Source organism: Thermosipho atlanticus DSM 15807 (genome assembly GCF_900129985.1).
GTDB lineage: Bacteria > Thermotogota > Thermotogae > Thermotogales > Fervidobacteriaceae > Thermosipho_A > Thermosipho_A atlanticus.
This window is the reverse complement of the sequence record NZ_FQXN01000002.1, coordinates 57672-173014: the sequence shown is the minus strand read 5'-3', so window position 1 is coordinate 173014 and position 115343 is coordinate 57672. Positions and strand designations below refer to the sequence as shown.

The 115343-nt window shown below is 31.1% G+C and carries 106 protein-coding genes, 1 tRNA gene and 1 pseudogene (1 of these 108 only partly in view); 38 read left to right on the top strand and 70 right to left on the bottom strand.

The window, feature by feature from the left end; genetic code table 11:
- The 4 genes from serS to leuS all read right to left on the bottom strand — a co-directional run.
- Window positions 1–590 carry the start of a serine--tRNA ligase gene (gene serS, locus BUB65_RS03120; protein WP_073072107.1) on the bottom strand. The gene continues 685 nt to the left of window position 1, outside the view, so only the first 590 of its 1275 coding nucleotides appear in the window; it begins with the start codon at window positions 588–590; its stop codon lies off the left edge, out of view.
- Window positions 591–594: 4 nt separating this feature from the next.
- Window positions 595–1635, bottom strand: a complete 1041-nt coding sequence (gene mtnA / locus BUB65_RS03115) for an S-methyl-5-thioribose-1-phosphate isomerase (RefSeq protein WP_073072105.1) — start codon at window positions 1633–1635, stop codon at window positions 595–597.
- A gap of 177 nt (window positions 1636–1812) precedes the next feature.
- Window positions 1813–2817 carry a peptidyl-prolyl cis-trans isomerase gene (locus tag BUB65_RS03110; protein ID WP_073072103.1) on the bottom strand — a complete coding sequence of 335 codons (1005 nt, stop codon included), beginning with the start codon at window positions 2815–2817 and terminating at the stop codon, window positions 1813–1815.
- Window positions 2818–2830: 13 nt separating this feature from the next.
- Window positions 2831–5308 (bottom strand): leucine--tRNA ligase, encoded by a 2478-nt coding sequence (leuS, locus tag BUB65_RS03105; protein ID WP_073072101.1) that lies wholly within the window; start codon window positions 5306–5308, stop codon window positions 2831–2833.
- Between the two features lie 95 nt (window positions 5309–5403).
- Here leuS and BUB65_RS03100 point away from each other — a divergent pair, with 95 nt between their 5' ends.
- Together BUB65_RS03100 and BUB65_RS03095 are read left to right on the top strand one after the other, a co-directional pair.
- Window positions 5404–6087, top strand: a complete 684-nt coding sequence (locus BUB65_RS03100; protein ID WP_073072099.1) for a 16S rRNA (uracil(1498)-N(3))-methyltransferase — start codon at window positions 5404–5406, stop codon at window positions 6085–6087.
- Between the two features lie 15 nt (window positions 6088–6102).
- Window positions 6103–6459 (top strand): hypothetical protein, encoded by a 357-nt coding sequence (locus BUB65_RS03095; protein WP_073072097.1) that lies wholly within the window; start codon window positions 6103–6105, stop codon window positions 6457–6459.
- An 11-nt stretch (window positions 6460–6470) separates the two neighbouring features.
- On the opposite strand, the gene BUB65_RS03090 is transcribed toward BUB65_RS03095, so the two are convergent.
- Together BUB65_RS03090 and BUB65_RS03085 are read right to left on the bottom strand one after the other, a co-directional pair.
- Entirely contained in the window at window positions 6471–6908 is a 438-nt protein-coding gene (locus BUB65_RS03090) for a GNAT family N-acetyltransferase (RefSeq protein WP_073072094.1), read from the bottom strand.
- Window positions 6909–6919: 11 nt separating this feature from the next.
- Window positions 6920–8407, bottom strand: coding sequence for a M50 family metallopeptidase (locus BUB65_RS03085; protein ID WP_234946731.1), 1488 nt, complete (start codon window positions 8405–8407; stop codon window positions 6920–6922).
- Window positions 8408–8537: 130 nt separating this feature from the next.
- Here BUB65_RS03085 and ispG point away from each other — a divergent pair, with 130 nt between their 5' ends.
- Entirely contained in the window at window positions 8538–9557 is a 1020-nt protein-coding gene (gene ispG, locus BUB65_RS03080; RefSeq protein ID WP_073072090.1) for a flavodoxin-dependent (E)-4-hydroxy-3-methylbut-2-enyl-diphosphate synthase, read from the top strand.
- On the opposite strand, the gene BUB65_RS03075 is transcribed toward ispG, so the two are convergent.
- From BUB65_RS03075 to BUB65_RS03055, 5 genes are all read right to left on the bottom strand, one after another.
- Window positions 9550–10587, bottom strand: coding sequence for a hypothetical protein (locus tag BUB65_RS03075; RefSeq protein WP_073072087.1), 1038 nt, complete (start codon window positions 10585–10587; stop codon window positions 9550–9552). The genes ispG and BUB65_RS03075 overlap by 8 nt on opposite strands.
- Window positions 10588–10669: 82 nt before the next feature.
- Entirely contained in the window at window positions 10670–11932 is a 1263-nt protein-coding gene (locus BUB65_RS03070; RefSeq protein WP_073072085.1) for an ABC transporter substrate-binding protein, read from the bottom strand.
- 62 nt (window positions 11933–11994) lie between these two features.
- Window positions 11995–13131 (bottom strand): NAD(P)/FAD-dependent oxidoreductase, encoded by a 1137-nt coding sequence (locus BUB65_RS03065; protein ID WP_234946730.1) that lies wholly within the window; start codon window positions 13129–13131, stop codon window positions 11995–11997.
- Window positions 13121–14926, bottom strand: coding sequence for an FAD-dependent oxidoreductase (locus BUB65_RS03060; RefSeq protein ID WP_073072080.1), 1806 nt, complete (start codon window positions 14924–14926; stop codon window positions 13121–13123). Before BUB65_RS03060 ends, BUB65_RS03065 begins: the two co-directional genes overlap by 11 nt.
- Window positions 14920–15234 (bottom strand): (2Fe-2S)-binding protein, encoded by a 315-nt coding sequence (locus tag BUB65_RS03055; RefSeq protein WP_073072078.1) that lies wholly within the window; start codon window positions 15232–15234, stop codon window positions 14920–14922. Before BUB65_RS03055 ends, BUB65_RS03060 begins: the two co-directional genes overlap by 7 nt.
- A gap of 174 nt (window positions 15235–15408) precedes the next feature.
- Between BUB65_RS03055 and BUB65_RS03050 the strand changes: the two genes are divergently transcribed.
- Entirely contained in the window at window positions 15409–17529 is a 2121-nt protein-coding gene (locus tag BUB65_RS03050) for a Tex family protein (RefSeq protein ID WP_073072076.1), read from the top strand.
- Window positions 17530–17542: 13 nt separating this feature from the next.
- Here BUB65_RS03050 and priA read toward each other — a convergent pair whose 3' ends face one another.
- A complete protein-coding gene (gene priA, locus BUB65_RS03045) occupies window positions 17543–19792 on the bottom strand; it encodes a replication restart helicase PriA (protein WP_073072074.1) in 2250 nt (749 codons plus the stop codon).
- A 112-nt stretch (window positions 19793–19904) separates the two neighbouring features.
- On the opposite strand from priA, the gene BUB65_RS03040 reads away from it, so the two are divergent.
- Window positions 19905–20120 carry an FmdB family zinc ribbon protein gene (locus BUB65_RS03040; RefSeq protein ID WP_073072072.1) on the top strand — a complete coding sequence of 72 codons (216 nt, stop codon included), beginning with the start codon at window positions 19905–19907 and terminating at the stop codon, window positions 20118–20120.
- Between the two features lie 44 nt (window positions 20121–20164).
- Here the strand turns inward: BUB65_RS03040 and BUB65_RS03035 are convergent, their stop codons facing one another.
- The 25 genes from BUB65_RS03035 to recJ form a co-directional block, all read right to left on the bottom strand.
- Window positions 20165–20362, bottom strand: coding sequence for a cold shock domain-containing protein (locus BUB65_RS03035; RefSeq protein ID WP_073072070.1), 198 nt, complete (start codon window positions 20360–20362; stop codon window positions 20165–20167).
- Window positions 20363–20451: 89 nt separating this feature from the next.
- Entirely contained in the window at window positions 20452–21135 is a 684-nt protein-coding gene (gene rsmI / locus BUB65_RS03030; protein WP_073072068.1) for a 16S rRNA (cytidine(1402)-2'-O)-methyltransferase, read from the bottom strand.
- Window positions 21114–21839, bottom strand: coding sequence for a lipoate--protein ligase family protein (locus tag BUB65_RS03025; protein WP_073072066.1), 726 nt, complete (start codon window positions 21837–21839; stop codon window positions 21114–21116). Before BUB65_RS03025 ends, rsmI begins: the two co-directional genes overlap by 22 nt.
- Before the next feature lie 20 nt (window positions 21840–21859).
- The gene (locus BUB65_RS03020; RefSeq protein ID WP_073072064.1) at window positions 21860–22462 is read right to left on the bottom strand and encodes a hypothetical protein; all 603 of its coding nucleotides are present in this window, start codon (window positions 22460–22462) and stop codon (window positions 21860–21862) included.
- Window positions 22459–23247, bottom strand: a complete 789-nt coding sequence (locus BUB65_RS03015; protein ID WP_073072062.1) for a DUF4895 domain-containing protein — start codon at window positions 23245–23247, stop codon at window positions 22459–22461. The genes BUB65_RS03020 and BUB65_RS03015 overlap by 4 nt, the downstream gene beginning before the upstream one ends.
- A gap of 1 nt (window position 23248) precedes the next feature.
- Complete coding sequence (locus BUB65_RS03010; RefSeq protein ID WP_073072060.1) at window positions 23249–23440, bottom strand: DUF6485 family protein; 192 nt, start codon at window positions 23438–23440, stop codon at window positions 23249–23251.
- A gap of 3 nt (window positions 23441–23443) precedes the next feature.
- Window positions 23444–23800 carry an aspartate 1-decarboxylase gene (gene panD, locus BUB65_RS03005; RefSeq protein ID WP_073072058.1) on the bottom strand — a complete coding sequence of 119 codons (357 nt, stop codon included), beginning with the start codon at window positions 23798–23800 and terminating at the stop codon, window positions 23444–23446.
- 3 nt (window positions 23801–23803) lie between these two features.
- A complete protein-coding gene (locus BUB65_RS03000) occupies window positions 23804–26485 on the bottom strand; it encodes a GAF domain-containing sensor histidine kinase (RefSeq protein ID WP_073072055.1) in 2682 nt (893 codons plus the stop codon).
- Between the two features lie 73 nt (window positions 26486–26558).
- Window positions 26559–27089, bottom strand: coding sequence for a ribosome hibernation-promoting factor, HPF/YfiA family (gene hpf, locus BUB65_RS02995; protein ID WP_073072053.1), 531 nt, complete (start codon window positions 27087–27089; stop codon window positions 26559–26561).
- Window positions 27090–27106: 17 nt separating this feature from the next.
- A complete protein-coding gene (locus BUB65_RS02990) occupies window positions 27107–27601 on the bottom strand; it encodes a hypothetical protein (RefSeq protein WP_073072051.1) in 495 nt (164 codons plus the stop codon).
- A gap of 36 nt (window positions 27602–27637) precedes the next feature.
- Window positions 27638–28465 carry a DegV family protein gene (locus BUB65_RS02985; protein ID WP_073072049.1) on the bottom strand — a complete coding sequence of 276 codons (828 nt, stop codon included), beginning with the start codon at window positions 28463–28465 and terminating at the stop codon, window positions 27638–27640.
- A 2-nt stretch (window positions 28466–28467) separates the two neighbouring features.
- Entirely contained in the window at window positions 28468–28749 is a 282-nt protein-coding gene (locus tag BUB65_RS02980) for a F0F1 ATP synthase subunit epsilon (protein WP_073072046.1), read from the bottom strand.
- Between the two features lie 45 nt (window positions 28750–28794).
- Window positions 28795–30204: a F0F1 ATP synthase subunit beta gene (gene atpD / locus BUB65_RS02975; RefSeq protein WP_073072044.1), complete on the bottom strand. Its 1410-nt coding sequence runs from the start codon at window positions 30202–30204 to the stop codon at window positions 28795–28797.
- Window positions 30205–30227: 23 nt separating this feature from the next.
- Window positions 30228–31049 (bottom strand): ATP synthase F1 subunit gamma, encoded by an 822-nt coding sequence (gene atpG / locus BUB65_RS02970; protein WP_073072042.1) that lies wholly within the window; start codon window positions 31047–31049, stop codon window positions 30228–30230.
- A 6-nt stretch (window positions 31050–31055) separates the two neighbouring features.
- Window positions 31056–32579 carry a F0F1 ATP synthase subunit alpha gene (atpA, locus tag BUB65_RS02965; RefSeq protein WP_073072039.1) on the bottom strand — a complete coding sequence of 508 codons (1524 nt, stop codon included), beginning with the start codon at window positions 32577–32579 and terminating at the stop codon, window positions 31056–31058.
- A 4-nt stretch (window positions 32580–32583) separates the two neighbouring features.
- Window positions 32584–33147: a F0F1 ATP synthase subunit delta gene (locus BUB65_RS02960; protein ID WP_073072037.1), complete on the bottom strand. Its 564-nt coding sequence runs from the start codon at window positions 33145–33147 to the stop codon at window positions 32584–32586.
- A complete protein-coding gene (gene atpF, locus BUB65_RS02955; protein WP_073072034.1) occupies window positions 33144–33629 on the bottom strand; it encodes a F0F1 ATP synthase subunit B in 486 nt (161 codons plus the stop codon). Before atpF ends, BUB65_RS02960 begins: the two co-directional genes overlap by 4 nt.
- A 15-nt stretch (window positions 33630–33644) precedes the next feature.
- A complete protein-coding gene (locus BUB65_RS02950; protein WP_073072031.1) occupies window positions 33645–33896 on the bottom strand; it encodes a F0F1 ATP synthase subunit C in 252 nt (83 codons plus the stop codon).
- A gap of 22 nt (window positions 33897–33918) precedes the next feature.
- Window positions 33919–34761 carry a F0F1 ATP synthase subunit A gene (gene atpB / locus BUB65_RS02945; RefSeq protein WP_073072029.1) on the bottom strand — a complete coding sequence of 281 codons (843 nt, stop codon included), beginning with the start codon at window positions 34759–34761 and terminating at the stop codon, window positions 33919–33921.
- The gene (locus tag BUB65_RS02940; protein ID WP_073072027.1) at window positions 34745–35128 is read right to left on the bottom strand and encodes an ATPase; all 384 of its coding nucleotides are present in this window, start codon (window positions 35126–35128) and stop codon (window positions 34745–34747) included. The genes atpB and BUB65_RS02940 overlap by 17 nt, the downstream gene beginning before the upstream one ends.
- Window positions 35109–35357: an AtpZ/AtpI family protein gene (locus BUB65_RS02935; RefSeq protein ID WP_073072014.1), complete on the bottom strand. Its 249-nt coding sequence runs from the start codon at window positions 35355–35357 to the stop codon at window positions 35109–35111. The genes BUB65_RS02940 and BUB65_RS02935 overlap by 20 nt, the downstream gene beginning before the upstream one ends.
- Window positions 35354–36424: a M24 family metallopeptidase gene (locus BUB65_RS02930; RefSeq protein WP_073072012.1), complete on the bottom strand. Its 1071-nt coding sequence runs from the start codon at window positions 36422–36424 to the stop codon at window positions 35354–35356. The genes BUB65_RS02935 and BUB65_RS02930 overlap by 4 nt, the downstream gene beginning before the upstream one ends.
- A gap of 22 nt (window positions 36425–36446) precedes the next feature.
- Window positions 36447–36523, bottom strand: a tRNA-Arg gene (locus BUB65_RS02925).
- 10 nt (window positions 36524–36533) lie between these two features.
- Window positions 36534–37148 carry a Holliday junction resolvase RuvX gene (gene ruvX / locus BUB65_RS02920; RefSeq protein ID WP_073072010.1) on the bottom strand — a complete coding sequence of 205 codons (615 nt, stop codon included), beginning with the start codon at window positions 37146–37148 and terminating at the stop codon, window positions 36534–36536.
- An 8-nt stretch (window positions 37149–37156) separates the two neighbouring features.
- Window positions 37157–40087, bottom strand: coding sequence for a single-stranded-DNA-specific exonuclease RecJ (gene recJ / locus BUB65_RS02915; protein WP_073072494.1), 2931 nt, complete (start codon window positions 40085–40087; stop codon window positions 37157–37159).
- Between the two features lie 238 nt (window positions 40088–40325).
- On the opposite strand from recJ, the gene BUB65_RS02910 reads away from it, so the two are divergent.
- The 5 genes from BUB65_RS02910 to BUB65_RS02890 all read left to right on the top strand — a co-directional run bounded on the left by BUB65_RS02910 (window position 40326) and on the right by BUB65_RS02890 (window position 45778).
- The gene (locus BUB65_RS02910; RefSeq protein ID WP_073072008.1) at window positions 40326–40535 is read left to right on the top strand and encodes a hypothetical protein; all 210 of its coding nucleotides are present in this window, start codon (window positions 40326–40328) and stop codon (window positions 40533–40535) included.
- A gap of 11 nt (window positions 40536–40546) precedes the next feature.
- A complete protein-coding gene (gene hslO / locus BUB65_RS02905; protein ID WP_073072006.1) occupies window positions 40547–41410 on the top strand; it encodes an Hsp33 family molecular chaperone HslO in 864 nt (287 codons plus the stop codon).
- A gap of 1 nt (window position 41411) precedes the next feature.
- Window positions 41412–42653 carry a sensor histidine kinase gene (locus tag BUB65_RS02900; protein ID WP_073072004.1) on the top strand — a complete coding sequence of 414 codons (1242 nt, stop codon included), beginning with the start codon at window positions 41412–41414 and terminating at the stop codon, window positions 42651–42653.
- On the top strand, window positions 42643–44298 hold the full coding sequence (locus BUB65_RS02895; protein ID WP_073072002.1) for a formate--tetrahydrofolate ligase: 1656 nt from the start codon (window positions 42643–42645) through the stop codon (window positions 44296–44298). Before BUB65_RS02900 ends, BUB65_RS02895 begins: the two co-directional genes overlap by 11 nt.
- A gap of 196 nt (window positions 44299–44494) precedes the next feature.
- On the top strand, window positions 44495–45778 hold the full coding sequence (locus BUB65_RS02890) for a Glu/Leu/Phe/Val family dehydrogenase (protein WP_073072000.1): 1284 nt from the start codon (window positions 44495–44497) through the stop codon (window positions 45776–45778).
- A 58-nt stretch (window positions 45779–45836) separates the two neighbouring features.
- Here the strand turns inward: BUB65_RS02890 and BUB65_RS02885 are convergent, their stop codons facing one another.
- The gene (locus tag BUB65_RS02885; RefSeq protein ID WP_073071998.1) at window positions 45837–46892 is read right to left on the bottom strand and encodes a mannose-1-phosphate guanylyltransferase; all 1056 of its coding nucleotides are present in this window, start codon (window positions 46890–46892) and stop codon (window positions 45837–45839) included.
- Between the two features lie 12 nt (window positions 46893–46904).
- Window positions 46905–47510, bottom strand: a complete 606-nt coding sequence (locus tag BUB65_RS02880; protein ID WP_073071996.1) for an HAD family hydrolase — start codon at window positions 47508–47510, stop codon at window positions 46905–46907.
- Between the two features lie 153 nt (window positions 47511–47663).
- Here BUB65_RS02880 and BUB65_RS02875 point away from each other — a divergent pair, with 153 nt between their 5' ends.
- The 5 genes from BUB65_RS02875 to BUB65_RS02855 are packed head-to-tail and all read left to right on the top strand — an operon-like array spanning window position 47664 to window position 51758.
- The gene (locus BUB65_RS02875) at window positions 47664–49418 is read left to right on the top strand and encodes an FG-GAP repeat domain-containing protein (protein WP_073071994.1); all 1755 of its coding nucleotides are present in this window, start codon (window positions 47664–47666) and stop codon (window positions 49416–49418) included.
- Window positions 49419–49422: 4 nt separating this feature from the next.
- A complete protein-coding gene (locus BUB65_RS02870; protein ID WP_073071991.1) occupies window positions 49423–49812 on the top strand; it encodes a hypothetical protein in 390 nt (129 codons plus the stop codon).
- On the top strand, window positions 49809–50306 hold the full coding sequence (locus BUB65_RS02865) for a pilus assembly FimT family protein (protein WP_073071989.1): 498 nt from the start codon (window positions 49809–49811) through the stop codon (window positions 50304–50306). Before BUB65_RS02870 ends, BUB65_RS02865 begins: the two co-directional genes overlap by 4 nt.
- A gap of 4 nt (window positions 50307–50310) precedes the next feature.
- Entirely contained in the window at window positions 50311–51309 is a 999-nt protein-coding gene (locus tag BUB65_RS02860; protein ID WP_073071986.1) for a prepilin-type N-terminal cleavage/methylation domain-containing protein, read from the top strand.
- Between the two features lie 11 nt (window positions 51310–51320).
- On the top strand, window positions 51321–51758 hold the full coding sequence (locus BUB65_RS02855; protein ID WP_073071984.1) for a hypothetical protein: 438 nt from the start codon (window positions 51321–51323) through the stop codon (window positions 51756–51758).
- Between the two features lie 2 nt (window positions 51759–51760).
- Here the strand turns inward: BUB65_RS02855 and BUB65_RS02850 are convergent, their stop codons facing one another.
- Window positions 51761–53683, bottom strand: coding sequence for an IGHMBP2 family helicase (locus BUB65_RS02850; RefSeq protein ID WP_073071982.1), 1923 nt, complete (start codon window positions 53681–53683; stop codon window positions 51761–51763).
- Window positions 53684–53784: 101 nt separating this feature from the next.
- Here BUB65_RS02850 and BUB65_RS08520 point away from each other — a divergent pair, with 101 nt between their 5' ends.
- The 4 genes from BUB65_RS08520 (at window position 53785) to BUB65_RS02835 (ending at window position 57511) form a co-directional block, all read left to right on the top strand.
- Window positions 53785–54057, top strand: coding sequence for an SHOCT domain-containing protein (locus BUB65_RS08520; RefSeq protein ID WP_073071980.1), 273 nt, complete (start codon window positions 53785–53787; stop codon window positions 54055–54057).
- Between the two features lie 29 nt (window positions 54058–54086).
- Complete coding sequence (locus tag BUB65_RS02840; protein ID WP_073071978.1) at window positions 54087–54713, top strand: hypothetical protein; 627 nt, start codon at window positions 54087–54089, stop codon at window positions 54711–54713.
- Between the two features lie 363 nt (window positions 54714–55076).
- Window positions 55077–55208: a hypothetical protein gene (locus BUB65_RS08500; RefSeq protein ID WP_268807471.1), complete on the top strand. Its 132-nt coding sequence runs from the start codon at window positions 55077–55079 to the stop codon at window positions 55206–55208.
- 410 nt (window positions 55209–55618) lie between these two features.
- A complete protein-coding gene (locus BUB65_RS02835; protein WP_073071976.1) occupies window positions 55619–57511 on the top strand; it encodes a metallophosphoesterase family protein in 1893 nt (630 codons plus the stop codon).
- A gap of 308 nt (window positions 57512–57819) precedes the next feature.
- On the opposite strand, the gene BUB65_RS08425 is transcribed toward BUB65_RS02835, so the two are convergent.
- Window positions 57820–57864, bottom strand: coding sequence for a hypothetical protein (locus BUB65_RS08425; RefSeq protein WP_073072492.1), 45 nt, complete (start codon window positions 57862–57864; stop codon window positions 57820–57822).
- Window positions 57865–58142: 278 nt separating this feature from the next.
- Complete coding sequence (locus BUB65_RS02825) at window positions 58143–60143, bottom strand: S9 family peptidase (protein ID WP_073071974.1); 2001 nt, start codon at window positions 60141–60143, stop codon at window positions 58143–58145.
- A gap of 259 nt (window positions 60144–60402) precedes the next feature.
- On the opposite strand from BUB65_RS02825, the gene ord reads away from it, so the two are divergent.
- The 5 genes from ord to oraE are packed head-to-tail and all read left to right on the top strand — an operon-like array spanning window position 60403 to window position 65698.
- Window positions 60403–61410, top strand: a complete 1008-nt coding sequence (gene ord / locus BUB65_RS02820) for a 2,4-diaminopentanoate dehydrogenase (RefSeq protein ID WP_073071971.1) — start codon at window positions 60403–60405, stop codon at window positions 61408–61410.
- 9 nt (window positions 61411–61419) lie between these two features.
- Window positions 61420–61728: a 2-amino-4-oxopentanoate thiolase subunit OrtA gene (gene ortA / locus BUB65_RS02815; RefSeq protein ID WP_073071969.1), complete on the top strand. Its 309-nt coding sequence runs from the start codon at window positions 61420–61422 to the stop codon at window positions 61726–61728.
- The gene (gene ortB, locus BUB65_RS02810; protein ID WP_073071966.1) at window positions 61721–63145 is read left to right on the top strand and encodes a 2-amino-4-oxopentanoate thiolase subunit OrtB; all 1425 of its coding nucleotides are present in this window, start codon (window positions 61721–61723) and stop codon (window positions 63143–63145) included. The genes ortA and ortB overlap by 8 nt, the downstream gene beginning before the upstream one ends.
- Window positions 63142–63516 (top strand): ornithine aminomutase subunit alpha, encoded by a 375-nt coding sequence (locus tag BUB65_RS02805; RefSeq protein ID WP_073071964.1) that lies wholly within the window; start codon window positions 63142–63144, stop codon window positions 63514–63516. The genes ortB and BUB65_RS02805 overlap by 4 nt, the downstream gene beginning before the upstream one ends.
- On the top strand, window positions 63509–65698 hold the full coding sequence (oraE, locus tag BUB65_RS02800; RefSeq protein WP_073071962.1) for a D-ornithine 4,5-aminomutase subunit OraE: 2190 nt from the start codon (window positions 63509–63511) through the stop codon (window positions 65696–65698). The genes BUB65_RS02805 and oraE overlap by 8 nt, the downstream gene beginning before the upstream one ends.
- A gap of 35 nt (window positions 65699–65733) precedes the next feature.
- Here oraE and BUB65_RS02795 read toward each other — a convergent pair whose 3' ends face one another.
- The 3 genes from BUB65_RS02795 to BUB65_RS02785 form a co-directional block, all read right to left on the bottom strand.
- Window positions 65734–66738: a LacI family DNA-binding transcriptional regulator gene (locus BUB65_RS02795; protein WP_073071960.1), complete on the bottom strand. Its 1005-nt coding sequence runs from the start codon at window positions 66736–66738 to the stop codon at window positions 65734–65736.
- A 148-nt stretch (window positions 66739–66886) separates the two neighbouring features.
- A complete protein-coding gene (locus BUB65_RS02790; RefSeq protein WP_073071958.1) occupies window positions 66887–67948 on the bottom strand; it encodes an AAA family ATPase in 1062 nt (353 codons plus the stop codon).
- Between the two features lie 121 nt (window positions 67949–68069).
- Entirely contained in the window at window positions 68070–69293 is a 1224-nt protein-coding gene (locus tag BUB65_RS02785) for a M48 family metallopeptidase (RefSeq protein WP_073071956.1), read from the bottom strand.
- A gap of 172 nt (window positions 69294–69465) precedes the next feature.
- On the opposite strand from BUB65_RS02785, the gene BUB65_RS02780 reads away from it, so the two are divergent.
- The 3 genes from BUB65_RS02780 to BUB65_RS02770 are packed head-to-tail and all read left to right on the top strand — an operon-like array spanning window position 69466 to window position 74384.
- Window positions 69466–73380: an MG2 domain-containing protein gene (locus BUB65_RS02780; RefSeq protein ID WP_073071954.1), complete on the top strand. Its 3915-nt coding sequence runs from the start codon at window positions 69466–69468 to the stop codon at window positions 73378–73380.
- Complete coding sequence (locus BUB65_RS02775; RefSeq protein ID WP_234946728.1) at window positions 73286–73801, top strand: hypothetical protein; 516 nt, start codon at window positions 73286–73288, stop codon at window positions 73799–73801. The genes BUB65_RS02780 and BUB65_RS02775 overlap by 95 nt, the downstream gene beginning before the upstream one ends.
- On the top strand, window positions 73719–74384 hold the full coding sequence (locus BUB65_RS02770; RefSeq protein WP_234946726.1) for a DUF1175 domain-containing protein: 666 nt from the start codon (window positions 73719–73721) through the stop codon (window positions 74382–74384). The genes BUB65_RS02775 and BUB65_RS02770 overlap by 83 nt, the downstream gene beginning before the upstream one ends.
- Here BUB65_RS02770 and BUB65_RS02765 read toward each other — a convergent pair whose 3' ends face one another.
- From BUB65_RS02765 to BUB65_RS02755, 3 genes are all read right to left on the bottom strand, one after another.
- A complete protein-coding gene (locus tag BUB65_RS02765) occupies window positions 74385–75554 on the bottom strand; it encodes an MFS transporter (protein ID WP_073071952.1) in 1170 nt (389 codons plus the stop codon).
- 149 nt (window positions 75555–75703) lie between these two features.
- Window positions 75704–76324, bottom strand: a complete 621-nt coding sequence (locus BUB65_RS02760) for a CpsB/CapC family capsule biosynthesis tyrosine phosphatase (RefSeq protein WP_084728013.1) — start codon at window positions 76322–76324, stop codon at window positions 75704–75706.
- 14 nt (window positions 76325–76338) lie between these two features.
- Window positions 76339–78504, bottom strand: coding sequence for a GumC family protein (locus BUB65_RS02755; RefSeq protein ID WP_073071947.1), 2166 nt, complete (start codon window positions 78502–78504; stop codon window positions 76339–76341).
- 123 nt (window positions 78505–78627) lie between these two features.
- Between BUB65_RS02755 and BUB65_RS02750 the strand changes: the two genes are divergently transcribed.
- The gene (locus BUB65_RS02750) at window positions 78628–81402 is read left to right on the top strand and encodes an SLBB domain-containing protein (RefSeq protein ID WP_073071945.1); all 2775 of its coding nucleotides are present in this window, start codon (window positions 78628–78630) and stop codon (window positions 81400–81402) included.
- Between the two features lie 38 nt (window positions 81403–81440).
- Here the strand turns inward: BUB65_RS02750 and BUB65_RS02745 are convergent, their stop codons facing one another.
- Window positions 81441–81941 carry a chromate transporter gene (locus tag BUB65_RS02745; protein WP_073071943.1) on the bottom strand — a complete coding sequence of 167 codons (501 nt, stop codon included), beginning with the start codon at window positions 81939–81941 and terminating at the stop codon, window positions 81441–81443.
- An 82-nt stretch (window positions 81942–82023) separates the two neighbouring features.
- Here BUB65_RS02745 and BUB65_RS02740 point away from each other — a divergent pair, with 82 nt between their 5' ends.
- The gene (locus BUB65_RS02740; protein ID WP_073071941.1) at window positions 82024–82500 is read left to right on the top strand and encodes a ferritin-like domain-containing protein; all 477 of its coding nucleotides are present in this window, start codon (window positions 82024–82026) and stop codon (window positions 82498–82500) included.
- Window positions 82501–82539: 39 nt separating this feature from the next.
- On the opposite strand, the gene topA is transcribed toward BUB65_RS02740, so the two are convergent.
- The 14 genes from topA to BUB65_RS02665 form a co-directional block, all read right to left on the bottom strand.
- Window positions 82540–84648, bottom strand: a complete 2109-nt coding sequence (topA, locus tag BUB65_RS02735; protein WP_073072481.1) for a type I DNA topoisomerase — start codon at window positions 84646–84648, stop codon at window positions 82540–82542.
- Between the two features lie 7 nt (window positions 84649–84655).
- Window positions 84656–85666, bottom strand: a complete 1011-nt coding sequence (locus BUB65_RS02730) for a 3'-5' exoribonuclease YhaM family protein (protein ID WP_073071939.1) — start codon at window positions 85664–85666, stop codon at window positions 84656–84658.
- The gene (alr, locus tag BUB65_RS02725; RefSeq protein ID WP_073071936.1) at window positions 85663–86730 is read right to left on the bottom strand and encodes an alanine racemase; all 1068 of its coding nucleotides are present in this window, start codon (window positions 86728–86730) and stop codon (window positions 85663–85665) included. Before alr ends, BUB65_RS02730 begins: the two co-directional genes overlap by 4 nt.
- 384 nt (window positions 86731–87114) lie before the next feature.
- Entirely contained in the window at window positions 87115–87333 is a 219-nt protein-coding gene (gene rpmB / locus BUB65_RS02715; protein ID WP_073071931.1) for a 50S ribosomal protein L28, read from the bottom strand.
- Between the two features lie 115 nt (window positions 87334–87448).
- Complete coding sequence (locus tag BUB65_RS02710) at window positions 87449–90016, bottom strand: ABC transporter permease (protein WP_234946724.1); 2568 nt, start codon at window positions 90014–90016, stop codon at window positions 87449–87451.
- Window positions 90017–90073: 57 nt separating this feature from the next.
- Entirely contained in the window at window positions 90074–91186 is a 1113-nt protein-coding gene (gene rpoD / locus BUB65_RS02705; RefSeq protein ID WP_073071929.1) for an RNA polymerase sigma factor RpoD, read from the bottom strand.
- Between the two features lie 7 nt (window positions 91187–91193).
- Window positions 91194–92813: a DNA primase gene (dnaG, locus tag BUB65_RS02700; RefSeq protein WP_073071927.1), complete on the bottom strand. Its 1620-nt coding sequence runs from the start codon at window positions 92811–92813 to the stop codon at window positions 91194–91196.
- A gap of 73 nt (window positions 92814–92886) precedes the next feature.
- A complete protein-coding gene (rpsI, locus tag BUB65_RS02695; RefSeq protein ID WP_073071925.1) occupies window positions 92887–93285 on the bottom strand; it encodes a 30S ribosomal protein S9 in 399 nt (132 codons plus the stop codon).
- An 18-nt stretch (window positions 93286–93303) separates the two neighbouring features.
- Window positions 93304–93753, bottom strand: a complete 450-nt coding sequence (rplM, locus tag BUB65_RS02690) for a 50S ribosomal protein L13 (RefSeq protein ID WP_073071923.1) — start codon at window positions 93751–93753, stop codon at window positions 93304–93306.
- Between the two features lie 16 nt (window positions 93754–93769).
- Entirely contained in the window at window positions 93770–94303 is a 534-nt protein-coding gene (locus BUB65_RS02685) for an ECF transporter S component (protein WP_073072476.1), read from the bottom strand.
- Window positions 94304–94314: 11 nt separating this feature from the next.
- A complete protein-coding gene (rpmA, locus tag BUB65_RS02680) occupies window positions 94315–94581 on the bottom strand; it encodes a 50S ribosomal protein L27 (protein WP_073072474.1) in 267 nt (88 codons plus the stop codon).
- Window positions 94571–94882 carry a ribosomal-processing cysteine protease Prp gene (locus BUB65_RS02675; protein WP_073071921.1) on the bottom strand — a complete coding sequence of 104 codons (312 nt, stop codon included), beginning with the start codon at window positions 94880–94882 and terminating at the stop codon, window positions 94571–94573. The genes rpmA and BUB65_RS02675 overlap by 11 nt, the downstream gene beginning before the upstream one ends.
- Window positions 94879–95199: a 50S ribosomal protein L21 gene (gene rplU / locus BUB65_RS02670; protein ID WP_073071919.1), complete on the bottom strand. Its 321-nt coding sequence runs from the start codon at window positions 95197–95199 to the stop codon at window positions 94879–94881. Before rplU ends, BUB65_RS02675 begins: the two co-directional genes overlap by 4 nt.
- A gap of 199 nt (window positions 95200–95398) precedes the next feature.
- Window positions 95399–96694, bottom strand: a complete 1296-nt coding sequence (locus BUB65_RS02665; RefSeq protein ID WP_073071917.1) for an MFS transporter — start codon at window positions 96692–96694, stop codon at window positions 95399–95401.
- 1005 nt (window positions 96695–97699) lie between these two features.
- Here BUB65_RS02665 and wecB point away from each other — a divergent pair.
- The 5 genes from wecB to murJ all read left to right on the top strand — a co-directional run bounded on the left by wecB (window position 97700) and on the right by murJ (window position 103067).
- Window positions 97700–98761 carry a non-hydrolyzing UDP-N-acetylglucosamine 2-epimerase gene (gene wecB / locus BUB65_RS02660; RefSeq protein WP_073071915.1) on the top strand — a complete coding sequence of 354 codons (1062 nt, stop codon included), beginning with the start codon at window positions 97700–97702 and terminating at the stop codon, window positions 98759–98761.
- Between the two features lie 44 nt (window positions 98762–98805).
- Window positions 98806–99894 (top strand): glycosyltransferase, encoded by a 1089-nt coding sequence (locus tag BUB65_RS02655; RefSeq protein ID WP_084728012.1) that lies wholly within the window; start codon window positions 98806–98808, stop codon window positions 99892–99894.
- 221 nt (window positions 99895–100115) lie between these two features.
- Window positions 100116–101006, top strand: coding sequence for a hypothetical protein (locus tag BUB65_RS02650; protein WP_143606652.1), 891 nt, complete (start codon window positions 100116–100118; stop codon window positions 101004–101006).
- Window positions 100993–101571 (top strand): DapH/DapD/GlmU-related protein, encoded by a 579-nt coding sequence (locus tag BUB65_RS02645; RefSeq protein WP_234946722.1) that lies wholly within the window; start codon window positions 100993–100995, stop codon window positions 101569–101571. Before BUB65_RS02650 ends, BUB65_RS02645 begins: the two co-directional genes overlap by 14 nt.
- A gap of 5 nt (window positions 101572–101576) precedes the next feature.
- A complete protein-coding gene (murJ, locus tag BUB65_RS02640) occupies window positions 101577–103067 on the top strand; it encodes a murein biosynthesis integral membrane protein MurJ (protein WP_073071911.1) in 1491 nt (496 codons plus the stop codon).
- Window positions 103068–103074: 7 nt separating this feature from the next.
- Here murJ and BUB65_RS02635 read toward each other — a convergent pair whose 3' ends face one another.
- The 5 genes from BUB65_RS02635 to BUB65_RS02615 form a co-directional block, all read right to left on the bottom strand.
- Window positions 103075–104184, bottom strand: a complete 1110-nt coding sequence (locus BUB65_RS02635; RefSeq protein ID WP_073071909.1) for a glycosyltransferase — start codon at window positions 104182–104184, stop codon at window positions 103075–103077.
- 2 nt (window positions 104185–104186) lie between these two features.
- Window positions 104187–105425, bottom strand: a complete 1239-nt coding sequence (locus BUB65_RS02630) for a glycosyltransferase family 4 protein (protein ID WP_073071907.1) — start codon at window positions 105423–105425, stop codon at window positions 104187–104189.
- Window positions 105422–105709 carry a sulfatase-like hydrolase/transferase gene (locus BUB65_RS02625; RefSeq protein ID WP_073071906.1) on the bottom strand — a complete coding sequence of 96 codons (288 nt, stop codon included), beginning with the start codon at window positions 105707–105709 and terminating at the stop codon, window positions 105422–105424. The genes BUB65_RS02630 and BUB65_RS02625 overlap by 4 nt, the downstream gene beginning before the upstream one ends.
- A gap of 142 nt (window positions 105710–105851) precedes the next feature.
- Entirely contained in the window at window positions 105852–107351 is a 1500-nt protein-coding gene (locus BUB65_RS02620; protein WP_073071905.1) for an oligosaccharide flippase family protein, read from the bottom strand.
- Window positions 107352–108103: 752 nt separating this feature from the next.
- On the bottom strand, window positions 108104–109084 hold the full coding sequence (locus BUB65_RS02615; RefSeq protein WP_073071904.1) for a hypothetical protein: 981 nt from the start codon (window positions 109082–109084) through the stop codon (window positions 108104–108106).
- Window positions 109085–109375: 291 nt separating this feature from the next.
- On the opposite strand from BUB65_RS02615, the gene BUB65_RS02610 reads away from it, so the two are divergent.
- On the top strand, window positions 109376–109747 hold the full coding sequence (locus tag BUB65_RS02610; protein ID WP_234946720.1) for an ATP-binding protein: 372 nt from the start codon (window positions 109376–109378) through the stop codon (window positions 109745–109747).
- 691 nt (window positions 109748–110438) lie between these two features.
- Here the strand turns inward: BUB65_RS02610 and BUB65_RS02600 are convergent.
- Together BUB65_RS02600 and BUB65_RS02595 are read right to left on the bottom strand one after the other, a co-directional pair.
- Window positions 110439–111056 carry a nucleotidyl transferase AbiEii/AbiGii toxin family protein gene (locus BUB65_RS02600; protein WP_073071903.1) on the bottom strand — a complete coding sequence of 206 codons (618 nt, stop codon included), beginning with the start codon at window positions 111054–111056 and terminating at the stop codon, window positions 110439–110441.
- The gene (locus tag BUB65_RS02595; protein WP_073071902.1) at window positions 110989–111249 is read right to left on the bottom strand and encodes a hypothetical protein; all 261 of its coding nucleotides are present in this window, start codon (window positions 111247–111249) and stop codon (window positions 110989–110991) included. The genes BUB65_RS02600 and BUB65_RS02595 overlap by 68 nt, the downstream gene beginning before the upstream one ends.
- Window positions 111250–111371: 122 nt before the next feature.
- Between BUB65_RS02595 and BUB65_RS08305 the strand changes: the two are divergent.
- The 3 genes and pseudogenes from BUB65_RS08305 to BUB65_RS02580 all read left to right on the top strand — a co-directional run.
- A pseudogene (locus tag BUB65_RS08305) lies at window positions 111372–111536 on the top strand (IS21 family transposase); the annotation flags it as partial.
- Window positions 111537–111956: 420 nt separating this feature from the next.
- Window positions 111957–113294 carry an MATE family efflux transporter gene (locus tag BUB65_RS02585; protein ID WP_073071901.1) on the top strand — a complete coding sequence of 446 codons (1338 nt, stop codon included), beginning with the start codon at window positions 111957–111959 and terminating at the stop codon, window positions 113292–113294.
- A gap of 633 nt (window positions 113295–113927) precedes the next feature.
- On the top strand, window positions 113928–115184 hold the full coding sequence (locus tag BUB65_RS02580) for a hypothetical protein (RefSeq protein ID WP_073071900.1): 1257 nt from the start codon (window positions 113928–113930) through the stop codon (window positions 115182–115184).
- Window positions 115185–115343 lie beyond the last annotated feature (159 nt).

The window sequence follows — 115343 nt, the reverse complement described above, 5'->3', positions numbered from 1 at the left end:
CAAACCTCAATGTATCCATGCTCTTTTGTATGGAAATCTAACATAAACTGAATAAGTGCTCTTTCTAGTTTTGCAAGATACCCATACATTATTGTAAATCTAGAACCACTTAATTTTGCTGCCCTTTCAAAATCCATCAATCCTATCTCTGGACCCAAATCCCAATGTGCCTTTGGTTCAAAACCAAACTTTCTCGGTTCACCCCACCTTCTTATCTCAATATTTTCTGTTTCATCTTTACCAATAGGAACACTTTCATGTGGAATGTTTGGAATATTCAAAGCAATATTTTTCATTTTTGTTTCATATTCTTGTTGAACTTTTTCAAGTTCCTTTATTTTTTCACCAATTTTTTTACTTTCTTCAATAATTTCTTTTGCTCTTTCTTCATTTTTTTCTGCCTTTGCTTTTGCTACAAGCTTTGAAAGATTATTTCTTTCAGATTTTAAATTGTTTATCTCGGTAGTTAATTTCCTCCATTCTTGATCAATCTTTATAATTTCATTTATTATGTTTGTGTCTGCATTACGTTTTTTTAATGCTTCAGCAAATATTTCTGGATTTTGCCTTAATAACTTAATATCTATCATACAATCACTCCTCAAAGAGTTTTTTCAGATTTTCTTCATATGGTGGGTAAACTACACCCTTTTCCGTAATTATTGCAGTTATTAATTCTGCATCTGTAACATCGAAGGCTGGATTAAATACTTTTACATTATCAGGGGCTATCTGTGTTCCACCACAATGTGTAACCTCAGTGTGTCTCCTTTCTTCTATTGGTATATCTTTTCCTGTTTTGGTATTTAAATCAATTGTACTAGTTGGAGCAGCAACATAAAAAGGTATTCCATGTCTTTTAGCAAGAACCGCAACCATATACGTACCAATTTTGTTTGCTACATCTCCGTTTGCAGCCACTCTATCTGCACCAACAATAACGGCATTTATTTTACCAAGTTTCATTGCCCAGCCTGACATATTATCACTTATAAGAGTCACATCTATACCATCTTTCATTAATTCCCAAGCTGTAAGTCTCGCACCTTGCAAATATGGCCTTGTTTCATCAGCATACACTTTTATCTTTTTTCCTTCTTCAACGGCCGCTCTTATTACACCTAATGCTGTACCATAATCTACAGTTGCAAGAGCTCCCGCATTACAATGTGTAAGTACAGTATCACCATCTTTTAAAAGTTTTGCACCAAATTTACCCATTCTCCTATTTGCCTCAATGTCTTCATTTGCAATAGCCATTGCTTCCTCTTCGAGTTTTTCGACAATACCATCTAGTTTACCAAAATTAAGTAAAGTTTTTTCCATTCTTTCCAATGCCCAAAAAAGATTTACCGCCGTTGGCCTTGTATTTGCTAAAACCTCTTTTACATGAAACATCTTTTCTTTTAACTCTTCAAAAGTATTTACATTAAACTTTTTTGCACCTAAAACGTACCCAAAAGCTGCCGAAGCTCCTATTGCAGGGGCTCCTCTTACAACCATTTCCTTTATCGCAATAGCAACTTCTTCATATGTTTTACAAGTCATATATTCCTCTTTTAAAGGTATTTTTCTTTGATCAATCAAAATTAACTCATTTCCCGTCCATTCCATTGTCATCGTTTTAAGTTTCATTAACTCTACCTCCTTTGATTTTTAGTCACAAGATATTATATCATATTAAAAAAGAAGGTTCGATTTATAACAAATAATCTTTTATTAGATATAAAAAGCCCCCCTTCTATTCAATCTTAGCAGAGGGGGTATTAGAATACAATTCGCCTTTATGAGCTTGTCTCTATGTAAATAAACTTACTCAGTAGTGTACAAAATTTTTACTTGACTTTCTTTTTTAAATTTAGCAAATTCCTCATCTATAAACTTAGACCAAACTTCAGACTTTTTATTACTCAATAATTCATTTGCAATTTCCTCTTTAACCTGTTCAAATTCTTTCACTTGTGGAGGTATTTTTTCCAAAATTTTTACAATATAAAACGTGCCATCAACATTAATAGGACCTAAAATAGCCCCAACCATAGCATTTTCTATATATTCCCAAAGTTTATCAGGAAATGCCTGACCTTTAGCTATGTTTTCAAACTTAAAATCTCCCAAATTAAATTCGTTAGCAACTGTTTGAAAATCTATACCGGATGCTACCTTATCCTTTGCCATTTTTGCTTGAGTCTCATTTGTAAACGTTAAAACATATAAGTCAAATTGTGTGGGGGTAGAATATTTATCAATATTTTCATTATAATAAGCTTTAATTTCATCATCAGTTACTGTAGCATCTTGTGATGCATAATCAAATAAATTCTTTATAGACATATTCACCAATGTATCAAAAAATAATTTTTCTTTAAATTCCTTCAATGTTCCCATATTTGCATACTGTAAATACATATTAAAGGTATCTTCGTCAATTCCTTGTGAAGATAAATAATCAGAAATTTGTTTATCTACAAATTGCTTTACTTCTTCATCCGTTGGCCTAACCCCATACTTCTCAGCAAATTGCACTATAAGTAATTTATCAACTATTTGATCCAAAACGGCTCTTTTATACCTCATTAAAAGTTTTACACCCTCATCAGTGTTTGTTAATACATTAAAGAAAGTTTGATCCACTTCAGAAATTTTAACAAGTAAACCATTAATATTTGCTTGTGAATTTAAAAGATCAAGTGTAACTTCTTCACCATTCACTATAGCTACAACAGTTGTACCTGGAAGCGTAGTCGATGTTGCTTCCTCACCAAAAACTAACAAAGCAGAAATCAAAACAACCATTAAAACTAATAATTTTTTCATAAACTCTCCTCCTTTATTTTACGACAATATTTAAAAGCTTATTCTTTACATAAATTATCTTCACAATTTCTTTTCCTTCAACATATGAAGCAACTTTCGGCTCTTTTAATGCTAACTTCTTTATATTTTCCTCATCTTCATCAACTGAAACGTTAATTTTCCCTCTTACTTTCCCGTTAACTTGAATTATAATCGTAACTTCATCTTCTTTAAGTGCTTCAGGATCATATGTTGGCCATTGCTCATTTACTATAAGTGTGTCTTTACCTAAATCATACCACATTTCTTCTGCCATGTGTGGTGCGAAAGGTGAAAGAATCAAAACAAGATTTTCAGCAAGTTCTCTTAGCAGTGGAACATTCAATTCATCTTCAATAGTAGTATTTAAATATTCATTTAAGCTATTGTTGAGTTCCATAAGTCCTGCAATAGCTGTATTAAATTTAAATCCTCCTTCAATATCCTCGGTAATTTTCTTAATAGATTGGTGAAGTTTTTTTCTCAATTCTTTTTCCTTTTTATTCTTTAATACAATGTTTTCTTTTGTAGTATCCTTTATAAAAGGTAATATCTTGTAAAAATTATTCCATAATCTCTTTAAAAATCTATTTACTCCTTCTATTCCTGCATCATTCCATTCTGCATCTTTTTCTGGTGGAGCCATAAAAAGAATATATGTTCTTAATGTATCAGCGCCATATTTTTCTATCATATCATCCGGTGAAACTACATTGCCTTTAGATTTACTCATTTTCCATCCATCTTTGTATATCATTCCTTGAGTAAAGAGATTGGTAAATGGTTCATCGAAATTTATATAACCAAGATCATGTAAGACCTTGGTAATAAATCTTGAATAAAGCAAATGTAAAATTGCGTGTTCCACTCCACCTATGTACTGATCAACTGGAAGCCAATAATTAACATCTTTAGAATCAAATGGTTTATCATCCATATCTGGATTTACATACCTTAAATAATACCAAGAACTATCTACAAAAGTGTCCATTGTATCAGCGTCACGTCTTGCGGGCCCACCACACTTTGGACATGTTGTATTCAAAAATTGTTCATTCAACGCTAATGGCGACTGTCCTGTGGGTAAAAATTCTATCTCTTTGGGTAATTTTACTGGTAAATCTTTTTCAGGAACTGGCACTGTCCCACATTTTTCACAATAAATTATTGGGATAGGTGCTCCCCAATATCTTTGCCTAGAAATTAGCCAATCCCTCAATTTGTACTGAACACTCCTTTTCCCAATCCCTTTTTCCTCAAGATATTCAATTACCTTTTCAATTGCTTTTTTACTATTCAAACCATTAAAAGGACCAGAATTGATCATTATTCCTTCTTCTTCATATGCTTCTTCCATCTTATCTGGATCTAAAGGACTTTCAGGGTTGTCAATTACAACCATTATTGGTAAACCATACTTCCTTGCAAAGGCAAAATCCCTTTGATCGTGCGCAGGAACAGCCATTATAGCTCCTGTTCCATACTCATATAAAATGTAATTTGCTACATATATCGGAATTTTTTCGCCAGTTACGGGGTTAATAGCATATCTTCCAAGAAAAATCCCTTCTTTTTCCGCATCAACACTTGTTCTCTTAAATCTATCTTCAAGAGAAACTTTATGTAAAAATTTATATAACTCTTCTTTTTTCTCTTCGGTTACAATTTGTTCGACAAGAGGGGATTCTGGAGAAATAGCCATAAATGTAACTCCCCAAAGAGTATCAGGTCGTGTAGTAAACACTCTTATTTTCATATCTAATCCATCTACTGGAAAATCAACTTCTGCACCTATACTTTTTCCAATCCAATTTCTTTGCATAATTTTTACATTTTCTGGCCAACCTTCTAATTTATCCAAATCATTTAGAAGTTTTTCAGCGTATTCTGTAATCTTAAAATACCATTGTTCTAAGTGCTTAATAGTAACTTCTGTCCCACATCTTTCACACTTTCCATCTACCACTTGTTCGTTTGCCAAAACAGTATTACAGTTTGGACACCAATTAACCGCTCCTTTTTTCTTGTAAGCTAACCCATTTTCGTATAATTTAATAAACAACCATTGTGTCCATTTATAATAGTCCTCTTTACATGTAGCAATTTCTCTCGTCCAATCATAACTAATTCCTATTTTTTTTATTTGATTTTTAATTATATTTATATTTTTGAAAGTCCATTCTTCAGGATGTATCTTATTTTTAATAGCGGCATTTTCAGCTGGTAGCCCGAAAGCATCATAACCAAAAGGATGAAGAACATTATAACCCTTCATTCTTTTATACCTTGCAACAATATCACCAATAACATAATTTTTTACATGGCCTACATGTAACGTTCCAGAAGGATAAGGAAACATCACAAGATCATAAAACTTTGGTCTTTCTGAATATTGTTCTGTTTCAAAAACCTTTTCTTTTTCCCAAATTTTTTGCCATTTACTTTCAATTTCTTGAGGTTTATATTCTTTCATACAATCCCTCCTGTAATAATTTCTCTTTAAGAAAATTATACTACAAATGTCTAACTTCAACAAATTATATTGTATAATTAAATTGAGGTGATTTAATGCCAAATATTTTCTTTTGCACTGTTGATAATGAAAATGCTTTTTTTGACAGTCATGAAACCACTCATTTTAAAGTTGTCAGAAAAAAAGCTGGAGATATTGTTATTTGTACGGATGGAAATGGTAATAAATACAAAGTTCAAATAAAACAATTAGGAAAAAAAGAATCTTTTGGTAGTATTTTGGAGTCTAAATATATAGGCGAAGAAAAAAATAATTCAAGATTGATCCTCTTTGCTCCCTCAGGAAAATGGGAAAGGCTCCGTTGGTTAATAGAAAAAGCGGTGGAACTTGGTGTAGATAAAATATATATTACTAAAACCAAATTCTCCAATAGAGATTATTCGCAAAAACAAGATAAAATAAATTTTCTTATCAGGGACAGTTGCAAACAATGCGCTCGATTCCATTTTCCAAAATTCGAAATTATTAACTTCAACGATATAACCGAAGTTGCTCCAGCAAATACGTTTTTTCTGGATTTTAATGGTAAAAAAATTCCAGAAGAAATAGGAAACAACGTTGGACTCATAGTTGGGCCAGAAGGTGGTTTTTCGGAAGAAGAAATTAAAATATTAAAACAAAATTTTGTTGGTATTGTACTAGGAAGGAAAATTTTGCGCTTTGAAACCGCTGCACTTGTTAGTTTAAGTTACTTTTCTTTAAAATTGTCAAAAATCTAAAAAAGGGGTGATCCTATGATTAAAGGTGAAAAAATTTTATCATATGTAAAGTATTATCACGAAATTGAGTCAGAATATCGCGAAAAACTCGCTGAATCAAAAAGAAAATCGGATGTTAGAGAAGTTTTTATAAATATACTTATAAAATTCCTTTCAAATGTCGATTCTTCAATTGACCAATCCTTTGCTGAATATATAGAATTTGATGGAGAATCATTTAGATTCAAAACACCCTTGAAAGAAAAAATAGAAAAATTAGCTAAAAATAGTGATCTTTTTCCGATTATTGAAAGAATTTTTGAATCAGCAAAAAATAGATATCTTAGAATAGAAAACGACGAAAATTCTGATTACTTTAATCTAAAAAAATAAGCAGAGCGGGGTTATCCCGCTCTTTCTTCTTTTAACAAACCATAAATCAATATATCGTAATATTTTCCGTCATGATATTTTCCTTTTCTAATCTGCCCTTCTAATTTAAATCCAAATCTTTTTAGCAAGTTTATTGACTTAATATTATACTCATACACTTCAGCTGTAAGTCTTTCAAGATTCAACTCATTAAATGCAAAATTAACTGCTTCCCTTAACATTAATTTACCTTTGCCCTTTCCCCTTTCTTCGGGTATTAAATAATATGTTATATAAGCATTTTTGTTAAAATATCTCATATCAAAATTTACAAAACCAATAACTTCGCCATTTTCAATGAAATTCATCACTATTTTTCTTGGAATGTGAATCATTCTAGTTTCGGAAAAATTTTTTAAATCTTCAAATGAAATTTCCAACATCTCTTTGTCAGTTATTTTGATCTCCACAATATACCCCCTTAGAAAAATTTTGATATATCTGCAAACATGAAATAAAATAGTAATCCCATCAAAATAAAGAAACCGATTGTATGTATTATTGTTTCAATTCTTCTATCAATTTTTCTACGAGCTATTATCTCTATTAATGAAAACACTATTCGACCACCATCAAGGGCAGGAAGAGGTAATAAATTAAAAATTCCCAAATTCAAAGTAAAAAATGCAACAACAGTTAAAATAGTTTCCCAACCTGCTTTTGCAGCTTGACCAACAATTACGGCAATTCCTATTGGTCCTGCAACATTTTTGGCACCCTGACCAGTAAAAAATAATTTTTGAAAAGCTTTCCAAATCATAATTGCAGCTGAATTACATCTTTGTACAGAAAGTGTTATTGTTTCAATAAAATTACTCGGCTTTAAAATATAATTTTCACTTTCAAAAAACTCAGGTTCTGAAATAATCTTTGAAAATTTCTCTTTCGATAAACTTAAATTGATTACCTCATTATCACGTTCTATTTGAATATTTAATTGTTCACTAAGAGGTTCCACATAGCTATTAATCCGTTTCCCCCAAATATCAACATATAGCTGTTTCTCAGAAAGTCCTAGAGCAGTAGCCAGTTTAATAATAGATAAATAATCAGTTATCTCCAAATCATTAACCTTTAATAATTTATCTCCTTTTTTAAACGGAGTTATATCCTTATTTACAAATGGTTTTACCCCAGCGTAATAAAAACCTATTGTATATCTCTCAGGAACATATGAATAACTAACAATTGCTCCTGTTAAAGTATTACCATATTCATCTTCTATAACAACAAAATCACCCGCTTTTAACTTTATATCACTTCCTGGTAGAAATCCGTTTATTCTTTCAACTTTCCCTACTAATTTTCCAGAAACATCGTCTAAAACCAAAATGTATTCTTGTGGTGATAATTGTGGTGTTATAGACAATTTTAATTTTTCACCGTTTCTCAGAATTGTCAAATCAACTTGTTTTCCCTGAGATATAATTTCACTAACCTCTGTCGAATCAAATACTCTTTTTCCATTTACCTCTAAAATTACATCACCGTCTTTTAATCCAAACTCTTGAGCTGGAGTGTTTTCAATAACTTTTCCAACAGTAACTGCCGGAACACCCCAGATAGAAACTATTGGAATAAATAATATATAAGCAGTCAAAATAGAAAAAAGAGGGCCTGCAAAAGCAATCAAAAGCCTTTGCCAGGCTGGTTTAGAATATAATGCATTTTCTCCTTCTTCATCCAATTGTTCTCCTTTTAGCCTCACGTAACCTCCAAGTGGTATTAAATTTATTCTAAGTAATGTTTTGCCAAATTTCTTTTTATAAAGTATTGGGCCAAAACCTATTGCAAACTCAAGCACATCAACACCGAATATCTTAGCAAACAAAAAATGTCCAAATTCATGAACGATAACTACAAACATGAAAACTATAATAAATGCTAAAATGTAAGTTATTTTAATCACCTCCAAGTATTATTTTATCTTACTAAACTTTATTTTATCAAAAATCCAAACTTTTTACAATTGTGAACTTTGACAAAAAAATAATATAGAGGTATATTATTTTTGTAAATATATTTAAGGAGTGAACAATATGACAAAAGTCATTGAAATTGGCAAAGTAAAAATTGGTGGTAATAATCCTGTCGCAATTCAATCAATGACTAATACAAAAACCGAGGATTATACTTCCACCTTAAATCAAATTAATCAACTGTACAAAGCAGGATGTGATCTCGTAAGAGTTTCTGTGCCAAACTTTGAAGCTGTAAAAAGTTTAAAAATAATAACAAAAAAATCACCTATTCCCGTTATAGCTGATATCCACTATGATTACAAATTAGCCATTGAAAGTATTAAAAACGGCGCAAAAAAAGTGCGAATAAATCCGGGAAATATAGGTAATGAACAAAAAGTAAAAGAAGTAATTAAAATTGCAAAAGAATACAACATTCCTATAAGAGTCGGAGCAAATTCTGGTTCTATCCCAAAAGAGTTAGAACATCTTCCAAAGGTTGATGCATTATGTGAAGCAGCCTTAAAAGAAGTTAGAATCCTGGAAAAAAATGGATTTGAAAATATTGTAATTTCCGTAAAAAGTTCAAATGTAAAAGAAACAATACAAGCGTACGAAAAAATTTCTCAGCTTACTAATTATCCATTACACATCGGGGTAACTGAAGCAGGTACTTTTGAATGGTCAATCGTTAAATCATCTATAGCCCTAGGGTTTCTATTATACAGAGGTATAGGAGATACAATAAGAGTATCTATTGCGGGAGATCCCGTTAACGAAGTCAGAATCGCAAAAAAGATCTTAATTTCCCTTGGTTTGAAAAAGGGACTAGAGGTTATTGCTTGTCCGACATGTTCAAGAACGGAGATCGATGTAGAAAAGTGGTCTAACTTAGTCGAAGAAAAATTCTCGAAAATAAACAAAAATGTAAAAATAGCTATACTTGGATGTGTGGTTAACGGTATTGGAGAAGGAAAAGACGCCGATATTGGTATAGCAGGTATTAAAAAAGGATTTATCTTATTTTATAAAGGGAAAATTGTTGGGGAGTATAAAGAAAAGGATATTTTGAGTGAAGTTGAAAAGTACTTTAAATAAGTGGTAATAAAATAAATCTTTTCTTTTGTGATGTTGTTATTATCAAATGAGTTTTACTAAGCATTAACAAAAGATTTTCTCCACCAATTCTATTTAAAGCACTTCTTAAAAAATAAGCGTTTGCAATTGTCGAAAACGAGGATTCAATTCTTCCTTCAAGCATACCTTTATACTCCATTCCACGTGAAAAAGTATAAAAAAATATTCCTCTTTTTGTTCCAGAAAGTTTAACTTGGGAATTTCTGCCAAGCATCATAGAGCGCCTCAAATAATGTTTTAAATGTTTCAAACTAAGTTTTGAAATAAGAGCACTTTCTTTCAGTTCCTTTTCAACCAAAAATAATTTATTGTCTACTATTTCCTCACCACATAAATTATAAAGAAAATCTCCTTTAATCACCATGTGATTTAAACTTTTTCCAATTATTAGATCTTTGGAAGATGTATCTTTTAACGACTTTACTATGTGCCGGGCAGAATAATACGGGATACTCCATGAAATGTTACTATAACTCTCCAGTACATCTCTTGATGTATAACAAATTATATTCTTATACTCTGCAGCTATTTTAATTTTGTCATTAAAAAATATATCTACCATACATCCTTCTTCTATATGTGAAGTTGCAAAATCTAAATCTTTGGTGAAAAATATACTGCTTACTTTTGAAACAACATCAAATCTGTCTTCAAATTTTTCAAAACGAAATTTTCCTACTCTAAGCTTTAAATTTTCTTCTTTCACTTTAAAAGTAACAAAGTTCCCATCGGAATAAATAAAAACATTCCCTTTAAGTTCTGATATAAAATATTTGAGAATATCCAATGAAATTGAAAATTTTAGTGAGGTAGGATTCATTTCCGTTATCTTTGCTTTAACTGTAAAACAGCCATCACTTCCATAAAGGGTTAAATAACCATTATCATATGAAATACCAACCAATCTATTAATTGGTTCCACTGACCCACAAACTTTATCAATATGTGCAATTATTCTTTTTAGTTTTTCAGCATTAATTGTGACTTTCAACATTTCACCTCAAAATATATTATATCAATTATAAAATAAAAGGCCACCCTAAAAATGGGTGGCCCTATATTTTTCGCTTGAATTATTCTCCGTATTCTTCAGCAAGATATTTCTTAATTTGATCATCTGCTGTTTTAATTGCTGTTTCCATATCAACTTTTCCATTTACAAAATCGGAGAACATGTTTCCAACAACTGTTCTTATTTCGTACCAAACACCTATTTGTGGATCAAACACTGCATTGTCGATTTGTGATAATGGAACTTCTGCTAAAGGATCTGTTTTTAAGTATTCTTTCCAAATGTTAGTTTCAAGAGCGCTTTTTCTTACAGGGATATAACCTGTATTTATTGCCCAGAATGCTGTTACTTCAGGTGAAATCAAGTATTTCATGAATTCCCAAGCTGCTTTTTTCTCTTCTTCAGATGCGTTTGCAAACATAATTATATCTGTACCTGCAAATGGAACTTTTCTTGTTTTCCAAACGGGGACAGGAGCCCATGCCCAAGTAAATTTACCAGCTGTACTCTTGTTGACATATGGTTTACTTGCAATTGTCCCAATAAACATTGCAATTTTTTGTTGACCGAAAGGACCATCCATGTATCCGCCTTGATAATATGCTATACCTTCATCAATTAATTTTTTAACAAATGTAAGTACTTCTCTGGTTTCAGGACTATCAATATTTGATACCCATTTTCCATTTTCAAATCTTAATATTGAACCGCCTCTTAATGTTAAGAGTATATTGAAAAAGTCGACAGTTGTTCTGAATCCAAGACCATACTGATCAATTGTTCCATCACCATCGATATCTTCAGTTAATACTTTTGCAGCATAGTAAAGTTCATTAATAGATTTTGGAACATCTAAACCGTATAATGTGAAGAGATCTACGTTATAATAAAGAACATATAAACTCTTATTAAATGGTACAGCATAAACTGTATCTCCCCAGGTGCCATTATCTCTAAGTGGTTTATAGATATCTTCCCATTCTTCTTTCGTAAGTCCAATTTTTGGATCATTTATAAAATCGTTTAATGATTGAACTACACCACTTTGAATAAGCTTTGCAGTCCAGTTAGAATATGCTTGTGAAATAGTTGGAAGTTCTCCAGCTTGAGCACCAGCAAGTAATTTTTGACTGAGTGCCCCATAATTCCCAACATAAATAGCCTCAACTTGAATATCTGGATGTGTTTCATTAAAATTTTGTACTATTTGTTCAAGAGTTTTACCATGCCCTCCACCCATAGCATGCCAAAAAACAATCTTTGTTTGTGAAAAGGCAAAGAATACCAAACTAATCACAAAAAGTAAAACCAACAGTTTCTTCATACCTCTTCCCCTCCTTTTAAGAGATTACAGCTTTAATATTATAACACAAATTGCAACATATTTTACACAACATTTTTTTCTTGAATTATACCTTTTCCAAATCTTTCAGTATTTAAATGCGAAATATCGCTATGCAAAGTTTTGCCATAAACTATTAATTCCGCTATTGCTTCTCCAACAGCTGGAGCAAGCATAAATCCATGACCAGAAAAGCCGACTGCATAATAAAAATTCTTAATATCTTTTGATTCACCAAGAATAGGTTGTGCATCTGGAGACATATTGTACTCTCCTGACCAATGTCTCAAAATCCTCAAGTTTTTAAGGAAAGGAAATAATTTAGTCATTTTTTTAGCCATTTCCTTTTCAAACTTAAATGTTACATTTTCATTTATACCCGGTTTTTCATCCTTATCTCCCTGTCCCATAATAAACTGCCCATGAAGAGTTTGACGCATATAAAAATTACCAGAAAAACTAATGGCCATAAATGGAAAAAAGAAATTCAGTGGCTCTGTTACAAAAATCTGATGCCTATAACTTTCCGTAGGCAGGTCAACACCCACCATTTTTCCAACTTCTTTTGACCATGCCCCGGCCGCATTCACAAGAACTTCACACTCAAAATAACCTTTCGACGTATTTATTCCACACACTTCACCATTTTTAACATCAATACTATTAACTTCAGTATGAGTATAGACATCAATTCCCATCTCACGGGCAGCTTTTGCATATCCAAAAGTTGCCTTATGCGGGTTGGCATGTCCATCGCTTTGACAAAACGTTGCAAGTATTAAATTGTCAATATTAATAAATGGATATTTATTCTTTACCATTTTAGGAGTTAAGATTTCTACATTTAATCCTTGCTCTTTTTGCATTTTTACATTTTTCTCAAATTGCTTTGCTTCTTCCTCACTAAATGATAATAAAAGATAACCTCCTTGTTTGTATTCTATATCCATTCCCACATCATCTTTAAATCGTTCAAAAAATTTAACACTCCTCATCGCAAGTCTAACATTTGCTTCTGTACTCCATTGCTGTCTAATTCCTCCACCACATCTACCTGTAGCACCTGAAGATAAATATCTCTTTTCAAAAACTGCTACTGACGTTTCTCCCAATTTCCCCAAAAAATATGCAATAGCAGTACCAACGATTCCCCCACCAATTATACAGACTTTATACTTCATTTTCTTCATCTCCTCTTAATATTGCTCTAAATGGAAGAGGTATACTGGGAGGTCTGAATCTTCCCAAATCAAATTCAGAAATTTGTTTTCCAGTTTTTAATGCCAAAATTGATAAGACTTGCAATCTACATACTCTTCCTCCACATGGTCCCATACCAATTCTTAAATACCTTCTAAGTTCTTCAAAATCAGTAAATCCTTCCTCAATTGCACTTTCCACCTGGCTTCTCGTTATTTCTTCACACCTACAAACTATTTCTTCCTCTTCTTTTAAAATTCTCGAGAAATGTCTTACCTCCTCAAGACCCTTAGGAACTTTTAAGTAAACTATATGTGTTTTTCCTTTTAAGTTCTTTGTTATTTTCTCCACTTTACCTTCTCCTACTATTTTTCCTTCTTTATCCATTAATAGTACTTTTTCTCCATTTTCAGGAAGTTCAAATTCATAAGGAATACCAATAATTGAGTGATTATCTTTTTCTTGAATCAGAAAAATAGCAAGCCCCGGACATTTCATAACGCAAATTCCACATCCAATACATTTATCATAATCTACATGAGGTATTCCATTTATATTACCTCCAACAGTGATAGCACCAGTTGGGCAGGAAGTTTCACATGGATTACAGGGTATGTTTTGCGGACATTCTATTTTAACCCTCAATTTTCCTTTTGGGCCATTGTCTTTCTGCTGTTCTACTCTGTAACCTCCTTCTGGATAGTCTATTCCAAATTTCTTTAACCCTCTTCTTACTTTTGAAGAAAACGGCCCTCTTCTAAACTCTTCCAATTCACGTTTCATTTTTTCAATCTTTTCAGATAAATCATTGTTCGTAATTTTCCTGGCTATATTGTAACCTGCTATATATCCCTCTATCATTGCAGTTGACGCTTCTTCAATGCTTGCAAGATCACCTGCAATGTACAAAGTATAAATTGTTGTTTTCATATTTTCATCCCGTATTGGAACATATCCACCTAACTCGGGAACAAATTGTATTTCAGCACCTGCCTGAGCAGCAAGTTCAACACTTGGTTGTAACCCCACAGCCAAACAAATTGTATCAACTGCTAACTCTTTTTCAGTACCTTTTATTGGTTTAAAGTTATCATCCACTTCTGCTATTATTGCACCTCTTACTTTTTCTTCCCCTATTGCTTCAACAACTGTATGTTTGAGAAGAATAGGTATTCCCATTCTCTTAACTTTATTTGCATGAACAAGATAGCCACCCACTTTATCAGTTGCCTCTACAATTGCTCTCACATTTGCTCCGGCCTGTAACAACTGATATGCTACTATAAGACCTATGTTACCTGCTCCAACAATTAAAAAATCATTGCCTGGTAAAACCCTATATTGGTTCATAAGTGTTTGAACAGCCCCTGCACCATATACACCTGGCAAGTAATTTTTTTTAAATGATATAAATTTTTCCGAAGCCCCTGTTGCAATTAATATGTAATCTGCATTTATTTCTTCAATTTTTTCATTCTCCCTATCGAACAAAACGATTGAATCTTCATATATACCGCTTACCGTAGTTTTCATTTTAAACCTTACACCTAAATTTAAAGCTTTCTGATATAATTTTTCCCCAATTTCAAAACCCCTTACAGATGCAAAAAAAACTTCATGTCCAAAAAATTTATGAGTTTGTTTTGGAAGTTGCCCACCGGGCCAAAGCCCTTCATCAACAACCAATACTTCTACACCATTTTCTGCAATAGCGATAGAGCCACATAATCCTGCAGGACCCGCTCCTATAACTAACGCTTGTGTTTTTTTCACCATGTAGGGTTCCCCTTCCCTTTTTGCCTTTCAATCTTCATCCCATCCTCAACAAGAGTTATACATGCCCGAACATTCGGAATTCCATTAACAATCACAAGGCAAGAAGAACATTTTCCAATGGCACAAAAAAAACCTTTTGGTTTTCCGCTCTCGGAATATCCAAAAATATCTATCCCATTTGCAATTAAGGCACTTGCTATAGTATCACCATTTATAGCTTTTAGTTTTAATCCTTCAAATTCAAATTCAAGTTCTTTTGTATCTGGTATTTCTTCTAATATAGGATGAGCAACGACCCTTTTCGACAAATATACCCCCCCTTTTTTTACTTTACAAATTATTATACATGTTTAAATATTCAAAAATAAAATGTTATAAAAATATATAAAAGTGAAATTCTCAAAGTTAAACACTTAAAATTCACATTAATTGGCTATATTGAAAACTCTTAAATCTGATATAATTGTTCAGGGAGGTAAAAAATGAGAATTATAGAATTAATATCTAAAGAATTGAACATTGAAACTTGGCAAACGAAAAACACCATAGAGCTTTTACTAAATGACAACACTGTTCCTTTTATTAGTAGATACAGAAAAGAAGCAACTGGAAATCTTAATGAAGAACAAATAAGAAAAATTAAGGAAAAATATGAGTATTACCAAAACTTAGAAAAATATAAAACTACAGTTTTAAAAGCTATTAAAGAACAGGGTAAACTAACAAAAGAATTAGAAGCAGAAATAAAAGCATGCACAAAATTATCCGAATTAGAAAATATATATCTTCCTTTTAAAAGAAGAAAAAAGACAAAAGCTGATATCGCAATAGAAAACGGATTGGAACCACTTGCAAAAATGCTATTCCATAAAAAAATAGATTTTGAAATTGCTGCCAGTAATTTTTTCAATGAAATTTTTAACTCTGTTGAGAAAGTAAAAGAAGGAGTTTCTCATATTATTGGGCAATGGTTTGCCCATGATAAAAGAATAAGAGAAACACTCCAAAATTATCTTTTAAATTATGGAGTTTTGCAATCGTATAAGAAAAAAGAATTTAAAAACATTAAAACAAAATACGAAATTTTTTCTGATTTCTCTCAAAGAATAAAGAATATACCAGATTACAGAATACTTTCAATTAATAGAGGGGAAAAAGAGGGCGTTCTAAAAGTAAATATAAAGATTGATGAAAAATATAAAAACAAACTTTTTAAACTTTACTTAACAAAATGGGAAAAAAATAATCAAATCATACTTAACGGTCTAGAATACGGATGGAAAAATATGCTTTTTCCTTCGATTGTTACTCAAATAAGAAACATTCTAAAAGAAAAAGCTGATAATAGAGCAATTGAAATTTTCGCTAGAAATCTTGAACAACTCTTACTTACTCCTCCAATTAAAAAGAAAAGGATATTAGCAATAGATTCGGGATACAGAACAGGTTGCAAAATTGTCGCCCTTAACGAATACGGAAAATTCCTAGAAAATAACACTATTTACCCTGTACCTCCCTTTAATGATTATAAAAAGTCAGAAAAAATTGTCCTTGAATTAATCAAAAAATACGATTTAAACCTCATAGCTATAGGAAACGGCACTGCTTCGAGGGAAACCCAACAATTTATTGTATGGTTAATTAAAAAGCATAACTTAAAAATGAAATATCTTTTTGTAAATGAAGCAGGGGCATCAGTATACTCTGCTTCAAAACTTGCAAAAGAAGAATTTCCGGAACTTGATGTCACAGTTAGAGGAGCAATTAGTATTGGTAGAAGAGTTTTAGATCCACTCGCTGAATTTGTAAAGATAGAACCTAGATCATTAGGTGTGGGCCAATATCAACATGACGTTGACCAAAAAAAACTAAAAGAAAAACTAGATAGTGTTGTAGAAGATATCGTCAATAAAGTAGGAGTTAACTTAAATACGGCTTCTCCAAAACTGCTAGAATATGTCTCTGGAATCTCACCAAATATTGCTAAAAAAATTGTAATGTATAGAAAAAAACTTGGGAAATTCAACGAAAGACAGGAACTACTCAAAATTAAAGGAATGGGGAAAAAAAGTTTTCAGCAATGTGCAGGCTTTTTACGGATACTAGATGGAAAAAATCCTCTTGAAATGACAGGGATTCATCCCGAAAATTATGAAACTACCGGAAGATTGCTAAATTTGTTTGGTTTTAATGTTGAAGATATAAAAGTTAACAATGAAGTTAAATCAGTTCTCTCACAAATTTTTGATGACGAGAAAAAACTTGAAGACCTATCAAAAAAATTAAATGTTGGAATCTATACTTTAAAAGATTTAATTTCCGAATTGTTGAATCCTGGAAGAGACCCCAGAGAAGAATTACCTCAACCATTATTATTTGACAATATTCTTTCATTTGAAGATTTAAGAATCGGAATGGAATTACAGGGGACAGTTACTAACATTACGGATTTTGGTATATTTGTAGATATTGGTCTAAAAGAAAGTGGGTTTATTCACAAAAAATTTGTAAAAGATACTATTCGTTTGAATCAAATTGTAAACGTAAAAATCACAAGCATTGATAATGAACTAAAACGCATAAGTCTTGAAATAATAGACTAGATAAATATTAAATTTACCTCACATAAGTAAGTAAAGAAGGTGGATTCACCCTAATAATAGCTTTAGTAGGATAGTTTAGCAAAACTTGATTTAAGATTTTATTGACTTTTTTTACATCCTTTGTTTTTATCACAAAATGGTGCAAATAATTATTTCTCATTTTGGGGATCAAATACTCTGTAGGTCCAATTATTTCATCGTCTATCTTTTTTCTAATCTCGTCAACCAACTTTGTTGTAGATGCATAACCCAATTCTTTATCAGATGAAAATGTTATAACCTGAACTATGTCAGAAAATGGTGGATAATTCAGTTTTTTTCTTTTATTTAGCTCAATATCATAAAAAGTGACAACATCTTGTTCAATTGCATATCGTATTACCTCACTTTCAGGATTATACGTTTGAATTAAAGCTTTTCCTTTGGTTCTTCTTCCAGATCTCCCAATTACCTGAACAAGGAGCTGAAAAGCCTTTATTTCAGAATTGTAATCAGGCAATTTGTAAATTGCATCGATGTCAGTTACCACAATTAACGAAATGGTTGGGATATCCAATCCTTTAGTTATCATCTTTGTACCTACAAGTATATCGAGTTCCCCATTTAATAGAGATTTAATTACATCGTTAAATAAATTTGGCCTTTTTATTATCTCTGTATCCGCTCGCGTTATAACTCTTCCTGGAAAAAATTGCATAAGCTCCTTTTCCATTCTCTCAGTTCCCGTCCCTTTTTCAAGAAGCATGACAGAACCACACGAAGGACAGACATTTATGACGTTTTGAGTATGCCCACATATATGACATTTCAACTTGCCTTCATCTTTGTGATATGTAAGAGCTACATCACAATTTGGGCACTTCACAAAGTAACCACAGCGTTGACACATCAAAAGAGAAAAACCTTTTCTTCTTACAAATGTTATGACACTATTTCCCTTTCCAAGCTCAAAATTGATTTCATCTAGCATTTTTTTAGAAATATGTGGAGTTATTTTTTCCTCGGTATTTAAATCAATAATCTCAACTTCTGGTAAAACCGTTCCAAACCTATCGGTTAAATAATGAAAATAAAACTCACCATTTTTAGCGGCATAATAATGTTCTAGTCTTGGAGTTGCACTTCCAAAGATAACGGTTTGCGGATATCTTTCAAGTATACTAATGGCATCGTATATAGGCTCAGAGTCTTGATAATAACTATCGTCATGTTCCTCGTCTACAATAACCAAATTTAAATCTTTCAAAGGAACAAAAATAGCACTTCTTGTTCCCAATAATATATCTACTTCTCCCGTTACACTTTTCAACCAAACATCTGTTTTCTTTGATTTCGTTAAATAACTATGATAAATACCTATGTTGAGCTCAGGAAATCTTGATTTTATTCTAGAAAACGTTTGTTCTATTAACGAAGTTTCAGGTACAAGGTATAAAACTCTACCAAATTTTAAATAATATTCCATAACAGCTAAATAAATTTCTGTCTTTCCACTACCTGTAACTCCCATCAACAAGTGTTTTCCATGTTTTTTTATAATATCATTTACTATTTCTCTTTGACTTTGGGTTAATTCTACTTTTCTTTTATTATTTTCAATAGGATGTTCATACAATTTTATTACTCTTTTTCTTTCAAGCTGCAAGAGAGTATCTTTAGAAATTCCAAAGATATCCCTTAATTCACTGTATGTTGCACTCTCCCTTGAAAGAATATAATTGATAACTTTTTCCTGTTTTTTTGTCAATCTCTTTTCACTAATTTCTTTTAAACTCGAATCTAAATAAACATAAATTTCTCTTTGAGGTCGAGGCTTTCGAACTTTTAAATCTTTTTCTATTTTCACAATTCCATTTCTTACTAATTCATTCAATTTTTTTTCTCCATACTTTTTTACAAAATCTTGTTCACTTAACTCTTCAATTGGATATAAAGGGCTTATAGCCTTCACTTTATTTACAAAATAATCTTCAATATTATTTGGAAAAGATAAATCAAGCAATTTCCCTATTGGTGAACTGTAAATATTGGAAATTTCCTTAATTACTTTTACATACCACTCAGGCAAAAAACTTCTACCATCAATTTTATTTAAAATTTCTTTATAACGTCCCGATGCTTCTTTTTTCTCTACCACATACCCCACATTCTTTTTTCCATTATAAGTTACATAAACTCTTTCACCTATTTCAAGATGTGTGTCATATGAGTATAAAAAAGTTTTATTACTAGAAAAACCGGAAAGTGCTATTTCATATACCATCTTTATCACCTCTAATAAATTTTATCACATCGAAAATATTATAACTTGACTAAATTTTGTCGATATATATAATAATATATAGAATTGTCACTCAAGTAAAGGAGGTGATAAAATGCCTATGTATAGGTACATATGCACTCGTTGTGGAACCGAGAAAGTTGAATTACACGGTATTAATGATAATCCGGAAATAATTTGTGATGTTTGTGGTAATGGAATGGAAAGGGCAATTGGAAGGGTAGGTATTGTATTTAAAGGAAGTGGATTTTACATTACTGATAGCAAAAAATCAACTTCAAAGAAATCCGATAATTCCTCCAATAAATAAATTAAAAGCCCCCCATTTTTGGGGGCTAATTATTGGTTAACGGATTAAAGGGGTTTTACGTTTGCCGCTTGAGGACCCTTTTGGCCTTCTTGAACGTCAAACTCGACTTCTTGACCTTCCTTTAATGTTTTGAAACCATCTGTCTGGATTGCACTCCAGTGGACAAATATGTCTTCTCCGTCTTCCTTAGTAATAAATCCGTAACCTTTCTTTGCATCAAACCATTTAACTGTACCTTTCATAAAAAAAACGCCTCCTCGTAAATCATTTTACATTCCCCACTCGGGGTTATATTAAGTATACACCTTAAAAATTTTTTGTCAATCTTTTTTTAAATTTTCTTCTCAAATTTCATTATTATCGTTAATTCACCTTTCACTCCAGTTTTAAAATGCTCTATTGCTTCACTAACTATACCTTTAAAATATTCCTGAAATTTTTTCGTCATCTCCCGCGCAATGAATATTTCAATATCGCCAATTATTTCTAATATATCTTTTAACGTTTTTAACAATCTTTCGGGATTTTCAAAAAATATAAATATGTTTGTTAATTGCTCATCTTTTATCAGCTTCCTTAAAAGTCTCCTCCTCTTTTTATCTCTGGGCATAAATCCTAAAAAAGTAAATCTATTTCCGTAAAAACCACTAGCTGTCAAAGCGGTTAATACAGCGCTAGGCCCCGGGATCACATCTACTTCTATATTGTTTTCATAACACAGTCTTATCAAATCTGTTCCAGGATCTGCTATTACCGGCATTCCTGCATCACTTATATAAGCTATTTTTTCTCCCTTTTTTAATTTTTCCAGTATTCGTTCTTTCTTTTTTGAAGAACTGTGTTCGTTAAACGAATCTATAGGTTTTGAAATAGAATAATAATTTAAAAGTTTTAGAGTTCTTCGTGTATCTTCAGATAATATTAGATCTACTTCTTTGATTATTCTCAATGCTCTTAATGTAATATCTTCAATATTTCCAATTGGTGTCCCTATCACATATAATTTCCCTTGCAAACAAATCTCTCCTTCTCCTGTTCTGCAAGTTGAATTATTTCATCGAAATTCTCTAACTTTTCAATTTCAAAATACTTACTAAAAGCATCTAATAAGGTATCTTTCAATTTAAATATGTTGATTTTCATATGTAAATCTAAACCATATTGCGCTACCTCTGGTTCAATATTTTTAAAACAATACTTTATTTCATTATTAGTTTCAAGAATTATTGAACCATGCTGAAGAACAAATTCTTTTGTCCTCATTTGAGCACTTCCAACAACTTTATACCCTTTCAATGTAATTTCATACCATGAAGGGGAATCAAAACATGCAGAGGTATTACCTTTAAGATTTCTCTCACTCAATTCTACTGGAAAGCCCAAATTATTTAAACCTTCAACTAAAATCAGGGAAATCTGTTTGTAGAATTCTAGAACAGACAAATTAAAGAACTTATGACCTTTTGGAATTACAACACTATATGTTAGCTCTTTAAAATGGAAAACTGCTCTTCCACCAGTTGGTCTTCTAACACATTCATATCCAATTTCTTTAATAAATTTAAAGTTTATATTCTCAATTTTTTGATTTACACCTAAAGATAAGGTTGGGACTTTCCAGGTGTAAAAACGGAGGAAGGGATATCCAAACCTACCAAGCACATAATCAATTGCCATATTCAAATCGCCAGGAAAATCCCAGGTTTCAAAATATTTCATATGTAATCCTCACTTTTAAATTATATTCTTCTAAATGCATCAAGAACACTCTCTGCTATTGCCTTGAATCTGTCATTCTCTATTTCAGCTGCACCTATGATACTTTCTTCACTTGCATTATACTCTTTTGTAAGATGAGTAATAACAAATTTTTTACCTGCTAAGTATACTTCAATAGTATCATCAATTGAAATTGCATAATCGTGAATATCAGCTAAAGCATTTAAAATAGCATTCCCGATTATAATAGGTACATTCCTTGAAGTTTTTGGACCTGTTGCATCGCCATAAAATTCCTCATTCCCATGCTCAATCACGACGGAAACTTTTATTGTCCTTGAATCTTTCTCTTCTACTTTTAAACTTGATAGCGAATAGGGTAAAATTCTTGCTTTTTGAATATCTCCCTTAATTTGAGCAACACTAACAATTCTTCTATCAATTTTTAATCCAGTACTTGCAAGCAAAACAGTTTCCACATCTCTTACTACTTGTTTTGGACTTTTTTCACTATCGGCAACTATATGTATCTCAACTATCTCATCACCTTCTTGGACTATTTTCGCAGCCTTTACTCCAGGAACTTTTGTAAGCAATGCTTCTACACTTTCGAGATTAATCATACTATCCCCCCTATATCCCTTAAAAAAACCTTAAATTTTGAGAAATCCTCAATAAACATATTTATCTTATCAAAAATTTGAGCGTTATTAATATCTTCAAGTTCTATTTTAAACATCCCTATAACCTTTTCTTTAACTCCAGAAATTGGAAAGAATTTACCTGGTGAAAACTTGTATTTATTTCTCAAAAATGAGAAAAATTCAGCATAAAGATTTCTAAAATCCCCATCATTTAATCCTACAAAATACACTCCGTCGTCTGTAACAAAAGATCTTAAAAAATCGATGTGACCATTAGAGAGTTCTATGATCTTTTCATACATCTTGTTATCAACCTTTTTTGCAAAGTTCAACCAAGGCTTTCCAGTCACTTCTTCATTAAACATTTCCTTTGAAACTAGCGTTTTATCTCCACCTACAGCTAAAAAATGTGTTTGAATTGGAAATCTCAAAATTCCAGCCTGTACTTTTGGAATTTTAGAACTTTCAAAAATTGTATTATAAAAATTTGCAAGTTCTTCATTGTAGTAATCTTTTATTTTATACAAAGATGGTGTTCTTTCAAATGGATTAGAAATAGTTACTCCATAAATAACCTTGTTTTCCGGGTTACTTCCTACAACAAGTGTAAAATTATTCTGCAAATAAATTGAAATAAGAATAAGATGTTTGTGAAAAACATCTAATTTTTCTTTATAATTATACAAAAATTCAATTAGGTATTCTTCATCAGGTAAATCAATTTCACAAATTTTCTTCAATTTTTCTGGTCCATAGTATACCATATTATCTTCTCTTTACAAAATATTCAATACTTCTATTCCAAGTTTTTTCCTCTTCATCAGTAAAGTAACATGCAGGCAACTCCCCGCGTTCTCTGTGGTACGCTAGACATTCACAGCACTTTCCTTTCCTAGGACAACCAGGGTAACTACAATTACAGTTTTGAAGATTTTTTTCATAATTTTCGCAAACCATCTTTCATCCCCCTTTAATTTCTAATATATTGTTACCATCGTCCATTATCAAAACTTTTGAACCTTTATATTCTTTTTCAGAATATATTCCAAATGCCATAATAATAACTTTATCGCCTTTCTCTACCAATCTAGCAGCCGCACCATTTATAACTATTTTTTTACTTCCTCTTTCTTCAGGAATTGTGTACGTAACAAATCTTTGACCGTTATTTACATCCGCCACTAAAACAAGTTCATTAGGCTTTATTCCTGCTTTTTCCATAATCTCTAAATCTATGCCAATACTTCCCATATATTCGACACTTTTGTCAGTAACAGTTGCCATGTGAATTTTCGATTTCAATAAAATTTCTTGCATTTTTTAAGCCTCCCCTTCTTTTTTATATGGTAGCTCAAATATAAATGAATTTCCATCTTCAGTAGGTTCAACCCAAATTTTTCCATTATGCTCCTCTTCTATTATTTTCTTACAAATTGGGAGTCCCAAACCTGTTCCGTGAACTTTAGTTGTAAAAAATGGAGTAAATAATTTTTTCAATATTTCTTTAGGTATAGGTTGGCCTTGATTCCATATAATTACTTTAACAGTATTTAATTCTTTTTTCACTCTAAATTCAATTTTACCACCTTCCGGTGTTTCATCAATTGCGTTTTGTAACAAATTAATTAAAACCTGTTTTATTCTTGATTTATCAGCATAAATTTCAATTCTTTCGCTGTCAGTCTTAAACTCAAACATGATATTTTTTGTTTTTATTTTTTCTTCGTGCAATAAAAATACTTCAGAAATTAATTCATTCAAATTAAATTCTTCAAAATTTAAAACCTTTTTGTCCCTACTAAATTCGAGAATTTCCGATACTATATTTTCTAATCTTAAAATTTCGTCTGAAATTATTTTTAAATACTTTTTTCTTTTATTTTCGTCGTCAGAATATTTTTCTAATCTCTTGATAAAACCTCCCAATACAGATATTGGATTCCTTAATTCATGGACAACTCTCGCCGACATTTCACCTAACACCGCCAACTTTTCTTGCTTTTTCCTTTCTTGTTCGAGAAACACTCTCTCTGTTACATCTTCAAACGTAATTATAGTCCCACGCACCATGATCCTTTCCGCATCCCATAACGGCGAAATAGAAACGTCAAAAAACTTTTCCTGGTCAAGTATTTGAATTTGATAATCGGTTAATTTAATTTCATTCTTTTCGTATAACACTTTGTTACACATTTCTTCAATATCGACAAAATATCTACCTAAGATACTTAGTTTTTTCCCTAACATTTGTTCCTTATTTTTTCTAAAATAGTTTTCCGCTTTCCTATTCCATTCCGTAATCTTACCTTCTCTATCAAGAACCACTACAGCGGCAGATAAATTTTGGAGTACCAATTCAGAAAAATCTTTTAGATATTCAATAACATATTTTTGCTTTTCTAAATTCAAAGTTTTTTCCCTTAACTCGGAATAATTAATAGAATTCTCTATTGCAAGACCTGCACTATCTGAAATAACCCTTAAAATTTCTATATCTGTTGGACTAATAGGTTGTTTGGAATATTTGTTATCAAGTATGACTACACCAATTGTGTCATTCTTTCCAATTAATGGAACGATTACAAACTCATTCGTTTCAAGAATTGGTAATAAAAAATCTGGAGACTGTGTTTCTAAAATTACCTTTTCATTCACATGTACAATTTTCCCTCTCACTACAGCTCTTTCAAGAAATCTATGAGATTTAAATGGAAAAATTTTTCCTTTAATTTTCTTTGTCAGTTCGTTATCCAAAGTTAAACCTATCGATTCTTCTATTAGATATTGCACAACATCTCCATATCTCATTGCCCGCTGATTTGCAACTTTCCATTCTTTTTCAACTTCCTCACCAGTTGCAGGACCAATCCAAGCCTTTCCCACTAAAACTTCTTTTTCACTATCTTTCATTAACAAAAGGGCTCTGTTAAACCCTAATGTTCTTCCAGAAGTCAGTCCAATTAAAAGAATTTTTAAAACGTCTTTAGGATCATAACTACTTCGCATAGCTTGACTTATATAATGAACCATATTCATCTTTCTTAATTGTTCTTTTTGGTTTTCTATAAGTCTTTCATGTTCAATTCTTAATTTCTTGAGTTTTTCAATCTCTTTCTTTAATTTTTCATAAAAGGTAAGTCGAGAAAAAGCAAGCTGAAACCTTTTTGTTGCATCAATGGCAATATCAAGATCAAAACTTTCATAGCTTTTCTCAGGTATATACCCTCTTCCATGTGTTTTGTTTATAAAAACTAACCAATACTTCTCATCATTTTTGTTTAACACAAAAGGTACTGTAATAAGAGATTTTATTTTTACATCTACAACACTATTTTCAAACTTAGGCTTTATAATAATCTGTGGTTCATTAGCAAAAATACTTAACGAAAAGTCTGAAAATCCTGGAATAAATAAATTAGTATAAACCTTTGGTCTAGATTTTACTATTTGAAAATCCTCACCTGTTTTTTTTGCAATAAATATTATTTCACTAGGCAAATGCTCAAACATCGCATTAACAAACTTTTCAAATAAATCCTCTATATTTTCCGTATTCCCGAACACATCTGTAATTTCAAGAAGTTTTTCCATTCGTGTCATCTTCATTCTCGATAAGAACAAATTATATGAATAAAACAGAGCACTAGATAGACTTTCAAAATAAATTTCATATTTTTTTAAACTAATTTCATCACTTAGAAGTAATGCCCCTATAATATTTTTTTCGAATCTTAATTGTACAACAAAATAACTTTCTCCATTTATTTCAACTTTTGGAGATTTCATTAACTCTGCTTTGTTTATCTTTTTTGAAATAAGTTCTTTTTCTCCTGCTACGATTCTTAAAACATCCCTATTTTCTTCATAAATTGCAAGGTTTGCATCTTTTACATTTAAATAACTTCTGACTTCTCCAATTAAAGTTTGCAATTTTTCATTTGGATAACCGTTTTCGAACAATTCAGAGATTCCTTCATATACTATCTTAGAGGGAAATTCCACAAAATACCTCCTTTTAAGTTATCATAAATATTTTACCACATAAAAAATTAAGCCCCATCTGGGGCTTAATCTATTATTCTTCAAACTCATACAAAACTAATTTTCCGTCTCTCCCTTTTATCAACATGTTAATCTCATTGGTATCCATATTTCTAAAAACAAAAAATTCATGTTTCATAATTTCCATCTGAGCTATAGCCTCGTCAATACTTGTAATCATTAAATTCACTCTTTTTACAGCTACTATTTTTTCATTTAACTCTTCTTCAGGCATTTCATCAGCAAAAGTTTCTCCCAATCCTTTAACATTTGCTTTATGACTAGGTCTTACATAATCTTTCTCTCTTTTCAATTTTTTTTCAAATGAATCTGACAATTTATCAATAACAACATAAATATCTGTATCAGATTCTGTCACTATTATATCTTTTCCAAGATAATGGATCATAAATTTTCCAACGAAGTTCACAGCATCTTTTTCAAATTTAATTTCTATATGGGCATTATCTTCCAAAAATCTGTCAATTTTTTCCAACCTCTTCTCAAGATAGTTTTTCATAGCATTTGTAAAATCAAAACCTTTTACCGAAATTCTGTAATCCATAAACTTCACCTCCAATTTTAAACATCATTTTTAAGTCTCATTCTCTCATTCACATCTGGAGCCAACTCCACTAAATAAAACGTAAAAGTTAATATTGTATATATCAACTTCAACCACGTATCAGATAATAATGTTTCCTCCTCGTTAACAACATTTCCAACACGTTTATTTATTGTTAATATTAATGATACCACAAGAATACCAGAAATTAAAAATAACCATGGAACAAAATACGACGCAAAACAGAATAAAACAAAAAGAATTAAGTACAAATAAAACACCGATTTATCTTTTTCCTCGTTTTTTAACAAAAATGCATTCCATTTCCATATTACCAAAGCATATCCTAAAACCCCTATTGTAAATATCGTGTTAGCTACTGTAAGAAAAGAAGAAAAAATACTTGCAAAAACATTGGAAGTAAATCCTATCGAAAAAAAGATAGCCACAAACACAATCAAATCTGTTCCGGGTAAAGACTTAGAAAACAACCTAGTTAAATGTTTGTCCATATTTTCGGAGGTAAACTCCTTCCCCCCTCTTTATTTTTAGTACTTGCTAACAACAAGTCCGAAAAGTTCAGGACCAGTATGCACCCCTACAGCGGCACTTATTTGTGCTACTACATCTTTTATACCAAAATGTTTTTTAATATCATCTACGTACTTTATAAACTTTTTGCTACCATATCCAACCATTAAGTACGGATCCTTTAATCCTCTTTCCTTTATAAACTCTTCAGCCTTTTCAATTATTTTTTCTGACAAAGACGTAAGTTTTCTAGCCATCCCTACAGATTCAACTTCACCCTCTTCATTTACTGTCAAAATAGGTTTTATTCTTAATACTCTTCCAAGTAATGCTTTTGCTTTCCCTATTCTTCCACCTTTTTCTAAAAAGTCCAAAGTCATTACTCCAAAAAAGATCCTGGTATTTTTCTTTATTTCATTTACTAATTCCTGAGTAATTTGTTTGCCTTTTTCCAAAAAATGAACAATTCCCCTATATATTGCATATGATTCAAAGCTAGCTGCTTTTAAATCTAAAACCGTTACTTTATCAGCTAGAGGTTCACAAACAGCTTTAAACATGTTATATGTACCACTGAGTTTGCTTGATATTGATAATACATATATATGATCGTATTCTTTGTACAGTCTATTTATTAAATCTTCAAATTCTTTAGGATTTGGAAGAGAAGTAGAAAAATCTTTTGCGATTTCCAGCATATCATAAAATTGATCTATTGTCATACTCACTTTATCTACATACTCTTTTCCATCTATATATACTCTTAATGGCGCATAATATATTGGGTATTTTAGCTTGACATTAACGGGCATATCAAAAGATGAATCAACCACAAATGCAATCATAATCATCCCCCCATATAAATATGTGGATCCATATCCTTAGGAATTTTAACCCCCTTAGTAACTATTATAACATTTTTACCATCACAATGTACAAAGCCGTCATCTATCATATATTTGTATTCATTATTTTCATCTTTAGCTATAAGTTTATCAACTTTTAATTTTCCGATCATAGGAGCTCTCTTATCCAAAATTCCCATTTCGCCTTCAACAGTTCTAAAAGTTACTATTTTTACTTCTTTTTCAAATATTAGACCATCAGGAGAAAAAATTTTCAAAATCAAATCAACACCTCCCAACAAATGCGTGAGCCAACGGCCCACGCATTTTTATTTCTTCAGTTTGTTAGCCTTTTCAACTGCCTCATCAATAGTTCCGACCATATAAAACGCCATTTCTGGAAGATCATCATATTTTCCTTCAAGTATCTCTTTAAATCCTCTTACTGTTTCACTAATTGGAACGTACTTTCCGGGTATATTACTAAATTTTTCCGCAACATGAACTGGTTGACTTAAGAATCTTTCAATTTTTCGCGCTCTTTGAACTATTATTTTATCTTCCTCTGACAATTCTTCCATACCAAGTATAGCAATTATATCTTGCAAATCTTTATATCTTTGAAGTATTTCTTGCACTCCTCTAGCAACTCTGTAGTGCTCCTCACCAACAATATTTGGATCAAGAATTTTTGATGTTGAATCGAGAGGATCGACTGCTGGATATAGACCAAGAGCTGCTCTCCTTCTGGAAAGAACCACAGTTGCATCAAGATGAGTAAATGTAGTCGCTGGAGCAGGGTCAGTAATGTCATCAGCAGGAACATAAATTGCTTGAACTGAAGTAATAGAACCATTTTTCGTTGATGTAATTCTTTCTTGAAGTTCACCCATATCTGTTGCTAAAGTTGGTTGATAACCAACAGCTGAAGGCATACGACCAAGCAAAGCAGAAACTTCACTACCAGCTTGAACAAATCGGAATATATTATCAATAAATAAAAGCACATCTTTTCCTTCAACATCCCTGAAATATTCAGCAATTGTAAGAGCAGATAAAGCAACTCTAAATCTTGCTCCTGGTGGTTCGTTCATTTGCCCGAAAACAAGGACAGTATTATCTAAAACGTCAGCTTCTTGCATTTCAAGATAAAGTTCATTTCCTTCCCTGGTTCTTTCTCCAACTCCTGCAAACATTGAAAAACCATGGTGTTCAATTGCAATATTTCTAATAAGTTCCATAACTAGAACAGTTTTTCCAACACCTGCTCCCCCAAAAAAGCCTATTTTTCCTCCTTTGGGAAATGGAGCTAGAAGGTCGATGACTTTTATACCTGTTTCAAGAATTTCAACTGAAGTTGATTGTTCAGTAATTGAAGGTGGATTTCTGTGAATTGGCCAAAATTCTACGTCGGTTTTTACTTCGCCTCGGTCATCAATGGGTTCACCTATAACATTAAACATCCTACCTAAAACACCTTTTCCAACTGGTACCTTTATAGGTTCTCCTGTATTTTCTACTTCAAGACCTCTCATTAGACCATCAGTTGTATCAAGAGCAACTGTTCTAACGGCATTATCACCAATAAGCTGCTCGACTTCCAAAACAAGTTCTTTTCCAGTTTGAGGATTTATTACAATCAAAGCATCATATATATCTGGTAATTCTCCTTCTTCGAATTGTACATCAACTACTGGACCTATAACTCTTATTATTTTTCCTTTTGACTTTTTTGACACTTTATACCACGCTCCTTATTTAATTATTCCTCCTGTAACGCTTGAGCACCAGAAACTATTTCAATAAGTTCTTGGGTAATTGATGCTTGTCTTTCTTTATTTAACTCTAAAGTCAAATCCCTTATGACCTCTTCGGCATTTTCTGTTGCATTTCTCATTGCATTTTGTCTTGCATATAATTCACTAACTTTTGTTTCGTAAGCCAATGAATAGATACTAGCTGAAACATAAAATTGTAACAACGATGCCGTGAGTTCTTCTACATTTGGTTCATATTCATATCTTGACTCTTTTAAACTCTTCTTCTCTAAAGGTGTCACCTTTATTACCTCAGGTTTTTGCATTAATCTGTTCTTAAAATGACCGTATACTATATAAACGCTTCCTACATTATCATTCAATAAATCCAACATTACTGTATTAGCAAAATCAAAAGTTGGAACATCATAAACTCTCTCATATATTCTCTTTGTTTTTTCATTTTTTCTAAAGTAAGGTGTTGTTTTTGTCCCAACTGAATAAACATAATCAATGTTTTCTTTTTCGATCACATACAAAGCAAATCTTGCAATTTCAGCAGGAAAAGCTCCACAAAGACCCATATCAGTTGACAAAACTACTAAAGCTTTTTTACCTTGCCCCGTCAAAAAAGGATGATTTCCTTCTAGTTCAACATTCTCAATCAACCTTTTTGTTTCTCTCAAAAATTCTCTAACATTTTGCAGTTTTTTCTCGATCTTTTTTACTCTTGCTGTTGCAACCATTTCCATAGCTTTTGTAATCTTTTTCAAAGATTCCGTAGATTGGACTCTTCTTTTGATCTGTAAAAGTTTTCCTCTGCTCATCGTTTATCACTTCCCAAGAAACTTGAGAAAATCGCTTCTAAATTCTTCAATAGCTTTCCTAAGTTCATTTTCAATTTCCTCAGTTAAAACTTTTTCTTCTTTTATTTTATTTAAAATCTCCTGTTTATTTTCATGTATAAATTGTAAAAATCTTTTCTCAAATGTTTGCACCATTTCCACAGGAATATCATCAAGATATCCATTTATACCGGCAAATAAAACCACAACTTGTTCTTCAACTTCAAGAGGCGAATACTGTTCTTGTTTCATTAATTCCATAAGTCTTTGTCCTCTGATAATTTGAGCTTGCGTAGCAGAATCAAGCTCTGTTGCAAATTGAGCAAATGTTTCAAGTTCTTGATATTGTGCAAGATCAAGTTTCAAGGAACCAGCTACTTGTTTCATAGCTTTAACCTGTGCTGCACCACCAACACGTGAAACTGACAAACCAATATTAACCGCTGGTCTTTGACCAGCATAGAATAGTGATGGTTCAAGGTATATCTGTCCATCTGTAATAGAAATAACATTTGTAGGAATATATGCCGATATATCATTTGCTTGAGTTTCAATAATTGGTAATGCAGTTAAAGAACCACCACCGTATTTTTCATCAAGTCTGGCAGCTCTTTCAAGAAGTCTTGAATGAAGATAAAATACATCACCCGGATAAGCTTCTCTTCCTGGAGGCCTTCTCATAAGAAGTGACAGTTGTCTGTAAGCAACTGCATGCTTTGACAAATCATCGTAGATTACAAGCGCATCTTTTCCATTATACATAAAATATTCTCCCATTGCACAACCTGCATATGGTGCTATGTATTGTAAAGCTGCATTATCAGCAGCACTTGCAACAACAACGGTAGTATATTCCATTGCTCCGTGCTGTTTTAGCTTATCAACTATTCTTGCTACCGCAGATGCTTTTTGTCCAATTGCAACATAGATACAATAAACTCCCTTTCCTTTTTGGTTAATAATCGTATCTATTACAATAGCAGTTTTACCCGTTTGTCTATCTCCAATTATCAATTCTCTTTGACCTCTACCAATGGGAATAAGAGCATCTATCAACTTGATACCAGTCTGTAAAGGAGTATCAACCGGTTTTCTATAAATAACACCAGGTGCTTTTACTTCCACATCTCTATACTCACTTGTTTCAATTGGACCTAAACCATCAACAGGTTCTCCAAGAGGATTAACAACCCTTCCAAGGAGACTTTCACCAACTGGTACTTGCATAATTCTTTTCAGTCTTTTTACAGTATGACCTTCTTTTATATTTCTGTAGTCGCCTAAAATGATGATACCTACATTATCTTCTTCAAGATTGAATGCTATACCTATCGTTCCAGTTTCAACAAATTCTATCATTTCATTAGTCATTACATTATTTAAACCGTACGCTCTTGCAATTCCATCTCCAACTTGAATAACAGTCCCAACGTCTTCCAAATTCATATCCTCTTTAAAATTCTCTATCTTAGTTTCCAGAACTTTTACAAGTTCTCCGGGATTTATTCTCAAAATTTCACCCCTTCCTTAAGGAAAAAACTTCTCTACCAATTTTTTCAAGTCTTCCTTTTATACTTATATCCAATCTTTTTCCAGCAAACTCTAAAATTATTCCAGCAATTAAATCTTCATCAATCTCTTTCTCAAATATCGGTTCTCTTTCCGTATACTTTCTTACAAATTCAATTAAAACTTTTTCTTCTTCCTCACTCAATTTAGTGGCACTTACAACTTTTACTGGTATTTTGTTTTCAACTTCTATAGCAGCATATTTATACATCAAAGCAATTTGTGGAATATATTTTTGTCTTTTATTCTCAAAAACAATTTCCACAAATTTTTTAAAAATATCATCGTATTGTGCTTCTTTGGTTTGACTTAATACTTCTTTATAAATAATTTCTAAAAATTCCATCTTTTTTTCTATTTTCTCAGTTGGATTATTTAAAAAACTAGAAAAATTTGTATATATCATATTTAAGATATTAAGTAACACTTTATAATTTTCTATTTTTTGAAGTTTTTTAGCTACAATTAAAAGTGCCTTTACATACTTCCCAGCTACTATCGAATACCTCATTTTTCAGACCCCTTTAAAACTTTCATTAAATATTCTTTTTTTGCTTTTTCATCAAGGGTCCCTTTCAAAATCTTCATCGCTAATACAATTGCTATCTCTCCAACCTTTTGCTCAACTTCAGAAAGCATTTCCGACCTTTCACGTTCGATTTGTTCTCTTGCAGAAACCAATATTTTACTTGCTTCATCTTCTGCTCGTTTTCTAGCTTCCATGATTATTCTCTCAGCTTCTTCCTTAGCCTTTTTTATTATCTCGTCAGATTTATCCCTTATTTCCTGTAACTCTTTCGCTGATTGCTCTTTTAGCATTTCTGCTTCTTTTCTTAAACTTTCAGCTTTTTTTATTTCTCCTTCAATTTTTTCTTTTCTAGCTTCAGTAACCTCAAAATATTTATCATACAAGAATTTTTTCAACACATACAAAAGCAGTAAAAAACTCATCAGTTGAACAACTGATGTTAAATTAATTTCAAACATTTCCATTTAAATCGCCTCGCATTATAATGAAAGTAAGATTAAGAAAGCAATAAGAAGTGAATATATACCAGTTGATTCTGCAACAGCGTCTGCAATAAGCATACGTGTTGTGATCGTTCCAATTAACTCCGGTTGCCTTGCCATGGCATCCATTGCATGTGCACCAATGTTACCTTCACCTATACCAGGACCGATAGCACCCAATCCCATTGCTAAACCTGCACCAATTGCTTTACCTACAACTATGAGAGCTTCTGATAAACTGTTATCCATGATATCTACCTCCTTGATAAATTTATGATATTTGTATTGATATGTATGCAACTGCTAACATTGAGAACACCAAAGCTTGAATTAAACCAACAAATAACCCAAAAAATCCCCAGAAAACTACTGGCAAGAATAGGTATTTTACCATATATGAAAGAATAAAAGTCAAAATTGCTCCACCACCAATATTTCCAAAAAGCCTCAACGAATGCGAAAGTGGTTTTGCAAGTTCTCCAATAACGTTCATAGGAAACATTATAGGATTCGGTTCAAACCATGACTTTAACCAACCCTTTATTCCTTTAACTTTAATAGCAAAAGCATGACTTATAAAAAACACCATGATAGCATATGTCAAATTGGTATTTAAATCTGCAGTGGGAGCAAAAAATGTATCAGAAAATAAAGTAAATTTCACGCTTCCTGCTGAAAGTGAAACATTTATTCCTGGGACAGCTCCACCTAAAATATTTGAAACAGCAATGTAGATAAACAAAGTGGTTGAAATAATAAAGGTAGGCTTAACAAAGCGTGGATCGTCAATAACACTTTCTACTATTTCATACATAAAATCAAGTATAGATTCTGTAAAAGATTGCTTTCTATCAGGAATTATCTTAAAGTTTTTCCCCACTTTAACAGCAAAGATAATTAAACCTATTATTATTGCCCAGCTCATAATTATTGTCAACGGATTCAATCTAGTGTACCAAGCACTTTTTTCTGAAATTTGCACAATCCATCTACTTGCAATCCCTTGGGTAACCTCTTTCGTATCTTTTGGGACAAAGTAAATTGCATTAACTATTCCTATAGCAAAATAAATAGCTAAAAAAATTATCAAACCTTTTTTAGCTCTTTTTTTCACGTCGGTCACCTCCGAACAGAAAGCCTGCTATATACGCTGCTAGTTTTACATTTATTAACCCCAGAAATACACTAATAACAGCTAAAGTTTTCTTTTCAAAAAGAGAAGCTCCAAGTAAAAAAAGACTTGCCGAGAAAAGATATCTAATATAAAATCCCTTTGTAGTTCTTTTCTTCTTATTATACATATTAATTATGTCACGGTATAATGAATACGTGTACAAAATCGCCCCAAATGTTCCCAAACTGTAACAAATTAAAAACACTTTACTTTTTACTGTAAACAAAGAGATCACAGTTACCAAAACGTACACAGTGATTATAACATATATAATTTTTTTAAAAAAACTACTTTCTGCGTTTTTCAATCCTCTCAACTTCCTTTAAAAGTTGTTTTACTCCATTATATATTCCAGAAATTGCTCCAAAGAATAAAAATATTATTACAAATAACTTTTCTGTTTTAAACAGCCAATCAAATATCCTACCCAAAAAATATCCTACTATTATATTTCCTAGTACAGTCGTTCCAAATACAAGAACAAGATTTAACTTTACAATTTCTTTTCCTATGTTATCTTTATTATTTTTCTTCATATTACAAAAATGTTTCGGGGCAAACTACTTAAAACTTCGCATCCGTTATCTGTTACAAGAATATCATCCTCAATCCTTATTCCAAACTCATTAGGAAGATATATCCCTGGTTCAACCGTTACAACTGAATTCGTAGGAATTACTTTCTTATACGTTGGTCCAAACCTTGGTTCTTCATGGACTTCTAAACCTATTCCATGACCGAGTGAATGGCCAAAATACTCTCCGTATCCTTTTTTCTCAATATACTCTCTTGCCATGTTATCTACTGTTGCACCGGTTAAACCCGATTTCACACCGTTTATTGCTCTCTCTTGAGCTTCAATAACTATTTTGTGAATTTCTTTCACTTTTTCATCTGGTTCACCTATGCAAAACACCCTGGTTAAATCACTTACATACCCTTTGTAAATTGCACCCCAATCAACAACTACAGGTTCTCCTTTCTCAATTTTTTTCTCACTAGCTATACCATGTGGGAGGGCCCCACGCCAACCAGATGCTACAATTGTTTCAAACGCAATCTTATCAGCACCCAAAAGTTTCATTTGGTATTCTAAGTACGCTGCTACTTCCTTCTCAGTTATACCAGGCTTTATTATTTCAAGTGTCATTTTAAAAGCTTCTTCAGCTATATAAATAGCTTTTCTGATTTTTTCAATCTCAATTTCATTTTTGACAGCTCTTAAATTTAACAGTTCATTAGTGACGTCTACATAATTAATATCCAAACTTTCTTTTAAAGATTCAAATAATGCTAAAGAAATTTTACTTTTCTCGATGCCGACACTTTTCACATCTAATTTTCTCAACGTTTCCACAACTAAATTTATTAACTTTTGACTTCCTTGAAATTTTATAAGATCAAATTCCGTTTCAAGTTTTACTTGTTCCCAATATCTTGAATCAGTAATTATAATTCTTCTATCTTTTGTAAATAAAACTACCGAAAAACTCCCGGAAAAACCTGATATAAATCTAGTAGTTGCATTATTCGAATTTTCAATGTTTATAACTAACAACGCGTCAATGTTTTTTTCATTCAACAAATTATTTAACTTTTCCACGGAATTTCCCCCTTTCATTTTTTGGTGTGCCTGGCGGGAATTGAACCCGCAACCTCTGGATCCGGAGTCCAGTGCTCTATCCAATTGAGCTACAGGCACAAACCCAAACCTATATCACTAACAATTGCCCATCGCTTTTTAAATATTTACCTACTTTATCTTTATCCTCTCTTTGAGTAATTATTAAATCATATTTTTCTACAATTGTATCGGGATTCCCAAATACAAAATTGCCTTTTTTCATATGTAAATAAGCTAAAGAATAATTTTTGGTACAAACATCACCTTTCAAATTTTTAATAGGTAAACTTTCGTAGTATAACACTTTTCCAGGAACTTCTATCTTTCTTTCTTCTAATTCCTTTAAAAGCCTAAATTCCTGAGCAACTTTTGGATTAGATATATAATCTAGGAATATTTGTCTTGCACTAAAAGTGTCATCTTCTTTTATACCGAAAGATGCCGCCATCGAAGTTGTTAACCTTTCATCATATAAGAAAACTTTAAAACCTTTTCTTAAAAGCTTTTCGGCATACTTTAATACTTTATAACTTTGAGTGGAATAATTTCCACTCATAGACAAAGGAAAACCTAAAACTACTTCTTTGAAATTTTTTAAAATATTATTTAACTCACTTCTTTTGACAGTACCACTTTTTCTAATAAACTTCTCGCCAAAAGCATAACCACATTTGCTTTCTCCATAATCAATTGCAATTATCAATTTCTCACCTACAATTGTAAAAATACATCGTACATATCCCTTTCCTCTATCATCTTATAAATATCTTTTACAGGTGTATTTAATAGCCTCATTGTATATTTTTCAAAATATGGTATTTCAACTTCTCGTTCTTTAAGTCTTAAAATTGGTCTCTTTTCTTTAAAATCTTTTATTATCGATTTTAAAACTTTCAAAGGTATTTTTCGCTCTTCAGATAATTTCCTAATCGTTTCTTCATCTATTATATTCTTACTTTCAATCACTTGCAAAACTTCTTTCACTGTTTTCTCATCCGGGAATATGTTTCTAAGATGTCTCAATCTTCGTTGTGCATCCTCTTTGTTGTAAAAAAGTTGTAAAATTGAATATGAGTCTCCAGAAACGGCGTCAATTAATTCTTTAATTGTTAAAGGAAAATCATATAATCTTATTTCAACACCGTTTTGGAGCATTGAAGGTAAACCATCAGAATTTGTAGAACATACAATTTTTTTAATCCTTCTTTTTTTTACAAGAGTACTTATTGCACGTTTTTGGAAAGGTTCAAGGATAGGGCTGTAAAAAACCAAATCTTTGTAATAAAATCCATTTTTAATTAGTTTTTCATAAAATTTTGTTACGTACGAGAAATTAGAAAATAAGAATGCTATTGCTTCAGAATCATGTTTGACGGTTTTATCACTTTCTCTTCTATCTTCCAAACCAAAATTTAATTTCTTTTCCTCGATGTATAATGGTAAATTTGTTTCAAATTTATACAAAGAAGTTATAATAACTTCTTTTTTACTTATCTTTGAAATGAGCTTTGAAAATAGATCATAAGAAAGAGAAGAAAGAAATTGAATTTCATTCAAAACAATGAAATCAAAATCATCAATATTGATTTCTCCTTCGATAACCATTATTGCATTTGTAATTACATGACTTGAATATTTTCTACTTAATGAATTGACAAATGAAAGTTCCTGCGGTGAATGCCTAGACAAACTTTCATAGACGTGAAGGGCATCTATATTTGTGGAATTCACTATAAGTGTTCGCCCTTTCCGCATTAAAAGCATTAAAAACGCATTCCTGGTTGAAGGATCAGATTGTAAGACAAAAGGTCTATTAATATTAAGATACTTTTCGATTTTCTCATACCTTTGGGCAAGTTCATCGGAAGTTGAATAATGTTCAAAATCACTTGAATGCTGATTCTTCCAGTTATTTGTAAAAGAATATATAAAATACTTATCTTTATATTCTTCATCTGATGAAGAAGAAACTTTAAAATCAATAACATTCAATATTGGCCCAACACCATTTTGCCTAATATTTGCAGCAACATCTAGAGATGTTAAAAATGTTTGAATTGCTGGGATTTCGTTGTAGCTTTTTCTAAGTCCAAAACCAATTCCCTCAATTATCCGATTTTTACCTCTCAGGCTCATTCTTACATTTGTTCCACTACTTCCAAAAAACCTTATTTTGTCAACTACAGAATTCTTTATCATAAACACCGGTTCCGGGTTTCCATGTCCATATGGTTCGAGAAAACTCAAAGCATTTAATATTTCTTCGTCGATTTCATCTATTCCTAAAATTGCATCTATTTCTATTTTTGTATCCGATTTGAAAAATGTTTCATTAAATCGATTGGAAATTGCATCTATAAAGTCTTCTATCTTGCTTTCAGCTATACTAAAACCAACAGCCATCGGATGTCCACCAAATTCCTCAAAAAACTCCGAAAATTCACTTAATACCTCCAAAATATTAACCCCATCTACACTTCTACCTGAGCCCCTTCCTACTCCATCTTCAATTGTAATAACTAATGAAGGTTTGTTGTATCTTTGAACTAACTTCGTAGCAACAATACCTAAAACTCCCGCATGCCAATTTTTACTATAAACTACTAGAAGTGGAAGGTCTTTCAGATTTGATGTTTCAATCTTTTCAATAGCTTCTTCAAATATTTTATTTTCAATCTCTTGGCGGGTGAAATTATATCCCATCAAAATTTCCGCAAGTTGTTCTGCTGAAGAAATACTTTCCGTCATTATCAATTTGAAAGCATCTTCAGCAGAGTAGAGCCTTCCAGCAGCATTTAATTTCGGCGCAACCCTATATCCAATATCTTGACTAGAAATATTGGTGATATTCAATTTTTTCATCAATTGAACAAGTCCCACTCTTTTTGTATCATTCAACTTTTTTAAACCTTCTTTTACTATATATCTATTCTCATCAACTAGATCTACCATATCAGCTATTGTTCCCAGTGCTACTAAATCTAGTAAAGCATCTGTTTCTTCCCTTGGTATATCTAATTTCTCAGCAATTGCATTGATTAATTTATATGCCACTCCTACGCCAGCAAAATCTTTAAAAGGATATGGATCATCGTGTCTCTTAGGATCAACAACAGCATGTGCATTTGGTATCTTCTCTTTGACGGAGTGATGATCAGTAATAATTACGATCATTCCTAATTCTCTAGCTCTCTCGACTGCTTCAAAACTCGTGATTCCACAGTCAACACTCAATAAAACTTTATAACCTTTCTTTGCATACTCTTCAATCATATTCGGTTGAATTCCATATCCTTCATCTAACCTATTAGGAATGTAATAATCTACATTCCAACCAAATTTTCGTAAAAAGCTAACTAATGTTGCTGCACCAGTTATACCATCTACATCATAATCACCATAAACAAACACGGGATATTTTTTATCCCTAGCCATAAGTAAATAATTTACTGCTTTATCCATATCTTTTAATAAAAATGGCGAGCGAAGGTGGTCACGCTTCGGATAAATAAATCTATTAGCACTATTTAAATCTGTAAAACCTCTATTAATTAATAACTGAGCAGTTAAAAAAGGAACATTGAGTTCCTTTGAAAACTTTTCTACCAACTCCTTATTAATTTGTTTTAGTTCCCATTTCACTATCCTACTCCTTCCTTTTTTATTTTTTTTTATCCCTACTTTTTTCTTTACTATTTTACCACAACTTGAAAAATTTTTAAAGAAAAACCAAAATATTGAACCCAAATAAAAAAATAGTGTATAATATATTTAGCCCGCATTTTCTCCGCTTTTCTTTTTAAGTGTTCCAAAGTTCCACCAGTTCCATTATTCTTTTCTTAGTTTCACAGAATCGCAAAAAATCATAGGAGGTGGAAACATGAGGAACACACCGTTTTATTGGTTAGTTCTTTTAGGGGAAAATGAATACCATATATTACCAATTCTTTTTGTTCCTTCTCAAAAACATGTTGATCAAATTCTAGAAATTATTTATAAAAACAAATTACTTGATTTTGAAGTCAAAAAAGTAATGTTTTCCGACAATTTTGAAGCTGTTAAAGATGTAACCAACAAATATTTAAATTAAAGGGTGAAAAAATGTTAAAACACGGTATAGCTTATAACGCATTAGTTAGATTTTCTGTAATTGATAGTACACAATTAGTTGCTTTTGCACAAAAAAAACATGAATTATCTCCTTTACCAGCAGTTGCATTGGGACGCCTTTTAACTGGAGTTTCATTGATGATTCCATGGTTATCTGAAAAAGAAAGATTAACTTACATTATCGAAGGTCGTGGTGCACTCAAAAGCATTGTTGCTCAAGCTAAACATAATGGAAATATAAGAGGTTATATATCACCAACTATCTTAGATTACCAGTTGAATAAAGAAGGAAAATTTGATTTAAAATCGGCAATTGGAGGAGGAACTTTAAAAGTTGTTAGAGATTTAGGATTAAAACATCCTTACGTCACTCCTATTCCTTTAATTAGCGGAGAAATTGCGGAAGATTTAGCATACTATTTTACTGTTTCTGAACAAATTCCGTCTGCCATTGCACTAGGTGTCTTAATAGACAAAAATGGTATCAAAAAGGCAGGCGGAATTATTATCCAAATTCTCGACAAAAGTCTTGATAAAAAAATCATTGAAAAAATTGAAAAAAAGTTTAAAGAAATTACACCTATAAGTGATTTTCTATCAAATCACAGCCCTCTTGATGTAATAACTTATATTTTCGGAGACGCAATTGAACAAATACTTGAAAAAGAGGTAAAATTTAAATGTGATTGTTCAAAAGAAATAGCATACGAATCACTTAAAGTCTTGACTAAGGAAGATTTAAATTTTCTTTTAAATAAAGAAAAAACGGAAGTCGTCTGTAAATGGTGTAATACAAAATATTATTTCACAAAAAAAGAAATTGAAAAAATTAAACTTGAAAAGCTGGGGGATTAGTATGAGTTTAACTTCAAAAATTACTTATCTTACAACTTTAATAGTTGCTATCGTTTTATCAATTGTATTAATAACTTTCTATTTTTCAATTAGAACTGTTGCAATAAATTCAATAAAAAACGATTTGCGAGAATCTGCCACATTTTTAAACAAGCATGGGTTTGGTACCATGGAAAGAATAATGAGGGGAATGTTCCTGCAAAATTCCAAAAGAGATTTTTATCTCATTTATAACGGAGAAGTACTCTCCGATCCATATAATTTAGGATATTTAGATATAAAAATGAGTGGTTTACAAAAAATAGGTGATAGAACATTTTATTTTTTAAAAATAAATGAAAAAATGATAGTAGCTAAAGATATTACTCCAATAATGAGATTTTTAAATGATATTCGTATGCGATTTTTTCTTATATATATCTTGGCTGTTTCTTTAACAAGCTTTTTAACGTATATTGTTTCAAAAAATTCAATGAAACACCTTAAAAATTTTGTTACTGAACTCGCAAATATTAAAGGAAATGATCTTGGATTCAGATTTATTAAACCAAATACAAACGATGAAATAGATGAATTAGTTGAAAAATTCAATGAATTAATGGATAGAGTAGAAAAAAATTACAAACTCCAAGAAGAGTTCGTTTCAAATGTTTCTCATGAATTAAAAACACCTATAGCAAACCTTATTGGATATTCTGAGATGCTTAGGAGATGGGGTTACAAAGACAAAACCATTCTCGAAGAATCGGTAGAATCAATAAGGGAGACTGCATATAAAATGAAGGAACTAATAGAAAATATGTTGCTTTTATCTAAAAACTATCAACTTACAACAGAAAAAATTGACATGCGACCTTTAACAGAAAAAATAGTAAAACTTAAAGAAAAACAATATAATGTTAAAATATCTCTCAGCGGAAATGGGACAATTATTGCCAATAAAGAAGCTTTAGAAAGAATTATATCAAATCTCCTTGAAAATGCTATTCTTCATGGTAAACCACCATATGAGATAAAATTATCGGAAAATAAAATTGAAATAATTGATCACGGTCCTGGAATTAGTAAAGAAGAACAAGAAAAGATATTTGAAAGATTCTACAAATCGAGAAGCTCCAAAGGTCATGGATTAGGTCTCTTTCTTGTTAAACAACTTTGTAATCAGATGAATCTGAAAATCTCAATTGAAAGTAAGAATGGATATACGAAATTTGAAATAAGGGAGGATAGTCATGAAAAGTGACATTGACATTGCAAGAAAAGCTAATTTAAAAAATATTGAAGAAATAGCAAAACAAATAGGTATTAGTGACGAATTTCTAGAACCATTTGGAAAATACATTGCCAAAGTCGACACAAAAATACTTAAAACACTTGAAAACAAAAAAGATGGAAAATTAATACTTGTTACTGCAATGACTCCTACTCCAGCTGGTGAAGGAAAAACTACAACCAGTATAGGACTTTCGATGGCTCTAAATAAAATTGGAAAAAAATCTATAGTTACTTTAAGAGAACCTTCTTTAGGGCCCGTTTTCGGAATCAAAGGTGGAGCTGCTGGTGGAGGGTATTCGCAAGTTCTTCCAATGGAAAACATAAATCTTCATTTTACAGGTGATATTCATGCTGTTTCTGCTGCACACAATCTTCTGTCTGCCGTAATTGATGCCCATATTAAGTTTGGTAACGAACTTGGAATTGACCCAGCAAAGATATACTGGAAAAGAACTATGGATATGAATGATAGAGCATTAAGGCAGATTGTAGTTGGCCTTGGAGGTTCTGCAAACGGTTATCCTAGGGAAGATGGTTTTATTATAACAGCTGCATCTGAAATAATGGCAATTTTGTGTTTAGCAAAGGATATTACAGATCTAAAAGAAAGAATTTCAAATATCGTTGTTGCACAAAGTTATGATAAAAAACTCATTAAGGTTAAAGATTTAAAAATTCAAGGTGCAATGGCAGCACTGTTAAGAGATGCAATTAAACCCAACCTTGTGCAAACCATAGAAAATACTCCAGCTTTTATACATGGAGGTCCGTTTGCCAATATCGCTCACGGGACAAATAGTATCATCGCAACCAAAATGGCCCTAAAACTTGCAGACTATGTTGTTACAGAAGCTGGTTTTGCAGCCGATCTTGGTGCTGAAAAATTCCTTGATTTTGTTGCACCTACAGCGGGATACGATGTAAATGTTGTAGTTATAGTTGCCACTATTAAAGCATTAAAATATCATGGTGGATTAAAGAAAAATGAACTTGATAAAGAAAATGTTGAAGCAATGATAAAAGGATTAGAAAATTTAAAAACCCATATTGAAAATTTGAAAAAATACAACGTCCCTGTTGTTGTAACCCTTAATGTTTTCAATACCGACACTCAAAAAGAACTGGAAGAATTTTCAAAACATTGCGAAACACCCCATGCATTAGTTTACGCTTTTGAAAAAGGTGGCGAAGGTGCGATTGATCTTGCAAACCTTGTATTAGAAAATATTGTAGAGAATCAATATACACCTTTAATTAAAAATGATATGAGCCTTGAAGAAAAAATTAAGATTCTTGCAAAAGAAATTTACCGTGCTAGAGATGTTATTTACACAGATACTGCAAAGAGCAAACTAAGATTTCTAAAGAAACATGGTTATGACACCTTGCCAGTTATAATTGCAAAAACTCAATCCAGTATCTCAGATGATCCCAAGAAAATAAACGCTCCTAAAGACTACGATTTTACAATTAGAAATTTTGAACTTTCCGCTGGAGCAGGATTTGTTGTAGCTTTAGCAGGTGATATAATGAGAATGCCTGGACTTTCAAAAATTCCAAATGCTGTAAATATTGATATTGATGAAGATGGAAATATTGTTGGGTTATCATAAAACAATGTTAAGCTCCCTTAAGGGAGCTTTTTAATTTATAAAAAAAGCATAATTTAGCATACTAAAGAAATAGAATATATTTTGCCATAATTTGCAATTATGTTAGGATTTTCACAAAATATGAGTATTGAAAAAATCGTATTTCTACGTGATAATAAAGTTGAGTTTCTACAAAAAGTCAGGGAGGTATTTAAAAATGGAGATCAGCAAAATGGGAAATCTTAAAGCTCCTGGTCCACTTTATGAAATGGCTCAGCACCAATTTTTAAAAGCTGCTAAACTCATGGATTTAGATCCAAACATAGGTAACTTTCTACTTTGGCCCCAAAAATCACTTACAGTTCATTTTCCGGTAGTAATGGACGATGGCAGAGTTGAAATTTTTGAAGGATATAGAGTTCAACATAACACTGCAAGAGGACCAGCAAAGGGTGGTATAAGATATCATCCAGAAACAAACTTAGATGAAGTTTCTTCACTCGCATTCTGGATGACATGGAAATGTGCTGTGGTTAATCTTCCATATGGTGGAGGAAAAGGCGGAGTAAGAGTTGATCCATCCAAGTTATCAGAAAAAGAACTAGAAAAACTTAGCAGAAGATTTTTCTCAGAAATTCAAATGATGGTTGGACCAACAAAAGATATTCCCGCTCCAGATGTAAACACCAATGCAAAAATCATGGCATGGTACATGGATACTTTTAGCATGAACGTAGGTCAAACAACATTAGGTGTAGTAACCGGGAAACCTCTTGATCTTGGTGGTTCTGAAGGAAGACCTGAAGCAACAGGACGCGGCGTCGCAATCACTGCTTCAGAAGCTTGTAACGTAAGTGGTATTGATATTTCTAAAGCGACAGTTGCCATTCAAGGTTTTGGTAATGTTGGTTCTTTCTCTGCAAAGATTTTATCCGAAGAATATGGTGCAAAAATTGTTGCAGTAAGTGATGTATCTGGTGGCCTTTATAACCCCGAAGGTTTTGATATAGACGATTTGATCGCCTACAGAGATCAAAACGGTGGAATCATTAAAGGATATCCAAAAGGTACTCCAATCACTAATGAAGAACTCTTGACAATGAATGTAGATATCCTTGTCCCCGCTGCACTTGAAAATGCAATTACTGAAAAAATTGCAAATGACGTCAAAGCAAAGATTATTGTTGAAGGTGCAAATGGCCCTACTACTGAAGAAGCTGAAAAAATTCTCATTGAAAAAGATATACTCGTTGTTCCTGATATACTTGCAAACGCTGGTGGTGTCACAGTATCTTACTTTGAATGGGTCCAAGATTTACAAAGTCACTTCTGGGAAATTGAAGATATTAGAAGAAAGTTAACAAAAATCATGAAAAGATCTTTTGGAGAAGTATTTGCAACAAAACAAAAGTACAATACCGATATGAGAACAGCTGCTTACATAGTTGCAATTGGAAGAGTAGCAGAAGCTGTCAAAAAAAGAGGATATTTCCCAATGTAATAAAGAAGAAATATGGCCCTGTTACAGGGCCATATTTTTTTTTTAATGTTTTCTATTTTCATTCATTATTCAACATTTTCTTCTTTATATCCTTTATTTTTTGTATGCTTTGTTTTTTTGAAACAATAAGATACTCGTCTGTTTCAATAATCACGAGATCTTCCACATCATTTAATATTGTTTTTTTCTTACTTTTTACTATATTTCCTTTTGAATTAAAATAAAATATATGTTCGCCTTTTACATTCCCGCTTTCATCTTTATCACTATGTCTTTCGACAGCTGTCCAACTACCAACATCATCCCACCCAAATTCGGAAGGAATAACATATATATTTTCGGCATGCTCCATAACGCCATAATCTATGGAAATATTATCAACCTTTGGATAAAATTCTCTCAGTTTAAGATTATATTCTTCTTCGGAAAAAGTAAATAAACCATCGAGAATATCAAATGTATGAGGTAGAAACTTTTTAATATTGTTTATAATCGTACTTATTTTCCATACAAAAATCCCAGCGTTCCAAAGATACGTACCTTCCTTTAAATATTTTTCAGCCATATTTTTACTAGGTTTTTCTACAAACTTGTCAACTTTTAAAACTGTTTCATTTAAAACAACATTTTCACTATCAATAAATTTTATATAACCATATCCCGTTTCAGGTCTATCTGGTTTTATACCTAATGTTACAATTGCACTTTTATTATTATTAATAAATTCAAAAGCATTTAAAAGTGCTTTTTTAAAGTTTTGAGTGTCTTGTATAAGATGGTCTGCAGGTAAAACAGCTAAATTTACATCTCCAAATTTTCTTTTTATATAAAATGCTGAAAGTCCAATACAAGGAGCTGTGTTTCTACCTACTGGTTCTATAATAATATTTTCTTCGGAAATATTTGGCAACTGTTCTTTTACAAGCTTTAAATATCTTTCACCTGTAACAACAAAAATATTTTCAAATGGTACGATCCCTTCTAATCTTCCAATAGTTTGTTGAATCATTGTTTTATTTCCAAAAAGATTGATAAATTGTTTTGGTTTCTCATCTGTGGAATATGGCCAAAATCTTTCTCCCTTACCACCTGCCATAATAAGAACACAGTTCATCTAATCCCCCCATTAAAAATTTATATATGCTCTCAATTTTGCCTTCAATAACTCCGGTTTCTCAAGATGTATAGTTTTAAAACCTACCTTCTGTCCAGTTAAAATATTTTCAATTTTATCATCAATATATAAAGAAATTTCCGGATTTATATTGTACTTTTCAATTAGTATTTTATAAATCTTTTCATCTGGTTTTATCTCCCCCACATGGCTTGAAATGATCATTCCATCAAAGTATTTAAAAAAGTCATATTTTTTATATACTTTATCAAACGTCACTTTACTAAAATTTGAAAGGATATATAGCTTAAATCCTTTATGTTTCAAAACAGGAATTAATTTTACATTTTTTTCAATTGGAGTTAGGAGTTCTACAACTTTTTCTTTCATATGTAAAATATATTCCCTATATTCTGGATATTTTATCAACTTTTTTTCCCATAATTCTTCTTCTGTTAACTCTCCTTTATCCATCAAATCCCAATCATCTGTATCAAACACAGCTTTTTTTAAAAAATCAGCTACTTCTGTCTTAAATTTCTCTATCATATAACTATACGGATCCCAATTAATCAATACTCTTCCTAGATCAAAGACTATATTATCAATACGGTGCATAAGGTCCCCTCATAAAAATATCTCCTCTCAAAATTAATAAATTTACTTTGCCATTTTTTATTGTATCATAATAATCAAACATATGCTTTTTATTTTTTTATTTATAATTTTATTATGATATAATATTATTTGGAAAACTTAGGAGGTTTTAATATGTTAAAAAGACTTTTAATAACTTATTTGATTTTATTACAAATTGTTTTGATAGCGGGAACTTTTACAGCAAAATTTCCAATTTTAAACTACAGTCAACAATATCCCGAAAAGGCATGGGGTGCAATTTTTATAAAAAACATCGCTACCAGAGTTATTGAAGGCAAAATAGTTGCTGTAAATGTTTATAAAATAAACGCTATTTACGCTGATTCTGATTCGGGACCTTTCAGTGATGTTTCACAAACCTTTGCTGTTGATTATAACAATGACGGATATGCTGATATCATTTCTTTGACATATCATGGAAAGGTTGTGATCAAAGAAAACAAAAAGTTTGATGATGAAGGAAATCTGATTCTAAAAGATATTAGAAAATATTATCTTCCTGTATATAACGGTGATGGTACAATGATTATAGACGACTTTGACAACGATGGAAGTTTAGATATGTTTTCGTATAATTCATGGTTTTATGCACAATATGTGAATGATGTTCTTTCACCAAAACAAATCTCTTACCATAGAATTAACTATTTTAAAGTTAAAATAGACAACAGAAGTGCAGGAAGCGGATTTGTAACTAATTGGACCGTTTCAGCTATGGCGAGTTTTGATTATAACGGTGATGGATTTAAAGATATCCTGTACGTTGATAGAAAAGGAAGATTTTGGGTTTGGTTAAATGATTACAAAAAGGGAATCAACAGATTTTTTAACGAAAAAAATATAATCTTTCTTTTTGAAGATAGAAGTATTTCCTCAGATGAATGGTATGGCGGTGGAGTACTTGATGTTGGAGATGTAAATAATGATGGAATAATTGATATCGTTGCTGGTCACACCAACAAAAAGAATATAATCATCTACTTTGGAAAAATGGTTAATAACAAACTCACATTTAGCAAAAAAAACAGTCTTAAAATAGTAGAAAATGATGGAAAACTGGGCCCAACAACTTTTGTAGATCCTTCCATTCCAAATTCCAAATCCCCAAAAAGTCTTCCAAGTTTTTCACCAACTATTATAAAAATTAGTGATATTGACAGGGATGGATATAAAGATATATTTGTAGGAACTGACGCCTGGAGACAAAGAAAAAACTTTGGAGGTAGTGTTTATCTTTTCAAAGGGGTTGGAATAACTAATGATAATAAACCGCAATATTTAAGTCTTGAACTTGTTCATGGAAGTTATTCATATGAAAATAACCCACCATATGACTTTGACGCTGGAACTATTGGAGATTTAGACAACGACGGAATCCCAGATTTTGTAGCCGCTGACGGGAATCACTCTGGAAATTTCTATAAGATTTTCCCTAGAACCTCGAAACTTTATGTCACAGAAAGGGGAGTCTTAATTAGCGATTATATTCCAAATGTTGTTGGAATCCTACCAAAAGATTTGCCCCAAAATTTTATTAAAAAAATAACTGTAACTTTAAAATTTGATAAAAGCCTTGGTAACGGATTCTTCGAAGTACGATACATAAAAAGCGGAATTAAAGACCCTCAATTAATCGATGTCGACAGCTATCCTTTGGCTCCTGGATGTTTTCCAAAAATGCCTATTCAGGAAGAATTTACTTCTACTATTGTCTTTAACAAGCCTGTGCCCGATCCTCAAATAATCGTAGTTTTATTTCCTGAAAGTGAAACTTCTGCTCCACATCTGGTAGAACTGGAATATATAGTAGAAACTCAACAATCACAAGTAATTATCAAAAATTTCAACTGGTCAAAAGGAGAATAGAGAAATGAAAAAAGGTTCGTTCATTGTAGAAACACTTGTCGCACTACTTATTATTGCAATGGCTGTTGGTATTGCCATTGTCTCAACAGGAAATTTACTTAAAAAGTCTTTAGAAAATAGACACCTTATTGAACTTTCAAACATCTTATTAAACGAAACTGAAACTCTGACGTTCATGGATGTTTCTTTAATTCCTACTGGAACTTCTAAAATAACATACAATGATAGAGAGTACACCATAGAAATCACAAAAGAAATAGAAAATTTGGAAGATATGATCTATATGGTTTCAAATAATCAAAATATTATATTTTCAGATATTGTCGTTGTTAAAGTCCGCGTTACTGCACCTGATGGAAAATACATTGAAACCAGGGTGGTGCCACAACAATGAATAAACATATAAAAAGTGGTTTTACATTAGTTGAATTACTTATAGTTTTAGTTATAACAGCAATTGCTCTCGGATTTGTATATGGATTATACACAACTGTTTATGTAAAATTATCCAATCAAGCTAGGCTTGATAATACCATTCAAAGGATATACTATTTGTTTGTTTCAACCCGCAGAGAAGCATTTTTAAAAAACCAAATTTTCTGTATAAAATATGCAAACAAAAAGTTTTCGTCTTTCGTAGATAACGACCTAGATGGCGTATCTGATAATGGAAATGAAGTTACAGTTGAAATACCAGATGAAATAACTGTCTACATCAACGGTTCTATAACAAACGATATTAAAATCTATTCTCGTGATGCTTTGTTTTTAAAATTCTTCAATGACTCTTTTTCATCTGAATATAGTAATATGGAAATCAAATTGCAATTAGATCAAGATGAAAAAGTTTTAAAAATAACAAACTCATTACCTGAGATTCTGGAGTGATAATATGAAAAAAGCTTTCACTTTTGTAGAATTACTGGTTACGTTGATTATTACTTCCATTACTTTTTCTATAATTTATTTGATTGTTACCAATACCCTTGATTCATACAAAATCTCAAAAACAAACGTAAGAACGTTATATGCTGAAAGTTCTATCTCACTTTTATTCGATATTCTTGACGATGAAGTAAAATTTGCTGGGAGTGGTTCTGAGCTTTTAAAAAATCTCTATGTCCCCACATATATCCCAAGAAGATCTAACTCTTACGTTCAAAAGGGAAGGTTATTCACCGAAATTGTAGATCACGGTTGGCTTATTAATAGTATCGACTATTACGAAGACAAAAATCAGAAAATATTTTATTTGACATATGTTGTAACATATCCTGTTTTTTTCGTTAGAAATAACGATGGAACATATTCTCCATTATATAACGAAAAAGTTGGTGAAATACAATGGGCAATTATCAAAAACAAATTATCACCTGATACTGAAGGTTATTATACAAGGTACGCTAAATTAAAAGTTACCAAATTATCAGGATCAGGTACCTATCCTGGTGAAGTGAAAATAGATGATAAATTTTCAATAAGAGAAGTAAATTTAGCTAATCCAAATAGAACTGTGGAATTAACTTCAGATGATAAATATATTTATCCAATATATAATAGCACTGATTTATTTGCAAAATCTTTTAGACAAATAAGGGTTATCTACGATAAAACATTGGAAAAAGTTTCAATGATAAGGTATTATCCTATGTTAGACATTACAAATAACACCGTAGAGATCGATTTAATAAACGATGTTAAAGATTTTTCAATTTCTGTTATTTACTTTGACAATGGAATTAAAGAAATGGATATAAATACGGCCAAAAACTCCATAGGCTTTGATACAACTACTGTAATAGGGCTAAAATTTACTATAGTATGGCAACCAAATTGGAAAAAAGAACCTATAATAAAGTCAAGAACAATCAACATAGTTTCTAATATGTAAGGGGGAAAAATATGAAAAGAGGACTCGTAAACATTAGCATGGCATTAATTTTACTACTTTTCTCATCATTTGTGGCCCTCATTATTTCACCATTGATGAAAGAAGCAATTGAAATTGAACAGAGAACTTTTGAAAGTATTGAAAATACGTATTCTAAAATTCTATTTTTATCAACTGCAAATATGTGGAAAAAATTTTTGACCGATAATGCAGCTTTCTGGGACGATATTCAAAGTTCAGACGGTAACGCAACGTATACAGAGCTTAATTTCAACAGCTATTTAAAATACAGATTTTCAACTGAGAAAAATATATCATATCTAGTTACTTCAACAACAACCTCTTATATTTTTGTTAGTAAATATATAAGTACAATTGCTGATATAAAAAGAGATGGTTCAGAACTACCTTATAAAACCACCTTTGAATTTGGGTGGCCCGGTTTGTGATATTATTTAAAGGTAATGTACGTACCTTTAACTTTCACAAATTCAATGAATCTTTTATAAACTGGGTGTTTTTTTAATGTCGAACTGTCTCCAATACAAATTAATTTCCTCTTTACTCTTGTAAGAGAAACATTTAACCTTCTTAAATCTGAAAGAAAACCTATTTCACCTTTTTTATTTGATCTTACGAACGAAATTATTATTATCTCCTTTTCTTTTCCCTGAAAACCATCAACAGTATTTATCTCAACGGCCAACTCCATTGACTTTAATAAATCGACTTGATCATCATATGGAGTTATTACACCAATCCATTCTTTCTTTGCACCTAATTTAATAAAATCTTTCACTACATTTTTTATTATTTTCGCTTCGAGACTGTTAAAATAAGAAGTTGAATCACTTTTTCTACTTTCATACCTATTTTTTTTCTTAAAAGTGTCGATAAATATTAATACGTTATTAGCATCAGTTATTTTATTGTTTCCATAAAACCCAAGATCAGACAAAGTTATATTTCCAACAGCCGAAACTAATTTTCCATCATAAAATTCTTTATTGGGGAATTCCATCAGCTTTTCGTTCATTCTATACTGAATTCTAAGTAATTCGCTTTTAAAAGAATACTTTTTAATTAATTTTTCAAATAAAGTTTCAGAAAGCTCTTTTGCTCTTTCTGAAACCACAGTTGGAGGAAGTTGTTTGTGATCACCAGCCAAAACAAATTTTGTAGACTTTGACAGTGGTATGAGTACACTTGGTATCGTTGCTTGAGTTGCTTCATCAACTACTGCAACATCAAATGTAAAATCATTCAAAATCTCCAAAAATGCAGAAGAATTTGTAGAAAATACTACATTTGAATTTTCTATTATATCCTTTGCAATTCTTTCTTCAATTATCTTTATCCTACTTTTTAATTCGTCAATTTGCCGATTTAATCTTATCCATTTTGCCATATTATCAATTACCCATTTAGGTATTCCCCTTGCGGATTTGCCGTTTTCTGAAAGTTTTAAAATCTGCTCTTCAGAAAGTCCCCTTCTCCATTTAGGTATCGGTTTTTGAAACCTTTCCCTTTGTGCAATCAATTGTTCAAACTTATTTTTTAATTCTTTTATCTTTTCGTACATTTCATGATGTTCTATTTTAAAAGCAAGAGTTGAACTTTGTAATTTTTTTGATACCCTCGACGGATGTCCTATTCTAACATGACTTACCTTTTCATTGAGTCTTTCAACGAGATTATCAACCGCCATATTGCTGTCAGCTGTTACTAAAACCTTTCGACCTTTTTTTACTTCTTGAACTATATATTCAACTAATGTTCTTGTTTTTCCTGTACCAAAGGGACCATGAACAAGAAAAAAAGTCGTACTTGATAAAGATTTTGATACAGCTCTTAGCTGTGATTCATTAAGATCACAGTCAAATAATTCTATTTTTTCAGCTTTATCATCATCTAATTTCTTATTCCCAAGCAAAAATTCCAACACTAGTTTCCCTCGTTCAGAAAGATTTTTTAAATTTTCAATCTGTCTTTTATACGTAACATCACTTACATACAAATCAATTCGAACATTTTTAAAATCTTTTGGTAATAAGTTATCCATAGACACAATTAAATATCTTGCTCCTATTTCTACAACTACTCCTTTTAAATCGCTTTTAATTGGGTCACCTTTACTTATTATTACCTCATCTCCAACACCTATTTCTGTTTCTATCAATCTACTCCTTCCAAATTTTACAAGATACATTCCAAGTTCTTCACCAATGACTTTGGGCCTTAGATTTAAAATTGCCCTCCCCCTTTTCTCTCTTTGCTCACCAGATAAATGTTTTATCTCCCATATCATTTTTTTTATCTCTTCGTCTCTTTCATATTCCACAAGTTGAACTAATTTTTTAATATATCCTTTCAATCTGAATCACCTCACAATTAAATTATAACATTAGAAATTCTAAGGTTTTTTTAAGGTTAAACCTGTATAATCAAGATAGAAAAACTAAAGGAGGTGAAACAATGTACTGGTATCATAGTCCTTTTATGTGGCACGATGGATGGTTCGGATGGTTTGGGTGGTTAATGCCAATCATTGGAATAGTTGTATTCATATTTGTTGCATTTTTAATTTATAAATTACTTAAACATATATTTACAGCAAGTAGTTTTCATAACGACACCTATTCTGAAACAACCAACAAAAGTTTAAAAATACTAAATGAAAGATTTGCCAGAGGTGAAATTAACGAAGAAGAATATAAAAGGTTGAAAAATATTATTCTCAAAGGTTAATTTAACATAACACACAAGGAGGTGAAAGTATGAAAAAGTTATCAGTTTTATTAATTTCAGTTTTGTTTATTGGCGCATTATTTGCTTTTCCTTTTAATACTGAAAAACCACTAAACTATCAAGAGATGGTACAAAAATTAAAAAATTTAGAAATCAGTGATCCTGCAACATACATAGGTACAATTAAAGAAGTATATATAGAACTTGATACCGGTCTTTCCAAATCAAAAATTATTCTTGATACAGAAGAAGGAACAGAGATGGAGATTTACATTGGACCAATGTGGAGATTCATTGAACTAAAACCTGGAATGCAAGTTGAACTTCAAGCAGTAGAAGTTAAATTCAACGACAATATTTCTTTCAACTTGGCATTTGAACTTTCTAGCAATGGTATTACAATTGAAATACCTTACAGAAAGATTATTCGAAACAGACTTGAACTTATGAAAAACCTAGCATATCAAAGAAGATTACACCAAAAGTTAATGTTAAGAGGAATGCCAATGTATGGCCCAATGTATGGCCCTATGTATAGTCCAATGTACGGTCCGATGTATGGCCCCATGCATGGTCCAAAGTTTGAAACACCATATGATAATGAACAAGAAATGCCACAACATCCTCCATATACCCCTCCAATGAGAGGAAAATAAACAAAAATGGCGCTCTTTTTGGAGCGCCATTTTTTCTAGTTATCACATTTTTCACTCTGAAGTTATCTACTCTTTGTTTAGGTTTTCCATCTCTACTTAACTCATAATTTTCTCCTTTAAATATTACAAGCTTTGAATCTATCCCAAAATATTTTAATGAAATAAACATTTGTGTTCCTTCCGCAAGCCAACACCTATAATCCGCCTTTTTCAGTTAATTTTTTTATCTTTCCATTCCATTCTTCTTATTTCTCATTCTTTTTCAAATTTAAATCACCTTAGATGGATTATATCATTTTAAATTTCTTTAAGGTAAAATTTGTATTATTTAAGTTGAAAATTTATTAATGAGAGGTAATTTATATGAGAAAAAGCTTTGTATCATTCTTAACGGTTTTGCTTATAGTCGTGGTATTTGCCTTTCAAAATAAATCTGAAAGTTTCATTCGAAGGTTAAAGAGTACTGGTATGAGAAATCCTAAAACGTATGTTTGAACAATTAAAGAAGCGTATATTGTCTCAGGAATAGTTATTCCAAAAATCAAAATAGTACTTATAAGTAAATTAACAGATATAGAAATTTACATAATCAGAACCTGGGATGAAAGTAAAAATTTAAACGGTGGAAATAAGGTTAAACAATGGTGTGAGTTTTAAATTACCTTTGGACTTACGAGTAATGATGTTACAGTGAAAATCCTTATTAAAAAATGCAAGCTTAAGAGCTCTTTTTTTACAAAAATCGAATGTCTCAAACAATATATCCAAAGACGTATAATTATTATCCGTTCACACCATATTTCCAAAAAACAAAATAAGTGTAGCCCTTTAAAGAACCATATTTTTTATTATTTTTATGATATAATATATTACTAAAAACTCACTAAAAAGGAGGTATTTAGTTAATGCGTTTAAAAATTATTTCTTTTCTTTTAATATTCTCTGTTGTAGTTTTTCCATCGATTATTTTTAAGGGAATGACTCCATTTGTGGAAAACGAAAGCTTTGTTTTATCAAATGAAAATGTGGTTGCTTCTATTGGAAATGACGGTCTTCTTGAGAATTTAGCATTGAAGGATACGATGTTTGATGCAGTATATAATATGTATTTTACACTTGACAAATCTAAAGTTTCTTTTGAAGAAATTAAAGTGTCAGATAATAAAAAAATACTAGCGTATGGAACAAATGGTGTCAAAGATGTGATTGTTGAGTATTCGTTAATAAAAGATGGGCTTCACGTCAGTGTGCTTTCTAAAGAGCCTAAGGAATTAAGAGTGTTTTTTAAAGAAAGTGATCTAGACCCTATCTTCTTGAAAGAGAAAAATTATACTTTTATTCAGTGTAGACATGTTGCATATGGTATATTTTTTCCAAATGCACTATCAATGTATAGAATAGGTGCATTAATGTTTTTGTCAATAAAATCTGTTCCTGTAAATGATTACTCCAAATTTGATTTTGATATTATTCTTGATAAAGATATACATCATTTAAAGGAAAAATTAGGTTTGATAGATTATCAAAATAAATACATAGTATTGGATACACAAAATAAACCTGTAGATAATATAAAAGTAGTAATGTTAAATGGTGATACACCCGTAGATGTATCTACTAGTAAACTTAATGGTGAAATTTATTTTTCGGGTAACGGCGATAATTTTAAATTATTGAATGAAGATCTGAAAATAAGAAATTTTACAAAAGATAGGATATTTCTTGATTCACCCAAAGAAACTAAATTTTTATGGAAACCTTATCTTACTGGACTTTCAACGGATAGTGTATATGTAGTATTTAAAGTTAACAAACCTAGTACAGCTGTATTATTTATCAACGGTAAAATGATAGAGGATAACCTTTATGATACATTTCATATGATTAAGGTTGATAATTTAACACCTGCAACCGTTTATGATGTTGAAGTTGTTGCAGCGCAGCTAAAAGAAAAGATATCTTTTAAGACAGCTGGAGATAAAAAATATAAATTTTTAGTTTATGGAGATACTAGGACAAATACCGATTGGCACAAAATTATTTGTGACGAAATGTCGAAAGAAAAGGCACTTTTTGTTCTTCATACAGGAGACCTTGTAGAGAGTGGCCCTCAACTATTTGAATGGGATTTCTTCTTTAATACCGGACATACCCTTTTCTCAAGAACACCTATTATGCCTGTAATAGGAAATCACGAACACAATGCGGTTTACTATTACCAGGCCTTTATGCCCCCCAGAAAAGGTGGAGGAGATTTCTTAAAACAGTGGTATTCGTTTGATATAGGACCTGTGCATTATATTGTTCTTGATAGTAATGTTCAAGAAAATACAAATTTGGATTTTTATCAAACACAGTGGTTGGAAAATGATTTGAAAAAAACTACTAAACCCTATATAATAGTATTATTTCATCATCCCTTTTTCTCAAATGTAAAGGGGAGAGGTCAAGAATTTCGTGAGAAATGGCATAATCTTTTTGTAAAATATAAGGTTTCTGCGGTTTTTAATGGACATATCCATCATTATGAGAGGTTTTTTAAAGATGGTGTAATGTATGTAACAACGGGTGGTGGCGGTGCACCATTTGGATACGGATTGTATTCCAGTGATGTTTCCTATCTACCATTTTCTAAAGCTAGTGCAGCAGGTTATTTGCATTATATTGTTGGAAATGTAGAAGATGGAAGTATTCATTTTGTTGTAAAAGCAGTTGCCAAAGAAGAAAACAGAAAACTTTCCAAAGTATATAAAATTCTTGATGAATTTGATATTTATGCTAGAAATACAAGAAATTAAATAATTTTCCGAACTGAACTTACCCCCACAAGCGGGACAAATAAAAAAAGAAACTATTAATATTTCAAAAGACATGGCTTCAGAATTCTACCGAAGCCATGTTTTTCAATCTTTTTTGAAATATCTATTCATTGTAAAATCTTATGTATTCTGATATCAACCTCTTGTATTCTTCTTTTGTCTTTTCCACATGTATCTTTACCAATTCTTCTTTAATATGTCTTGAATCACCGTCAAGTACAAATTTCTTTCTTTTTGTTTTAATCTCTGCTATATCACTTACAAATTTTTCTCATGCTCTTTTGCTTCTAAAGTTTCTTTTGTACCCTTGCACAAAGGCTCATTTCTTTCATTAATCTGTAAACTTTTTTGTGGTTTATTGTTTTCTTTTCCTTTCACAATACAATTGTTACGTAACGATACTTGTAAATACATTTGTATTTGAAATATATTCCTTTAATTTTTTCTTCAAATGTTTCCTTTTTTTGATCTATCTCTTTTTTGCTAATGAAAAACACCCCCTTCTCGCTTTTATCTTGCCACTCCGGGGGTGTTTTTTTGTTTCTTTTCTCGGATATAGTGCTTTTCTGGAGCGCCATTTTTTCTAGTTATTACATTCTTCATTCTAAAGTTATCTTAAATATTTATTGAACCAACTTGTAATTTCCTGTAACCTTCTTATTCTATGTTTAGGTTTTCCACCTCTACTTAAGTTATGATTTTCTCCTTTAAATATTACAAGTTTTGAATCTATACCAAAATATTTTAATGAAGTAAACATTTGTATTCCTTCCGCAAGCCAACATCTGTAATCCTCATCAGAATGAATAAACAATGTTGGAGTTTTTACTCTGTCTGCATATTTCATTGGAGAATGCCACCAAAGTTTTTCAAAATCACTCCATGGAGTTGCAGCATGTTGATCCTCAACAAAATAATATCCTATGTCTGTTGTCCCAAATTTCGAAATCCAATTTGCTATACTTCTTTGTGATACCGCCGCTTTAAACTTATCTGTATGGCCTATAATCCAGTTGGTCATAAAGCCACCGTATGAACCACCTGTTACTCCTAAACGGTTTTCATCAACAAACGGATATCTTCTTAACACTTCTTCGACAAATTTCATTAAATCGTCGTAGTCGATTCTTCCATACTTTCCTCTGATATCTGCAAATTTACTCCCTCTTCCATCACTTCCCCTTGGATTTGTAAACATTACAACATAGCCTTCATTTGCCCAAACCTGCATTTCATGAAAAAACACCTCTCCATACACAGTTTTCGGACCACCATGTATATCTAAAATTGCTGGATATTTTTTACTAGCATCAAAATTAATTGGCTTAATTATCCAACCTTCAAGTTCCGTACCATCGCCTGCTAAAAATGTAAATCTTTCTGGCTTTGAAATATGTTTTTTAGTTATTACCCATTCGTTAAACGTAGTAATTTGCTTTTCTTCCTCATTCAAATCCAATTTATACAATTCTTGTAACTTGTAATCTTTTAAACCGATAAAGAAAATTTTCCCTTCCTTTACATCAAATCCATCAATCGAACCACCTTTTTTTGTTAATTTTTCTATCTTTCCATTCTCATCAATTCTATTTAGGTACGAACTGTTCCATTCGGTTGTAATAAAGTATAAGTACTTTCCGTCAACTTTTGCATTTATGCTTGAACCATATCTAACATCTGAACCCACACTATTCCATACACTCAGATCAAAATTAGGTGTTAAAAGTTTAACATCTTTTGTAAGGGGATTTAACATGTAAAACTTTGGATTTTCATTGATACCAAATTTTTTCATATCAGTTCCAGCAAAAATTATGGAATCACCTAAAAAATATGCGTAAATATAATTGAAAGGTTCTTTATGTGTTAATGTTTCAAACCTTTTTCCTTCGAAATAATAAATATTTAAATCAGACCTTATTTCCATTTTATCGCTATATCTATTGGAAATATAAAGAATACTTTTTTTATCTTTTGATATGTCAAAATGACTTACACTGGTTAATTCATCTGTAATAGGTTCAAGCTTATTTTCCTTTTGAAAGTAAATATACAATCTCTCTCTTTTTTTGTTTGTAAAACCAACTCCATTAAACCAAAATGGAATTTCATCTAAAACTTCGTAATCTTTTTCTTCTTTCAGTTTTTTTAATACTTCTTGTTTTTCTTTTTCATCTATTTTAGAAAAATCAGGTATTCTTCTATCGTACATAGCTAACAGTATAAACCTATCATTATCTAATTTTTTTATTCTTCTAACTATATACGGAACTTCAAATGCCTTTGTGGCTTCTCCTCCATTTACTTTTATTTTGTAAAAAGAAGTAAAAATCTCACCATTTTCCTTTCTTTTTTTATCTTTTTCATTTCTTACTCCAGGAAAAAGAAGTGTTTCATTATCAAGCCATATAAAATTACTTTCTTGCCCAAATGATGTAAGTTGGAAATTTTTCCCATCTTTCATGTCGTAAATCCATATGTTTGATATATATTTATTCTCTTCGCTATCCATTTTGTGAACTACATAACCTAAAAATCTACCATCCGGAGAAATAGAAATTCCAGAAAGAAATGTAAATTTTAATAAATCCGATACTAATAACTTTTCCATATTCTCCCCCCTTTAAAACATACTCGTAGATATTATAACTCTTTTGCTACTTAAAAACCAAATGGTTCGTATAACTAACTTACTTTGAAATTACATTTTAAAGCATACTAACGCATACTTTTATAAAAACGTGCATAATGATATTTTTTTCACTTCATTAATTTTACGTAAAATTAATTGAATTTAAACAAGATGGAAAACTTTTAAATTACATGATACCATTAAGTTGGAATGTTATAAAAACAAGGAGGTAAAAGATATGAGAATAGTTAGTTGGGGATTTGGAGCAATGGGAAAAGGAATTGCTAAAAATGTTATTGAAAGTAAAAATTTAGAACTTGTTGGCGTAATAGATTTAAATCAAGAATTTATCGGAAAAGATGTAGGGGAAATTTTACAAATGGAAAAAATTGGAATTGTAGTTTCTGATAACAAAGAAATAATAGAAAAAACAAATCCTGATTTAGTTGTAATTGCTACATCTTCTTTTGTTAAGGATGTTCTACCACAAATTGAATATGCAGTGAAAAACCACTGCAATGTAATAACTATAGCTGAAGAAATGGCATATCCTTTTGATTCACACATCAAAGAATCTATGTATTTAGATAGTCTTGCAAAAAGATACGGTGTCACAATTCTTGGAACAGGTGTAAACCCTGGTTTTGTATTAGACACATTAATTATTGCATTAACTGGCGTGTGCAACAAAGTTAATAAAATTGTTGCAAGGAGAATAAATGATCTTTCACCATTCGGTAAAACCGTTATGGAAACTCAGGGTGTTGGAACAACACCAGAAGAATTTGAAGAAGGGTTAAAAAATGGAAAAATTGTAGGACACATAGGATTTCCACAAAGTATCATGATGATTGCAAAAGCACTTGGATGGAACATTACTAAAATAGAGCAGGAAAGAAAACCAATTATTTCAAAGGTTCACAGGGAAACACCTGTAGTAAAGGTGGAACCTGGAATGGTTGCTGGTTGTAACCATTCTGCAAAAGCATACATAGACGACGAGGTAGTTATAGAAATGCAACATCCTCAACAAATTCACCCACACCTTGAAGGTGTTGAAACTGGAGATTATATTGAAATTTACGGAGATCCTGATATAAAACTTGCAATAAAACCGGAGATTCCAGGTGGAAAAGCAACAATTGCCATTGCAACTAATATGATACCAATTGTTGTAAATGCAGAACCTGGTTTAAAATCAATGGCAGACTTGCCAGTACCAAGGTCGATCCTTTCAATCAAATGAGGTGATAGAATGGAAGCCAAAAAGGGTGATTGGGTACAAATCCAAAAAACGTTACTTAAACCCGAGGAAAGAACTGCTTCGCTACCTAATGATACAAAAAAAGTTCCCCTTGAAATGAGGGTAAAAGGTTTTTTAATAAATGAGACAGCAAAATTAGGTGAAGAAGTTGAAATTGAAACTTTGATAGGGCGTAGGATCAAAGGAAAACTTGTAGCAATTAATCCAAAATATGAACATGACTTTGGTGAACCCGTTCCTGAATTAATAACTATTGGTATTGAACTGAGAAAGATTTTAGAAGGTGATAACAATGCGTGACATATCATACGAGGCTGTCTTAGCAAGAAAAAATGAAATAATGAAAAAAGCCGTTGGAATAGATTATGAAAAATTTATGAGTTCAGAACTTGCATTTGATTATGAACAAATGATGGAAGAAGTGGGATACTCCTTAGATAAAGTAAGAGAAATACAAGCAGAAACAGGAGTTGGAAACACTACACTTGTTGAATTAAAACAAATAAATAGATTGATTAAGAAAATTGCTCAAAAGGGAAAAGGTGCAAGAATTTTTGTTAAAGATGAAGCAACGAACCCGTCTGGCAGCTACAAAGACAGAAGAGCTTCTGTCAGTGTGTATCACGCTCAAAAACATGGATACAAGGGAGTTATCGCAGCAACTAGTGGTAACTATGGTGCTGCCGTTGCTTCTCAAGCAGCAAAAAGAGGGTTAAAATGCATAATTACACAGGAATGCTATGATAGTAGATGGATTGGTCAACCAGAAATACTCGAAAAAGGCAGAGCATGTGAAGCATATGGTGCGGAAGTTGTTCAATTAACCGTTGGACCTGAACTTTTCTATTACACCCTTGTTTTACTTGAAGAAACTGGTTTCTTCAATGCTTCTCTTTATACACCGTATGCAATTGCCGGAGTAGAAACTTTGGGATACGAAATTGCAATTCAAACCAAAGAATTAGTAGGTAAATATCCAGATGCAGTTGTAATTACCCACGCAGGCGGTGGAATTTTAACCGGAACGGCCCGTGGACTGAAAAAAGCTGGGGCAATTGATACAGAAATAATCGCTGCAAGTGTTAACCTGAAAGGTCTCCACATGGCAAGTGACAATGATTTTAATAAAAAATATTTTACAACTGGACATACAGGTTTTGGCATTCCATTTGCAACCTTTCCAGATAGATCGGATGTTCCAAAAAATGCTGCAAGAGCTCTGAGATATATGGATAGATATCTTCTTGTAACTCAAGGAGAAGTATTTTATATAACTGAGATGCTCGCTCAACTTGAGGGTATGCAAAGGGGACCAGCTGGAAATACGTCTCTTGCAGCGGCATTTGCTCTTGCTCTTGAAATGGATGATGATAAAGTAATTGTTGTAAACGAAACCGAATACACGGGCGCAGGAAAACTTCCCTCTGCCCAACTTACATTTGCAAAAAAAATGGGGATGGAAATAAAACGTGGCGATCCAATTAAAGAGGATATTCCAGGTAAAAGAATCGTTATACCAGAACACCCCTCTCAAATTGGATATATTGAACTTAATATGGACGATGTTAGAAGGAGTTACGTAAAAGAAGTTATAAAAAGATACAACAAAAAGAATTTCACAAATGAAGAAATAAAATTCATGGCAGAAGATACAAATACAACTGAAGAAAAAATAAAACAATTTATTAGTGAATTCCTTGGAGGTGAAGAAAATTGAAACCTAGAAAAGATGATTTTCAGGAAAGAAGTAAACATTTACAAAAAATGACTGATGAAGAATTAAACCAATATTTTTGGCATCTCGTTGAAAAAGTTGTTGAACCTCTAATAAAATTAGCTGAGACTCATACATCCCCCTCTGTTGAGAGATCCGTACTCTTAAGAATGGGGTTTAACAGCATTGAGACAAAAAAATTGGTTGATATGATTTTTCAAAGAGATTTACTTTCAAAAGGCGCAGGACACATTGTTTGGAGAATAGCAAAAGAAAAAAATTTGGATATCATTGAAGCTGGGAGACAGCTTATTGAAGGAAAACATTGGGAAGATGTAGATAGGATTTTCAAAGGGGTGAAGAAAGATGCTTGATCCAAAAAAACAAATTGATATAGATGAAATTTTAAAAGACCTTGATAAATATAGGCCCAAAAGAAAGGGATGGACTTGGAGAAAACACCTTCCAGATGGTTCCAAAATAGGAGAATACGAATATTACCAAGTAAGTGAAAATTTGAAAAATTCAATCCCCTTACCAGCTGCCCATTATTTTGGTAATATTGATCCTCAACCAGACGTTATAATAACTTCTGAAATTGCATCTGGACGATTTGAGGATGATATTAGAAGAATGAGAATGGCTGCTTGGCATGGCGCAGATCATATTATGGTTATTAGAACCCTGGGACAATCTCATTACGACAGCCTCATAGAAGGTACACCTGAAGGTGTTGGAGGAATTCCCATTACAAGAAAACAACTTCGTGCAACAAGAAAAGCTCTTGATTTAATTGAAGAAGAAGTTGGAAGGCCAATTAATTTTCATAGTTATGTTTCAGGTGTTGCTGGTCCTGAAATTGCTGTTCTTTTTGCCGAAGAAGGAGTTAATGGCGCACATCAGGACCCCCAATACAATGTGTTGTATAGGGGTATAAATCCGATTCGATCATTCGTAGATGCAGCAGTTGCAAAAAAAATCATGGCCTCTGTAAATATGCTCCAAATTGATGGTGCTCATAACGCAAATGCCTCTGCAAAACTTGCCTGGACTGTAATGCCTGAACTTCTAGTACAACATGGAATAAACTGTATGTATTCACTTAAAGCTGGTATGAGAAAAGAATACATAGCTCTTTCAACTGTTCCTCCCGTTGTTTCTCCAATGCCTGAATTTAGATACAATCTTCCATACGCAGTTGCGTTAAGGGAACTTTTTGATGGCTTTAAATTCAGAGCACAAATGAATACTAGATACATAGAATCAGATCTCTTTGATGCTACAAGAATTCACGTTTTAAATACATTAATATCAAGACTTACATCTGCAGATTTACAATCCACAATCACTCCAGATGAAGGAAGAAACGTACCTTGGCATGTAAATTCAATTAGAGGAGTTGAAACAGCAAAACATACCCTTATAGCATTAGATGGTATGAAAAAGTATGTAAAAATTGATGAAAAAGAAATAAGAACAAAAGTAAGGGAACTAAAAATGCGTGCTATTCTAATGCTTGAAGAAATTTTAGAAATGGGAGGATATTTTGAAGCATTAGAAGCTGGTATGTTTGTAGATAATGGATACTATCCAGAAAGAATAGGTGATGGTATTGCAAGAAAAAAAGATGGTGAAATTGCTGCCAATACTGTCGTTCCAAGAGATAAAGATTACATGGCACCAGTTTGTGAACATTTCGGGTACAATAACCTACCAGAAGGTGTTGAAAAACCATGTGATTTAATAGGAGGTTGTACATTCCACAATCCAGATAAGATTCAATTCATAGATGAATTGGACGAAACTGATAATGTAAAAATCAGACTTGAAAAAATCCGTGATATGAAAAAAAGAAACGTTATAAAACCGGAAGTTGAATGGTTCTCAGATGGATGGATACAATTAGATATGACTTTTGCCCTTCCTGAAGAACTTGCAGAAGCTGCTGCAATTACCATGTGTGAAAAATTGGGACTTGAAGAACCGACAATTATTCACAAAAGCGTATTACATCCAGCTGAAGGAACGTACATTGAAGTAAAGGCAAAAGTTCCATTTGAAATTGAAGTTGATAAACTAGTAATTCCAAAAAAACCAGAAACCCTTCCTGAAGAAGAAATATTTGAATTTGTAAAAAACAACCCAATTCACGTTGTTGCAGGAACAGTGGGAAATGACGAACATTCAGTTGGCTTAAGGGAAATACTTGATATAAAGCACGGCGGAATCGAAAAGTATGGTATTAAATACACGTATCTTGGAACAAGTGTGCCACCTGAAAAGTTAATAGATGCAGCGATAGAAACGGGAGCAAAAGCAATACTTGCTTCTATGATTATCACTCATAACGATGTTCATATACAAAATATGAAAAAATTACATGAACTTGCAGTTGAAAAGGGTATTAGAGATAAAATATTAATTATCGCTGGAGGAACCCAGATTAATAACGATCTTGCCGTTGAAAATGGACTTGATGCAGGATTTGGACGTGGCACTAAAGGAATTCACGTTGCCTCCTTTATCGTTAAAAAATTAAAACAACAAGAAAAATAAACAAAAAAGCTGGCTTTAAGCCAGCTTTTTTCGTTTTATGTTGATTCCCTTTTTATTAATTCAACATCTAGAATTACCCTTTTAGGTTTTTTCCTTCTTTTTGTTAATCTTTGATATAACATTTTAAACGCCTTAAAACCCATTTCATACTTTTTTATTCTAATTGTAGTTAATGAGGGACACACAAAATTAGAAAACGCTATATCATCATATCCTACTACCGCAACTTCTTCTGGAATTTTTATTTTCTCTTCTTTCAAAGCTTTCATAGCTCCTATTGCTATCAAATCGTTATAACAAAATATTCCATCAAATTTAATTCCATTCTTTAATATTTCTTTTGTTACTTTGTAACCACTCTCTATTTGTGGTGATGAAAAGTAAACCATTTTTTCATCAAACTTTATATTATAATCCATCAATGCTTTTTTATAACCTTCTAGTCTCATCTTAGCTGCAGACGTATAAAGAAAATTATCAATCATTACCAAATTTTTCTTACCAGTTTTAATTAAATGTTCCGTAGCTAAAAACGCACCACTTATTTCATCACTATGTATCTCATCAACTACAAAATTACTAATATGTCTTCCTAAAACCACAAAAGGTATATCTTTATCAAGAAGTAATTTAAAATCTTCTTCTCTAGTTTGAACAGGTGCTATTATTAGTCCATCTACTCTCCGTTCCAAAAGAAGTTTTATTGCTTGTTCTTCAGCTTCATATTCTCTCTCAGTATTCATCAAAATTATATGATAGCCATATTTCCTAGCGGCAGTTTCTATACCTTTTAACACCTCTGCAAAAAACATATTTGCACTATCTTCCAAAATTACTCCTATAATATTCGTTGCTTTTTTTCTCATATACAAAGCTGCAAAATCACGAACATATCCGAGTTCCTCAGCAACCTCCAAAATCTTCTTCTTTGTTTTTTCACTTATATCTGGTTTGTCATTCAAAGCCCTTGAAACTGTATTTATAGAAACACCCGCTGCTTTAGCAATATCTCTTATTGTTACATATTTTTTGTTATGCACTAATTCACCTCTTTTCAATCTAAGTTAAAGAAATTCTACTAAATCTACCTATCTATATTTATATTATAGCACTTTCACAGTTATACAACTAAAAAATTCTATTTTCTTACCCATTTACCTCGTGAAATGCGAGCTCGTAATTTTTGAGTTATAAATTTTTTAACCACATTGAAAAAAATGGATCAACCACGTTGTATCTTCTATTGATTTTTTCAACAACGTCTAACTTTTTTAACTTATCAAGCGCAGCTTTTACACTTCCTGCACTTATATCCAAATCATACGGTGAAATTCCGTAGGATATGCTTTTTAAAACCATCTTCTGATTTGAAGTCAACGAATCCCAAAGTGCTTCAAACATTGGTCTTTCAGATAAAAGAACTAAATTTACAGCTTCTTCTAAATTTTCTTCATAACACTTTTCATTATTTGATGATATATTCCATAAAATATGTGAAATATACTGCATGTAATATGGATGACCCATACATATTTCGTATAATCTTTCCACCAGTTTTTTATCTATTTTTATATTTGTTGATTCAAACTTGTGTTTCACAAAACCGACTGCCTCTTCTTTATTTAACGAACCTAAATTGTAAATCTTGGAAAACCTATAAAATGGTTTTTCAAGATTTGAAAATATTTCGTACATTACATGTCTTCTACTTCCAGAAAAAATAAAGGTCGTATTTTCAAACAACTGAGCTTTTTTCCTAAAAAGTGCTAAAAGGTCAATTTCTTTAATATTCGTAATTTCTTGAAATTCATCGAGTGCAACAACAACTTGTCCACCTATCTTCTCAGGTAATGCAATAACCTCCTCGATATTCTTTATACTCGGTGAAACTTTAAAACTGGCGCCAAATGGTCCAAAATTTATTTGTAAATCTTCAAGATTTGGAAAAATCTTTTTCCAAGAAGCTGTAATCTTTTTTACTCCCCCAAGATATTCAAAAAAAGCTCTTACATAAACATCTAAGAAATCTTGAATAGTCGTAATTCCCATTAAATCAATATACACTGTTTTCAAATAATTCAACCTGTCAAATATGTTTAAGATAAGTGAAGTCTTTCCATATCTTCTAGGCGAAATGAGAGTAATGCTTACCCCGCTCTTAATATCAGAGATTATCTCGTTTATTTCATTTTCTCTATCACAAAAATCATGCCCTTTAACAACCACACCAAACTTGAAGGGATTTACCATATAATCACCTCGCAAAAAGAAAGCTCGTTTATTACGAGGTGATTATACCACATATTCCCTTTATTTTAAAATACTGCTAAACTAAGGAATTTTTATACAAGAATAAAAACAAAAATCCCATTCATATTTTTAAATCATACAGCCTTTTTATTCTCTCTTCAGGAGAAGGGTGATTGTAATGCCATATTTTATAAAGTGGAAGGGGATTTATATTGGATAAATTTTCTTTAATTAACCTTTTAAGACTTGAAATCAAATAATCTGTAGTTCCCACTAATTTAGCAGAATAAGCATCTGCTTCATATTCAAACTTTCTTTGAATATAATTAACTATTGGTACTATAAAGGAAATAGCTGAAGAGATAAAAATAAATGCATATATAAATACTGAATAAGGCTTTGATACGTTAAATACATGATAACTTAATATATAGTTATATACAACATTTACTAAATATATCATTAATGTATAGAAAATAGAAACTATTATCAGAAGTTTTGGAATATGTTTTTTCACATTATGTCCCAATTCATGTGCAACAATTGCTAAAATTTCTTCTTGAGAATAATCTAATATTGTATCGTATAACACAAGTTTTTTTGACTTTCCAATACCAGTTAAGTAAGCATTTTGTTTTTTTGTTCGCTTTGATGCATCCATAACGTATATATCTGATACTTTAAATTGTGCAGTTTTTAATAACTTGTTGATCTTCTTCTTTAACTCACCGTCTTCAAGAGGGGTAAATTTGTTAAATATCGGTGCAATAAATATGGGATATATCATAGTAACAAACAGTTGAAAAGCTATAAAAACTAAAGATACCTTCCACCACCAATTAGATTCAACCTTTAATATCCAAATAAGTAATGCTATAAGCGGGGTGAATAACACAATACTTACTACCATATTCTTTATAGTATCTGCTATAAATGTTTTATAAGTCATCGTGTTAAAACCATATTTTTCTTCTACAATAAAGTTTGAATACATCTTTATTGGAAGATTTACAAGAATGTTAATCACCCAATATATTCCAAAAAAGATCAATCCTTGGAGAATTACCGAATTAGAAATTTTTGAAACTAAACTTTCAAAATACGGAAATCCCCAAAAAATAAACACCAAAGTAAGTATTAAATTTAATATTATTGAGGCAACTTTTACACGTGTAGTATCCTTTAAATATTTTTTTGAACGTTCAAAATCTTTTTCAGAAATTTTATCTTTCAAAACTTCTGGAATAGATGTAGAACTTGTCGAATATTTCATATTCCAAATTCCCAAAACTACTTCCCAAATTGCTTCAAAAACAATTACAAATAAAAAAATAATATAAAACATCTTATCACCTCTGTTATTTAATCTATATTTTTCATTATATCATCATTTTAGAAATTTATGCACTTAACAATGTATTAACAATAACTTAAATAACCACATTGAATTCTTAATAAATTTTGATATAATTATTACGTATAAATTAATGCTGTGCCTTCAATTAAGGGGGGATATTATGAAAAAATTGCTTATAATACTACTTATTTTAGCGTCTGCAATTTCTTTTTCAAAAATCTATTTTACGTCACCAGATGTTCTAATCTATCCCAATCGAACAATTTATTTTAGATCTAATGAACAATTCTATGTACAGGTATTCCGTTTTAACATTAATAAAAATGTGTTACAAGGAATACTTTACGGCGATATGGAAATCTCAGATTTTACGCTTAAAAAGCAATCTGATGACGTGTATAAAATAATACTTCCAGATATCCCAGGAGCTTATTATGTGCTTGTAAAAGGAGGAAAAAATGCAGTTAACAATTTATTTTTCCTAACACATTTTGAAGCATTTGTAGCTTCCTCTAAAAAACAATTGTTTTTCTCTGTATATGATTTGAAAAACAAAAGATTTATTAATAAACTATATTATTATGACAAAAATCTCAAAAAAACGTTAACTGGACCTATTTTTAACTTTGATATTGAACGTTACAAAAGCAAGGTATTTTTTATTGATAACAATGTGGTTTTTCTTTCAAAATACGGTGGTTGGTCTAGTTATCCAGAAAAAAAAGCGATTGTTTTTACCGATAAACCTATTTATAAACCTGGAGATATTATTCATTTCAGGGTTAATTTGTTTAAAAGATCAAAAGATAAATACATTCCTTATCCTTCCACTGTAACGATTTCTTTGAAAGATCCTTTTAATAACATCATATATTCTAATACATTTAAAACCGATGAGTATGGTGGTGCTGTTTTTGATTATAAAACGACCTCTGAAATAATAACAGGAAACTATACAGTAATCGTAAAAGAAAATAATGATGTAATTTCATGGTTCTATTTTTTAATTCAAGATTATACAAAACCAACATATACAATTACATTAACTCCCAGTTCAACTCAGATCGTCGCTGGCAATACCCTGCAAGTAAAATTGAAAGCAACGTATTTAAATGGGGATCCCGTTAAAAATGCAGAAGTTCTATTTTACGGTTTTCTCAATACAAATTTAATAAATAAAATGCGAGTTGTAACAGATAATAACGGTGAAGCTGTTTACTATCTCCATCTTGATAAACCAGGAATGTATAAGATTCAAGCTTTGGTAGTTGATGATTCTGGAAAACAATACGACAAGAAAATTTACGTTGAAGCTAAAGCAGATAATGTAAATATTGAAAGTAAAATTGAAAATAACATTTTAAAATTGTATATAACTGATCTTTCGGGAAATCCCTTAAACGGTATAGGTGTTGTCACAATTAATGATGTTGATTCTTACTTTAAAGTGTTAAACGGAAGGGCAGAGATTGAAATACCAAAAAACGTTTGGAAAGTCACTGTAAAGTTTGGCAAAGAAATCAAAAATATATTCACAAGATATTCTAGAGGAGAAAGTGGTATTTTAACCGCAGATAAAATGGAGGTAAAATTAGGAGAAACAGTTAATATAACAGTAGAACCAAAAAATGACGTAGGAATATTAGTTACAGGTGCAGAACAAATAAGGGATTTTATATTAATAACCAAAAAACAAACAGTTACAATTAAAATCCCCAATGACGAAATTGCAAAAAGTTATTTTGTGCAATTTTATGGCCTAAAATCTTACGATTTGCTAAATATTAAGATTAAACATAACAGAGTTAAAAAACTCAATATTGTACTTAATAAAAGCGTTTATAAACCAGGAGAATTTGTCAACGTTGCATTTGAAAAATCAAAATCTTTAAAGATTGTAAGTGTCGTAGATGAAGGATTATATCTCATTTCAAATCCACCATCTGTTTTGGAAAATTTATACCCAGAACATCCTTATCCAGACTTTGATGTATATAAATCGATAAGATATATTTACTTTGGCTCTCTTTCTAAATTTGAAAAAAATATCAAAAGTCATATTTTCGCCTCAACCAAAGAAACAAGTGAAAGAAGAATAAGGGACTATTTCCCAGAAACTGCGTATTGGAACCCAAAATTATATGAAAATGAATTTTCATTTAAAGCACCGGATAGTATTACCAAGTGGAGAGTAACCGCTTATGAAATTTCTAAAGATTATATTGCGGAAGGAAATATCAATTTTGTGGTTACAAAACCTTTTGAAATAAAGATTTTCGTACCAGATTTTCTAACAGTAGGTGATAATGTAAATGGACTTTTGTACATCAAAAATTACACTGGAAACAAAGGAAAAGTAGAAGTTAAACTTTCTGCAGAAAATGTTGAAATGATAAACTTTGAATCAGGTACCTTTTATATAGAAAAAGATTTAAAAATTCCATTTAAAATAAAAGTTTCAAATGAAGGAACAGCTACAATAACTGCTGAGGCTTCAATGCTTAATGAATATGATGGAATAAAAATTTCTATTCCAATTCAACCACAATATTTCGAAAAAAATATAAGTAAAATAATAAAAATCAACGGTGAAAAGATTTTCAACAAAGAAGATGAAATAAGAATAATAAACAATATAAAAGATATTCTCAAACCTTCAATAAAGGCGTTAATCAAATACCCATACGGCTGTGTAGAACAAACAATGAGTTCTTTCTATCCCGCGCTTGTTGCAAAAAAATTCGTTGAATATCCAAACCTCGATGATATTATTCTAAAAGGATTGCAAAGACTTTTAAAATTTCAACATCGTGATGGTGGATGGGGCTGGTGGATGAATGATGAAAGCAGTGTATTCATGACTTCATATGTTTTAGAGGGCTTGTACTACACAAAACTATTAGGTTATTATTTTCCAAACGAGGTTATTGAAAACGCAATTATATATCTTAAAAAACAAAAATTGAATGGATATTCTGCGTTTGTTTTAAATCTATTTGGTGAAAAAGTTGATTTTCAAGGCGAAAATATAATCGACTATGTCTACACCTCTCCAGAAAAAATTAGAGAATACGCTATTGAAGACAATGATAAAGCGTACATTAAAGGTACAGGATTTTATTCTAACGTCCAACTTACAAGTATTGCTATAAGAACTCTTTCAAGAAATAATAAATATCTTGATCTAAGAGATAAAATGATCAATTATTTATTAAGTATGAAAAGAGGCCCGTTCTGGTATTCGACAAAAGATACAGCACTTTCAGTTCTTGCCATAATAGAAAGTCAAGATTTTGAAAAATACAAAAGTAATCTAATCATTGAAGAGAACGAAAAAAATATTATTGTAAAAGGTAATGGTTATGTGGAAGTTAAATCTATTGAGAAAATCCATTCTCAAAATGTTTCTAATGGAATTAAAATACAAAATGAACTTTTCAAAAGATACGAAGTATTATTCGATGATAAATACATAGATGCATTTTTACCATTAGATAGTAAGTACATTCCTGTAAGCATTTCATATACATCAACACCAACATTTTTTTCTCCAATTCCTGATGATATTTCTAAAATAATTCATGGCGGAACACCTGTTTCGTTTAGTAATAATAACCTTGTAATAGAAGGACCATTTAAATTCATTGGAAACGACTATTACTTTGAAGATGGTTTTTATAGTGTACAATTTGCGGCAAATCAGGATTTTGAAATACATAAAGGAGACTTTTTAAAAACTGTAATTAACATTGATGGTAAAGGTGAATATCTTATAGTAGAAGAGTACTTACCCGCTTGTGCTCAAGTTATTAAAAATTACAGTGAAAAAACTCCCGATTATTACGGTAAATTTTCATACCAATGGTATGAAGATTATAACCTTTGGTACTCTTATCAAGATCTTAAAAAAGACAAAATAGCGTTTTTCATTCGTTACCTTAACCCTGGAAAACTCAACTATTATTGGAGGGTAACTTACAATGGAACCTTTGTTAAAAAACCAACCTATATTTTCAACATGTATTATGAAGACACTTTTGCTATTGGCTCTCTTGATACCTTTATTATCAAATAGCAACGTTGTTATACCAATAAATACTGAAAATTTTGAAATTCCATTTTCTGTGTGGGACGAATTGAATGTATTTTTAGAAGAGGCAAGTCTGACTTTACCTCCAACTCCTGTACTTTTGTATGAAGCTAAAAGCCTGTATGAGTTTAATTTACTCACAGGTAAACCGTACAGCATAGGTGGTGTATACAAAGATTTTCTAATTATTCTTCAACCAATAAATATTCTTAAGTCGAAGGGAATATATGAAAAGATACTACTTCACGAACTTCTTCACTGGGTGTTATACAACTTAGATGAAAAATTTCAAGAAGGAGTGATATATTGGTGGTTGGGAGAATATGAAAAACCTGAAGTTGAAGTTTTTCTTGATAATTTTAATGGTAATTTGTCAAACTTTATTATTTCCCACTGGGAAAATTAATAAAGAATATCTAACAGAAATGCTTTTGGATGTACAAGATTCCTTAAATTTCAGGTTATGGTTTGTAGCAATAGCATTAGATAACGTAAATAATGAACATCCAACATTTACCACAAAAGATTGTTCGGGATTCATTTTTTATGCTTTAAAAGAAAGTTTGAAAAAGCATGATGATAATTGGTTTGAAAAAACCAATTATCAAGGTCCAATATTTGATGATGTTAAAAAATACAACTATCCTGATACTCCTCTGGGAATTAACATATTTTTTAATGGAAAATCTTTTGTAAGTTATGTTAATGCATATAATTTACTGCATTTTAATACTAGATTTGTTTCTTTTGATAGACAATATGCAAAACCAGGCGATCTTGTTTTCTATTTTCACCCCGAAGATCCGGAATTTCCATATCATGTGATGATATATACTGGGAACGGATTTGTATATCATACAGGTCCTGATAACGGTGAAATAAGATATGTTACATTTGAAAATATGATGTTAGGCGATATGGCCTGGAGACCCATTAAACTTAACCCAGCTTTTCTTGGATACTTTAGACTTTATTTTCTTTCAAATTAATTAATTTTTTGATTTTTGAAATTTGCGCAGTTGATACAAAAACACCGTACCTACTAGAGTGATAAGTCCAACTGTATAGTATGCAGGAATTGTCCCTTTGTTATCGAGAACCCATCCAACAAAAGGGGCAAGTATTGCAAATGATAAATTTGCAAGTAAACTTGAAAAAGAAATCACAGTAGCTCTGTATTTATCTTCTATTTGATGATTTATATAAAACCTTAAGGTTGAAGGATGAAGACCTCTTACCACTTGCTGAAGTGCAATAATCACAAGCGCAATTTTCGAAAGAAACATAGCTGGTACTATAAAACTAATCACCATCAACAGACATAAAGCAAGAAGTACTTTTCTTGGCCTTACATTCTTGTATCTCTTCACTAGTACTTTTGAACTAAATGCAGCCACTAAATTGAATAAAAAGAATACTATACCATAATAGGCAATATCAAGTTGAATCGCAGAAAAATATGGTTGGTATATCCAGTAACCTACCCTTAGTGCAAAACCCATCAACATCGCATAAAACATTGCCCAAAAAACACGTGGTATCTTAAAAATAAGGCCTGCACTTTTCAAAACATGTGTTACATATTTATGTTCACTTTTTTCTCTTTCAGTTTCAACGAAAAATAAAGCGATAACTGCGGCAATTAAAACATTTAAGAAGCTTATCCAAAATGGTATAACAGCATTTATTTTAAATAGAAACCCACTTGCTATTGATCCAATAGCTTGACCAATAAATACATACGACAAAGCACTTCCTTCTCTTTGCTGATATTCAGAAGTTCTTCCAAGTTTTTTTAAACTTTCATATAATAATGCTGAATCTGCACCACTTCCAAATGTAAAACCTATTCCAAAAATAATTTCAGCAATTGCAAACATGAAGAATGAATTGAAAACGATATAAATCCACATACATATTGCAATAAATAATCCAGACAAGAAAAGGGAAAACTTCCTTGAAAATTTATCAGCAATACTTCCCGTCGGTACTTCAAACAAAAAGACCGCAACTGCAGAAATTGATTGCAATAACATTATTTGGGTATAATCTAGTCCCTTTAAAAGCATGTACGGAACCAGAACTGGCCCAATTATGAGCATATTTATCATAAATCTATACATGGGATAAATCGAAATATTATAATGATAGCTTTGCATATACTCCCCCCTAAAATTAATATTATAAAGATAAACATCTTTTAATATTTAATTTTTGACATTATACTATAATGACAAAGATATGTCAATTGGTTTAAAAAAAATGACCGGTTAAATCCCGGTCATTTTTATCTAAACTCTTTATTCTGTTATGTTAAATTTAAGATTTCCATGCTTTTTTCAAATATGTCTTTGTATTTTTCAAAAAATGAAAAATCTATCTCAGACAAATTGCCATGACAATCAGTTGAAAGAAAATCAATCAATGAATTTTTAAGAAAATAGTTATCACTTTCAATTGCTTCAAAATTCATCTGAAAATAAACATTCATTGTTTTTAATCTATCAATTAATAGTTCATTATCTTTAAGCCATTTATATCTTTCAACGTGGGCTAAAATTATTTCATAACCTTCCAATTGAAATTCAAAAATCTTGTCAAGTAAGTACATGGGATAAACATCTCTAGGAAGTTCTAAAAGCAAAAAATAATCATTAATTGGTATAAATTTTTCAACTTTTTCAGTTAAGTAAATTTCACTTCCAAGAAATGTTTTTACACCTATCTCATCAAACTTTGGCTTTAATCTTTTATACGTATCAGAAATCTTTTCTATACTCGTTTTCACACTATAGTGATTAACATGAGGGGTAAATACTACAATATTTATACCTTTTTTTTTATACTCCTCAAGTACCAAAAATGCTTCTTCTTCAGTTTTTATTCCATCATCTACTGCAGGTAAAATATGTGTATGCATATCTAACATAATTTCACCTACTTTTATTTTTTATGCCTTTTAAACCTTCTCTTCTTTTTTCCTCCTTCTTCATCATAATAATAATAGTAATAATAGTAATAATAATTAGATGACTTTTCATTAATATCATTAATTATTATTCCTAGAAGATTTGCTCCAGATGTTTCAATATTTTCAATTGCAATTCTCAAAGAATGTTTTTGAGTTGTACCAGCTCTTACAACTAATACCATACCATCTGTGTGTTTGGAAACTATCAATGCATCAGCAGCGGCAAGAATTGGTGGAAGATCTATTACTATCCTTTCATATTTTTCCTTTAGTGTATTTATTAACTCCTTAAATTTTTTGGATGTTAAAACAACAGTTGGGTTTGGGGGAAGAGGTCCAACAGGTATGATATCTAAATTCTCCATGTAATTTTGGGTAATCTTTTCAATTGGGACATCTTTTAAGATGTGATTCACAACTCCCATATTAAAACGCTTTAAACCAAGTACTTTTTCAACTCTAGGTTTTCTCATATCAAGATCCAATAAAAGGGTGTTAACACCATTTTGAGCATATGAAATTGCAAGATTAGCTGCAGTTATCGTCTTCCCCTCACCTGGTCCAGAACTACTAATAGCTATTACCTTTGGTTCAGGTGTAACCGAATAATTAATGTTAGTTGATACAAGCTTTAGCGATTCTGCTTGTGGAGATGTTGGACTATTTAAAACTATTAACTCAGGATTTTTTAAATCTTTCTTCAGCTCAAATCTTGGAATTCTACCAAGAATTACTTTCCCTTTTGCAATTCTTTTTAACTCTTCTTCATCCTTTATACTTTTATCTGCATATTCAACGAGAAAAACAAATAATATACCAAGGAATATACCGAGAACACCGCCAATAGCAAGAGTTAATTTCTTGTTTGGTTTAACCGGTTTGTCAGGTACAATTGCTTTGTCTATAATGCTTGCTGTTCCTACTACACCTGCCTCTGCTATTCTTGTTTCTTCAAGTTTTTCAAGTAAAAGTGTATATAAATTCTCTTTTACCTTTATGTCCCTATTAAGCTCTAGTAATTTTTGCTCAAGTAATGGTAACTTTGATAACTTTTCCTGGTAAGTATCTCTTAATTTATTAAGTGATTTAATTATTGAATCATACACTTCCCCTTTGTACTGAGCTTCTATCAATTGTGTATACAATTCTTGATAAGCAGGATTGATTGTTTGAACTTGAGAAGTAACAATCTTTGCAACTTCTTCTTTCAATAACTTTTCTGTCTCGCTAATTTTTTCTTTTATTTCCAAAACCTTTGGATCACTTTCTGAATAAGTTTGTGTTAGACCAGCAAGTTCTATTCTATATTCAACAAGCTTTGATTTTAATTGGCTAACTATTGGATTTGTAGTAATTGTTTCAGAAGAAATTATCTTTTCATCCACCTTTTTCAACATCTCGTTGAGTGCAGCAATGGTTGCTTTGTTTTCTTGAAGTTGAAGCATATACGAATTTACTTGACTATCGTAATTTAGCATAAGTGACAAAAGATTCTTTGCTTCTTCGTCAAGGACAAATACGTTGTTTTCTTCTTTAAATTTTCTCAAATTATCTTCTGCTTTTTTCAACTCTTCCTCAACAATTGGAATCTGTTGTTCTATAAAGTGCCTCTTAACAGTATACTCGTTCTTTGAAAGACTTTTTAATAACTCGTTGTATACTTCTGCAAGCCTATTTGCTATATTACTAGCAAGCATAGGATCATCACTTTGTACAGAAATTTTCACTATTTTTGTATCTTTCACGGGGGAAATTGATATCATATTACTAACAATTCCTATTACATCATTTTTAGTAATTTCTGGATTTTGAGTTTTATTTCTAAAATATGATACTAAATCAAGATCATCAACAACTGTTTCAATATTTCTTCGACTTTTTATAAGTTCAACCTCTGTAGAAATATCAGGCCTTCCAGGCGTAACTTGTGAAGTAAATAAATCGGTAATTGAACCAGCAGACTGCGGTTCAATTTTTAAAGTTGCACTAGCTTCATATATTGGCGTTGCATATATAAGGTACACTACCACAGCAACTACCGTTAAAATTAATGTTGTCATAAAAACCCAAAATCGTTTTTTGAAAATATGGATGATATCTTCAAGTGTAAGTTCGTCTTGGATGATTTCTGGATCCATATAACTCCCCCATTCAAAAAGTTTTTGGCGGAAATCATATATTATTATATCACATTATATCACAACGTTGTGATATAATAAATAACAGATTAAAATTGAAAACCACATATGGGAGGTTATCCGATGAGAAAATTTACAATTATTTTCATGTTGTTCTTTGCCCTTATAATTTTTTCATACACAATAAGAGTTGGAGATACTATTTCAATTGAAGTATTCAACTATCCAAATTTATCCAGAACAGTAAAAGTCGCTCTTGATGGTTCTATTCCCTATCCTTACGCTGGAAATATAAAAGTTCAAGGAAAAACTCCAGATGAAGTTGCAGAAATGTTGAGACCATATATTGAAAAATTTGTTAAACAACCAGTAATTACTGTATACGTTGTTGAATACGCTCCTATGCTTGTTTTCCTCCAAGGTGCTATTAACAAAATTTTTGATATATCTACGTACCCTGACATGACTATTACAAAACTTTTCTCTTTTTTGAGTATTTCAAAAGATTCGGGAGTTGATTTTGAAAATATACAAATAAGAAGGGACAATACAACTATTACGGTAAACCTTCTCCCCTATTTCTACCAAGGAAAATTTGACAACGATATCGTATTAAAAGAAGGAGATATTATTTATTTACCGCCTTTATCCTCTGAAAAAACTATAAAAATACTTGGAGCATATACATTAGAAACCACATATGTGCCAGGATTAACTTTATCAACATTGCTTTTAAAACTTGGCCCCATTGACAAAGAATATGCTGAGATTGAAAATACCAAAATTTATCAAAACGGTGTCGTTAATTCAATAAATCTGGAAGATGTTATTTCAGGTACCAAAGATTACCCTCTTTCACCGGGTATTAGAATTTATATTCCAAAACGAAAGGAAAAATATGCGTATATAATTGGCTTTGTAAAAAATCCTGGGGTAAAAACATTTGGTGTAAATGAAGAACTAACCTTAAATACTCTCATTGCTAAAAGTGGTGGTATTTCAGAAAATGAAAGAAAATTTATAGAAAAAATTATTGTTTCACTGCCAAATGGAAAAGAATTACAATACAGTCCTGAAGTTTTAAATACCAAAGAAAAAATTTATTTACAATCAGGCTCTATTGTAAAAATAGTAAAATACCCTGATTTTTATGTTTATGTGCTTGGAAATTCAAAGATAAAGGGAAAAATTGAATTTACCCCTGATGAGGTTAAAACTTTGAAGGTTCTTCTTGCAAAAATTGGCTTGGACGATGAAGTTGAACACGATGGAAAAGTAGTTATCAACAACGATTTTGTAATAGATATTAAGAGTGTAATTTTCGGAAATGAAGATTATAATCTAAAGTCTGGAGATATTGTTCAAATTGTATACGAACCGTTTGTTGTTAATGTAGTTGGCCCAAACGGTGGAAGTATAAAACTTTCGTATAATGAACCCAAAACTTTGCCTTATTTAATTAAAAGATTAGGAATAAAAGAACCTAAAGAAATTGAAAAAGTTTTAATTGTAAGAAACAAAGCTATAGAGACTTACGATATAAATACACTTATTTATCAAAATCCCGATATCACCCTTGAAAAATTTGACACTATTGTTATAAAAACTGCAGAAACAAATGCTGTGTATTTAACAGGGGATGTCGCAAAATACATCGTATTTGATTATAACGAACCGATTACACTTCAAAGGATCCTTGCTAAAGCTGGATTGAGTGACTATAGACAAATTGAAACAATTTCCGTAAATGGAAAAACATTGAATGTAAAAGAGAATATAATAATAGAAAAAGGTTCTATTTTAAATGTGAAATTAAAAAAGACAATTTATGTAACTGCTATGGGGTATATAAAACAAACTGGTAGAGTTGCATTTGAATATTACGAAACTCCTGATCTTAAAACCTTGTTTGGAAAACTTGGAGGTCTCATAATTGGTCCTGATTTGTATTACTCTTCTGACAAAGTTTATATCTTGAGAAATGGAAAAATAATCAAAGAATTCGATGCTGAAAAAGTTTATCTCGGTGAAGAAAACACCATTCTTCAAGACAATGACTTTGTATTTGTAACTGAAAGACAACCAAATTATGTTTACGTATTTGGCAAAAATATGCCCAATACTATAGTCCAATTTAAAAATAATGAAGCATTTGATTTTAAAACCCTTTTGGCTAAGATTAATGGAATTCCTAAAGGAATCAGCAAAACTGTGACTATCATTGAAGATTCTACAAAAGTTTCATTCACATGGGATGAAACAAAAAATCTACAATTAAAAAATGGAAGTACTATAATTTTTGATTTAGATACTGAAAATTACGTTTATGCAATGGATGCTTTAGGAAAACCAGAAGTAATTTATCTTGACAAAGATAAGGTAACTTTGTATGAAATACTCACAAAGCTTGGAATTGATAAAAATTATAAATACGTAAAGCTTTTAAGAAACTCTGAAGAAAAAATTATAGATATTTCAAAAGTTGAAGATACCCTTGCGTTTAATGTCAAACCTGGTGACATAATAAAAGTTGTAGATACACCACAAAACTTTGCTTATATTCTCGGAGAAGTCAAAAATCCTGGTATAGTACAGCTTCATGAAGGTACAACAGTACTTGAAGCTATTATTTCTGCAGGATTTTTCACTCAAAATGCCGCACCATCTTCTATATTCCTCTACAAGGATGGAATAAATGGAAATGCAATAAAGGTGAATCTCAGTGGAGCTGTAAAAGGAGGAAATATTACGGAAAATCCTATAGTTGAACCTGGTGATATTATATTTGTACCTAACGATCCACTCAGGACTGCTATAGATTGGATTCCAACAATCTCTAGTATGCTAAATCTCGTAAATAATTCTATATTGCTACTAAATAACTTATCAGGGCAATAAATAATATAAATCCACCTCTTCTGAGGTGGATTTTTTTATTATCTATGAAATATTAATCCAAAAACTCCCGCAAGGAAAATTACGTATAATGGATGGATTTTTGTTTTTATAAACAAGAAAAAAGCCACTATCGCGATAATTACTTGATATATATTATCAATCTTAAACACAAGAGATTGAAGAGTTAAAAATATCAAAAACGTAACTCCGTATCTGAGAGACATAATCAACTTTCTGTTTTTTGATATCTTCTCTCTAAAATAAAAGAAAATAGAAGTAAAAACAATTGGAGCTACAAGTATAGAAAAAGAATTTAAAATTGCACCCCAAATACCGTACAATTTTAAACCTATGTATGTAGCTGTATTTAACATTACAGGACCTGGTGTCATTTGTGCAAGGGATATAACTTCTTTAAACTGATCAGGCGTTAGCCACCCTTTTGTAACAACTGTATCGTGTATTATTCCTATTACGGACCAACCGCCTCCAAATGCAAGAAAACCTATTTTTACAAACAAAAAAAACATGTCTAACATTTGACCACCTCAATATGATTATATAACAAAACAAAGCCAAAATCTATTGTGGTATAATAAAAAGATAAGGGGGGTGAACAACATGACCATTAATGAATTAATGGGGATAGCGTTAAAAATCGAAGGCGTTGGTTATTCTTACTATTCTAACCTTTCAAAAAAATCTCCAGAGAAAATTAGAACATTATTTGAAGAACTTGCAAATGAAGAAAGAGAACATTCAAGAATCTTCGAAGAACTTCTGAAACAATACGAAGAAAAATCTATTGGAATGTTGAATGAGGAAGAGGTTGGCTATGCAACAACATATGCCCAGGAGATTATCTTTCCTAAACTAAATGATGAAAACATTCCCTCAAATCTTAAAGAAGCACTTAAAAGAGCAATTGAGGTAGAAAAGGATTCAATAATTTTTTATACAAATATAAAAGCCCTTATACCAAGTCTTGAAGTATTAAATAAAATAATTGAAGAAGAAAGATTGCATCTGAAAAAATTAACTTTAAAACTAAACGATGAAGATGCTTTCGATATGTTTAGTGAAGGAAGTATGATCTAAGGTTAAAAAGCCCCTTGAAGCAAGGGGCTTTTTAAATTCTTATTTATCTTTTGGTTCATTCCATGACATATAATCACAGTCTGGATTTATACAACTCCAATAGCTTTTACCTTTTTTACTTTTTTTCATAACTACGAGCGAACCACATTTCGGACATTTACCGTTAGCTATTTTATAACCAGAAACTGTAAAATCACAAGAATCACATTTAAAATAGTAACCGTACCTTCCTTTTTTTCTTGTTAAATGTCCCCCGCATTTCGGACAAGAATCTTCCGCAATACTGTGTTTCTCATGTTCTTTTAATATTTTTTCAATATAAACCTTATTTTCAATTTGTACAGCATTTATAGTACTATCAATGCTTTTATTTGTTCCACATTTTTCACAATTCAAATATAACCCATACTTTCCAATTTTTAAACTGTAAAAAGTGTCTTTACAGTTTTCACAAGGTAAATCAGTTTTATAATTAATTGAATAAAATTTAGTTTTTGCATCATTTAAATATTTTTCAAATTCTTTATAAAATTCATCAAGCACTTCTTTCCATTTTTTTTCACCAGTTTCAATTTTATCCAACTCTTCTTCCATTAAAGCCGTAAATTTTTTGTCCACAATTTCCGGGAATTTTTTCGTTAAAAAATCTTCAACTACAAAACCAAGAAGTGTTGGAATAAGTTCTCTTTTTTGTTTTACAACATACTTTCTTTGTTGTAATGTTGTAATAATTGTTGCATAGGTACTAGGCCTTCCTATACCTTCTGCTTCAAGTGTTTTGACAAGTGTAGCTTCCGTAAATCTTGCAGGTGGTTTGGTAGTATCTTTTTCAGCTATTACTTTTTCAAGTTCATATTCTTTGTTCTTCTCAAGCTCAATTTGCTTTATTTCTTTTTTTGAAGTAGTAAGTACCTTTTCAAACCCGTCAAAAATTAACTTTGAAATTGTTGTTCTAAATTCGTATTTTCCTTCTTTAAAAATATACGTTCGATCCAGGTACTTTGATTCTTTCATTTGGGAAGCTACAAAGCGTTCCCAAATAAGCTTGTATAACTTGTAATGATCTCTTGACAAAAGGTCTTTAGCTTTTTCTGGAGTAATTTTTACATTAACCGGCCTTATACATTCATGTGCATCTTGCACTTTGGAAGTTTTTTTCTTTCTTGCCTTTCTTTTTACCCCGACGTATTCTTCTCCAAACAATTCCGTTATCAAATCTTGAGCCATTTGTTTTGCCTCATCAGATACTCTTGTAGAGTCTGTTCTCATGTAAGTAATAAAAGCAATATGACCTTCCGGAGTATCAATTCCTTCATACAGAGATTGGGCAATTCTCATAGTTCTTGAAACTGTATATCCAAGTTTATTTGCGGCATCTTGTTGCAGAGTACTTGTAATATATGGTAACGGTGGAGATTTTTTTGTCTCTTTTTCTTTAATATCAACTAATGTTACCTTTTTTATTTTTTCCTTTATATCACTTGCTATTTTTTCACTCACGTTTTCCTGCTTTATTTTCTTTCCCGAAATACTCCAAAGATTTGCCTTTATATCATAGTCTTTAAGCTTTATAGAAACTTTGTAGAACTCTTTGGGGACAAATAGAAAGCGTTCTCTTTCTCTGTCGCAGATAATTTTTAAAGCAGCTGATTGAACTCTTCCAGCACTCATTGCACCTTTGATAATTTTCCATAAAAGGGGGCTTATTTTATATCCAACAATTCTATCCAGTATCCTTCTAGCAAGTTGGGCGTTTACTTTTTTTAGATCTATTTCTCTAGGATTTTGAACAGATTTTCTTATAGTACTTGGAGTAATCTCAGTAAAAACTATCCTATTTTTCCCATTAAGTCCAAGTATTTGAGAAAGATGCCAAGCAATTGCTTCACCTTCTCTATCCATATCTGAAGCTAATAAAACTTCTTTACCATTTATTTCTTTCCTTATTGCCTCAACTACCTTTTCTTTTCCAGGTATTATTTCAAATTCTGGTTCAAAATTCTTTAGATTTACCCCAAATTTTTTTTGGGGTAAATCCCTTATGTGCCCTTTTGAGGATATAACTTTGTAATCCTTCCCAAGAATTTTTTCTATAGTTTTCGCCTTTGCAGGTGATTCTACAATTATTATCTTTTTAGCCACAAACATTCCCCTTTCAATCAAGCTCGTGTTTTAGATAAAATCTTCTTCCAAGATTTGGATCATAATCGCTCCAGTCTTTTTCCGGATTTCCCTCAAGTTCTTTTTCTTTGATTGCAAATATTCTATTTAATTTTGAATCCATATTCTCTATCATATGAAGAACATAAGCTTCAGGTGTTTTAGGCACAACAGGAGAACCCCATTCAAGCTCACCATGATGTGATATTATCATATGAAGTAATTTTGTGGAAATATCTTCCGGTACTTTCATTTTTTTTACCTTTACCTTAACCATTTCATACCCCGACACTATATGTCCAATTAGTTCACCTTGAGTTGTAATTTCTATTCCTTTTGAGGTTACTTTGTAATCATTTATTTTGCCAATATCATGAAGAAGTGCACCGGCTATTAATAAATCTCTATCAAGATTTTTGTACGTTTTACACACACTATCACATAATTGTGCAACAGTACTAGAATGTTCGGCAAGTCCTCCAACATAATTGTGGTGAACCTTAGCACCTGCTGGAACACTTTTAAATTTTTTGAGAAAACTTTCATCCCTTTCAAAGAATTCATTTAATAATCTTTTTAAATGAACATTCTTTATCGAATCGATTAATTTTTTAATCTCATCCATTATTTCGTCTATTGAACGTTTTGCTTCCATAACAAATCTATCTATACTGTATTCTCCCTCTTTTAGCACAATAACAGGTGAATCTTGCAATAGATTGAATTGTAATCTCCCGTCGTATACTACCACCTTTCCACTAGTCCTTATAATATTACCAACATTTACCTTTGAATCATTTGTTTCCGCATTAAACCAATCTATTGCTCGCAAGATTCCAGTTTTATCTTCAAAAGTTAAAAGGAGATATTTCTGACCATTCTTGTTTTCCATTAGTCTTTTGCTTTTAACTTTAACAATTATTTCAAGTTCTGAGTTTATATAATTTCCAAGTTCCGAAATAAAAGGTTCCCTATATTTTTCAATAATTTCTTTTGGTAATTTCAAAGTTCCACCCCTTTATATTTTCTAGGTACCCTATTGGTTATTCTACATGTTACTTCATAATTTATAGTTCCAACCTTTTTTGCTATTTCTTCCGCACTTATATGCTCTTTCCCCTGATATCCTATCAAAACAACCTCATCACCTACTTTAACTTCTTCGTCCACTTTCACAACAAATTGATCCATACAAACTCTTCCCAATATCTTGCAACGCTTACCGTTAATTAACACTTCGCCTATATTTGATAAATGTCTCCAATAACCATCTGCATATCCAACAGGAATTGTTGCTACTCTAATTTTATTATCAGCTACAAAGGTTCTACCGTAACTTACACTTTCACCTTTTTCAATATACTTTACATGGGAAACAACGCTTTTCCAACTAAGTACAGGTTTTAAATTTTCATCCAAAACTTCATCACTTGGCATCAAGCCATAACTTGCAATTCCTATTCTTACATAATTGTGGTACGGGACAATACCTGAAATAGAAGCTCCACTATTACATACATGTTTAATTGGAACATTCAAATTTACAGAAATGAATTTCTCATATTGCTTCTTGGTATATTCAATGTCTTCTTTTTTCAGTGAATCTGCTACTGCAAAATGTGTATACACACCTTCAACTTTAAAACCGTACTTTAAAAGTTCTTCGTAAAATATTTTCGCATCTTCAGGTTTTATTCCTATTCTATTCATCCCAGTATCAATGTTTATATGAACAACAGGTTTTTCTCTTAAATACTTATATTCTTCTAGTTGGTTCCAGGAGAACATCGTAAGAGTTATGTTATTTTTAATAGCTAACGGAACATAATCTTTCTCTACATAATTAAAAACGAGTATTTTTGTCCTTATACGATTTTCCCTCAATTCTAACGCTTCTTCCAAAAATGCAACTGCAAGGTAATCAATTCCCATTTTTTCAGCTGCTTTAGAAAGCATAATTGCACCATGACCGTATGCGTCAGCCTTAACTACGGGCATAACCTTTGCAGGTGCACATTTTTTTTGAAAGTATCTCAAATTCGAAATATAATTTCGAATATTTATTTCCACATACGTTCTTCTACTTTCCGTAAATCTCCCCCCTTAACCGGCGGAAAAACAAAATAACTTTTCTCATGTTTTCGTTTTATTTTACCACTTAAAATACCTATTTTAAAATCTTCTATATCATTATAATTAAAAGTTTTTTCATAAAAAATAGAAAAAATAACTACTTTATCAACAAAAACACACATTTTAAATGTCATAGCTTCCAAAAACAGGCTAAATGATAGTAGAAGTGAAAATAAAAGGAGAGAAAATATATAAATTGATATGGGGAGAGTGAGAAAATGTGAGATTATAAATATAACAAAAGATAAATGCACTATATTCAATATTTTGTACCAAAGAGATACTCTAACCATATATAAAAAAAGCGGGTTACCCCGCTTATTAAGCCTCCACCTCTGTGCTCGATTTACTAACGTATCTCTTGACTTTTCCTGCACTTAGACAATCTGTACAAACCCACATTCTTTTTACTGTTCCGTCATCGAGCAAAACTCTAACTTTTTGAAGATTAGGTCTAAACCATCTGTTTGTCCTTCTGTTAGAATGTGATACATTTTTTCCAGATACGGGTCCTTTACCACAAACTTGACATTTTGCCATTTTGCTCCTCCCCTTTCCTATCTATTTATTAATTCATTATATACTTTAATACAAACTATATTTTACACTTTCATTTTAATTGTGTCAATTTTTTTAATGTAAAAACTCTGTTTCATTAATCAAAAACTCGTATTGCTTCAGCTGGATCAACCTTTTGAGCAAGATTTGCGGGATAGATTGTGAAAATAATAGTTATCAAGTACACTCCTCCTAATATTAGAAATACTTGCCCCCATGGAACAGTTATTGAAAAATCCGGAATTTCATCAACAATGAGTTTTGCAAAATCAAGTGTAATAAATGTCACAGTAGAAATTGCCGTTAAAATTGCTATTGTAACTATCATTATAGATTCAAATAAGAAAGCTTTAAACACTTGCATTTTATTTACTCCAATAGCTTTTAGTGAGCCTATTATTCTTCTTCTAGAATATACATTTTTAATACTGAGTATAGTAAGTCCTGAAAAACCACTGACAAAGCCAAAATAGAAAAGCTGAATAGCTATACTTACAAAATACCTAACACTATTAAATACTTTATCAAGTTCTTCTGTAACATAAAATGGGCCGTCAAATCTTTCATACACAATTTTTTTTGCCCTCTGGGCTGCTTTACTATCTTTTACGACTCCCGCATAACCTTGCAGCGCACCTGGTATTTTTTGGTTATACACAAGTATTCCATCAAAGGGAACTACCATGGATTTTGGATCATAAAGTTCTTTTATAACAAAATTTTCGGATATTTTCTTGCTAATCCCAGGTAATATTCCCTTTATTTGTAGAGTATATGTTGCATCTTTTGTGAATATATCTTTACTCCCTATACCTTCTTTGTTTTCAAGGTATAATGTGTTAATTCCTTCAATTTTCAGAGATTTAACGATATCTTTACCCGCTAAAATAACAACTACATTTCTATCTTTATATTTTGCATCGACAAGTTGTATCTTTACCAAGTTATTAAACAACGACTTGAATTGTTCATCTCTATCGTAGGTACTTCCACCAAAAAATATTTTTAAAGGATTTTCCACTATTAAAAAGTTATATCCTAAAATACCTATATTAGTTTTGTTATCAATATAATTAAAAATACTTGTTGGAAGTATTGCTGTAAGTAATATTACCAAAGTTATAACAGAGTATACAAGAAATACTACAAAATTTCTCCATCTTTGTTTATCAATATACGATAGAGCAAGCACTGTTGAAATATTTCTAAAGTGTTTAAAGTAGTTCTTTACACATGGGAGTATTCCAAATACAATGTATATACTTCCAAGCAAAAATAACCCTGCTCGTGCTAAATAATCCCAGCCGCCACCCGTTCCAATTTGAAAGTAGGTTATTAAAATAACCAGGGCCCCCGAAACAACTTGCAAAAAATCTTTTTTTACAAACAAAGGCACTATTGCTATTAAAGAGACTAATGAATAGTAAGGTTTAACAAAATACAAAAATATTGGGAGGAAGAAAAAAACATAAAGAAATTTTCTCTTTGGAAGTATTTCTTCTCTTGATAAAAGAACAACAGGGGAAATTTTTGAGAAGGAAACACTTCGATAAAGGAGGATAAATATTGGTAAAACAAGTGATATTAATATCCCAAATAAAATAGTTTTAAACGTAATTGTAAAATAAATAGTCTCCGGAAGTGCTGTGTCAGAAGCAAGAAGAGACGGCATTTTGTTTACCAAACTCAATAAATATCTTCCAAAACCTATCCCCGCAGTTGCCCCAATTAGGGAAGAAAATAAAAGATATGTAAATCCTTCTACAAACAAGATTGATGCAATTTTTCTTTGGGAATATCCCAAAGCTCTAAGAGTTCCAAGAACTTTTCTTCTATCTTCAGCTAAAACACCGAAAAAGTTGGAAATAAATAGAAAACTACTCAAAAGTGCAAATCCGCTAAATCCAAGGAAAAGATATCCAATTACTCTGTTAAGAGGAGAATACTTTAAATTGTACTTTGTAGGTGTAACTCGAAGATCTATTTCATCTTCAATTTTTTTAGCAATTAATTCATGTTCACTAATTGGAACATTAAGAGAAGCAAATACAGTATTTGGAAGTTTGTTTGCATACAATCTCAGCTCTCTCAACATATCCATTGGCATAAAGATAGAGCCATTTGTCATCCCTGTTTCTCCGCGGAAGTTAAATTCAAGGGTCCCAATATAATCTACCTTTACTTTTTGCTTTCCATTTACAGTTACTAAATTTATAATATCTCCCCTTTTTATATTCAAGGCATCTGCAAGATCCTTTGAAATAACTACTCCCGAAACTTTTTGACCAGAAAATCTTAAAAGATTGTCGTCATACCCAATTGCAAATATATCAAAGAAGTTACCATTTTTTTCTATTCTTGAGGAAACAAGCGAAACAAAGGTATAATCCTTAACTGTACCTTCTTCTTTTAATTTTTGAAAGTAATCACCCACCTTTTCTACATCAAGTGCCTTAGGAAAGAAAAAAGTATCTTTTTTATCTTTCGCTACAATGTCTACACTTCCAAAATTTCTCAAAATCTTTTGAGCAAACCATGCATCAACAGAATCGTTTAAAGACAAAGCTCCCACAACAAGCATAGTTGCGATCATTGTACCTAATATAACTAGTAAAGACATTTTCCAGTTTAAGAAAAAGTTTCTAAATGCAATTTTAAATATCATATGTATCACCCAATAAATAAAGTTTTATATAAAAACCGCACCCTTAGTGCGGTTTTTTTATTCTTCATCAAGCATTTTAAATAAAACTTTAAGGTACCTACTTCTTGATGGATGTCTCAATTTTCTCAAAGCTTTTACTTCTATCTGTCTAATTCTTTCTCTAGTAACGTTGAAATACTGCCCTACCTCTTCAAGAGTCTTAGCTTTACCATCCGTTAATCCGTATCTCATTTTTAAAACTAATTTTTCTCTATCATTCAACGTTTCTAGCACCTTTTCCACTTCTTCCCTTATAAGCATTCTCATTGCTTCTTTCTTTGGAGATGCTATTGTTTCATCAGGGACAAAGTCTGCAACAGTTGAATCTTCATCTTCGCCCACAGGTGCTTCAAGAGACGTTGTTTCTCTTGCAGCCTGCATTATTTCTTCTACTTTTTCAACCGGTTTATCAAGTGCTTTTGCAAGTTCTTCAATTGGAATTTCTTCCCCATGCTCTTGATAATATTCCCTCATTATTTTTTGCATTTTGTTTATTGTCTCAACCATATGGACTGGTACCCTAATTGTTCGTGCCTGATCAGCTATTGCTCTTGTAATAGCTTGTCTAATCCACCAAGTTGCATAGGTTGAAAATTTGTATCCCTTTCTCCAGTCAAATTTTTCAACTGCCTTTAAAAGACCAACATTTCCTTCTTGAATCAAATCCAGAAACGAAAGACCTTTACCAACATATCTCTTTGCTATACTTACTACGAGTCTAAGGTTTGATTCTACAAGTTTCTGTTTTGCTCTTTCATCACCCATTTGCGCACGTCTTGCAAGTTCTCTTTCCATAGATTGACTTAAAAGTGGGATTTTACCAATATCCCTTAAATACATTTTTATCAAATCTTTTGGAGCCATATTATCGTAAAATTTCGGGGATTCTTCAAGGAAATCTTGGACATTGATATCTGTATCTAATCCCGAAGTATCGGTTATTGTTATTCCATTCTTTTCGAGTTCTTCATATACCCTTTCGAGTAAATTTCCATCAAAATCTTCAACTTTTTCTGGAGGAAACATTTTATCAATATCATCGTAAGTTACAAATCCTTTTTCTTTACCAATTTTAATTAACTCTTTTATTTTCTTGTCGCTTGTGTCTACTGCGGTTCTTCTTTTTGCCATCAGGAGTTCACCTCCCAAGATTTTTAAGTTGCCTTACAATCTCAATTCTGGTTTGAAGTAATACCTTTTTTTCTTCATCAGATGCGTTTTTCAAATAATCATCAATCTCCTTTATTCTTCTTTCTAAACTTCTTTCAAGGAGTTTTCTCTCAATTGTTTCAATATATATTTCATCAATTTCAGTATTCTCTAATTTCTTCAAAACCCTGTTTATATATTCAGACAAATCTTTAGACAATCTTTCAAAGGAGAAGTTCTCATTCTTTACATAAGTGAAAAATTCCCGAGCTTCTCCTTTTAAAAGTTCTAAATCTACTTCAATATTTTCAAATCGTTCAGGGAAATTTAAGTACAAATAAACAAGCATATCTTCCAAAGTTGGTAGTTTTGTTGCCTCTCTAATCTTGTACGAAAGAGATTTGGAAAAATCAAAATCATATCCCAATATTTCTTTAATGGTATTCCTAAAATTTTCTTGTCTCTTAGGTACAAGTTTAAAAACTTCATCCCACTGTTTTAATTCTCCTAAATACATATTTATTGCATTTGAATTTTTCAAATCGTATTTTTTAGACAATGCCTTTGGAACAAATACTTCTGCAGGTATAGCCGATTTTACAACATCAACAAGTTCTGAGCTACCTTTTAATTTCAGAATTTCATCTGGATCTTTTTCACCTTCATACATAACTACCATCACATTAAAATTTTGTGATAGCAAAATTTTTAAACTTAAAAGAGCTGCCTTTATCCCCGCAGAATCAGTATCAAATGAAAGAACCACATTTTGTGTCAACTTCCTTATTTTTCTTGCATGGTATTTTGTAAAAGCAGTGCCAAGTGTCGCTACAGAATTTGTAAGTCCCGCCCTATGAAAAGCTATTGCATCAAAATACCCTTCGCATATAATCGCAAAATCAGCACTCTTTATCTTATCTTTTGCAACATCAAGCAAAAATAAAGTTGAGGATTTTTTAAAAAAATCAGTTTCATATGAATTGATATATTTTGGTTGTCCTTCACCCAATACCCTTCCACCAAACGCAATTACTCGGCCATACTCATCCTTTATTGGAATAATTAATCTACCTGAAAATGGATCTTTGCCATGTAAAAATCCAAGTTTTCTTAAAGAGTTTATATTAAGCTCTCTGGCAATTTTAAAGGGTAAATCAGAATCAATTGGTGAAAAACCAAACTCGTACTTTTCTATCTCACTTTCACTAAATCCTCTATTTTTTAAATACGAAATTGCAACATCAGTTAAGTTTTTTTTATACTCTTCGTTTAAAAGTGTGTAAAATTTTAAATAAAGAGTATGAAAACTCGATGAATCTTCAAGCTCAATCTTTACACCTGCCTCTTTTGCAAGTCTTCTTAATGCTTCTATAAATGAAATTCCTTCGATTTCCTGAAGAAACTTTATTACATCCCCAGACGCTCCACAGCCAAAGCAGTGGTATGTCTTAAAGGATGGATTGACATAGAACGAAGGGGTGGTTTCAGTATGGAAAGGACACAAAGCTCTATAGTTATTTCCAACCTTTTGAAGGCTAACGTACCTTGAAACAACATCAACAATATCAACTTTTGACTTAATTTCCTCAATTACCTTTTTTGAAAGCATTAAGTCACCTCTTTAAAAGGAAGACAAGGTGGCAGCAAACGCTGCCACAAGTGTATGTAAGGATATGACAAAATTAACGTTTGGAGAATTGGGGAGCACGTCTTGCTTTTCTGAGACCGTATTTCTTTCTTTCTACCATTCTTGGGTCCCTTGTAAGAAGGCCTTTTTCTTTCAAAGTAGGTCTTAGTTCGGCGCTGTATTGTAAAAGGGCTCTTGCTATACCAAGTCTGATAGCACCAGCTTGACCAGATTTCCCTCCACCATTTACTCTAATAATCATATCAAATTTACCTTCAAGTCCTGTAACCTTTAATGGTTCCAATGCGTGAAGTGTCCAAACAGAATTTTCAAGGTATCCGTTTAAATCTTCATATTCTTTATCATTAATTACAACTTTTCCATTACCTTCTTTTAAATATACTCTAGCAACAGAAGTCTTTCTTCTTCCTGTTCCCATGTAATATTCTGCCATCTCATCTACCCCTCCTTATTAAAAACTCAATTCTACTGGTTTTTGTGCTTGATGTGGATGTTCTGGACCAGCGTAGATTTTTAATCTTTTAAGTGCCCTTCTTCCAAGAATTGTTTTTGGAAGCATTCTTTTTACTGCAAGTTGAATTAATTTTTCAGGATTTCTCTGTAAAAGTTGTCTTGCAGTAAATTCTTTTATACCACCTGGGTATCCTGTGTGTCTGTAATATTTTTTCTGATCCATTTTTTTACCTGTAAGTTTTATTTTATCAGCATTTACAACCACAACAAAATTTCCACAATCAATGTGTGGTGTCCAATTTGGCTTATTTTTCCCCATTAAAACAAGTGCAATTCTTGTAGCAAGTCTTCCAAGGGTTTGTCCATTTGCATCTACTACATACCAGTCTCTTTGTACTTCTTCTTTCTTTAAAAATGTTGTTTTTTGTATTGGCAAAGTTCTAGCCATTGTTATTCCTCCCTCCTTAAATGCTCTCATTATTCGGTTCTAAAATACCTTTCACGCGCTTGTGAATAATATAGTTTACTACCGAATCTATAGAAAATTTAATTGCATTAAAACCTATTATCCATGGGAGTAACGTAAATACCGTTTCAAGAGGTACTTTCCAGTAAAACGGTACAACAACCATATTTAAAAGTACCATTCCGCCAGTTGCAGAAGCTACTCCAATAATATATCCAAATATTTCCCTTGCCCTTCCTTTTTTTGCATAAATTATAGCTGCTGGAAGAATAAATAATACACCTGCAACAAAATTCATTATAATACCGACAATATCTCCAGATTTAAACAAGTAAAATAATACGTCCTTTATCGCAAGAACCAAAATCCCAGTCGTAGGAGAATATATAAATGCAATTAAAAGTGCCATAATATCACTTGGGTCGTACTTTAAAAAATTCACTGCTGGAAATATTGGAAATTCTATATACATTACTACAAATGCAAGTGCTGAAAATACCCCGATGATTGCAACGCGTTTAGCGTTAGTCATACTACCACCCATTATTCTACTTCGTAAACACTCACGTATTTTCTATTGTTTCTTACTTCAAATTTAACAACCCCATCCTTTAATGCAAATAAGGTAAAGTCTCTACCCATTCCTACATTTTTTCCAGGCCAGTATTTTGTTCCCCTTTGTCTAACAATTATATTTCCTGCAAGAACTTTTTGGCCGTCACTTCTTTTTATTCCAAGAAATTTAGGATTACTATCGCGACCGTTTTTTGCAGTACTACTTTTTGCAAAAAGCTGTATGTCAATTCTCATCATTCTTCACCTCCACTTTTATAAATCTTCCAAATTGTTCTTCTAAGTCTTTTAAAGTCGTTAAAAGCTCTTCAACAAATGTTTGTGAAAATTCATCTTTTGCTATATCCTTTACTTCAAGATAACCTTCTTCTATTTTTAATTGTGCACCTTTTTTTTCAAGAAATCTTGCAGTGTGTTGTGATACTGTACTTACCGCTGCACAGATTATATCTTTTCCCTTTCTAGCGTATAACGAATGTCCTGTTATAATAAACTTTTCAAAAAACCCACTTTCTTTTAAAAAGGTGCATTTAATCATTTTACTTCTATTTTTTCAATTTTTACCGCTGTGTACCATTGTCTGTGACCTTTTATTCTCTTGTAGTTTTTTCTCGGTCTAAATTTCCCAACTAAAATCTTTCTTGCCCTTCCGTGTTCAACAATAGTACCCGTAATCTCTACATTATCTAGATAGGGTTTTCCCACAAGCGTTTTCCCATCATCCGTCTTGACCATTATAACTTTGTCAAATGTAACCGCTTCACCCTCTGCTTTTCCAACTATCTTTTCTGTAAAGAAAACTTTTCCTGGTTCGACACGAAACTGCTTTCCTCCGCTCTCTACAATAGCGTACACAAACTTCACCTCCTCAAGATTTTTGAAATAAACATCCGCTGGAACATGTAGCCTTTTCTGGCGTTTGAGACACGTTCCAGGCGTATGATAACCCATAGTATTTTACCACTTTTAAGAAATTAAAATGAAAAATTTCTGTTAATGTTATTTTGCTAAAGACTTAACAGAAAATTCTATCTAAACTCAACAACCTTTCACACTAAAGCTTTTCATTTACTATTTTCTTTTTCATTTCTTCCATTTTTTCGTCAAGCAATGCTATATCTTTTTCAAAGAACATTGCAAGGATAAATAAGAATATACCACAAATGAACCAAAAAGCACTTGAAATTTTCATTGATATTGCCAAACTTCCAAGAGATGTTGAAATTAATCCACCAAAAAGCTTTCCTATACCTGTTCCTAATGAGTCTGTAAGGTTAAATACGGAAAAAATCCTTCCTCTACTTCGAGGTTCATTTACATTCATAAGCATCATTTTAACACTTGGTCCTGTATACGAATCAAACATTGCAGCAACAAAACCTATAGATGAAACGAGAATAAAAGAACCTCCAATTATATTTTTGGAAAAGACTAAAATTGTCAAAATAGCTCCTAAAATTGTGGTAAAGCCAGCAGCTATAGGAACAAATTTTGGTGATCTGTTATAAATCGCTTGTCCCAACCAACCTCCAACAAGCATTCCTACAATATTTCCAGCTCCAAATATTAGAAAAATTGTGGTAGCCTGTGAAGCAGAAAAACCCATTTCTCTTTTGAAAAATTCAACCATGAAATAGGGAATTGCTCCCCAAGGTATTGTCCCTGCAATACCTTGTAAAAAAAGAAAGAGATTTGTTTTAATTCTAAATAAATTTAAATAATCTGAAAGTTTTATTTCTTTGGGATATTCATATCCCATTTTTACAAGTTCACCAATCCCACTTTCCATTGCACCCCTTTGTGGTTCTTTGAGAATCAAAAATCCTAGAAAGGCTAATAAAATATTAGGTAATGAAACTAAAATAAATGGTATTCTCCAACCATATGTTGCACCAAAAAAACCACCTATAACCATTCCGAAAATACCACCAATAGATATTGAAAGTCCAAGTATAGACGAAACTTTTCCCCTTTCTCCTTTACCAAACATATCGCTTACAAAAGAATAAGCTATCGGAAAAGAAGCACCCACACCTATCCCCGTAAGTGTGCGCCACAAAAATAACTCACCAAAACTTCTTGAAAACGCAGACATAAAGCAAGGAATTTCACCAATAAGGACGGAGTATATAAAGATTTTCTTTCTATTATACTTATCAGCTAAAAAACCCCATACTAGGCTGATAACAGCTCCAAGAATCGTAAAAGTAGAGGCAACTAATCCTATATGAGCATCAGTAATACCAAATTCTTCCTCAATTGCACCAATATTTGGAGCCATAACCATTTGATCAGCATTAAGAAAGATAAGAAGGATGGATAAAAAGACAACCACCCACCATCTCCCCATGAGATTCACCTGCTCATATATCATATAATTTTTCATTCACAGCAATATAACGGAAAAATTATATCATAAACTGCTTTCTAAAATTTAAACCACAGGATATTTGTAGTTTTAGTGAGAAAAAATATTTAAAGAAATATTCAATTGATAAAAAAAACAATCATTTCCACCATATTCACCATGGAATTCCTCAAAGGAATCAGAATTTTTATCATCCCCATTTTAGAGTAATGAAAGAATTATAAATACAATATGGTGGTTTTCTATTGTATTTAAAAATAGAATTCAATTCATTTCTCTCGAAACTTTAAAAATAAATGATCTTTCATTACCCCCTCCCATCAAATTTAACTAAAACATAAATAAAGAATACACTAGATAGTTTGTTTTAAATCATTGTATAACTCACATTTAAACTTATAACGTTTAAAATATCTTCTATCGATCATATCATCATTCTCACAAGAATCATAAATATCCATAAAAAAATACTCTTTTATGAAAGTTATGAAAGACTTTAAAGTTATAAATAGAAAAATTGAAAAAACAAAAAGAAAAACAAAATGGTAAAAAAAAAATGAGAAATACGTAGGTATACCATCTATAGAAAAAATAATCTTGAAGAAAACGCTTACTGATTCCATACTATCGGTAACATACATATATATCTAATTAAATAAAGATGGAAAATTAATAGGTGGGCATGCAACTGCAAACGAACAGTTCCATATAACAACTTACATACCATATAAATAATTTATGAAATTTATTTGTTTTTTCTTCAGGTGTTTAATAGAAGCATAAATTATTGTGTGGAAAATAGTTTTTAGGGGAAAAATAAAAAAATAACTAAACTTATGAATAATTAAATGAATATTAAGAGGTTTAATTTTACTACTAAAAGCATATGATATAATAAATGTAGTGAAAACTAGCTTATTTTGTTTAATTTCTCAAAATATCTTAATATTTTTACAACGTATCATAGAAATTTTATGAGGTGAAAATATGAAAATACTCTCACTAGTAGGGGCAAGACCACAATTTATAAAAGAAGCAGTTTTGCATGAAGAATTTCAAAAAAGAAGTATTAAAGAAATCCTTGTCCATTCGGGGCAACACTATGATTTCAATATGTCTGATGTTTTTTTTAAGGTATTGAATATTCACAAACCTGATTATAATTTAAACGTTGGTTCAGGACCACATGGTAAAATGATCGGAAAGATTATGATTTCTTTTGAAGAAATAGTAGTAAAAGAAATGCCAGATATAATAATTGTATATGGAGATACAAATACTACATTGGCTGGGGCACTTGTTGGCGCAAAATTAAAAATTCCCGTAGCCCATGTAGAGGCTGGTTTAAGGCAAAAACCAAAAGATATGCCTGAGGAAATAAACAGGGTGGTTACTGACCATGTTTCATCCTATTTATTTTGCCCTTCTAAGCTTGCTGTTGAAAATTTAAAAAATGAAGGCGTAAAAAATGGAATTTATTTTACCGGTGATGTAATGTATGATTTGTTTTTAAAAATGGAATCACTGTTTAACTTTGATATAGTTGAAAAATTTGGATTATCAAATAAAGATTATGTCCTTTGTACAATACACAGAGATTTTAATACTGACGATCCTAGAAAGTTGAGTAGTATTCTAACAGAGTTAGAAAAGATTTCCAAAGATATAACTGTAGTGTTTCCAATGCATCCTAGGACAAGAAAAAGAGTTGAAGAATTTAGTTTGGAAAGTAAAATTAAAAGTTTAATGGTAATAGACCCTGTTGACTATCTTTCAATGATGGGGTTAGTAAAAAATAGTAAAGTTGTAATTACAGACAGTGGCGGATTACAAAAAGAAGCTTTTTTTGCTGGAAAACGTGCAATTGTAGTTATGCCCGATACTGCTTGGAGAGAACTAATTGAAATGAAATGGAATATTTTGGAAAACCCTGAAAATATTTCTAAAGCTTTATTAAAAATTTCTGAAATTAAACCAGAAATAGAAAATGTATATGGAAATGGAAAAGCTGGCGAAAATATTGTGGAAATATTATGTAAACAGTATTAATGAAAATAATAATATTCATTGAATCATCAATTTAATGGGAGGAGATGGACATTAAAATTTTAGTAATAGGTTATACGCATAAGTACAATGATAAAAGAGTATTTAGAACGGTCAATGCCTTTAAAAAAATAGGAAAGGTGTATTACCAATATGCTGGTATTGAAAAACATGATGAAAGTAATCTAACAACATTTCCTATGAAAATCCCACCTACAAGTAATAGATTGGGTTTTTATAAAGAAATTTACGGCTTTGATTCTAAAATTTTAAACCTTGTAAAAAACCTTGACTATGACATAGCATATTTTCATTATTTTCCGATTACCATGCCTCTTAAAATATTTAAAGAAGTCAAAAAAAGGAAAAAAACTTTGATATTTGACTTACACGAAATAATACCTGAACAATTTCTTTCAGAAAAATACGAAAAACTTAAAAGAACAATGTGGTGGATATTTAAAAAGCAATTGAAACTTTGTGATGGCATAGTTTCAATCTCAGAAGAAGCATTAAATTTTATGTTAAACAGAACGAAGGTAAAAATTCCAAACATGATTGTAGAAAATTATGCGCTTATTAAAATTCATCCTCTTTCATTGAATGAAAGAAAAAAAGAAATAGTAATTGTTGGAAGTACTGATAGAAACATAGAAACATCAAAGAAATTATACTTTAATTTGAAAAAACTTGGTTTTTTAATTAAAACTATAGGACTTGATGTAGAACTTGCTGATATAAAACTCCCTTTTTTACCCTATGAAAAAATGATGAAAGAAATTTCCAAATCTTTCTTCACTATGATAACTTATCAAAATAGAAAAGATCCAGACTATCCAAACGAGAAATATTCCCTTCCAAACAAATTTTTTGATTCACTTGCGGCAGGTACTCCTGTAATACTTTCTTCACGATTTTTGAGTATGAAAAAAATATTAGAACAGTTAAATGTCGGAGTTGTGTTGGATTTAAGAGATAATATTGAAACTAATATGGATAAAATTTTACACAATATAAACGATTATCCAAATTTGATTGAGTCAATAAAAAGAAATATTGATAAGTTTGTTTGGAATGAGACAAAAGAAAAAGAATTTCTTGATTTTGTGATTTCTCTTAGTCATAGGAGGGATTAAAACTGAGAAAAAATGAAATAATAAATATTTTAGAAAGTTTTGAAAACTGGAGAGAAAGTTATAATGGTAGAGATTATGGTTTAGGTGTTGATGAATATTATTCTGAAGAAAAACTTCATTATCCGGAAGCATATGCCAAACTGGGTAATGGGTATCTGTTTTTATATAAATCATTGCAAGACAGGAAATATTTAGATAAAGCAACAGAATGTGCACAATGGTTGTTAAAAAACTCTTATACGAAAGAATGGAAAAGTTGGGGACTTCCTTTCAAATATAAATGTGTTCCTGCTTTTTCGCCATATCTTCTAACTACTGTATTTGTTGGTGATTTTCTTCTTAATTATTTTCATATAACAAATGATGAAGAAATATTGAAAGTGGTACTTAGTATCGCAGATTATTTATTTGAAAATTATTATGTTGAAGAAGCCAAAAGTTATTTTGTTTATTCTCTGCATAGTTGTTTGTCATATAATATATATAACGCCACATCACTGGCTTTGGGTTTTTTATCGAATTTAAAAGAATATTTATCATTTAGAAATTTGGAAAAACTTGAAAAAGTATATAATACATTGTTATCAAGTCAAATTAAATATAACATATGGGGATACAGCGATGATAATAATTTAATTGATTTACTCCATAGTGTGTATACAATAGAAGGATTGTTGGAATATTCAAAAAACTTAAAAGATGATAATTTAGATGTTATTTATAAAGCTTACAAATTTACAAAAAAATTCTTTATTACAAAAAATGGTTTTTGTATAAGAACTTTACCGAGAATATCAAAGTTAGAATTAAAAGAATTACTGTCTTACATTAAAAGAATTATCAAATATAAAGTGAAATTATTTACTTCAAATGATGAAGCACGTTTGTGGGGTTATGCGGCTGCATTAAGATTAGGTGTAAAAATGGGTAACTTTGATTTAGCTTTTAATATTTTAAATTTTGTAAAGAATAATCTTTTTGTTGACGAAGGGTATTTTAAATATAAAAGTTCAGATTCAAGAATTTTTATAAGACATGAAGCACATATATTTGAAGCTATTTCTTTGTTGTTTTATAGGGCAAAAGGGGGAGAAATGAGTGAAGTTAATTAGGAGGGTTTTGAAAAAATCGTATATACTTTTTTCTAAAACAATTTTATCTTTATTTTTTTCAAAGGAATATCTAAGAGGAAGATGGTTTGATGACCATCTCCAAGGATGGGGTTGGGCTTGGAAAGCTTTGTTATTTCAAAAAATTTTGGGCTTTAACAGAAAAGTACCATGGCCAACAACTCATTTAAGTATAGTAACAGGTCATGAAAACATAAAATTCCATCCAGATGACTTAAATATCTTTCATAGACCTGGATGCTATTTTCAAGGAAGCTATGCTGAAATTTACATTGGAAAAGGAACCACCATAGCTCCTAATGTTGGGATTATAACTGCAAATCACGATCCAAATGATATCACGAAGCATCTTCCCGGCAAACCGATAAAAATTGGCGAAAATTGTTGGATAGGTATGAATGTAGTGATTTTACCAGGCGTAGAACTAGGTCCAAATACAGTAGTTGGAGCAGGAAGTGTTGTAACTAAAAGTTTTCCAGAAGGCTGGTGTATAATTGCCGGAAATCCAGCAAAAGTAATTAGAAAACTGGAAAAGGGTAGTGATTAATTTCTATGTTTAAAAGCGTTGCAGGTGGTGCTTTGATAATAAGTTTTTTTACATTAATCGCAAAATTATTAGGTTTTGCTAGAGAAATCATAATTGCTAATTATTTTGGAACTTCTTGGCGTTATGATGCCGTATTAATTGCCCTAACACCAGCAATAGCAATTACTACAATATTTTCAACAGGTATTTCAAATGCATTTATACCTGTTTATCATAAACTTAAAGCAGAAGGGAATAATAAAAATAAGGTATATGTCCAATCTTTCCTGTTTTTTATTTCGATTATAAACTTATTTTTTGGCTTAACTTTATTATTATTTCCCAAATTTTATATAAAAATTTTTGCTCCAGGATTTTCTGATGAGGTAATTAATTACGCTACTAAATCTCTTATTGTACTTTCAATTTTTCCTTTAATAAGCGGAGCATATAACATCTTACAGACTTTGTTAAGAGCTGAAAGAAAGTTTTTTGAATATTCGTTTTCTCAATTAATTTTTAATATAGTATTTATCCCTTTATTAATCTTATTTGCTCCATTAATTAACGAACAAGCTTATGTTGTTTCCTGGGTTATTGGAAATATCTTTATTCTTCTTATTTCAATCTTTTTTACGAAAGAATATTTGAAAAAATCCCACTTTGATTTTCACATCATTAAAAATACATTCAAATTAGCTATTCCAATAATCTTAGCAACAACCACTAGTGAAATAAATAAAATAATAGATAAAGCATTTGTTTCGTATCTTCCATCAGGAAGAATATCATCTTTACAATATGCAAATACACTACTATCATTTTTGAATATATTTATTGTTGCATTTTTGACTTCCAGTTATACGGAACTTTCAGAATATGTGACTTCCAATAATTTAGAAGCTGCAAAAAATAGGATGAGAAAAACTATAAAAAGTTCGCTTAATATTGCTATCCCTATAGTTGCATGGATAGTTATAATGTCTAACGGTTTTATAAGTTTTGTTTTTCAAAGAGGAAATTTTAATGAAGAATCGGTAAGATTGGTATCAATAGCTTTAATTGGATATTCTGGACTTTTATTAATTCTTCCAATAAATTCTATGATAAGATATTTTTTAATTTCATCTGGTAAAGTTTTTTTAATTACATTCATGTCAATTTTGTCCATATTTACAAATACTCTTTTTGATTGGTTGTTTATTAAACCTTGGGGGCATGGAGGTATAACTCTAAGTACAACATTCGTTGCTTTTATTACTGCTATAATTCAAATACTTTATTTAAAAAGAAAGGGAATCAGTTTTCTTCCCATCAAAAATATTACCTTTAATTTGGTGATTGTTATAGTTTCAGCGTTACTTGTGATTTATTTAAAAACTACTTTGAACCTCAACTTATGGTTCATTCTAGGTAATCTAATTTTTGTAATTATTTTCTTAATTCTTGCAAGAGATGAGATAAAATTTCTCATTAGTAAAATTGGGAAAGAAATTAAGAAGAAAATAAAGAAATAATATACACTTAGCCTTTGATTTTCTCAATTACAGGTTTTATCTTTGTATTCCAGCTTAGTTTTTCTATTGCATATTTTCTCATTTTTTCAACATAATTTTCATTTTTTATGGTTTCATAAAAATTTATAATTTTTTCAATATCTATAGGACTATCATCATTAGGAACTCTCAAAGAATATTTAAAATCCTCAAAATCTTTATCAAAATATCCGTAAATAAAAGGAATACCTTTTGCACAATATTCTCTAAGTTTTAGAGTAAAACCTTTTTCTAAACCTATTCTATGCATTCCTAAACTTCCGATTCCTATATCACAGTTATCTAAAATTTTATCTAACTCATCTCCACTCTTAAATCCATAGAATTTTACATATTTTTCTAAATTTAGTTTTTTTGTTAATACCTTTAAATTCTCTAATTCCGGCCCATTACCAACAATATGAAACACAACTTCTTTTCTTGGATTTTTTTTATAATATTCAGCAACTCCTGTAATTACTCTATCATACCCGTGCCATTTATTTACATATGCAACTCCTATTAGGTCTAAAGTATTGGATTCTTTAGCTTGTTTTGATACTTTTATAGATTCAACATCTATTCCATTTTCTATTTTTATTGTCCTAATGCCAAATATTGTTTCATGTTTTGAATAAGTAACTATATAATCTACATACTTATATAAAAATCTTCTGAAAAACTTATCAACAAATAACCTTATTCCGCTTAGTTCTTTGTCGTATGGAAATGTCGGAAGTTCTAATAATATTTTTAATCCTCTGTTTTTACATACTTTTACAAAGTTGATAAAAAACAGGTCAAAAAGAGGATATCTAATATATACAACTTTAATATCTTGTTTTTCAATGAATTTTATTACGTGCTTGTAATAAAGAAATCTCCTTTCAATAATTTCAAACTTGTTCTTAAAATGAGATTTTTTTAATAACTTTTCTTTGTTATCATAGAATGCATACAAGCCAAAGTTTTTAATAGCTATCTTGTAAGTCTTAACCCCATGATTTTTAAAAGCCTTGATTTGGCCTTCTATTTTTTTATTAGCTCCTGCAAATTCTTTTCTTTCAATATTTGTAAGAGTTAAATACAATAGATTCATTTTTAGGTTCCTCCATTTGAAATATTTTTTAAAAAAATGCTTTCAATATAAGTGTATTTACTTTTTAAATTGTTTTCTAAAAGATAGTTATTAATATACAAACTAAAGGAATTATCTGAAAATTGTTTTATCTTTTCTCTATCCAAATTAATGAAAGTATAAATACTTTCACTAATTGATTCAGGGTTTGCTTCACACAATATAGCATTATAACCATCTATGGCAATTTCACTTACGCTTCCAACATTTGTAGCTATTATTGGCAGAGAAGCAGCACATGCTTCCATTAATACTACCGGTAAACCTTCGCTTCTACTCGGCAATATAAAGCAATCTGCTTTAACGAGCTCTTTTGTTAAATTTTCTCTATCAATCCATCCATTTAAATTTACGTATTGATTTAAATTATATTTTTTAACGTAATTTTGTAAGAATTTAAATTTTTTTCCTTCCCCAAAGATACTAAATTCTACATTGTGGTTAATTTTTTGGGAATTTACTAACAGATTTATTGCTTTTAGCAATAAATCTATTCCTTTAACATGTTTGTACATTGCAACAGTTAAGAATTTGATTTTTTTGTTATTTTCTCTATGTGTATATTTTTCTTTTTCACGAACTTTTAGAAGTTTTTCATAAAAGTTTTTACTTACTCCAAGCCTAAATACTTTTATTTTTTCTTCTGGAATATTATATTTTTTTGATACATATTTTTTGTTTTTGTCACCGACTGTAATGAGCAATTCTGAATTATCTAAAATTTCTTTTAATTTTTCAGGTGGATTTATATATATATCTGATCCGTGACCCTGACATATGTATTTAATGCCTATTAATTTGTTTAGGTAATATGCAATAAGAGAAGATCTAGTAAGCCAATAGCTAAAAATCATATCATCTTTTTTTAATTCTACATTTCTTATTGTACTTAAAGCTAATATATAAGAATAAAGGTTCTTTCCAAACTCAATAATATTTTTACTTTTTATATATCTAAACATTTTAAAATGAATAGACATATTTTTTATCTCCTTTGGAAAAATCAATTCTTTAATTCCATCAGTTATTTTTAGTTTTATTACCCTGTTATTTTCAAATTCTTTATTTCTAAACCTTGAAAAACTTAAAATTTTAATATTTTTATAATTTTTTAAGACGTATTCAAATTCATGGGTGTTAAAAGTCTCTTTTTTCTCAGGGAATGAATTAGTTATGATGTATATGAAATTATTTTTCTTCATTTGTATTCCTCCATTAAAGCATTAAACTGCGTATCTTTTAAATATTCTGCAAAAGCAAGAGGTACATCTTTAACTCCCGGTGTTTTTACTTGATGAGAATATGTAGAAGTCAAAATTCCAGGAAAAGAAAAAGGTGTGCTTGTCCCTGAACTAAATGCATGATTGTAAATTAAACCTTCTTGTGAAATTTGATCTAAGTTAGGTGTAATACTATTAGCATATTTTCTTGCATAACCAGTATAATCGTATCTTAAAGTATCTATTATCAAAAAAAGTATCTTCATGCTTATCTCCCCCAATTCTTTACATAGCAATTAGATTATAACACGTTAACAAAAAACAAAAACCACAGAATATTCTGTGGTTTTTGTATACTCTTCACTAATATATCATTATTTAGAATCTTTACTCCTTTTAGCTTCTTACCTACTTTTTAAAAAACTTTTTCATTACTGTCTTAAGTATTTCTTTGTCTTCAGGATATAAACCAAGTAATGCTAAAATTCCTAACATTAAAACAAAACTTATAGCTAACATAATGAATGTCCCTACTAAATTTGTTATATAGTTCTTCAAAAATATCATAGTTATCGCTGTCCCTATACCAGCAATAACCGGTTTCAAATACTTCCAATTATATGGTATCATTTTTAACAAAATGTATACCTCTACCGATTTAACTATATTTACCGTAGAAATTGCTGCCATTCCCCCTATAGCTGAACCAATTATTCCAAATTTTGGTACAAGCCAGATGTTTAATCCCAAATTTAAACTTGCAATGAAAACTCCGTTTATCATTTCAAAACGTTGATATTTCGTCATGGAAAGCATAAGTCCATTAGATCCAACAGCTGCGTTTACAAATTGCCCAATCGCTAGAAATACTAGTACCCACCTCGCTCCACTAAATTCTTTACCAAAAATCTCGAGAATGTTTTCTGAATATATCAATACCCATATTGTTATTGGAAGGGTAAAGGTTATAATCCACCTTGTTATATCTGAATACAATTTTGAAAGAGTTTCTTTATCCCCTGTATGATATAATTCCGAAATCATAGAAGAAAATATTGAATTAAATGCCATTAAGAAAAAAACGGAAAGTTGTGCAACAGTATCTGAAACTGTGTACAATCCTACACTTTTGGAATCTAAATAGATTCCTAAGATTAATCTATTTACCTGCCCCATAAGAAAATAGGTAAAACTTACGAATAACATGTTAGAAGAGTATTTTAAAAGTTTTTTCCTTTCATAAACAGGTTTTATTTCAGGTTTAAAGATAAAAGGAGCGTATTTTTTTATCTTTATAAACAAAAAAAGTAATATTAATATACTCGAAATTACAGTTGATACTATTACACCTATTAACTTGTAACCTAGTAAATAAAGTGCAATAAAAAGTGTTATCCTTATTATTCTTTCTATAAATTCTTTATATAATATAAAAACAGAGGGCTTTTTAAGCCCTTGAAAAGTCCCTGAAAGAAGATTGAAAAATGAATAAAGCAGTAAAATTATTGAAAACCACGGTAAAATATCTATAAGTCTTTCTTCGTTAAAGATTCGAATGGAAATGAATCTTCTAAAAATTATCAATATAACAGAAAGAATAATAGAGATTATACCCGTAACTTGAAACGCTGAAAAAATTACTCCTTTTGCGTTCCCTATTTCACCCTTCCCCAAATATTCTCCCAAAAACCTTATTTGTCCAGAACTCATCCCAAATACCGCAAATAAAACTCCAACATTTGCAACTGTTAGTCCTAAGGAATACAGCCCATATTTATCCGCCCCTAAAAGTCGTGCAAATAAGGTTTGCATGGCAAAACCTAAAATAAATGCTATTACTCGAATACTAAATACCAATCCTGCTTCTCTTGTCGCTGTCTTTACATATCTATTGTACTTTTCTGTCAATACTTGCACCCCCGTAATTATAGAAAATATTTAAGTGCAAATTTTCTTATTTTATCCAAAGACTACTATTTTTTGAAACACATTGAATAGTTAACTTCATAGTCTCATTCGCATTAAAAATATTTCCTACATTTGCAATTAATTGAAGGAAAATATGGTTTTAATACAATCAAAGATTAACTCTTCTTTTCAGACGGCATAAAAAATATAATACTTAAAATATAATACTTTATGTGAATACTAAAAATACTAATCAAAATTAGTGATAAAAACTATTTTTAACTTCTATTTCACCTCAAGTATTTTTAACCTGGCTATTCCCAATTTTCTTTGCATCTTTATTTAATAAATTCTTACCATTTGAAGATGAAAAATTGAACAAAGTAATAAATCAGTCGCTCAAATGTTTTTTTATAGCTCCTTTAAAACAAGCTAAAAAGAATAAATACTTCTTTAACGGTCGTCGAAAAATCGAGAAAATTAGTGTTTTAGGATACAGTTTTCAAACTATTCTGAAAAAGAAATTTTTGTAATGACCAGACACAAACTAGAACATAATACGAAAAAACATATTCAGGAGCTTCATGCTATTCTATAATCTTTTACACCTTTATGATTTTAGCTTAAAAAGAAGAATAAAAAAGAATTTATCAAACCTAAATCCTCTCTCCATATATAAAGTATTACATTACAACCGTCCTTCACTCCAAGAAAAATCAAAATATTCTTGTTAGTAATTTAAACAAATTATTTTATCTTAAAGTCTCCATAGCCACCTTAAGCATTTTATTATATGTTCTTATCCCAGATTCGTATAATTTGTGATAAAAACTTAAATATTTGTCAGACTCGAAGTTTGAAAGATTATAACTAAGTTGTTTACCTAATATCTTGGTGTTATAAAACTGCGCAAGACATTCGTATGCTTTATACAAACGCTGAAATTTCTGTGCTTTATCATTCATATCAGTATCTGTTTCAAAAAAGATTTCTTCCATGAATTGTTTTATCCCATTGAACATAATGTGAGTTCCGACTTCGTGACTTATAAAATCAATAGTCCACTTTAAGTTGTTACCTGAATAAAAAACATTTCTATCATATCCAAGAGAATTAGCATTAGGACCATTCTTTATTGCAAAGACGAGAATTATTTGATATTCAGGTACTTTAAAATCAATTCCTACTAGTTCCTCCCAGCGTTTTATAAGATTTAATTTTTTAAGTCTTTTGTTTAGTTCTTCTGCAACTTCTATCAGTTTTTCTCTTTCTTTTGGCCATACTTCTGTTTCAAATGTTTGAAAATTTTCTATATAAATCTCTCCAAGTTTTTCAATAAGAGATACTTTATCTTTTATTTTATTAAACCACCCTGAATTAATTTCAGGAGTCCAAAGTGTTCTTTTTTCGATAAAATCACGGTATTTTTTAATAAAAGGTACCTCATCTCTAATCAAAGCATTCAATAGTAAATCAAAATACTCTTTAATTTTCTCTTGAGAATCAAGATTGAGATATGCCGGAAAGAAAATTATAGGATCAACAAGCTCAGAGGCGTGCCCATTCTGAAAACTAAGAAGTGCTTTATGACCAATTAAAAATTCTAAATGTGCACTTTTTAAAGTTTTTGAGTATTTTTCAGTATAATCACTGTAAAAATTTATACCAGATGCCGCAAGAATGTGGAAAATGTAATTCGTCCCCTTATCAAATAAAACAACTATCTGCTTCACAAACTCACTCCTTTTTTACATGTTCTAACAGTTTAATTTTAACATACATGGTAAACCTAAAAATCACTAATATTTATTAATCTATTTAAATAAAAGATATGTTAAGTATCGTTTCATTATGAAACGAATATTAACTAAAATCGTTTTAATATACAACGATTTTTAATGTTGTTCCTATTATTCGTTTTGTATTAAAACCAAAATATGATTTAATAGTTTTAAAGTAAAACGAATGGGGAATATTAATGGACATAATTGAAATAATAGAAAATGAAGGAGGAATATTGGTATATGGGTCCAAGAGGTGTTGGAAAAACAACGTACTTACTAATTAATGCAAAAAATTATAATTTTTTCTATGTCTCAGGTTATGATCCCCTACTTTCTCAAATTTCACTTTACAATCTTGGAGAAAGAATTTTTTTAGAAGGGTTTAGTGAATTAATAATTGATGAAGTACACTTTTTAAACAATTGGAGTACAAAAATAAAATCTTTGTACGATTCTTTCCCGGATAAGAAGATCTGGATAAGTGATAGTAGTAGCATTATTTTAAGAAAAGGAATTGCGGACCTTTCAAGAAGATTTATAAAAGTTAGAATACCTTTATTATCATTCAGAGAGTACATTTACCTTGCAACTGTGACAAAAATACGAGAATGATAATTATACTTTCTTTTTTTGAAAAATTAAATAAGATTCTAAATACATCTTCCCAATTTTACTCCCTAAATTTAGAAAAAACCCAACGTTTTTGGAAAAATTATTTAATTGTTCAGTTTTTGATATTTTCCTGGCAGCATAAAACAAAGTTTTTTTATTCTTCGAAGCTTCTTTTAGCAAAACACTTTTTCAAACATACCTTCTACTATATAATATGAAAACTTCCTTTTTGTGAGAATTAAGTATTTTATTAAGAAGTTCTTTTTCATCGAATCTATTTTACAGATTCTTCTGCACATAAAAAATACAAGGTTCTTCTTTGCAAGATTCTAAAAGTGAATTGCTTTTTCCAACTCGTCTCCGGATGTTTACAACAACAAATTGAAATTTATCGTTCTTGTATAATTCATTTAGGTTTTCCAGTTCTTTTTCCCTACCAAAGAACATATTACCATCCCGTTTATATACTTACAAGTTACTAACTTATAAGTAAGTAACTCGTAAGTTAGTAATATTGTTCCAAAAAATAACATCAAAAATGAAATAAAAAATTAAAGCTCCCACTAAAAAAACAGGAACTTTAAAAATAAGAATATTTACTAAACCTTATTTTCACACTAAACCAAAGGATTTAAAAGTTCATTGGAGAAATATTACCAGAATATACGATAATAATTCATCAGTATTTTAATTAAAATTTATACGTTTTCACATAATTTCTAAAAAAATCTTTTATTATGTTCCAGCTATTTTCAACTTCCTGAAAATCTTTATTCTTTTCAGCATCATCAAAATATGTCAGTGATTTTAAAAAAACAGCTAGATTGTATCCTGAATATTTCTTTTGTATCATTTCAAACAAATCGTTAATGCTCCATTTATGAATCCTTATTAATATCCAGAGATCAAAGAAATCCTTTTTCAAACCTCTTTTACTTATAGCATCCACTTTCATACAAGCTATATCTTCATCGCTTGCTACTGGTACATTTTTTATTCTTTCAATTTCTTTTATAAGCGGATATGGATATTCAAACAAAGAAATTTTTACACCGTTAAGGTCAAAGATTAAGGTTTGAGTATCTCTATACACAATCTCTAAATTTTGGAAGCTTGTAAGCATTTTTTTTTCATATAGTTCAAGCTTGAATTTTTTGTTGGGTAAAAGAAAAAAATCGAAATCCAAGGACAGTCTATGATTATATTTTAAAAGGAGAGATGTTCCTCCAGCAAGATAAAACTCATGGAAAATATCTAATTCCAGTATCTTTTCTAAAACTTCCTTTTGCTTTGAGGTTAATCTGCTCATTAGAAACCTCCAAAATCAGTTGCCAATAGCTTTTATCTCTACCATGAAATCTGTGGAAATTTTCCAGGAAAATTTTCTTTAACTTACTCTTTCCATATTCTTTTAAAAGTTCCTTTATATCTTCAATATTTCCAAATATCATTTTCCTTATTATAGTTTCATTTCCTCTACAGCTATCCCATACAAAATTCATCTCAACCATCTCCTATTGGTATTATATCACAAATCTTATTATTTTTTTTAACCTTACTGATCCCTCACAAGTTTCTTCATGCTTTGCGTTCAGGATGATAAAGAGATAAAAATGTCAATTAAAAGTATCACAAAAGGAAGGGGTTGAGACCAGAGAAAGCTTCTAAAGGACACCCAAGATTTGAAACTTTACCTGGTATTCAAGCTCAAGTAGATTGGAAAGAAAATATGAGATTACATTCCAAGAGTGGTGAAGAATTTGTAGTAAATGTATTTAACTACAAATTAAAGTAGTTCTCCCAATTCTTCTTAGACCATAGATAACAACAAAAATATTATCATCTTTTTTTGATTTAATTTCATTCAAAAAATTTAATTCCTTTCTTCGATTATAAAACTTCATATTACCACCTCGATAATTATATGGCAACCACCATAATGTTATACATAATAATGATTAACAAACATATTAATGTTTGTAAACCTTATAGCACTATGGTGAACTTTTTTCCTTCACACAATTGATATATTCTCTAATGCAATTTAAAATATCTTCAAAGAATAAGTTTGATTTTAGAATTATCAAACTTAAATAATATTCCTCAGGTTCATAAACGAAACTATTAGTTTTTGCCAATTGTCCTCTGGAATTTTTCATGATAAAATTAGTTTCGAATACGAACTGTTTGCGCTTGGAGGCAAAACACAATGGGAGTATATCGAAAAATATTCAAAATAGCATTGCCAATAGCTCTTCAGCAATTTCTTTTTACAAGTGTAAACTTTGTTGATACGGTAATGATAGGTAGATTAGGAGAAATTCCAATAGCTGCTGTAGGGCTTTCAAATCAGTTTTTCTTTTTGTATAATCTCGTATTATTTGGACTTGTATCCGGAGGAGCTATCTTTTTTGCACAATTTTGGGGAAAGAGAGACGAAGATGGCTTGGCACGTTCTTCTGCCCTCACAGTTATCTCAGCTCTTGCCTTTTCGTTTATATTTTTTGTATTAAGTTTTTTTACCCCACAATTTGTAATGAGATTTTATTCTCCAGATCCTGAAGTAATAGCAGTTGGTATTACGTATTTAAAAATAGTTTCCTTTTCTTATCCCATATTTGCAGTAAGCATGGTATTTTCATTAGTTCTTAGAAGCATTGAAAAGGCAATTATTCCAATGTATACAACAATAGTTGAACTAATGTCCAACGTGTTTTTCAACTATGTACTAATATTTGGAAAACTTGGTTTTCCAAAATTAGGAGTCGAAGGAGCCGCTTGGGGAACACTTATTGCAAGAGTTATAGGTCTTACATCTCTTTTAATTATTATTGAGGTAAAAAGATTACCAGGTCGCTTTAATTTATACCACGTACGGCGAATAAACAAACTGTTTGTAAAACGCTATTTTCACTATACACTCCCTACTATTGGAAATGAATTTGCATGGTCTTTTGGAATGACAATGTATTCCGTGGTATATGCACATATGAGCACCCAAGTAATAGCTGCCAGAAACATAATGGGGACAATCGAAGGATTTGCCTATTCATTTACCTTTTCTGTTGCATCTGCTGCATCGGTTATAGTTGGAAACATCCTTGGAGCTTCAGAATATGAAAAAGCCTATGAAGTCTCTAAAAAAATTCTGAAGCTTGCAGAATTAGTAGCTGTAATTTCTGGAATAATTACTATCCTTGTTACTTTCTATGCTGTAAACCTATTTGACGTATCAGATGAGATTAAAAACTTGGTAAGAATTACCATGATTATTTCCATGGGATTCATACCAATAAAAGTTTTTAACGGTGTGAATATAGTAGGTTTTCTAAGAGCAGGAGGAGATACCAGATTTTCATTTGCTATTGAAGCTACAACGCTATGGCTTTTAGGTGTTCCACTTGCGGTTCTTTCAGGCCTTATTCTAAATATGAGTTTCCCGGTGGTATATTTATTTACAATGTCTGATGAAATAACTAAAGCAATAATATTACTTTGGAGATACAAAAGTAAAAAGTGGATTAAAAACGTAGTAGAAGGAATATAGGAAATATGAAAATAATAGGTATGTCATCTTGAGCGTAGTCGAGGGATCTTACTTTTTCTTCCTATCATTCTGAACGAAGTGAAGAATCTTATTCTTTTCTCTCAAAAACAATCCAAGATTCTTCGCGCGTATCACTCGGAATGACAAAAAGGCTACAACCTTTCTAACACTCGCTAATCTTTCTAACCTGTCGAACGCTGTCAAGCCCTGACGAACTTGTCCACGGTGTCGAAAATAACATTGCCATCCCAAAACCCTACCTTTTCCTCATCCGAAAAAAGCAGGCATACAAAGGACATGTCATCCCGTACACTTTTTTCTTTTGTCATTCCGAGCGTAAGCGAAAGATCTTAGATTCTTCGGTGCTTCGCACCTCAGAATGACAGGAAGAGGAATACTATCCTGAGAAGTGTAACGACGGAGGTTCTTAGGTTCTTCACACTTCGTGCCCAGAATGACAAAAGGGATCCAATACTCGCCGATCTTGCCAACTCTTTTTCCCTTATTTTTTGAACATATTCACTAACTATTATCGTCTGGAACGTTCCAATAAATCTAAATATGATTTCTCATGCTTGATATAATTTAGGTATTAAATAATGTTGTGCATTTAAATACAAAGGAGACCATTGGATGAATCTAAACAGTAAAGAAGAAATTATTCAAACCTTAAAAACTATATACAAAAAAATAAATAGCGGGAAGCTTTCAGATTATTGGGATAACTTTAAACCACTTCCCATAGCTTTTTATGACGATTCATATGTATACATCATAGGTTTCGACAATCCTCCTGAAAACTTTATAGAAGAACAAGGAATTTTCATAGGAAAATGGAATGAACGTTTCGTTGGAAATGCTGCTATCAATTACAATGGAAAGTATATGGGAATATGGAATATCTCAACAGTAGATAAGCTCGAAACGTTTCCTTTTTTTTATTCGAAAATAGTGCACGAAATCTTCCATGGTTTTCAATTTCTAAATAAAGATAAAAGATTTGCAAATGAATTTCTTGCCTTTCAATATCCATTCACCTTGGAAAATATTGCCTTGAGAATCTTAGAAAGAAAATACCTTTTAAAAAGTGTGTTTGAAACAAATAAACAATTAAAAACAGAATATGTGAAAAAATTCATATCTTTTAGAGAAAAAAGACGACACTTAATAAATAGCTTCCTGGATTACGAGCTTGGATTAGAAAGTATGGAAGGAACTGCAACGTATGTAGAATATAGAGCGTTATTAGATGAAAGCAAGTTTCCACAGAGCTTCCTAATTTCATTGTTTGGTGAAAATTTAATAAAAATTAGAGATTTAAAAAACTTTAGAGCCAGTTGTTACTCAACAGGAATGTACATATCACTCCTCCTTGACCAAATAACTTCCAATTGGAAAATAAACTATACAACTTCAAAAAAATATCTTTATGACTTTTTCCTTGACATTGTAAAATATCAACCATCTGACTTAAAAGATTTACTTGCAGACGAACAAACTAAAAAATTAGCGCAAATACTAATACAAAAACGTCAAAATGACATAAATAAAGCATTTGAAACGTTTAAAAAAACCAATGGCTACAAAATAGTGTTAGAAGGAGAATTTAATCTATCGGGATTTGATCCTATGAATATTCTCAAAAAAGATAATTTGCTGCTACACAAAACATTCTTGAAAATTAAATTTAAAGAGAAAGAGTTGTTTATAAAAGGTCCCGTTGTATCTGAAATGGATAACAAGTTATGGAAATACAAAAAAATTATTTTCTTTTCAAGTCAAAAACCAAAAATTAGAGAAAAAAATATGATTGAAATTGACGATATAATTAAAATACAAGGCACATTGTATGAAAACAAAGAAGGATTTTTCATAAAAAATAGCGTATAGATAATGGCAAGGTTTTGAGTAACCTACGTAAAAAGAATGTCATCCTGAGCGTAAGCTAAGGATCTTAGATTCTTCAGTGCTTCGCACCCCAGAATGACAGGAAGAGGAATACCATCCTGAGGAGTGTAACGGTGGAGGATCTTAGGTTCCTCACACTTC

Coding starts and splice junctions, on each gene's coding strand:
- mtnA (WP_073072105.1), bottom strand. CDS start 1,635: ATGAAACTTAAAACGATGACAATGGAATGGACGGGAAATGAGTTAATT.
- BUB65_RS03110 (WP_073072103.1), bottom strand. CDS start 2,817: ATGAAAAAATTATTAGTTTTAATGGTTGTTTTGATTTCTGCTTTGTTA.
- leuS (WP_073072101.1), bottom strand. CDS start 5,308: ATGAAAGAATATAAACCTCAAGAAATTGAAAGTAAATGGCAAAAAATT.
- BUB65_RS03100 (WP_073072099.1), top strand. CDS start 5,404: ATGCCAAATATTTTCTTTTGCACTGTTGATAATGAAAATGCTTTTTTT.
- BUB65_RS03095 (WP_073072097.1), top strand. CDS start 6,103: ATGATTAAAGGTGAAAAAATTTTATCATATGTAAAGTATTATCACGAA.
- ispG (WP_073072090.1), top strand. CDS start 8,538: ATGACAAAAGTCATTGAAATTGGCAAAGTAAAAATTGGTGGTAATAAT.
- BUB65_RS03070 (WP_073072085.1), bottom strand. CDS start 11,932: ATGAAGAAACTGTTGGTTTTACTTTTTGTGATTAGTTTGGTATTCTTT.
- BUB65_RS03065 (WP_234946730.1), bottom strand. CDS start 13,131: ATGAAGTATAAAGTCTGTATAATTGGTGGGGGAATCGTTGGTACTGCT.
- BUB65_RS03060 (WP_073072080.1), bottom strand. CDS start 14,926: ATGGTGAAAAAAACACAAGCGTTAGTTATAGGAGCGGGTCCTGCAGGA.
- BUB65_RS03050 (WP_073072076.1), top strand. CDS start 15,409: ATGAGAATTATAGAATTAATATCTAAAGAATTGAACATTGAAACTTGG.
- priA (WP_073072074.1), bottom strand. CDS start 19,792: ATGGTATATGAAATAGCACTTTCCGGTTTTTCTAGTAATAAAACTTTT.
- BUB65_RS03040 (WP_073072072.1), top strand. CDS start 19,905: ATGCCTATGTATAGGTACATATGCACTCGTTGTGGAACCGAGAAAGTT.
- BUB65_RS03035 (WP_073072070.1), bottom strand. CDS start 20,362: ATGAAAGGTACAGTTAAATGGTTTGATGCAAAGAAAGGTTACGGATTT.
- BUB65_RS03025 (WP_073072066.1), bottom strand. CDS start 21,839: ATGAAATATTTTGAAACCTGGGATTTTCCTGGCGATTTGAATATGGCA.
- BUB65_RS03020 (WP_073072064.1), bottom strand. CDS start 22,462: ATGATTAATCTCGAAAGTGTAGAAGCATTGCTTACAAAAGTTCCTGGA.
- BUB65_RS03015 (WP_073072062.1), bottom strand. CDS start 23,247: ATGGTATACTATGGACCAGAAAAATTGAAGAAAATTTGTGAAATTGAT.
- BUB65_RS03010 (WP_073072060.1), bottom strand. CDS start 23,440: ATGGTTTGCGAAAATTATGAAAAAAATCTTCAAAACTGTAATTGTAGT.
- panD (WP_073072058.1), bottom strand. CDS start 23,800: ATGCAAGAAATTTTATTGAAATCGAAAATTCACATGGCAACTGTTACT.
- hpf (WP_073072053.1), bottom strand. CDS start 27,089: ATGGATTACAGAATTTCGGTAAAAGGTTTTGATTTTACAAATGCTATG.
- BUB65_RS02990 (WP_073072051.1), bottom strand. CDS start 27,601: ATGGACAAACATTTAACTAGGTTGTTTTCTAAGTCTTTACCCGGAACA.
- BUB65_RS02985 (WP_073072049.1), bottom strand. CDS start 28,465: ATGATTGCATTTGTGGTTGATTCATCTTTTGATATGCCCGTTAATGTC.
- atpG (WP_073072042.1), bottom strand. CDS start 31,049: ATGAGCAGAGGAAAACTTTTACAGATCAAAAGAAGAGTCCAATCTACG.
- BUB65_RS02960 (WP_073072037.1), bottom strand. CDS start 33,147: ATGAGGTATTCGATAGTAGCTGGGAAGTATGTAAAGGCACTTTTAATT.
- atpF (WP_073072034.1), bottom strand. CDS start 33,629: ATGGAAATGTTTGAAATTAATTTAACATCAGTTGTTCAACTGATGAGT.
- BUB65_RS02950 (WP_073072031.1), bottom strand. CDS start 33,896: ATGGATAACAGTTTATCAGAAGCTCTCATAGTTGTAGGTAAAGCAATT.
- BUB65_RS02935 (WP_073072014.1), bottom strand. CDS start 35,357: ATGAAGAAAAATAATAAAGATAACATAGGAAAAGAAATTGTAAAGTTA.
- BUB65_RS02910 (WP_073072008.1), top strand. CDS start 40,326: ATGAGGAACACACCGTTTTATTGGTTAGTTCTTTTAGGGGAAAATGAA.
- hslO (WP_073072006.1), top strand. CDS start 40,547: ATGTTAAAACACGGTATAGCTTATAACGCATTAGTTAGATTTTCTGTA.
- BUB65_RS02900 (WP_073072004.1), top strand. CDS start 41,412: ATGAGTTTAACTTCAAAAATTACTTATCTTACAACTTTAATAGTTGCT.
- BUB65_RS02895 (WP_073072002.1), top strand. CDS start 42,643: ATGAAAAGTGACATTGACATTGCAAGAAAAGCTAATTTAAAAAATATT.
- BUB65_RS02890 (WP_073072000.1), top strand. CDS start 44,495: ATGGAGATCAGCAAAATGGGAAATCTTAAAGCTCCTGGTCCACTTTAT.
- BUB65_RS02885 (WP_073071998.1), bottom strand. CDS start 46,892: ATGAACTGTGTTCTTATTATGGCAGGTGGTAAGGGAGAAAGATTTTGG.
- BUB65_RS02880 (WP_073071996.1), bottom strand. CDS start 47,510: ATGCACCGTATTGATAATATAGTCTTTGATCTAGGAAGAGTATTGATT.
- BUB65_RS02875 (WP_073071994.1), top strand. CDS start 47,664: ATGTTAAAAAGACTTTTAATAACTTATTTGATTTTATTACAAATTGTT.
- BUB65_RS02870 (WP_073071991.1), top strand. CDS start 49,423: ATGAAAAAAGGTTCGTTCATTGTAGAAACACTTGTCGCACTACTTATT.
- BUB65_RS02865 (WP_073071989.1), top strand. CDS start 49,809: ATGAATAAACATATAAAAAGTGGTTTTACATTAGTTGAATTACTTATA.
- BUB65_RS02860 (WP_073071986.1), top strand. CDS start 50,311: ATGAAAAAAGCTTTCACTTTTGTAGAATTACTGGTTACGTTGATTATT.
- BUB65_RS02855 (WP_073071984.1), top strand. CDS start 51,321: ATGAAAAGAGGACTCGTAAACATTAGCATGGCATTAATTTTACTACTT.
- BUB65_RS08520 (WP_073071980.1), top strand. CDS start 53,785: ATGTACTGGTATCATAGTCCTTTTATGTGGCACGATGGATGGTTCGGA.
- BUB65_RS02840 (WP_073071978.1), top strand. CDS start 54,087: ATGAAAAAGTTATCAGTTTTATTAATTTCAGTTTTGTTTATTGGCGCA.
- BUB65_RS08500 (WP_268807471.1), top strand. CDS start 55,077: ATGAGAAAAAGCTTTGTATCATTCTTAACGGTTTTGCTTATAGTCGTG.
- BUB65_RS02835 (WP_073071976.1), top strand. CDS start 55,619: ATGCGTTTAAAAATTATTTCTTTTCTTTTAATATTCTCTGTTGTAGTT.
- BUB65_RS02825 (WP_073071974.1), bottom strand. CDS start 60,143: ATGGAAAAGTTATTAGTATCGGATTTATTAAAATTTACATTTCTTTCT.
- ord (WP_073071971.1), top strand. CDS start 60,403: ATGAGAATAGTTAGTTGGGGATTTGGAGCAATGGGAAAAGGAATTGCT.
- ortA (WP_073071969.1), top strand. CDS start 61,420: ATGGAAGCCAAAAAGGGTGATTGGGTACAAATCCAAAAAACGTTACTT.
- ortB (WP_073071966.1), top strand. CDS start 61,721: ATGCGTGACATATCATACGAGGCTGTCTTAGCAAGAAAAAATGAAATA.
- oraE (WP_073071962.1), top strand. CDS start 63,509: ATGCTTGATCCAAAAAAACAAATTGATATAGATGAAATTTTAAAAGAC.
- BUB65_RS02790 (WP_073071958.1), bottom strand. CDS start 67,948: ATGGTAAATCCCTTCAAGTTTGGTGTGGTTGTTAAAGGGCATGATTTT.
- BUB65_RS02785 (WP_073071956.1), bottom strand. CDS start 69,293: ATGTTTTATATTATTTTTTTATTTGTAATTGTTTTTGAAGCAATTTGG.
- BUB65_RS02780 (WP_073071954.1), top strand. CDS start 69,466: ATGAAAAAATTGCTTATAATACTACTTATTTTAGCGTCTGCAATTTCT.
- BUB65_RS02775 (WP_234946728.1), top strand. CDS start 73,286: ATGGAACCTTTGTTAAAAAACCAACCTATATTTTCAACATGTATTATG.
- BUB65_RS02770 (WP_234946726.1), top strand. CDS start 73,719: ATGAAAAACCTGAAGTTGAAGTTTTTCTTGATAATTTTAATGGTAATT.
- BUB65_RS02765 (WP_073071952.1), bottom strand. CDS start 75,554: ATGCAAAGCTATCATTATAATATTTCGATTTATCCCATGTATAGATTT.
- BUB65_RS02760 (WP_084728013.1), bottom strand. CDS start 76,324: ATGTTAGATATGCATACACATATTTTACCTGCAGTAGATGATGGAATA.
- BUB65_RS02755 (WP_073071947.1), bottom strand. CDS start 78,504: ATGGATCCAGAAATCATCCAAGACGAACTTACACTTGAAGATATCATC.
- BUB65_RS02750 (WP_073071945.1), top strand. CDS start 78,628: ATGAGAAAATTTACAATTATTTTCATGTTGTTCTTTGCCCTTATAATT.
- BUB65_RS02745 (WP_073071943.1), bottom strand. CDS start 81,941: ATGTTAGACATGTTTTTTTTGTTTGTAAAAATAGGTTTTCTTGCATTT.
- BUB65_RS02740 (WP_073071941.1), top strand. CDS start 82,024: ATGACCATTAATGAATTAATGGGGATAGCGTTAAAAATCGAAGGCGTT.
- topA (WP_073072481.1), bottom strand. CDS start 84,648: ATGTTTGTGGCTAAAAAGATAATAATTGTAGAATCACCTGCAAAGGCG.
- rpmB (WP_073071931.1), bottom strand. CDS start 87,333: ATGGCAAAATGTCAAGTTTGTGGTAAAGGACCCGTATCTGGAAAAAAT.
- BUB65_RS02710 (WP_234946724.1), bottom strand. CDS start 90,016: ATGATATTTAAAATTGCATTTAGAAACTTTTTCTTAAACTGGAAAATG.
- rpoD (WP_073071929.1), bottom strand. CDS start 91,186: ATGGCAAAAAGAAGAACCGCAGTAGACACAAGCGACAAGAAAATAAAA.
- dnaG (WP_073071927.1), bottom strand. CDS start 92,813: ATGCTTTCAAAAAAGGTAATTGAGGAAATTAAGTCAAAAGTTGATATT.
- rpsI (WP_073071925.1), bottom strand. CDS start 93,285: ATGGCAGAATATTACATGGGAACAGGAAGAAGAAAGACTTCTGTTGCT.
- rplM (WP_073071923.1), bottom strand. CDS start 93,753: ATGGCTAGAACTTTGCCAATACAAAAAACAACATTTTTAAAGAAAGAA.
- BUB65_RS02685 (WP_073072476.1), bottom strand. CDS start 94,303: ATGACTAACGCTAAACGCGTTGCAATCATCGGGGTATTTTCAGCACTT.
- rpmA (WP_073072474.1), bottom strand. CDS start 94,581: ATGAGAATTGACATACAGCTTTTTGCAAAAAGTAGTACTGCAAAAAAC.
- BUB65_RS02675 (WP_073071921.1), bottom strand. CDS start 94,882: ATGATTAAATGCACCTTTTTAAAAGAAAGTGGGTTTTTTGAAAAGTTT.
- BUB65_RS02665 (WP_073071917.1), bottom strand. CDS start 96,694: ATGGGGAGATGGTGGGTGGTTGTCTTTTTATCCATCCTTCTTATCTTT.
- wecB (WP_073071915.1), top strand. CDS start 97,700: ATGAAAATACTCTCACTAGTAGGGGCAAGACCACAATTTATAAAAGAA.
- BUB65_RS02655 (WP_084728012.1), top strand. CDS start 98,806: ATGGACATTAAAATTTTAGTAATAGGTTATACGCATAAGTACAATGAT.
- murJ (WP_073071911.1), top strand. CDS start 101,577: ATGTTTAAAAGCGTTGCAGGTGGTGCTTTGATAATAAGTTTTTTTACA.
- BUB65_RS02635 (WP_073071909.1), bottom strand. CDS start 104,184: ATGAATCTATTGTATTTAACTCTTACAAATATTGAAAGAAAAGAATTT.
- BUB65_RS02630 (WP_073071907.1), bottom strand. CDS start 105,425: ATGAAGAAAAATAATTTCATATACATCATAACTAATTCATTCCCTGAG.
- BUB65_RS02625 (WP_073071906.1), bottom strand. CDS start 105,709: ATGAAGATACTTTTTTTGATAATAGATACTTTAAGATACGATTATACT.
- BUB65_RS02610 (WP_234946720.1), top strand. CDS start 109,376: ATGGGTCCAAGAGGTGTTGGAAAAACAACGTACTTACTAATTAATGCA.
- BUB65_RS02600 (WP_073071903.1), bottom strand. CDS start 111,056: ATGAGCAGATTAACCTCAAAGCAAAAGGAAGTTTTAGAAAAGATACTG.
- BUB65_RS02595 (WP_073071902.1), bottom strand. CDS start 111,249: ATGAATTTTGTATGGGATAGCTGTAGAGGAAATGAAACTATAATAAGG.
- BUB65_RS02585 (WP_073071901.1), top strand. CDS start 111,957: ATGGGAGTATATCGAAAAATATTCAAAATAGCATTGCCAATAGCTCTT.
- BUB65_RS02580 (WP_073071900.1), top strand. CDS start 113,928: ATGAATCTAAACAGTAAAGAAGAAATTATTCAAACCTTAAAAACTATA.